A 112,852-nucleotide genomic window follows, 5' to 3' on the forward strand; every position below is an offset into this window, starting at 1 on the left:
AAGACCTTCGAAGCTATCCAGTATTACCTGATGAAAGCTTCAATGAACCTGGCGAAAGAAAAAGGGGCATGTCCGAAGTTTAACGAGACCACCTACTCACAAGGTATTATGCCAACAGACACCTACAAGAAAGACTTGGACGCTGTTTGTAATGAACCTTTGCACCTGGATTGGGATCAGCTGCGAGCTGACATCAAGCAGCACGGTATGCGCAACTCTACCCTGTCAGCGTTAATGCCATCTGAAACGTCGTCGCAAATTTCAAATGCGACCAATGGTATCGAGCCACCGCGCGGTTTTGTCAGCGTGAAAGCTTCAAAAGATGGTGTTACGAAGCAAGTGGTTCCGGACTACGAAACCCTGAAAGATAAATACGAGCTGCTGTGGCAAATTCCGAGCAACAAAGGCTACTTAGAGTTGGTGGGCATTATGCAGAAGTTTGTCGACCAAACTATTTCTGCCAACACCAACTACGATCCGAGCAAATTTGACGCGGGCAAGGTGCCTATGAAGCAGCTATTACAAGACCTGCTAACGTCATACAAGCTGGGCGTTAAGACACTTTATTATCACAACACGCGCGACGGTGCGGCCGATAACCAGTCGGATATCGCAGCTCGTCAACAATCAGAAAAGCCTGGTGCACAGCCATCTGAAGTCATCATCGAAGAAGATGACGATTGTGCCGGCGGCGCTTGTAAAATTTAAAAGAAGGATTTTGCGAAATGTCGTACTCAACGTTTAACCAGGAACAAACGAATCCGTTAACCGAACCTATGTTTTTAGGTAACTCGGTTAACGTGGCTCGATACGATCAACAAAAGCACAGTATTTTTGAAAAGCTTATAGAAAAACAAATTAGCTTTTTCTGGCGCCCTGAAGAAATTGACGTAAGCCGTGACCGAGTCGACTTTAATAAACTCACTGACAGTGAAAAGCACGTGTTTATTTCAAATCTGAAGTATCAAACACTGCTGGACTCTATTCAGGGTCGTTCACCAAATATTGCGTTGTTACCGATTGTATCCATTCCAGAGCTTGAAACCTGGATTGAGACCTGGTCATTTTTTGAGACCATTCACTCTCGCTCATACACGCATATTCTGCGTAACTTGTTTACTGACCCAAGCGAAGTGTTTGAAGACATTGTTATTAACGAGCAAATTAAAATTCGTGCGAACGATATTTCACAATACTATGACGACCTTATTTTCTACACTCAGCTGTGGCAAACCCACGGTGAAGGCGAAGTAACGGTCGACGGTGAAACATACAATGTGACTCAGCGCGAAATTAAAAAGAAACTGTTCTTGTGCATTAACTCGGTGAACGCACTGGAAGCCATTCGCTTCTACGTCAGTTTCGCTTGTACATTTGCTTTTGCAGAGCGCGAGCTGATGGAAGGTAACGCAAAAATCATTAAGCTGATTGCGCGTGACGAAAACGTCCATTTAACCTCAACTCAGCATATTCTGAACCTTTGGCAATACGGTGAAGATGACCCGGAGATGAAAGAAATTGCCGAGGAGCTGCGTGACGAAGCTTATGAAATTTTCATGACCGCAGTGAAACAGGAAAAACAGTGGGCTCACTACCTGTTCAAAGACGGCTCAATGATTGGTCTGAACGAGAGCATGTTATGTCAGTACGTTGAGTACATCGCTAACTTACGTATGCAGGCCATTGGTTTTGACGCTCCGTTCGAAAATATGCGCTCTAACCCATTACCGTGGATGAACAAGTATTTGGTTTCTGACAACGTGCAGGTGGCTCCTCAGGAAGCGGAAATTACCTCTTACCTGGTTGGTCAAATTGACAGTGAAGTCAATGCCTCCGATCTTGGGGACTTTGATCTCTAAGCTATGACTAAAACCTTTAAAGTCAAAGTTAACGGTGGGCCTGAGCTTGCCGTTGACGCGACTGAAGGAACCCTGCTCGAAGCGCTGGAAAAACACCAGCTGGAAATGCACTACCATTGCCGTAGTGGATTTTGTGGTGCATGCAGGACTAAACTAAATTCTGGCCAAGTACGTTATACCACTGAGCCGTTAGCTTACGTTCGAAAGGGCGATATTTTGCCCTGCTGTTGCGTACCGGAATCTGACTTAGATATTGAACACTAGCACAGAACGTATTGGCTATTCACAGAATCGATTACAGTCATCGGTAAGAGCCATTTGTTTTTATGCCTAAAAAATGGATAATTTCCGATAACACTGATTAAAAAAGAGGTATTTCATGTTTACAGTAATTTTTGGACGTCCTGGCTGCCCGTTCTGCGTACGCGCAAAAGAAGTTGCCGAGCAATTAAAAGCAGACCGCGATGACTTCGATTATCGCTACGTTGATATTCACGCAGAAGGTATTTCTAAAGCGGACTTAGAAAAAACCGTTGGTAAGCCGGTACACACAGTACCTCAAATATTTGTCGACGAGTCACACGTTGGCGGCTTCACTGAGTTTGAAGCATACGCAAAAGAGAATTTAGGCTTGTACACGGCTTAATGTTGTTAGCGTTAGCTTAAGAAAGGCGGCTTATTTTAGCCGCCTTTTTTGATCGCCTCTATTGCCTGCTTCACTCGTTTCTCAGACACTGGGTATTTGGTTCCAAGAGTCTGAGCAAAGAATGAAACTCTCAGCTCTTCTATCATCCAGCGAACTTCAGCCACATCTTCAGGAATCAAAGCGCCGTTTTTATAACGTTTTAAGACCGCACTATAGGCTTCCTGTAAATTACTGAGCGCTATGGTCATTAAGCGATCTTTATTGGGATCCACCGGCAGTTTTTCCAAACGACGTTGCATGGCTTTTAAGTAGCGCACAATATCGTCGAGCCGGTGTTCACCAAACCTCGAGACAAAGCCCGGAAAAATTAAGTTATCCAGTTGGTCCTGAATGTCACCTCGCGACTGAATTTGATCGAGCGGAATTTTACCTTTCAGCGCTTTGCGAACATCCTGCGAGTGTGTCAGACATTGCTCAACCCTAAGCGCTATCTGTTCAACTCGTTCGTTCAATTCGTCTCGTACTTGCTCTTTCAGGCGCTCAAAACCTTGTTCGCTTCGCAACCTATTGCCCGCTTTAAGTTGTTCGTCAATCACCGCATCAACAGCTGCGGCAATACAGTCTTCAATAAGAGTTTCTACCTTACCCCAGGGATTAAAGTACATCGCCAGCTTCGCTTTATTCGATAGCGACTTTTGCAAATGCTTTACTGGTGATGGAATTTGCTTTAACAATAGTCGACGCAAGCCCTGTCGGTGCTGCTGTTCGGCTTCTTCTTTCGAGTCAAACAACTGCAACGCAACCTCACGGCTCCCTTTAATCGCTAAGCCAGGATAAGCCTTAATTTCAAACCCCTGCTGCGCTTCCGTCACAACTTCCGGCAATTCATCAAAGTCCCAGCTTTCAACGTCATCGCGGCTGATGTCATCACCGGCAGCCTTTTCCAGACGTTGCTGAACCTTACCGGACAACTCGTCCTGTAACTGTTGTAGATCTCTGCCCTGCTTTACGAGTTTTTTTCCGTCTAATACCTTAAAGTTCATACGCAGGTGCAGCGGCATACCGCTTTCATCCCAACTGTCGTCAGGTACGGTTACGCCCGTCATACGGCGCAGTTTGTGTGTCATTGCCTCTAACAACGACGTTTCAAAGGGCTCAACGTCCGCCATTATGGCGCCAGCAAAATTAGGGGCAGGCACAAAATTTCTGCGCAACGCTTTTGGTAGTGACTTAATTAAATGAGCAATGCGCTCTTCGCGCAATGCCGGTATATGCCAGTCAAAACCTTCTGGTTTTACCTGATTAAGCACACCTAGTTGAATGTTAACGCTGACCCCGTCATCAACGGCATTAGGCTCAAAGTGATAGGTTAACGGTAAACGCAAATTATTCTGCCGCCAGAACTCTGGATAATCGTTTTCGGTAATGTGCTCAGTCTCACCGGCAATTAGATCATCACGCTCAAAAAACAATAGCTTAGGCTCTTTTTTGGCGGCTTTATGCCACCAGCCGGCTAACAGCTTTTCGTTATAAATGCCTTCCGGTATGTGCCGTTCATACGCTTCAAAAAGGACTTCCTCGTCCACCAGGATATCGCGGCGGCGCGACTTGGCTTCCAGAGCCTGAACATCTTGAATCAGTTTCAAGTTGTGTTGAATAAACGGCAACTTACGTTGCAATTGACTGTTCACTAAGCCTTCGCGGATGAATATCTCACGCGCCTTAGCCGGCGCGACCGGCCCGTATTGCACACGTCGTTTAGGCACCAGTACCAGACCCAACATAGTGACCTGTTCGTCTGCCACCACACTGCCTTTTTTCTTCTCAAAGTGTGGCTCTAAATAGCTTTTCTTCACTAAGTGAGAAGCCGCTTCCTCCACCCATAATGGGTCTATATCAGCATTAATGCGCGCATACAGCTTCGAGGTTTCGACAAGCTCAGCGGTAACCACCCATTTAGGTGGTTTACCAAAGAGCCCGGAGCCCGGAAAGATATGAAACTTAGTTTGTCGCGTGCCCTGATATTCATGCCGGTCTTCTTTCATTCCCACTTGCGACAACAAGCCAGAAATGAGCGCGCGATGCACTTGTTCATAAGTTGCTGGCTCTTCATTAATGGAAAAACCCAGTTCCCGAACCGTCTGGCGACTTTGTGTATAAATGTCCTGCCACTCGCGTAGTCGCATGAAATGAATAAATTCACGTGCCACTTGCTTGCGAAACTTATTACCTGACAGCTCTTTTTGCTTGTCTTTTATGTAATTCCACAGGTTCAGATACGCCATGAAATCGGAATGTTTATCGTGGAAACGCTGATGCCACTCATCGGCTTTTTGTTTAAACTCGTGCGGGCGCTCACGCGGATCCTGTATGCTCAACGCGGCCGTTATCACCAACATTTCCCGCACACAGCCATACTGTTTGGCGGCCAACACCATTCGCGCCAACCGAGGGTCTAACGGTAAACGAGAAAGCTGCCGTCCTATTTCCGTGAGCCTTGGCTTTTCTCGCTTTTTACCCGGCTCTATGGCATTGAGCTCTTCCAGCAGATTCAAACCGTCTTTAACAAAGCGCTCATCCGGCTTTTGTACAAACGGAAAGTCTCGAATATCCCCAAGACGCAACGCCGACATTTGAAGAATAACGGCAGCTAAGTTCGTCCGTAGTATTTCCGGGTCGGTATATTCCGGGCGCTGTAAAAAATCATCCTCACTGTACAAGCGAATACAAATGCCCGGGCCAATACGTCCACAACGTCCTTTACGCTGATTCGCGCTGGCTTGAGAGATTGGCTCAATCGGCAAGCGCTGAACCTTAGTTCGGTAGCTGTAACGACTGATACGTACTGTTCCCGGGTCGATAACATAGCGAATGCCCGGCACCGTCAATGACGTTTCCGCCACATTGGTAGCAATGACAATACGGCGCTGAGAATGTGATTGAAACACTCGGTTTTGCTCGTGAGAGGACAACCGGGCATAAAGCGGCAGTATTTCGGTGTTTCTCAGTTTTAAATCACCAATAGCGTCGGCATAATCACGAATTTCCCGCTCTCCACTGGCAAAAATGAGAATATCGCCGTCCCCTTCACTTTGCAGCTCTTCTACCGCATCGCAAACACCTTGCAAAATATCCGTTTCAGAGGTTTTATTTCCTTCTGACGGGTCGCGATAACGCACTTCCACCGGATAAGTCCGACCGCTAACCGTTAACACCGGTGCGTCATGGAAGTGTTTAGAAAAGCGTTCTGTCTCGATAGTTGCGGAAGTAATAACAACTTTTAAGTCCGGACGTTTGGGCAGCAAGGTATGTAAAACACCCAGCAAAAAGTCGATATTTAACGAGCGTTCGTGCGCCTCATCGATAATAATCGCGTCGTATTGCAGTAATAAAGGGTCTTGCTGAAGCTCGGAAAGCAACATACCATCGGTCATTAGCTTCACAGCAGTCGTCGGTGCCGTTTCATCCTGAAAGCGAATTTTGTAACCGACTTGCTGTTTAGCGTAATCCTGAAGCTCGTCGCCAATGCGCGCGGCAACACTTCGGGCCGCTAAACGTCTTGGCTGTGTATGACCTATGACACCTTGGCGACCATAACCAAGCTCCAACAGCATTTTCGGTAGCTGAGTCGTTTTACCCGATCCGGTTTCACCAGCGACAACCACCACCTGATTGTCCTCAATGGTTTTTTTTATATCATCTCGCTGCTGTGCAACCGGTAAATTTTCAGGGTATTCAATATGAAAAGACTGCTCACAGCGCTGTAAGTAATTCAGCTCCGCCTGCTCAATGTCGGCCTCGATGGCTCTGAGCACTTTTTGCTGCTTCTTTTCATCTTTTATTTTCACCAGCCCACGCAAACGACCGCGCAGTTGCGCGGCCTTTTGGTACGTACATTGCTCTAATTGAGACTGATATTTTTTAACGAAAGGGTTGGTATTCGTTTTGTTACGACTCATAAACTCCGAACTTATTCTTCCTCGTTATAAATAGCAATGTGCGTGTCACCGTCACCTTTAAAGTAACCGCGATACATGCCTTCGGTATTGAACGGCATTGCCACATTGCCGTCGGCGTCGATTATAATCACGCCACCGGTACCACCTGCTTGCTCCAGCACGCCATGAATGACTTCGTCGCCGGCCTCACTGACCGGCAGGCCTTTGTATTTAACCCGCGAACAGATATCTGCCGCCACGTGAAAGCGAATAAAATACTCACCGTGTCCAGTAGCGGATACCGCACAACTGTCGTTGTCCGCCCAAGTGCCAGCGCCAATAATGGGTGAATCGCCTATTCTACCATAACGTTTTGCCGTCATGCCGCCTGTTGACGTACCCGCGCTTAATAGTCCGTTTTTATCAACCGCAACTGCGCCGACAGTACCGTATTTATAGTCTAAGTCGAGATATTCCCAGGCTTGCTGTTCAGGCTGCTCACTGGCCTTAATCTTTTCTTTCGCCTTTAACAGCTGTTGATAACGACGTTCAGTATTAAAATAGCTGTTATCAACCTGCTCTAAACCTTGTTGCTTAGCGAACTGCTCAGCCCCTTCGCCACTAAGCATGACGTGTACCGACTCTTCCATCACCTCACGTGCCAGCTCAATAGGACTTTTCACGGTTTTTACACCAGCCACCGCGCCGGCGTTACCTTTCTCACCTTCCATTAATGACGCATCCAGCTCATGTTCACCGTCCCAGGTATATACGGCTCCTTTGCCGGAGTTAAACAACGGCGACTCTTCCATCACTTGGATAGCCGCAATAACCGCAGTTGTGCTGTCACCACCGTCTTTCAATACAGCCCGGCCCGCTTCTAACGCTTCGTTCAGTTTGTCTTTGTAGGCTTGCTCTTGTTCATCCGTTAAATTTGCACGCGTAATAGTACCGGCACCACCGTGAATTGCCATTGCGTATTCAACACCGTGATCATCCGCCTGCAGCGGCGCTGATCCAATCAGTGCGCCAGCCAGTATCGATAATAGAAATGTTTTTTTCATAATAAATGTCCCCTGCTTTTTATTGTATTTCGTCTAGTCTTATTAGAGGGGATAAACACGCATTTATCAATGCGATTGATGGAGGGATTATGCCAACTTATCGTGTTAACTATGAGCACATTGGCTCGAAAGGCGACATTACCGTTGAAGTGCCAACCGAAGCCGCATCAGGCGACCAGCAGCAACTCGAAGATGCCATTGCCCGTCGTGTAGGCGAGCGGGTGTTACCACATGCCGAGCTTGCCTTTCGTCATGACGACAACCGAACACTGACAGAAAAATTGAAGAAGGCTTACGACTTAACTATTGAGGGGTATGAGCGCGTTTAAAAAGCTGTTTTGATAACCCAGGCTCAATAAGTGACTGAATTTAGTGTCGCGCTCATGCTATAGTTTTTCTTTTAAACAGAGCAGCTTAAGCTTAGGTTATGGCACAAAACGAACAAGAAACTTTTTACTGGCACGATTATGAGACTTGGGGGGCTAACCCGCTGGTTGACCGTCCGGCGCAATTTGCGGGGCTTCGCACCGATACGGGCTTTAATGTGGTTGGCCGCCCGTTAACGCTGTATGTGCAGCCCACGCCTGATTTTCTGCCTAACCCTGAGGCAACCTTAGTTACCGGAATAACGCCGCAGCTCGCATTAAAGCAAGGTGTTAGTGAGGCTGCGTTCAGTAAAGCCATTGCCGAAGAGTTTCAAAAGCCCAACACCACCATTATTGGTTACAACAATATTCGCTTTGACGACGAAGTAACCCGCTCCCTGTTCTATCGCAACTTCTATGACCCTTATGAATACAGCTGGCAAAATGGCAACTCAAGATGGGACTTAATTGATGTCACTCGAGCTTGCTTTGCGTTGCGTCCTGAAGGTATTAACTGGCCAGACAATGAGGACGGTCAGCCCAGCCTGAAACTCGAACACTTAAGTGTGGCGAATAACATTGAACACGGCCAGGCGCACGATGCAATGTCCGATGTTTACGCCACTATTGGTCTGGCTAAACTCATTAAAGAAAAGCAGCCAAAGTTATGGCAGTGGGCGTACAGTATTCGACGTAAGCAAAAGCTGCTTAACCTTTTCAACTGGCAAGCGCCCGAGCCGGTAGCACACGTCAGTGGCTTTTACGGCACCGTAAACCGGTATTTATCAGCTATATTGCCACTGGGCTTTCACCCTAAGCAAAACAGTAACGTCATTGCCTGGGACTTGCGCATTGATCCTAAAATCTTTGCTGATAAGTCGGTCGATGAACTCGTTGAACTGACTTACACCAGCCGCAAAGAGCTGGAAGCTCAAGGACAGCAAAAAAGTGGTCTACAAAACATTCATTTAGGGCGCAGTCCGTTTCTTGCGCCTATTAAAACAATCTCTGAGGAGGCTTCTGCACGAGCTGACCTTAATATGGAAACCGTAGCTGCCAATGCGCAGTGGCTGCAGGAAAACAGTGCGTTCAGAGACAAGTTAATGCAAGTGTTCGAGCAAACCAAAGAGTTTGCCCCAAGGACCGATGTTGACCACCAAATTTACGACGGATTTTTCTCGCCACAAGACAAAAAGCACATGGAAATTATTCGAGCGTCAGAGCCGCAACAATTGGCTGGGTTGGATTTAGCCTTTGAAGACCCGCGTATGGAAAAGCTACTGCTGAGGTATCGTGCTCGTAACTATCCGTCGACATTAACGGACAAAGAACTGAACCAATGGCGTCAATTTTGCCAGCAACGCCTTATTGATCCGCCAGAAGGTATGCTCTCTGCGGACGCTTTTGCACTGCGTCTGGAAGAGCTGGCTAACCAGCATCAGGAAGACGCGCACAAACTGCGCCTTTTAAAGTCACTGTATGACTACGCCGCCTCGCTCTAACACTCAGTCATACGACTACATTATTGTCGGAGCCGGCTCTGCCGGCTGTACGCTTGCCAATAGGCTTACTGAAAGTATGGGGGCTTGAGAATTTGCGTGTGATAGATGCCTCAATTATGCCTACCCTTATTAGCGGTAACACCAACGCACCCACTATCGCTATTGCAGAAAAAGGCGCCGACTTAATAAAAGCCGACGCCTAGTTTTTACCAGCATTTATCGGTTAACAGCAGTTACTTCTCGTTCTTACTGCCAACCCGTAATAAACGTGCCAGTGCCGGAATAAGAATAAGCGCGCCCAACATATTCCAGAGGAACATGAAGGTCAGCAGTATGCCCATATCCGCCTGGAACTTAATTGGCGAGAATATCCAGGTTGCGACACCTATGGCCAGCGTAAGACCAGTGAAGCCAACCGCTTTACCCGTATTGTCCAGGGAATACTTGTACGTATCCTGCAGCGACATACCCTGCTGTAAGCCTTCTTTCACTTTACTGTAAATATAAATACCGTAGTCAACACCAATACCGACCCCCAGGGCAATAACCGGTAAGGTAGCCACTTTAATACCAATCCCAAGCACCGCCATTAAGCCTTGGCTCATTACGGTCGTAAAGGCAAGCGGTAAAATAATACAAGCGACTGCTCTTAAGCTACGGAAACTAATGAAGCACAGCACAATAACAACGCCATAAACCCACAACAGCATTTTATTCTGGGCTTTTTCAATAACGGAGTTCGTCGCCGCTTCAATACCGGAATTACCGGCAGCCATTAGCAGATCAAGACCCTCCTGTTGATAGCGACCATTAAAGCTTTCCACAGAGTCTACGACCGTTTGCAGCGTTTTGGCTTTGTGATCATCCAAGTAAATGATGATTGGTGCCATTGAGCAGTCGTTATTAATTAAACCATCTGGAATGCGGCTTAATGAGGCGTTAATAACATACTTGTTGCGGTTCAGGCTGAACCACTTCAGGCTCCCCTCATTAATACCGAACATGCCCATTTTTGATACATAGACGACTGATTTAACGTCTTGCACACCTGGGGTGTTCTCCATGTGCCAGCTGAAGCGCTCCATTAGCTCTAAGTTGTCGTAAGCAATGCATTGCTCTGGGGCAGAAGCTGCCATAACAACAAAAATATCAGTACTTGAGCTGTAGTTGTCGACAATAAAGGCGTTGTCCTGGTTGTAACGACTATCAGGACGCAATTCCGGAGCCCCTTTGTCCAGGTCACCAATTTCCATGTTCTGGCTGTTTATTAAGCCCCAGGCCAACATCGCCAACGCAACCGCTACTGCGGAATACGCCCACTTGGGTTGGGTAAATTTGGAAAACAGCTCAAATATTGGATGACGCTCGCCTTCAATGCGTTTCTCATACTCAACACCATTTTTTGAGGTGCCCAGGTATGACATAAGGATAGGTAACAAGCCAAGGTTGGTCAGAACCACAACAGCCACACCAATACTGGCGGCAATGGCCAGCTCTTTAATGACTTCGATATCAATGACCATTAGCGTGGTAAAGCCAATAGCATCACTGGCAAGCGCCGTTAAGCCCGCCACGTACAAACCGCGGAACGCCAGTTTAGCTGACTCAAGCTTGTCAAAACCTGCAACTCTATTATGGCTAATGGCATTGATAACCTGAACGCCGTGCGAAACCCCTATCGCAAAGACTAGGAACGGCACCAACATGGAGTACGGGTTAATACCGCTACCAATAAGTTTGATAATACCCAATTGCCAAAGTACCGCGATAATAGAGCAGCCAAGCACCGTAAAGGTACTACGCCAGCAACGGCTGTAGGCATACAGCATGGCTAACGTAATAGCGATAGCCAGCAAGAAAAACAAACCGACCTGCTCAGCGCCCTCGATAAGGTCGCCAATTAACTTAGCAAAGCCGGTAATGTGAATAGCAATGTCTTCACTTTGGTACTTGTCGCGAACCAGGGTTTCCAACTTTTCAGAAAACTCCTGATAATCCAGCTTCTCGCCTGTTTCCGGATGAACTTCGTCGAGTGGCACGTAGATGATGGTCGACTCAAAGTTATTAGCAACTAAGTTCCCTACCTCGCCAGATCGCAGAACGTTTGTCCGCAGTTGCTCTAACGATTCTTCACTGCCGTCATAGCCATCCGGAATAACCGGACCGCCCACAAAGCCTTCTTCTGTTACTTCCATCCAGCGAACATTGGGCGTCCACAGACTTCTCAGCCCTGAACGGTTAACACCAGGAATAAAGAAGACTTCATCAGTTATTTCCTGAAGCTTCTTTTGAAAGTCAGCGTCAAAAATATCGCCATTTTTGTGCTCAACAGCAATACGGACCACGTTGCCCAAACTGGCTAAGTCATCCTGATACTCAAAGTAGTTTTGAATAAATGGATGATGCGTTGGAATCATCTTGGTCAGGCTTGCGTCCGGGCGCACCTGAGCGGCGTTGTACCCCAGAAAAACAGTGATCAGTAAAAATATGACCAGCCAGGGCGCCCGAAAACCAAAAAGTAACTTCTCAATAATTCCCGCCGGCTTTTTTGATATTGGATTATCCATTGTTACTGCGCTCCTTGTTGAGATGCCAACGCTTCTTCCTCGGTGACTTTAGCGGGCCAGTGTAATAGACCACTGCGTCCTGTCATGAGCCATTCGCCGTCATTGACCACAACAATATCTGTCATTACCGAGCCGCTGGGATGTCTTAACGATTCAACGTTAAGAGCTGCATCCACTTTTAAAATTGTTCCTGAGTGGCCAACTATCAGTTGTTCTCCTGAGTCTGTTGCTACACCAGCCGATAAGTTCACGCTAGTACCGGTTTCTATTTGCTCAAATGACTGTCCTTTGTCTTCCGACACATAAACGTTACCACGCAAGCCATACACCCATAATTTGTTGGCATTATCTAAGTGCGCTCCAAACAAGGAGCCGCGATACGGTGACTCTAAGCGCGTCCAGTCCTCTCCGCTATTTTCGCTACTAAACAGCAAGCCCGCCTCTCCAACAATGAAGAAGTCACTGTTGCGAGCAATAATCGCATTTAAATGATAACCGCCCGGGTTTTCCAGCTTGTCAGAAATAACCTGCCAGTTAGCACCACCGTCAGAGGTTTTTAAGAAGGTGCCATAAGCTCCTATTGCGAAAGCTGTTTGCTCGTCTACCGCTAAAATATCCAAAAACGGTTTGCTTGGGCCTTCTTCTTCAGCAACTTCAATATTGCTGATTTGGAATTGCATTTCTTCAAGCTGCCATTCAAGTTCGCTGATAACCTCATCATCTTCTTCAGTTTCCAGACGATCTTGAAGAGTAGCTACTTTTTTCTGGTAAAACGCTTTCTCCAGCGCCATTAACTGAAAACCGTCGAGTTGACGTGTCCAAGTCTGACCACCGTCTTCAGTCGTTAAAATAACGCCGTGATGCCCGGTCGCCCAGCCTTTTTCTGCGCTCGCAAAGTCAACACTGGTTATTAATACGCTGCTATCTACATCGGCCTGTATCCAGCTACCGCTCTCATCCTGGCGAATCACATTACCGTGTGCGCCAACAGCAACCAATTGTTGACCATTTGATGCGATTTCAATGAGAACTTCACTTTGTATTTCATCAGACGACAGTGCCGGTGCACTGATAACCTCGTAATCAGTGTTTGTTGTTGTATTGCCATCCTGGGCATATACTGCGGTGCTAAACAACGCACCCAACAACAGCCCGAATTGGGCAAAAGACGAACGCATGGAACCTCCTGGGTACTCAAAATGTCATAGGATTGTATAAGCTCAATATTATTTGAAAACCTTTTTTCGTTAAATTCGTGCTTTTTTTCGTTAAAGTATTGCCTGAGAGGTCAGTCCTCTGGCAAAGTGATGTTGGAAAGTAGAACAACAAGGAAAATCATAATGAATAAACTGATGCTAAAAGCTGGCGTATTCGCCATGTCGGTGATATCCGCGAGCGTTGCGGCTAAAGTATCACCTGAAGAAGCCGCACGGCTTGGTCAAGACTTAACACCTATTGGTGCTGAAAAAGCGGCAAATGCCGATGGTTCTATCCCTGCGTGGGACGGTGGTTACTCTGATCACTCCGTTGAAGTTGTTCGCGGTAACGACCCTTTCGCCGATGAAAAACCATTATTCACTATTACTCACGACAACCTGGACGAATACAAAGATAACTTAACGCCAGGCCAAGTGGCTATGTTCGAGAAATACTCGGACTATAAAATGCATGTTTACCCAACTCATCGCACAGCAACCTACCCGGATGAGCTGTGGCCAAAAATTAAGTCAAACGCAGAAAACGCAGAAATGGTTGCCGGTGGTAACGGCTTAGAGAATTTCGATACCACCATTCCATTTCCTATTCCGCAAAACGGTCTGGAAGTCCTTTGGAACCACATTACCCGATACCGTGGTGGCGCTGTGGCTCGTAACATTGCCCAATTCCCGGTACTGTCAAACGGGGACTACGTAACTGTAGAATTAAAAGAGACTTTGGCTTTCCCTGAGTATCTGGAAACAGGTCGTCAGGAAGCCGATGACAATATTCTTTTTTACTTCATGCAGGAAGTTGAAGCGCCTTCACGCTTAACCGGCACTGTATTGTTGGTTCATGAAACCATTAACCAGGTAAAAGAAGGTCGCCGTGCATGGATTTACAACGCCGGTCAGCGTCGTGTCCGTCGTGCACCTAACGTCGCTTATGACGGTCCGGGTACAGCGGCAGATGGTCTGCGTACTTCAGATAACCTGGATATGTATAACGGTGCCCCAGACAAGTACAACTGGGAGCTTAAGGGCAAAAAAGAAATTTATATCCCTTATAACAACTTTAAAATCATGGATCCTGAGTTGGAGTATGAAGACATTATCCAGGCAGGTCACATGAACCAGGATCTTATCCGTTATGAAAAACACCGCGTTTGGGTTGTGGAAGGTAGCCTGAAAGAAGGTGAACGTCACATTTACTCAAAACGTACCATGTACATTGACGAAGACAGCTGGACAGCTTCTATCATCGACCATTATGACGGTCGTGGTGAGCTATGGCGTGTTGGTGAGGCACTGAATACTCAGTTCTACAATCAGGACGTTCCATGGATGGCTGCAGAAGCACTGTACGACTTAGACTCTGGTCGTTATATCTCTCTTGGTTTGGGTAACGAAGAAAGCCCATACATGGAGTGGGATATTGAGGTGAGCCGTGACGAGTTCACTACTAACGCCCTGCGCCGTAAAGGCTTTAGATAAGCCGATACTGGTGATAAACCACTAAAAAGGAGACTCACATGAGTCTCCTTTTTTCTTGTCAGGTGCTCTTTTTGACTTCTTACCATTATCCTCTGTAGCCTGACTTTGTTACGTCAGGTTCTAACCTTCAACATCTCACCTGATGCAATAGCATCAGGCTGCTGCGGTTAGATTACTTTTCCAGGCGAGCCAACAGGCTTGAAGTGTCCCAGCGGTTGCCCCCCATTTTCTGAACATCGGCGTAGAACTGGTCAACTAAGGCTGTTAGTGGCATAGAAAGACCTTGTCTGTCGGCTTCGTTCAAAGCAATTTTCAAGTCTTTGCGCATCCAGTCTACCGCAAATCCATGCTCATATTCGTTATTCCACATGGTTTTATAACGGTTTTCCATTTGCCAGGAGCCAGCGGCGCCCTGGCTAATAGCAGCAATAAGTTTATCGGGGTCTAGCCCAACCTTGCGTGCAAACTGCAGACCTTCAGATAGCCCTTGTACCACGCCGGTAATACAAATTTGGTTCACCATTTTGGCCAACTGCCCGGCTCCTGCTTCGCCCATCAGCTCCCTCGTTTTCGTATAACACGCTAACGCGTCGCTAACTGCATCAAAAGCAGATTGTTCGCCGCCGATCATGGCTGTCAGAACACCATTCTCTGCGCCTGCCTGCCCACCCGATACGGGCGCATCAAGGAACTGACCACCTTGCTTTTTCACAGCTTCGTTAAGTTCTCTGGCCAGTTCTGCTGACGCCGTGGTGTGATCAACCACAATGGCTCCACTTTTTAAACCACTTAAAATGCCGTCGTCGCCATAAAACACGCTACGCACATCATCATCGTTACCCACACAGACTAAAACAATATCCGCATTTTGCACCGCTTGTGCCGGTGTTGCACCATAGCGCCCCTGATACTCTTCAACCCAGGCTTTTGCTTTACTTTCAGTACGGTTATACACGCAGGTATCAAAGCCTTTCGTTTGTAAGTGTCCGGCCATTGGATAGCCCATAACACCTAAACCAATAAATGCGCACTGTATTGTCATTGTTCGTTCTCCGGTTTCTTAATCAACCAATGCTGGTAGCGCCCTAAATCGCGATAAGGCGGCTGCTGATTATATTTCAGTTCAATCGCCAGCAGTTCATCAAAGCGCTGCTGATGCTCCAGGTTTCTCAGATAGTCATGAAAACAGCGAACACCAGTTTTTTGAATAACCTCGAGTCCAAGCTCATTCAATATATTCTGAACATCGTCCGGCACTAACGGATTCTGCGGGCTTAACCGTACTGTTTTCTTAACCTTTAACCCTCGTTCTATGTAATCAAAATTGCCGTAAATGGCATTAGCAAACAGCTTTGCATTGCGGTTATAGAACATAAGCGAGAGTGTACCGCCCGGTGCTAATAACGTCTTTAACTGGGTTAATGCTGTTTCAGCATCTGGCATCCATTCCAAAACCGCATGGCAGAGCACTATTGGGAACTGGCCTTCATTACTTGCTAACGTCGCTAAATCGGCCGTTTGGTAGCGACAGTTATCGGCTAACCCCAGCTCTTTGTGACGCAACCGAGCGGCTTCAACCATCTCTTCTGAAATGTCGGTGTGCAAAACCTCGAAGCCTTTTTCCAGAAACCACTCATTGGCCTGCCCCAGGCCGGCACCAACATCCAGTACCCGACAAGACTCACTGTTTAATAGCGGCTGTAAGTCTTCCCTAAGAACCGCCATTCTCAAGCGACCTTTCGTACTATCGTAAATGTTTTTCGAGAACTTTTTACTGATACCGCTAAAGTCGCCACGCGAGCGTTTTTCATTTTTCATTTACGTTCCGCCTAAGCTGGGCTGTCTATGTCAATAAATTGAACGTCCAGGCTAAACTTCTTAGCAATATGCTCACCTAGGGCTTTTGCTCCGTAGCGCTCTGTAGCATGGTGGCCAGCCGCATAAAAGCCGATGCCTTGTTCACGGGCACTGTGAATGGTTGGCTCTGATACTTCGCCGGTAATAAACGCATCGGCACCCAAGGCTGCCGCCCGATCGATAAAGCCTTGCCCGCCACCGGTACACCAGGCTAGTTTCTGAATGGGCCGAATAGGCTCTACCCAGCAGGTCAATGGCCGCTGGAGTTTCTGTTCAAGGTCATTTGCCAGCAACTGCCCTGTCACCGACTCTTTTAAAGAGCCCATAACTAAAGGGCACGCCGGATCATTCGCATCGACTGGTCCTTCCATTTGCCAGCCCATAAGCTTTGCCAGCTGGGCGTTATTACCCACCTCAGGATGAACATCAAGCGGTAAATGATACGCAAATAAATTAATGTCGTGCTTAAGCAGTTGTTTGATACGTGCTTTTTTCATGCCTGTTATAGGCTCAGGCTCGCCCTTCCAGAAATAACCATGATGCACGAGAATAGCGTCAGCTTGCTCATCAACAGCTCTGTCAATTAGCGCCTGACACGCTGTCACTCCAGTAATGACTTTGCCTATAAACTCAGAGCCCTCTACCTGTAACCCGTTTGGGCAATAGTCTTTTATCGCCCCGCTGTTCAAATACGAATTCAAATAATGGTGAAGTTCAGAACGCTTAATTGTCATACCGCTTTCTCACTTAAAAGGCCTGAAAAAACGTTATATTAACGTAAATTAGACAATAATCCGAAAAAACGGTATAAACGAAGTGTGAAGCTTTTTTAAGCAGAGTTTTAAAGTAACCCTTGAATAAAGGAAAATTTGCATGAGCAAACTGGATAAAGAAAAGGTACTGGCAGAATATACCGAAGCTTATGAAAAAGCTCATGGTAAAAAGCCAAAAATTGAAGCAAGCAATGGCTGGTACAGCGTTGACGGCGGCAAAAACGTTCGTCTTGCGCAGTTGGACGAAGAAGCGAAAGCTTTAGCAAAAGGTAAACCGGCTAAAGCGGAGAAAGCATCAGACAAAAAAGCGGCGCCTAAAAAGGCGGCAGCAAAGAAAACCGAAACTAAGTCTGATACTAAAAAGGCTGCGCCTAAGAAAACAGCAGCTAAGAAAGAAGCGCCTAAAAAGTCTGCCGCTAAAAAGCCGGCTGTTAAAAAGTCAAACTCTGGCGGCTTAACAGCAAAAGAGCTGTGGAAGCAGAAGCTGGAAGACAAAGGCACCGACTGTCGTTTACCGCGCGGTTCCGCTTAATTTTCTGCCGGTCAGAAACGCAAAAAGCGACATTGTTACAATGTCGCTTTTTTAATACCTAATTCTTGGCTATTGCTATAACACGTCGGGGTTTTTACCCGCCACACGGTCAATAGGCACCTTAATTTTACGGTAACGGTGCACTAAAAAGTCACTGCGCTTGAAAATAACCTGTTCAGAGCCAAAGTCCGCCTGAGATATCAGGAAACGTTCGTTGCCCAGTACCTTAGCAATAATACCCAGCTTACCCTGATGCGGGCCACGCTTAATGAATACAGTTTGTCCCTGTATACGCGGGTTATTATAAGTAAATGACGGATAATTAATTGCCACAGCCGATTCCCAGATTACGTTTAACTTAGGTGCATTATACGTCTGTTATCGGCTTATGACAGCGTTTCTTAACCTTTATTTTTTACCGATATAAAGCGTGATTTCACCAACCGGAATACCCCACTTATACATATTAGTGCGGTTGATCATATTGTTCTCATCCACTAAATACAGCCAGTCATCAAGAGTTAGAACCAGCGGTTCTCCGTCCATTTGCACTTCTAACTGATACTCCCAGTTAAGAACGTTACCCGCGGTTGTACCTTTTGCGACGCCCTCAACATCATCAGCACGGCCTTCATAGCTGTTTTCACCGGTTTTGGTAATGTACCAAATACGACGCTGCTCGCGGCCATCGGCATACGTGAAGTATTCATCCAGTTTACCTTCGTTACCGTCCCAGGTTCCGGTCATTTCAACAGTGAAGCGTTGTATCACTTCACCGCTGTAGTCCTGAACCATACCATAAGCCACTAAGTCGCCTTTAAAAAACTCTTCCAGTTTCAAGACGGGCTTGGCTGACTTGTAGGTATCAATACCGGTTGAGCAAGCCGACAACAGGGCAAAAGCGCTGATAAGAAAACAGGTTTTTATTAATTTAACCATTATTTTGCTCCTACAAGTTCGTTGCGCTCGTCTTCAAAGCGGCTTTCCGGTGACAACCAAATGGCTAAGAACTGGTCAGTAAACTCTTGGCTTTCCACCGTACCTAACAGCTCTTCGCCCTGATAAAACTCGGCATAGCCGTCTTTAGTTTCAAGTAACAACAAACAGTCGCCCTCTTTAATATCCGGCCAAAAATCTTTCAATTTCGTCAACCACTCGTCGTGTTCTGAGGAGTCTAACTCTAATTTCTGCCACTCTTCTTCCGTGGTTTCGATAAGATCATCGGCGTCAATATCACGCAAATAATTCAGTTTAAGCGCCTGACGCTCATTCTTCTCGTACTCACCGGAAGGGCTGTACAACGTGGCATCATAAACATCCCAAAACAAAACACTCAGGCGAGTTTCACCAACCTTAGAGAAGTCTCCGGGAACTGACGCTTCACAGCTTGCCGCAAACGCAGGAGTGCTCAATGCGCTCACTAGCAAAGCCGATGCCGCTAGCATAAATTTTCTCATGGCAATACCTCCTTACGTTCGTTAGGTTTGCTCGTCATAAGGTAAACGAAATAACCCATCATCAATGACCACACAATGGCATAAGTCACGACAGTTATAACGGTTGACTCAATAGCTGCTGCGCCAAATTCAACACCGGTTATGTAGGTAATGGGTCCTGACACCGCCCCAGCCAACAAAGCCAACCAAGTTTTTTTGGCTAACCAGTCGAGTGCGACCGGTGCCATTGCTGAGAACCCCAGCCATAACAAGGCCAGCCATAGCGGAAAATAACCGCCAACAAAATCAATAACGCCCAGACTGATACTAATAGCCTCAAGTAACAGTCCTACAGCAAACAACCGTGCTACAAGAGTCCAGTGAACTTTCCCAATACGCAGGCTATAAACGACCTGTACCAGCACTAAGGCAATTGTCAGCCAAAGGTAGTCGTTACGCCCAACTACGGCGCTAAACCAAATACCGTTAAACAAAACAAAGCTGATAATTTTGTGCATAAATACCTTCCGTTTCAGCGCCCGGGTTTACAGTTGGCTTTTGTCCGCAACAACTTGTACAACCGATACACGCTTTTCTAAAAAGCCACCTTCACAGTAACTGAAATAATAATTCCACAGCCTTGAAAACCGTTCGTCATAATCAAATTTGGCTAGCTCTTCGGCTTTTTCATTAAATTTCTGCGCCCATATATTCAAAGTTTTGGCGTAACTCAACCCAAAATCAAAAGCGTCTCTGACGACCATGTTGGTGTTTCTTTTAAATAACTGAGTCATCTGGCTCAAAGACGGTAAAAATCCGCCTGGGAAAATATGTTTCTGAATAAAATCAACAGAACGCGCATAAGCTTTCTCACGCTGATCTGCTATGGTTATAGCCTGCAACGCCATTTTGCCGTGCGGCTTTAACAGCCGGTTACAGGTTTTAAAGAAGGTCGGTAGATACTGCTTACCAACCGCTTCTATCATTTCAACCGAAACCAGCTTGTCGTACTGCCCTTTTAAGTCACGGTAGTCGTTCTTAAGCAGTGTTATCTGATCTTCCAGCCCTTCTTTCTCAACCCGCGCTTTTGCGTACTGGAACTGTTCTTCAGAAATGGTTGTGGTGGTGACTTTACAGCCGTAGTTTTTCGCTGCAAAAACCGCTAAACCGCCCCAGCCCGTGCCAATCTCAAGCAAGTGGTCGTCTTTTGTCAGCTCTAAAGAGTCGCATAGGCGCTTCATTTTGTTGTTCTGAGCAGTGTCCAGCGAGTCATTGTCCGTTAAAAACAAAGCGCTGGAATACTGCATCGCATCATCTAAAAACCGAGTGTACAGCTCGTTACCTAAGTCATAGTGAGCCGAAATATTCTTCTTTGCTTGCGATTTATGGTTCCGGTTTGACCAATGCTGGTACTTATTGAACGGATACGTCAGCCAAGCCAGGCGCGTTTCTAGTTTGTCCAGTGCAGGCAGGTTGCGAGCAAACACGCGAATTACAGAGGTTAAGTCATCGGTTTCCCAGCTATTATCAATATAAAGCTCGGCCGCACCAATGCTTCCACCAGTAACTAAGCGGCGATAAAAATCCGCAGACAACACGTTTATTGTTGCGCTTAAATCGGAGTCTTTATCACCAAAGCGTTCAATCGTGCGTCCATTTTCGGCAATAACCAACTCGCCTTTTTCTAAATGGCTTAATAGTTTAAATGCCACATTGCGAAATTGATTATTCCAGAACCCGCGCTGAACTCGAGTTTCTAATGCCACCTCACTACCAGGCATAATGCTTTTCCTTTACTAAGATTATTTTCCTGGATGACCGTAAAACGGTACCCGCTTTATAAATAGCTTTAACGCTTCCCAATAAATACCGCCTATTATTTTTAAAGCCATTACAGGCGTCTTCTTTAATACGCGGTGGATGCTTTCTTGGTTTAGCGGTGAGCGCGATAGATTCATACCAGCGACAAAATCTTTTTCGTCCTGATGCGCACTTATCTGCACAAATAAGCTTTCGGTCGGCGGTTTTATACGCCAGTGATAAGTCATATCGATAGGATTAAACGGCGATACGTGAAACACCTTTTTACTGGTCGGTTCTTTTTCACTTAAGTCGACTAAATAGTAATGCCGCTGCAACCAGGGGGTATTACTGACTTCCGCCAGCATATAGGTATATGTACTCTGCTGCTCGAGAAAATAGAGGTTAACGGGGCTAAAAAACAATCCAAAAGTACGAATGTTGCCAACGAATACCACGCGACCTTCGAGTTTTTCATTGGCCAGTTCGGACATTTTTGCCAAAGCCGCCTGCTGCAAGGTTCCCGGTACTTTCTTCAAATAATCTTTGCGGCGAAACCATAGCGGTGCAAAGCCTTTGCAGGAAAACCAACGGCTCAACTTGTGCGCCTCTTCCAGCTCCGACAGATCTATTGCCCACTGGAAGAATTTGTAATGGAACTCATGCTTTTTAGGCTTGTATCGGGCGTGGTATAAGTCCCCCCAATAAATACCGCTTTTCATTGGTTGGGAACCTGCTCTTTATTCAAGCTATTAACCACATCAAGCGCACTGCGCACTCCGTCTTCGTGGAAGCCGTTGTACCAGTATGCACCACAAAAATGTGTATTTTGCTGTCCGCAAATACGGTTTCGTTGACTACGCGCTTCCATCGACGCCACAGAATACTGCGGGTGATCAAAGGTCATTGTTTTCATGATTTTGTCAGGATCTATCATTGCGGTGTTGTTCAAAGTCACACACAAGGTTTTTTCGCAATTGATACCCTGAAGAATGTTCATGTTATAGGTTACAGAGCTGGGTTGTTGTTCAGCCCCCTCATCCGTTCTCAATAAATAGTTCCAACTCGCCCAGGCGCGCTTTTTCTGAGGTAATAGCGAAGCATCGGTATGTAACACGACCTCATTAGGCTGGTATGGAATGTTACCCAATACACTTTTTTCATCATCTGTGGCATCACCCAACAGTTGTAGTGCCTGGTCACTATGACAAGCGAAAACTACCTCATCAAAAAACTGCTGTTTACCATCGGCAAAGGTCAGAGTTACCTGATCATGCTCTCGTGTTACCGAAGTTATTTCGCTGCCCAAGTGAATACGCTCGGCATAAGGTTCGGTCAGCATAGGGATATAAGCTTTGGAGCCACCAATGAGCGTATGCCACTGTGGTCTGTCACTGACATTTAATAAGCCATGATTATTAAAAAAGCGCAGAAAGAAACCCAGCGGAAAGGCTTCTGCGTCAGCCAAAGTTGACGACCAAATGGCAGACACCATGGGTAACAGGTAATAATCAGACACTACTTTCGGAATATCGTGCTCTTTTAAGAAGTCGCCCAAAGTCACCTTGTCGAGGGTTTCAATGTCCTGCTTATACGCTTCTTTTGCCGCTTTATTGAAAGTCAGAATGCCTGAAATAAGTTGGTAAAACTTACGGCTGAACAAGTTTCGACGCTGGGCAAATAAGGTGTTTAAGTTATGTCCGTTATACTCTAAACCTGACTTAGGATCGGTGACACTGAAGCTCATTTCAGTGTCCCGCCAAGCCACTTTTAACTCGCGTAACAAACGCTTAAAGCGCGGATAGGTTTTGTCATTAAACACGATGAACCCGGTATCAACAGCGTACATCGTGTTGTTAATTTTTACGTCATTGGTGCAGGTATGGCCCCCAATGCGGTCCCGCTTTTCGAACACACTCACTTCGTGTTCGCGACTTAAATAATAGGCACAGGTTAACCCTGCAATACCACTACCTATAACTGCTATTTTCATTTACTGCTTCCTTGCCATATATTCGGAAAGCTTCACCTGCATGCCTTCCGGAAGAAGTCCCATAAATTTGAGCATACCACTGAAAAGCTTCGGAAATGCGATATCTCTTTTATTTTTCTCAATGCCGTTAATAATAGCTTTTGAAGCCTCTTCGACCGTTACCCGCATTGGCATTTCGAAATCGTTTGCGTCGGTCATAGGGGTTTTTACAAAGCCTGGAGATACGCTTTGAACACGTATTCCTCGTTTTTTTAAGTCAACCTCAAGGCTACGGGTTATGTAATGCATAGCCGCTTTTGAGCCACCGTAAGCTTGTGCCTTGGTAAACGGCAAAAGCCTTGCCAGACTATCAACAATAACCAGTCGCGAGCCTTCCTTCATTTTAGGTAAAGCAGCCTCCACACAGTTCATGGTGCCAAACACATTCACCCGGAATACCCGCTCAAACATATCTGCGTCGAAGTTGTTAGTATCCAAATACTCACAAACACCGGCGCACAAAATAGCGCTGTCTAACACATCAACAGTATCCAGCGCTTCTATGGTTGCGTTCTTGTCGGTAATATCGAACGCCAGCGTGTCAATAAACTCAGGATACTCAGACTGCACCTTTTCAAGCGCCTCTTGATTGCGTCCACACACAACCACGTGCTCACTTTTTGCGGCATAGTCCAATGCTAGTTGACGGCCGATACCCGACGACGCACCCGTAATTAGAATACTCATTCGCCTACCAGCCTGCTTTTAATTTTATCTATCACGTAGCCCACTAGTGGTACGTGTTCATAAAGCATCGCGCCTAAGTCGTAGTAGTCGCGTTGCTCTCTAATTTTGCCGTCTTCAAAGCTAATATAAGACACGCCCGGCAAAATAACTTCCATACCATTACCAATTTTCGGGTGCGAGTAACGCATCTGCCAGGATAAATAAGCTTTGTCTTCGCTGACACACTCGTCGTCAAATGTGAAGTGGCAGTATTCGACGTTCTCCATTGTGCCTTTGAAGTACTCTTTTAAGTCTTCTAGCCCAACAACCTGATGAATAGGGTCTGTGAAACTCACCTCGTCGTGATACATGTCGTCCATATCATCAAGGTTGTCGGTTTTTAATTCGTCATAAAAAGACTTTAATGCGTCGACCAACTCTTTGTTATCCATGTTTCACCTGCTTAAAGGTTGCTAAAAAACGTTCGCGAGCGGCTTTGTGCTCGACGATAGGTGGACAATATTTGTTTTGTTGACTCTTATCTAACCAATCATGTGGCCAATGAATGTGCTTGTCTGGCACATTCTCCAACTCTTTAACCCATTTACGAATGTAGATACCCTGCGGATCAAATTTCTCGCTCTGTTTTACCGGGTTAAACACCCGAAAATAAGGCACCGCGTCAGTGCCTACAGACGCACTCCATTGCCAACCACCATTATTTGCCGGAAAGCTTCCGTCAATTAAGTGTTGCATGAAAAAAGCCTCACCTTTGCGCCAGTCAATGAGTAGGTCTTTGACTAAAAAGTTAGCCGTTATCATGCGTAAGCGGTTATGCATCCAGCCGGTTTCTTTCAGCTGACGCATACCGGCATCGACAATGGGGTAGCCGGTTTTCCCTTCGCACCAGGCCTTAAACCCTTCTTCGTCGTCGCGCCATTGAATACTGTCGGTTTCTCTCTGGAAGCTCTCCCCTTTTGACAGTCTAGGCTCAAAGTCCATTAAATGCTGATAAAACTCCCGCCAGGCAAGCTCTGTGAGCCAGGTATCCGGTCCTTCCGGTAAGCCATAAGGAAACTCCGGCGAGAATTGCTGTAACGCTCTTGCTGCGGTGACAGGAGAAATAGCTCCAACCGCAAGGTAGGCAGAAAGCTCAGACGTATGACGCTGATCAGGACTGTCGCGCCCCGACTTGTAGGTCTCTAAAGAGTGACCAACAAACTGTCCGAGCTTACTCAGTGCCGCGTCTTCCCCTGCTGGATAGTGCGACGAGTCTTCTGTTTTTAACGAAATGTTCGGTAAAGGTTCGGCATTAATGTTCGGAAAAGAGTTCGGTTTAAGCGGCGTTACGTCAATTTCATTGGCTAAAACCGCTCGCCAGCGCTTATTAAAAGGCGTGAACTTTTTATAGTACTCACCTTGCTGGTTTTTAACCATGCCGGGCTTAATTAATAGGTTGCCGTGATGCTGACTTACCTCAACGCCGTCATTCTCCAGTACCGCAGTAACCGCCCTGTCACGATTTTTCTCATCGAGTGCGTATTCGGCATTAAAGTACAGCTTATCGATACTGTGTTCTTTGCAAAACTCCCGAAGCGCACCACCAGCGTTTGAGAAGCGCCCGGCGTTTTTTATATGCAGTTTAATACCCAGAGCCGACAAGTTTTCATTTAACACCTCTAAAGTGCGCCACAAAAAGTCCTGCTTTACAGGCGCCCAATGATGACGTTGCCAAGTGTCCTCGCACACCAGAAAAATAGCTTCAGGAGCACTTTCAGACTGACAGGCTAGGTAAAGCGCTTCGTTGTCTAACGTCCGCAAGTCACTTCGAAACCAAATTGCTTTTTTCATTGGTTCAGCCCTTTATAGACCATAACGGAGTTTCAAATCGACCGGGTACGGGTTCAGGTACCACTGGTTTTCAAGATACTCTTTCGGAAACTCGCGTAAATAGTGCTTTATCAGTGTTAACGGCGACATTAACGGTAGAATGCCATCGTGGTACTGCAAAATAATATCGCTGAGTTCTTCGCGCTGTTGATGCTCTAAATCGCCTTTAAAGTACCCCTGAATATGTTGCAGCACATTAGTGTGGTTACGGCGCGATGCCGGCTCTGATAATGCCTCCATTACGTCCCGGATATACTGCGTAGCAAACTCAGCATCGACAGTATCTGCCTCGCCCAGTCGTTTCCCCAGCTCTCTGTAGCGTTGCTGGTTGTGTGCTAACAGCAAAAGCTTACAGGAACTATGGAAGCTCAACAGGTTATTCTTCGTTGGCGTGTCCTCAATTTGCTTCCACTGCCCATACACATAAACCCGCATAATGAAGTTTTCGCGCAGATGAGGGTCGTTTAAACGACCGTCTTCCTCTAGCGGCATGGCCGGATTATTTTCTCGCAGGCGAGAAGCAAAAATACCTGTGGCTTCTTTGCGAGCATGCCCCGTTTCAGGGTCATAAAGCTTCACACGCTCCATTCCACAACTGGGTGACTTTGCGCAAAGAATATAGCCGCTCAGATCTTTTGCCTTAATCTGAATTTTGTCGGCAAAATCAGACAGCTTCGTTGTGACGATTTCAGCGGTTTTCGGTACGACCGCTTCAACGGTTTCGCTGCCATTGCTACCATGTTTTTCCAGTCGAATCGTGGGTCTGGGGACTGGCATGCCAATACCCACTTCTGGACAGAACCGAACTAAATCAATATGACGAGTCAGCTCATCGGTCGCAAACGCAGAGCGCTTATGACCGCCATCAAAGCGAACCTCATCGCCCATAAGGCAAGAGCTAATACCAACTTTTAAACGCACTGTGCTTCCCTCTTATAACGTCATTCCAGTATTGTGCTGGTTTAATTTACGGCGCTTTGTAAAAAATAGTTTCGTTTCTTATAACAAAAATAGATCCAACTTTGATTTAACGCACGTAGAAGGAGTTAATAAACACGAGTTCAGCGGAAAGAGGTGTTATGTCGTTGTCTGAGCAGTTACCGATTTTTCCCCTCACCTCTCAAGTATTACCTGAGGGGCGTATGAAGCTGCGTATATTTGAGCCGCGCTACATTCGTTTGGTTAAGGACTCATTGCAACGCGACGCGGAGTTTGCCATAGCCATGTTTGATAACGACAAGTCACCGGCGGAAGACGACTACATTCGTCCTTATGGCACTTCGGTAAAAATCATCGATTTTGAGCCACGCGACGACGGTTTGCTTGGTATTACTGTCGAAGGTCAGAGCCGAGTTCGCATTCTTGGCCATTGGTTAGAGTCTGATAATTTGAGAGTTGGCAACATTGAACACTTACCAGCTTGGCCACAAGCAGCTTTGCCGGACTCTTGTATAAACCTAAAAGAAAAGCTTCAGGAAGCTTATGAAACCTATCCTGAGCTCTCTGAATTGCTGCCAGATTTAAGCTACGACAGGCTTGACTGGCTTTGCTCGCGCTGGCTTGAAATTCTCCCACTCGACACAGACACGAAACAATCTTTAATAAAAGAGGAAAGTTGTCTAAAAACGCAGGAATATTTGCTAGACTTAATGGGCAAATAAATAAATTTCTGTCATCGAGTGATCCGAATATTCGGAGCTTAAGTATTAATTGGTACATTGTGGAAAGATAGCAGGTCTAATTATGCAGATGGTGTCAGGAAGAACATCGACTCGGGGGTCTATGAATACCACCCAAACAGACGCTGCAGAACATGCAGCCGAACTGCTTGCAAGTATAGCTGAAACTCGAAGCCGAGCGGCTTTCAGTGAACTGTTTCGACATTTCGCGCCCAAACTGCAATCTTACGCAACGCGGCAATTTGGCAATGAGCAAACCGCCATGGATCTGGTTCAGGAAACCATGACGAATGTTTGGCATAAAGCGCATTTGTTTAAGCCAGATAAAGGTTCACCGTCAACTTGGATATTTACCATTGCTCGTAATATTCGTTTTGATCTTTTACGTAAAAACAAAAAACGTAAAGATGACATCAGTGCCGATGAACTTTGGCCTATTTTGTCAGAGCAGAACGACAGTTTAGACGATGGTTACAGTTTGGACAACGACGTGTTGATGCAGGAAATTTCGCAATATTATGCTCAACTTCCTGACGCTCAGCGCATTGTCATTGAGAAAATTTACATTGAAGGTAAGTCGCAGCAGGAAGTATCTGATGCTTTAGGCGTACCTTTAGGGACCATTAAGTCCCGAACTCGTTTAGCACTTAAGAAATTGAAAGAGTTGATAGTCAATGATGATTAAATCGCACCCGGGCGAAGCCCTGTTATACCAATACGCTGCAGGTGACCTCAGCGCAGCCATGACGATAGTCGTGGGGACTCATATTGATATGTGTAAGGCATGTCGTCGGACGGTGTGCGACATTGAACAGAAATTGTGTGAGGATAACCTGGACACTATTGTCAATGTGGCTAACCAGGCTATGACCAAAAGTCAGTGCGACAAAATGCTTGAAGCTATTTTTGAGTCTTCGGTTTGCAACAAAGTAGAAAACGAGCCTAACGATATTTTATATCTTGAAGGTCGACGTTTCACACTACCTAGAACCTTAGCACACAACAGTCACCGTATTGGCGACTGGTCAAAATTGGTTGGGAAATTGTGGAGAGCTCCGCTGACGCTGGAAAATGGTAACCAGACAAACCTAATTTATATGGCACCTGGTGCCAAGGTTCCTGAACATACACACAAGGGTCAGGAAGCAACACTGGTGTTGGACGGTGTGTTTAATGACGAAAAAGATGAGTATAAAGACGGTGACTTTGTGTTGCTTGATCCATCAAAAACACACACACCAGAAACTCAGGAGCAGGACTGTCTGACGTTAGCAACTTTGGATGCCCCACTGCATTTCACCTCAGGCATCAGCCGGTTGCTTAACCCATTCAGCAGCTTGTTCTTTAGAGCTTAACTGCTTCCATAAAAAAGAGCCTGATTTTACTCAGGCTCTGCATTTTCTACACGACTCTTAAATTTCTGTCCTGGTTTAAAGCTCACCACACGGCGAGCTTTAATTGGAATTTCTTCACCCGTTTTAGGGTTTCTTCCCGGACGTTGGCCTTTAGTTCGCAGCTCAAAGTTACCAAAACCTGATAATTTAACCTGCTCACCACTTTCCAAAGCAGCGCGTATTTCCTCAAAAAATTCTTCAACAAGCGCTTTAGCGTCTTGTTTACTAATACCGTGTTTCTCGAACAGGACTTCCGCCAATTCTGCTTTGGTTAGCGCCATAGTTTAATCCCTCAGTGTTGCATTAAACTCACTTTTTAAGGTCTCTACAAATTGAGTCATTATTTCAGTAACGTCTGCCTCTTCTAACGTTTTATCGGCATCCTGTAATGTTACAGACAATGCCAAACTACGTTTGTTCTCCGGCACACCGTCACCTTCGTATACATCAAACAAGTTTAGGTCAACTAACTGTTTTACGCCAATATTTTCCATCGCAGCTAAGAGTTCACCCGCCGCAATATGCTTATCAACGATAACGGCTAAGTCACGACGAATACTCGGATAACGCGACACAGGCTGCGCTGCCGGAATACGACGTACAGCTATTGCGTCCAGCTCAATTTCAAACACAAAAGCGCGTTGGTTTAAGCCTAGTGCCTTTTCATGCTGTGGGTGCAAAGCGCCCATAAAGCCGACTTTACGTTCACCTTTATAAATTGCCGCAGACTGTCCTGGGTGTAATGCATCGTGCTGGTCAGCCACAAAGCGGAATAAATGCGCCTCGCCTGTTTTTTCCAATAAAGCTTCAACGTCGCCTTTTACATCGAAAAAGTCGACAGCACGCTCACCTTCCGACCAGTGTTCAGTATGTGCTTTTCCAGCACGAATACCGCCAAGCACCGGTTCCTGACGAACGCCATTTTCAGCGCTTTCATCTGGAATAAAACGTAAGCCTGTTTCGACAAACGCCAATACTGCTTGCTGACGTTTCTGGTTGTGCGCAACAGCACCAGCTAACCCAGGCCAAAGGCTGACACGCATAGACGACATATCGACCGAAATTGGGTGCGGCAAGGTTAATGCTGCGGTTTCGTTAAACAACATAGCCTGATGCTTAGGATCAACAAAGCTGTAAGTAATGGCTTCCTGATAACCTCGCTCAACAAGTGCATTCGTTAAGGTATGGCGGCTAACCGAAGCTTCTTTGCGATCAGTCATGCGAAGCTGTGCCGCCGGCGCCGCTGCCTTAATCGCATTGTAACCGTACACACGCGCCACTTCTTCAATTAAGTCTTCTTCAATGGCAATGTCAAAACGGTATGACGGAACCTGAACCTGCCATTCGCCGCTGTTATAGGTTGCTTCCAGACCCAGACGCTGAAGAATCTCTGTTACTTCGTCATCAGCAATTTGCACGCCCAGCACTTTGGCCAAGCGAGCGCTACGTAACTTGACGTTCGCACGCTCGGGCAGGTGCTTCTCAGACACCGCTTCAGTAACCGGCCCTGCCTCGCCGCCGCAAATATCCAGCAATAACTGAGTTGCACGCTCCATAGCAGTACGTTGCAATTGCGGGTCAACACCACGCTCATAGCGGTGAGATGCGTCCGTGTGCAGGCCGAAGCGACGTGCTTTACCTAAAATAGCGTCCGGCGCAAAAAACGCACTTTCTAAGAAAATGTTTTTGCTTTCAACAGTCACACCACTGTCTTTACCACCGTAGACACCTGCCATTGCTAAGGCTTTTTGCTCATCAGCAATGACCAGAACATCGTCATCGAGTTCCACTTCTTCACCGTCTAGCAGTGTCAGCTTTTCTTTCGCTGCTGCCAAACGCACGTGAATATCGCCTTGCAGCGTATCTAAGTCAAACGCGTGCATTGGGTGGCCCAACTCAAGCAATACGTAGTTGGTAATATCCACCACAGGATCAATACTACGGATGCCACTACGGCGCAGCTTTTCACTCATCCAGATAGGCGTTGGACGTGACACATCAATACCTTTAATGACACGACCTAAATAACGTGGGCACTGCTTCGGCGCGTCTAAATGAATCGCCTTTTGCTCATCAATTTTAGCTGCTACGTCGTTAATTTCGGGCTCGTTAACATCCAGTCGATTCAATACACCCAGCTCACGAGCTATACCACGAACACTCAAACAGTCACCGCGGTTTGGCGTTAAGTCGATATCGATACTGTGGTCTTCAAGGCCTAAATAATCTCGGTAATCTTTGCCAACCGGTGCGTCTTCCGGCAGTTCTATAATACCTTCATGGTCGTCAATTAAGCCCAGCTCTTTGAACGAGCACAGCATACCGTGAGACGGATGCCCACGTAGTTTTGCTTTTTTAATTTTGAAGTCGCCCGGCAGAACTGCGCCAACCTTAGCGACAACCACCTTAATACCTTGACGACAGTTTGGCGCACCACACACAATGTCTAGCAACTCGCCGTCGTTGGTGTTCACTTTGGTAACCTGCAACTTGTCCGCATCGGGATGAGGGCCACACTCGACCACTTCACCCACCACAACTGTATGGAAGTCTGCTGCAACTGGCTCGACGCCGTCGACTTCAAGGCCAGCCATGCTCAGCTGCTCGCTAAGCTCGTTGCTGTCTACGGCTGGGTTAACCCACTCTCTTAACCACTGTTCACTTAATTTCATGCTGCAAATGCCTTCTGAATTCTGGATTAGTTGAATTGTTTTAAGAAACGTAAGTCGTTTTCGAAAAACGCACGCAGGTCGGTTACGCCGTAGCGCAACATGGTTAGGCGCTCAACGCCCATACCAAAGGCAAAGCCGGTGTATTTTTCCGGGTCAATGCCAACCGCTTTCAACACGTTAGGATGCACCATGCCGCAGCCCAGTACTTCTAACCATTTACCGTCTTTACCCATGACATCCACTTCTGCTGAAGGCTCTGTGAATGGGAAGTAGGACGGACGGAAACGCACTTGCAATGACTCTTCAAAAAAGTGAGTCAGGAAATCTTCTAAAATGCCTTTTAACTGCGTAAATGATACGTCAGTGTCTACCATCAAGCCTTCGACTTGATGAAACATTGGGGTGTGGGTCTGATCGTAGTCGTTACGATAAACACGACCAGGCGAGATAATACGCAATGGCGGCTTTTCCACTTCCATAGTACGAATTTGAACACCCGAAGTCTGAGTACGCAGCATCGTTGAGGGAGTAAAATAGAAGGTATCGTGGTCTGCACGAGCAGGATGGTTCGCCGGAATGTTCAATGCATCGAAGTTATGGAAACCGTCTTCCACTTCAGGACCTTCTTTAACACTAAAGCCCAAATCACCAAAGAACTGTTCAATACGGCGAATAGTCTGCGTAACCGGGTGGACACCACCAACCGCAGAGTTGCGTCCAGGCAATGTGACATCAATACGCTCTGCTTCTAGCTTGGCTTTTAGCTCTTCGGCTTTTAGCAACTCTTTGCGCGAATTGATGCTGGTTTGAACCTGTTGCTTAGCTTCGTTAATTTTTTGGCCGGCTTCGCGACGCTCTGACGGGTCAAGTTTTCCTAAGCCTTTTAACAGCTCTGTTAATTGGCCTTTTTTCCCCATGTATTGAACACGAACGTCATCCAACGCTTGCGGGTTATCCGCATTGGCGATGGCCGCTTCGGCTTGTGCGACGATTTCCTCTAATTGCATTGTTTCCCTCAACACTGACAATAGGCTTTTATAGCGTGATTTTTAAAGGCGTTATTCTATCAGAAAAACGATCAAAAAAGGGAGCCTAATGGCTCCCTTTGAAATCTGTTTAAACGAACTTAAAAAGTCGTTGTTTACAGTGCGCCTTTCGCTTTCTCAACCAAAGCAGCAAAGCCGTTTTGATCGTGAACTGCGATATCAGCAAGGATCTTGCGATCGATTTCTACTGATGCTTTCTTAAGGCCGTTGATAAAGCGGCTGTAAGACAAACCGTTTTGACGTGCCGCAGCGTTGATACGCACAATCCATAATTGACGGAATTGACGTTTCTTGTTGCGACGGTCACGGTATGCATATTGACCTGCTTTAGTGACTGCCTGTACCGCAACGCGATAAACGCGACTACGGGCACCATAATAACCTTTCGCCTGCTTCAGGACTTTCTTGTGACGCGCTCTCGCGATTACACCACGTTTTACTCGTGCCATTTGCTAATCTCCCCTTATGCGTACGGTAACATACGATCGACTAATTTAATGTCCGCTTCGTGGACCATGCTCTTAGCACGCAGCTGACGCTTACGCTTAGGAGTTTTCTTAGTCAGAATGTGACGCAAGTGAGATTGCTTGCACTTATAACCGCCTGAAGCAGTCTTTTTGAAGCGCTTAGAAGCGCCTTTGTTTGATTTCATTTTTGGCATGAAATTAAACTCCGCATTGTTGATTGAAAGTGTGAAAGGGTGAGACAGCAAGCTGCCTACTTGTAAACCACGATCACTTCTTAACCGGTGCCAGAACCATAATCATCTGGCGACCTTCGGCCCTTTTAGGGAACGACTCAACAGTTGAGATTTCTTCTAAGTCCGCTTTAACACGGTTTAGCAGGTCAATACCCAACTCTTGGTGTGCCATTTCCCGGCCACGGAAACGGATAGTGACTTTCGTTTTGTCACCTCCCTCGAGGAAGCGACGCAGGTTGCGCAGTTTTACCTGGTAGTCGCCCTCATCTGTGCCAGGTCGGAATTTAACTTCCTTAACCTGAATCTGTTTCTGCTTTTTCTTCTGCTCTTTCTGTTCTTTGCTCTTCTCGAAGAGGAACTTACCGTAATCCATTAAGCGGCAGACAGGTGGCTCCGCGTTAGGGCTCATTTCCACCAAATCAACACCAGCTTCTGCTGCTGCATCAAGAGCCTCGTTAATACTGACGACACCAATTTGTTCACCATCGGTTCCGATTAAGCGAACTTCATCAACGCCCATAATTTGGTCGTTGATACGGTTTTTATCTGCAGCTTTTTGAGTTCTTTTTCCGCCTTTAATGGTTTATTCCTCCAACTAATTATTAAATTTTGCGGGTACGTACTTCGTCTTCAATTTTCGCAATGAAGTCATCCAGAGCCAGTTTACCCAGGTCTTCACCGCTACGAGTACGAACCGCAACCTCGCCAGCTTCGACTTCTTTATCGCCGACAACCAGCAAATAAGGAACTCGTTTAAGAGTATGCTCACGGATTTTAAAGCCAATCTTCTCATTTCTCAAGTCAGCCGTGGCACGAATTCCCTTTTCATTCAGTGATTTTACCACCTTTTTCACATAATCGCTCTGATTATCGGTGATATTCATCAAAACAACCTGTGTCGGTGCTAACCAAACCGGGAAATGCCCTGCGTATTCTTCAATAAGAATACCCATGAAGCGCTCCAGCGAGCCCAGAATAGCGCGGTGAATCATCACTGGAGTATGACGCTCGTTGTCTTCACCCACGTAGGTCGCTCCTAAGCGGCCTGGTAGTGCAAAGTCCAGCTGAATCGTCCCGCACTGCCACGCACGACCTAAGCAATCGAACAAAGTAAATTCAATTTTCGGACCGTAGAATGCGCCCTCGCCTGGCAGGTATTCAAAGTCGATATCGTGCGCTTTCAGTGCGTCGGCCAAGGCTTTTTCACTGCGATCCCAGGTTGCATCGTCGCCTAAACGTTTTTCAGGACGCGTTGACAGTTTTACTTCAACTTTGTCAAAACCAAAAGTTTCATAAGTTTCATAAACCATCTTAATACAAGCGGCAACCTCAGGCTGTACTTGGTCTTCAGTACAAAAAACGTGCGCGTCATCCTGAGTAAAGCCACGTACACGCATCAGACCATGCAATGCCCCCGAAGGTTCATTTCGATGGCACGAACCAAACTCTGCCATGCGCAACGGTAAATCGCGGTATGACTTAAGCCCCTGGTTAAAGATTTGCACGTGTCCCGGGCAGTTCATGGGCTTAACGGCATATTCACGGTTTTCTGAAGCGGTTGTGAACATCAAATCAGAGAATTTCTCCCAGTGACCCGACTTTTCCCACAACACACGGTCCATCATCATTGGACCTTTTACTTCCTGATAGTCGTACTCACGCAATTTCTCGCGCACAAAGTCTTCGAGTTCACGGAAAATAGTCCAACCATTGTGGTGCCAGAACACCATGCCCGGCGCTTCTTCCTGCCAGTGGAATAAGTCCTGGTTCTTACCAATTTTACGGTGGTCGCGTTTTTCGGCTTCTTCCAAGCGTTTCAAATAAGCTTTTAATTGTTTTTTGTCTGCCCAGGCAGTGCCGTAAATACGCTGCAACATTTTATTGTCAGAGTTGCCACGCCAATACGCGCCAGCCATTTTCATCACTTTAAAATGCTCGCAGAATTTCATGCTAGGCACATGCGGGCCACGGCACATATCAATGTACTCTTCGTGATGATAAAGCGCCGGACGCGAGTCGGTTGGAATGTTCTCGTCTAAAATCTCAATTTTGTAGGGTTCGTGGCGGTCTACGAAGGTTTCACGCGCCTCTTTCCAGCTGACCTTCTTTTTAATGACTTGATAGTTGGTTTTCGCCAACTCCTTCATCCGCTTTTCAATTTTCTCTAAATCTTCGTCGGTGAAAGTATGGTCAACGTCGATATCATAGTAAAAACCGTTGTCGATAACCGGACCAATCGCCATTTTAGCGTCAGGCCAAAGCTGTTTAACCGCGTGACCCATTAAATGCGCGCACGAGTGGCGAATAATATGCACGCCGTCATCGTCTTTCGGTGTGACAATTTCTACTTTGGCGTCGTGTTCAATCATATCGCAGGCGTCGGCCAACTCACCGTCGATGCGACCAGCAACAGTCGCTTTCGCCAGACCAGGCCCGATATCCATAGCGATATCCATGATTGAAACCGGTTTATCAAATTCGCGTTGACTTCCGTCAGGGAGAGTAATTACAGGCATGAAACTTCCTTCCTATCCAGTGGTGACACCTACCAAGTGCCACATGCTCTATTTATTGAAATTTGGTGCGTTCGGTACCATCGAACGCAAGCCCCGTACTATAAAACAGCAAGCCATTTAGAGCAACTTAACTGGCGTATTAAGCTATTTAAGCCATACTTACAATAAGCTTAATTTTTCAAGCGAAGGGGCTATTTATGAACGAAGAGAACCTAAAAAGTGTGCCAGTGAAATGTCCGCATTGCGGCCACAATACCTTTTTAGATATTGATGCTTCCGAGGGAAACCAGGACTACCAGGAAGAGTGCTCCGCCTGTGGTGATCTCATTCACGTGCAATTACAGGTCGATGAAATCAACCAACAGGCGCGCATTAAAGTCGACGGCAATGACGAACAGTTTTACTGACGCTTCGCCAGAACACGCTCAACCGTATCGACCGTTGTAATGGTTTGCTGGTCAAGCTCAATGTTGACTTCTGAGCCCGCTTCACACTCACCTAAGTTGGTAATGCGCAACGTTTCTGGAATAAGGTGCAATGAAAAACAATTCCCCTTAACCTGGCCAATGGTCAAACTGGCGCCATTAACGCTTATAAAACCTTTATCAAACAGGTAACTGCTATGCTTTTCTGGTATTTGGATCCACATGGCACAGTTATTTTCCGACAATTCCACGTCAGTTACTTTACCTGAACAATGAATATGTCCCGATACACCATGGCCGCCAATTTCATCTCCAACCCTAAGTGACCGCTCAAAGTTAACCTTGTCAGCTTCTTTCAACTTGCCTAAATTCGTTAAACGCAGGGTTTCATCGATAACATCAAAATGCACCTGCGTATCACTAAATTCAACGACCGTTAAACAACAGCCGTTAATAGCTATACTGGCACCAATGGCTAGGTCTTGTAAGAATTCAGGCTCAGTTTCGACCACAATATGTCGAAAAGAAGCTTGGTCAGAGACCGAAAATATCGTAGCTTGTGTTTGTACAATACCTGTAAACATGAACCACCCGTGTGACAAGGAACCGGAGAAATGACTCGAAGTGTACTTATTTTTAAGCCCGTTGGCTATGCACTCTTTGCCTTTAGCGCACTGGGAATGGTCGCTTGCTCAGACAACCCCGGGTTAACCGAGTACGCGGACAAACTGCACAGCAACGTGCATGACACACTTGAGTTACCGGCCCGTTCTATTACTCCAGAAAAGCCAACACTTCAGTATCCGGCAAAAAGTGAGTTAAAGCGTGATGTTGAGCGCACCAGCCTTGGCTTTATGGACAGTATGCGTCTGAATCATTGTCGGCTGGGTCAGGAAATTGCGGAAAACAACAGCTCGCTAGGCAAGTTAAAAGACGGCTTCAGCAAATACCATGCTGATTTAGCCATGGTAGAAGCGCTGGAAGAGTGCATTGAACACCCTGAGTCCGCTAACGTAAAAGCGCAATTAGAAGAAGCATTAGCGCACAAAAAGTCGCAATTAAGTGCCAGCCTGGCCAATGCTTTTGCGTTTGAAGACGGTCTCCGCAGCGCCTTGTCTGTTGGCAACAATTCTCTGCCGCAAATTCATGTTACTGAATATAACTACGCTGTTAATGCTCTGGAGCGTTTCACCCGAATTTTGGAGCGCTGGAACTATACGAAAGAAACGGATGACCCGTCCGAGATGATAAAAATGCTGGGGAGACTTGAGCGCAGTAACTATTTACCCGACTTATTCAGAACCATGCTGGACTACGCACATAAGCTAGATGCTATGCGTGACCAATTACCGGAAATTCCGGAAGCCCTGCACTGCCCTAATGGCAGCGTCCCCCAAAAAGCAGAACAGCTGAGAGACTCGTTTAACAACATATACATTAAAGAAATGCAAGGCGACATTGCAGAAGTTATCGAGCAACATCAGCGCCTGTTAATGACACTGGAAAACCTTCAGGGAATAGCGCCACAGCCAGCGCTGAAGGACTATATTGCAGAGCTTGGTAAGCTCAGCAAAGTGTTGACCGATGCCACCGTTCACTTTGTTCGGCCCTGGCAGCGTTTTTACAGTGCATGCAACTTTACCCCAGCGCCTGACTAGAAATTCGACAAACAGTCACTTTTTGCAAAAAACCACTTGCACGAGAGGCCGCAAATAACTAATATACCGCCCGTCTTCACGACATACCTCAAAAATGTGCGTCCTTAGCTCAGTTGGTTAGAGCGCTGCCTTGACATGGCAGAGGTCGGTAGTTCGAGTCTACTAGGACGCACCACTTTTCTAGTTAAGCATAAGTCGCCGCAACACTTTTCAGTTCATTAATGAGTTGAGCTTTTGGATTCACCAAAACATCATCATTTATTTTAAGTACTACCGCTTTTAAAACATCGGTATTGCTTGTTAAATGCGCTCGCATTCTAATGGTCTTTAGCTCGTCCAAAACTAGCCGCCCTTTTAGAGATATACGCTTTTGGGCTTTACCTTCTGCAAGATCGCTGTCCAGGTATTTAAGCAAACTGTCAGCCGTCTTTTCATTCTCATAAATTGTATGAATAAAATACTTAATAAGTGCCGCTGAAAAGTCTGTACCCGCGCCAAGAGAGCTACTTGCCAAATTCAGTATATCTACCATATGGGCAGGAACTCGACTCTCAATAGGTTTCTTCCTTGCATCTAACTGTTTCTTTATTGCAGGCACCGATTGTTGGGGTATTACCGCAACCTGGTCACACTTGTCACACACACCAACCAAAACATTTTTAACTAGACCATGGCCGTCACTAAAAGGAACATCACGCAAACCGAATATTGCTGTTTCTAGCGACTGGCACAAGTCACACATGACTTTCTGAGTGTCGCCAACTTTAAAAATTTTCATGTCGTCACCAACCCAATAGTTGTTACCTTTGTTTGTTTATTACTTACTTCAATAGTACGATAAAATTCGTACATCGTATAATTTTCTTATTACATTACTTTCCTAACCAACACTCAATAAATTCAAACACCCGTTTATTTTTCTTTTACGTATACAGGCTACAGCGTTATGCTAACGGCACTCAATAAAGACGTAATAAGGAACAACATGACAACCTATAAAGCGATTAACTTAGTTAAGCGCCCAAATCCGGGCCCTGTCAGTGCGGATATTTTTGAAGTGGTGGAAAAAGAGCTACCAATAGTTAACGACGGTCAGTTTTTAATTAAGCAAACTCACATGTCGTTAGACCCGGCCATGTTTGGCTGGATGAGTCCCGATACCGAAAGTTACATTCCGCCGGTCGAGCTCAATACTGTCATGCGCAGTTCGGGCGTTGGTGAAGTCGTGGAAAGCAAGCATCCGGATTTCTCCAAAGGCGACCGTGTAATGGGCATGATGGGCTGGCAACAATACGCGCTGAGCGACGGTCAAGGCATTAATAAAGTACAAGCTGACGTGCCCGACAAGATGGTATTGTCAGTGTTTGCCCTGCCCGGCTTAACTGCCACCCAAGGTTTATTCAACGTCGGCAAGCCAAAGTCTGGTGAGACTCTGGTGGTTACAGGAGCCGCTGGCTCGGTAGGCTCCATTGTCGGACAGCTAGCTAAAGCCGATGGCTTGCGTGTCATTGGCGTGGTCGGCAGTGACGAAAAAGCCGAATGGATAACCAACGAACTAGGCTTTGACGGCGCTATAAACTACAAAACCGACGACTTAGACGCCAAACTGAAAGAGCTAACGCCTGACGGCATCGATTTATATTTTGAAAATACCGGTGGCCCCATTCAGCACCACGTAATGCAGCACATGAACGCACACGGCCGAATTGTGGTCTGCGGCATGATAGCCGACTACGACAAAGCCGAACCAGCGCCCGGCCCAAGCTGGATTCCTATCATTAAAAAGCGTTTAAGCATTCAGGGCTTCACCATGCCGGATCACTTCCACGAAGTGCCTAGCCTGCTGGAAAAACTCACCCCGTATGTGATGAACGGCAAAATCAAATACCGAGCGCATACGCTGGAAGGCCTGGAGTCGGCTATTGATGGCCTGAACCTGTTCTTTAGCGGGGACAATAAAGGTAAGTTGCTGGTTAAGCTGTAACCTTACTATTACTTAATGCGCATTCGTCTCCATAATGGTGATGAATGCGCTGCAATAAGTCAGCCAGGCTTTACTATTTTTCCTGCTTTAGGATGAGCTTTTAATAGCTCTAGACTGTCCTCAACAACCTCAATAAACGTTTCAGCTGCCAGCAAGTTTTCTTGTGAAATATATTCAACTATGGCAATAAAATCCTTTTTAGCAGACTGCTTCCATTCAATTTTTAGCACCACGCTTCCTTTCCACTAGTTTTTTAGCATCTTCCATAACGCTTTCATTGCCCACTGTTGGCAAATCACTCAACAACGCTTGCTCTACTTTTTCTTTAAACCAACGGTCATAAGCGGCACCGTCTGCTGTTAAGCCTACTGGCAAGCCGCCTTCCTTTGTAACTCTAGTTAAAAGAATACGAACTGCGTCAGATATCGTTAAACCAACATTAGCGAGCTTTTCTGAAGCTTCCGACTTTAGTTTTTCATCAACCCGAACATGTAACATTGAGGTATGAGGCATTGCTTTCACCTACGTTTAAGAAACTTAAAATATTATGTATCTCAAATGAGATACGGTCAAATGTTAATATCAACAAGCCTAACCCGTCTATTAACTTATCATAAGATCGTACCTTGACCTCCCAACTACGCCATAACGTCGATCTATGTCAGAGCTCTCCTACCAACTCGGTTTCTATAGCCAGCGAATTAGGCTTTGACGGCGCTATAAACTACAAAACCGACGACTTAGACGCCAAACTGAAAGAGCTGGAGTCCGCTATTGATGGCCTGAACCTGTTCTTTAGCGGGGATAATAAAGGTAAGTTGCTGGTTAAGTTGTAACCTTACTATTACTTAATGCGCATTCGTTTCAGAAATAGTAACGAGTGCGCATTTTTTCTTGCGACATCAGATGTCGCAGTCCAAGCTAACATGACCTCATCAATAAAAAGTGAGGTGCATATGACAACATTAACTAATTCAACTCCTGCATTACCCAAACTTCCTATTTCTTTTGGGCAAAATGAAGAACATCCATTCGAGTTTTTCTGGGCGCCATTGAGCTTTTTCTTACTCGCGCGTTGCCATAACTTGGGCGGTAACGAAAAACGACAGTCAGGCTTAATTGAAAAAGTCGAGAATGCAGTAAGCCTTTATGAACTGCCTGCCAATACCGTTGAAAAAATAATAGAGTTTAGTAACAACAATACAGACTGGCGTATTCGGGTTCCGGAAATAATGGGCGTTAGAGCACTACAACGACAATTAAACCTCTCGGAAGAGGAATATCGTTGGGTTGCATTTGCTTACTTATTTAGCGCCTCGCAAGTTATGGAAGTAATACTTAACTTTATTTTCGACGAGTTTTCTGCACGAGCCGAGCTAGACATTATCAGTAAGTTAATTGGAGTGAGTCCTAAGACTATCAAAGATCTCACAAAAGAAGACTCTACCATTGTAAAAATGTATCTCGCCGGGTCACCCGGTTCGTATATCCGTTCAGTCAGCGATAGATTCAGAATGTCATCCTTTGTCGTCGACAGTATTAGCCAATGCCAGTCGGTTAACGACGATATACTATCCGGCTTCCTAACCCCCTGCTCCGCTTCAACGTTGGAATTAAAAGATTTTGAGTATTTAGGGAATCAGCTGACTTTATTAAAAAACTGCATAAAGCAGGCAACATTAGGTAACACACCACCAATGAGTATTTTATTTGTTGGCCCTCCGGGTACAGGCAAAACGGAATTAGCAAAGGCTTTAGCGCAGTATGCCGATGCTTGCCTGTTCGATGTGCCCGTCATTGATGACGATGAATATGACAATACCACTAGTTATCGCCTGTCGCGGTTTGCTCGCATGAACACTTTGTTAAGTGGCTCATCGAGAAACCACATTTTATTTGACGAAGTTGAAGATGTTTTAGTTGAAAAGGATACTCAGGAAAAGCGAAAAGGCTGGATAAATCAGCTATTGGAAAAGCGCGAAACAACATCGTACTGGATATGTAATAAAACACGTTTTTTCGACTCGGCATTTCTACGCCGCTTTGACTATGTACTGGAAATGCCCGAGGTTAATTTTTCAACTGCGGTAAAATTACTGCAGCAAGCTTTTAAAAATAAAGTCGCAAGCCTACAGACCCTAAAGAATCTAGCCGCTTTTCGGGTAAAAACCCCGGCGTCTATCGCTCAAATGCAACAGCTGACTGACCGGCTAACGGATAGTAGCTTGTCCATCGATCAAATCATTAAGCTTAACTATCCCGACCTCCCCCGTGTTTATAGCGAAGAACTCGGCCAATTTGACTTTTCACAGGCTCATGTAGAGTGTGAGTTACCCAAGCACCGTATTGAAGAGTTTTGCACTAAAGGTAACAGTATTCGCTTGTTGATTAGTGGCGTTACAGGCTCCGGAAAAACCGCTTTAGCCCGATACCTCTGCTATGACTGTAACGGCAGCATGCACTTTGCCGATTCCTCCGTGTTCATACATCCAGACCCTGTATTCCTGGAAAACACGCTTATGCAAGTATTTGATAAAGCCACGCAAAATAATAGTCTGCTGGCTATTGATAAAATTGATCAGGTCTTAACTGCCATACAACGAGTCATACCCGATCCGGAAAGTGTTGTTCATATTATTGCCAACAGAATTCGCGAGTTCCGGCCACCGTTAGTCATAACGGTAAGTAATGAACGGATACTTCAGGACTACCCGATAATAGAAAGCGCACTTGATTATAAGTTGAGTCTGAAACCCTTGCCAGCTTCTGCTATTCAGCACTTTTCAAGCAAATGGGCAAAAGAAAATGGCTTTGATACTCCCAAAATTGAAGGGCATTGCACAGCAACACCGCAACAACTTATTCAGGCAATGAGAAAGTGTCGATTAAGCGGTAGCACTCATGAGTTGACTCGAATGTTGTCACACCGCGGCAGCAATACCATGGGCTTTCTGGCTAAAGTTTGCTAATGCCACCTCCTAAAGGAGAGGTTATGTCTAAAATTGGTGTGTTTTGGCTTTTTGACGGGGAAGTGTTTGGTGAAACCACTACGCTAGCTGACGCACAGCAGTCCGTACCCGGGCTGCTGGACTCTGATGCTACTCACGTTGCTGTTTGGGAAAAGTACGGTAATTTTACAGACAGTAGCCCGATACTGACTCACTACGACTATCAGGACATACCTCGTGGCCGTGTCCTGTATCAGGTTCCCAAACAGCGCTTTTTAGTCTATTTAGATAAAGCGCTAATGAGCAAAGAAATTAAAAGCGCTATAGCCGAATACTTTGGCTTCACCCCGCAACAGGCTGACTGGAAACGCGATTTACATTACACAACGGACCTGGAAGCTATTGCTAAGTTATTAGGTGACTAATCTAACAATGCTTTTTCATATGTGTTGCGGAATGTCGATGCTACTCTCTCAGCGTAATCAGAATTAAAAAATGCTGACCTTGCGCCTAGCGCGCAAGGTCGTTGATAAACTGTTTTAACAAGTCTTGGTTAGGCTTAACGTTGTAGTAACTGAAGTGTGGCAAGCCCAACACCATGACATCACGGTTGTCCTCTGAAAATCGAAACCCTTTTAACCGGTAGTTGCCATGATTAGCTTCTTTAACAACCTTTGATGAAGGTTCAATCGTATGCCTTTTTTGCTGCAGTAATTTAGTATACGCTGAACCGGCATTACCATTACCCACGGCAACAATAATTTTTGGTTTAACAATACTCAGCATCTTTTCGTGAATGGACCAACATGTCTCGCTATCCTGCTTGTATTTAACGCCCTTCCCGTCATGACTCTGAAAAAATATCAAGTTGGTCATAAAAACCTGTCCCGGTTGATAACCCAGAAGCGCAGTAAATTCCTTAAGCCCCCGCTGATAACGCGTCAAACGCTCAACATCGCGATGGCGCAGCGTTCCATCATCGTTAGTGCCACTGCGATGCTGCCAGGTCTGCTCATAACCGCTAACACTCTTTGCAAAGTGATTGTCTAATTCTTCACTAATGGGAGGCCCACTATCACCGCCTGGGTTGTACCCCATTAAATAGACATCGCCACGTTTGAGTAACTCAGGTTTGCTATAAAAAATACCACCCGAACGCTCGGCTTCTACGCCAAGTTGTTCACGGCAAAACTGTGCGAGTTCTTGAGGTGTCATCAGTGCGCTCCTTGCAAAATAGTAAAATTATTATGCGACGTCAGATGTCGCAGCGAATCGCTAATCTAAGATTAATTATTAACATACAGCAAGAGGTAACAGTGGCTCAATACCCACAATTTAGACTTAGAGCCAATAACCCCCGAAATTCCTGCAATACCGGCGCAAATCGCAGAAAGCGAGCCCTACACCTTCGATTAATAGTAATTGTAGCGCGACACCGAGGCTGCTTATTAAGGCTTTACGTGCTTGCCGATTTGAAGATGCTCCCAAAGGCCTGAGTATGCGATTATCAAGCAATGACGATCGCAAGAAGAGCACAATATTGGTGTATATTTACACCAGAACTGCGTAAGAAGGGTGGATATAATGAGTAGACAAAGTATTACATTAACCGACAAAAATGATGCGTGGTTGCGCTACCAAGTAGAGGAAACCGGCGAATACAATACTAAAAGCAAGCTGATTAATGATTTAGTTCGCCAGGCACGACGCATTGAGGAAATTAACAAAAAGTTAGGAGCCTCTGAAAATAGTGGGCTTGTTGAGCAGTCACCTGAAGACATGCTTAAAGAGTTCAAATACCGAATAAAAAGATAACATTAAGTACTTACAAGCTTACAGCCAATGCCAAAGAGGATCTTTACCGTATTTATGAGTACGGTGTTACAACTTTTGGTAAACAGCAGGCAGATACTTATTTCGCCCATTTAACAGCTGCATTTGCAGATATTGCTGACACCGTCCCTGAATCAAAACTTGAGCAAGATGACGCTTTCAAAGATGCAACTATCCCCACTCCGCCAACTGCTGGATATCTTTAATGCGGTCGCGTTGCAGCGCAAAGGCTTCGAATACGTCGTCGAAGCTTTGGTTGTTGTGGTGCAGGTTCGGTAGCGCCAGGTTAGCTTGCGTGAAAAACTCGCGGCGGTTGTTATGCCAGCCTTGTTGCCACCAATGCAGTATGAGTTCGCGCGATGACATGAGCTTATCGCTACTTGGTAGACGGTCAGATTTGTTTGCGTTTACCGCTGTACGGGTGGGCAGTAAATTCCATAAGTCGTTATTCGGCCAGCGGGCAAACGGGAAGGCATGATCAACGGCATAATCGTCGGGCTTGATGTGCTTGCCGGACCAACAGCAGGCAATTTCGTCATTAGCGAGTAGCTCGTTAACCCGATTGCGAACTTGGTTGGTGCTGCGGGTATCGTCTATCCAGTCCAGTGCGTTCAGGTAATCGTTGCGGGTAAATTGTTGTCGGTTGATGTCATAACTGTGCATCAACGCTGCCCACTCGTTCACCAGCGCCGGCTCTATCCAAACGCTAAAGCGGGTTAACGAGTCCCAAATGTGTTTAGGCACATAAAAGGTGCCGAGTGAGGCTAAAAACGGCCGATCCAGGGTCAGGCCGGTTGTTGGCTTGGTGGTGCGATTCAGCTCAACCTCAAAAACGGCGGTATTGCTACCAGGTAAGGTAGTGTAAGTAGCCGGATTCTTTTTAATGGTGGCGGCGATGTCTTTCAGTGTCTGGTACAGCGGTTGTGCCTGCTCTGCACTGGCATAGTGCGCGCCAATGTAATAATCAGCGGCCGTGGTATGTTGTAATAAGCCCCAACCCTGTGGCCGCACGAAGCCTAGCTTACTGCGGGCGTTGTTGTTTTGATGCATGCCGTAATGGTCAACTAAAGGCTTATAAAGCTTCAGCCAATACAACGCCACCAACCCCATGGGCAGCGCGATGTGATCCTCGGTTTGATCTAATACCGCACCGGGGTGCCCTTCGGCGATACGTAACAAGCTCCGCAGCAGCGCGATTTTGTAAGTAGAGGTCTTTTTGTCATTAACCACGATGTTGCGCAGCAGCGGAAAGGCGCCGGTGCCGTCATCGGGTAAGGTCAGTAGTACGGTTTGCCAGCTAACATTTCCACGACCAAGTTCGTCGGCTTGTTGTTCGGGTGTTAGTAGCTGATAGGTTAAGCCAAAACGACTGGCTAATTGCGCTAGTTCGTCGGCAGAGACCTCGTACATGGTGCGTTCGTCATGGCAGGCGCCGTGACGTAGCGATATCACCAATTTACCGTTAGGTTTTAACAGGGAGCTTAACTTGCGCAGACTGCGTTCGCGCTGGGACGCCGGAATGTGCATCCAAACGGCGCTGAGCAAAATGAGGTCAAATTTGGTTTGCAGTGCAAACACCTGGCTGAGGTCGGGCAGGCTGTCATTTAGCCAATGCACGGGTTTGCCGACGGTATAACCTTGCGCGACTTCGCGAATGCCCTCAGCAGGTTCTACAGCCACCACATTTAAACCTTTGGCGGCCATAAAGCCGGCATCGCGCCCAGAGCCGGCACCTACATCCAGAACCATGCCCTCTTTTGGTAATTGATCGAGCCAATCTTTATGCACTGACTCAGCGGATACGCTGTTGTAGTTGTCGGCCAGGGTTTCGGCGTTTTTGGAGTAGTAGGTGATGTTTTTATTGTTATATTTCATGAGAAATAATGTGCTTGTTTTTTGCAAAACTGTAAAGGGACTGAGTCGTTTTAAATACAACTGTGCCTCATAACAGCCCCTATCTTCCAGAACCGGAGCTTTGCATATTAACGCCCGTAGAGTTTTAGAGTTTCTTCCAGCTCTTCAACAACGCTGTCACGCAATGCTTTGGGCTCCAGAACTTGTATTTGAGCCCCCATAGACTTCACCCACCAGTGCAGTTGCCAGGAGTCGACAACGGTTGCCACCAGTATATGAGTTTCGCCGTCGGCCGTTATTTGCTGGTCTTCACTAAGCGGTGTTTCCGTTAAGTGCATGGCTAAGTTGTCGTTAATGCGGGCTTTTAGTTTTAGCGTGTTGCCGTCAGAAAACTGCAACGCACCCTTCTCTAAATAGCGTTTTAAGGTGAAGTTTTCAGGCGTTTTGGCGTGTTTATCTTCCCGAGGTACGGCCTCACGAATGCGATGCAAGGCAAACAATAACGGGTCGTCGTAAGGGTCAACACAAGCCACTAAATAGGTGCTGACGCCACGCTGAACTATAGCCAGCGGGTGTAAGGTGTAGTCTTTTACTGTGTCGGGCTGTGAGCCGGGCTGATAACTCACGTCTACACACTGGTTATGCAGCAACGCCAGTTGTACGTTATTTAACACGTCGTCGCTAATTGCCGGTGCTTGTTGTTGCAATGTTGCCGGAACATAGGCCACTTTGCTTTGCCAGCTACCCAGCGACGCGCCCTGATGCAGTTTGGTGAGTTTGTCTTTTGCCTGGTTTAAGCGCGGCGCAATCGACTTAAGCACGGTATTGGGCACTAATGGCTTTAAGACTTTCTCAACCATGGTCAGCGACAGTGCTTCGGCGGCGGAAATGGCCGGCATATCGGCACCAGCGCCTTCCATCCAATGCCAACCGTAGGGTTTGCCCTTGTCGTTGCATTCTAGCGCGAATGACTGAGACAACTGGTCTAAGTCGCGTTCAACCTGCCGCTTAGACACCTCAAAGCCTTCGTCATTAAGCTGCTGGCAAATGTCTTTGGCTGTCATGCCGGGAGGTCGGGTCGGCAGCAGCTTTAGTAACTCCCACTGCCTTACCAGTGTTTGACGTGACCCTTGTGAAGACATGGCAAGCTCCTTTTGCAATCCACTTATATAATATTCTCTTACATTAACAAACCGTAAAGAATTTCACGAACTTTAAAAAAACGCTAAGCTTGTATCAGAATATCGTTAAAAAGCAGGCTTATGAAAAAAATACTGAACTATTTCCTGAAAGGCTTGGCGATTTTACTGCCAATAGTCATTACCGTTTACCTCATTCGCTGGTTACTGGTCACCATTGAGCAATCGCTAAAGCCTGTTTGGATGGCGCTTGGTGGTGACGCTTACTATTTCCCAGGCCTCGCGTTTATAAGTTTTTTAGTACTTGCCCTACTTGTTGGCTTTAGTTCACGCTGGAGTCTGTTCAATTCTATTTGGCAATTGCCGGGCAAACTTATGAACAAAATGCCGCTGCTACGCAGCTTATATGGCACAGTAAATGACGTATTTGAAATGATGTCTGGTAAAGACTTTGCCGATGAGTCCGTCGTGATGGTAACGCTGCCGAATAGTAATACGAAGCTTATAGGCATTGTAACCAAAAAGCCTGGCGCCAGTGATGACAAGTTATCGGAGATTCTCGAAGACGAGCAAGTTGCGGTCTTTTTACCGATGAGCTATAACGTTGGTGGCTACATGATCATGGTGCCAAAAGACTGTGTTGAATCACTCGACATGAAGCCGGCGGAAGCCTTACAGCTAACCATTAGTGCGGGCATTGGTAAAAACCACAAAAAAAGCGACGCAAAATAAGACGCGCCGCTCATTGCATACATTGTTAAGAAAAAATAAATATGGAGGTAAAAGTATCAGGCTGCGTATATACCTATAGGTTACATGTTTCGTGAATAAGGCAGCACGTCATTTTGTTTAAATCTAAAGCAACATTTTCACCAACAGCAAGTAATAGACTCATTGAGCGACTTATCAGTGAGTACGATATTACACTGCGCCGTTTTGTTCGAGTAAGGACGGGGAAGTTTGAAGAATATGATGACGTAATGCAGGAAATTTATGTGAAACTCAGTCAAGTTTCAGACCTTCACAAACGCCTGTCTGGCAGAATGTCGACAGTAAAAAACTACCTACTACAAATTGCTAATCACGTCATTATTGATAGAGCTCGTCGGAGTGCTTCACGATGCGCCTCGGCTCACATCTCTCAAGTTGAAGAGCTCCACTTTACTGACTTAACCTCACCTGAACGCGCTTATACCAATAAAGATATTTTAGAACGTATCGAACTGGCATTAAGCAGCCTTAAGCACGAACACAAGCGCGCATTTTTACTGAACCGAATTAACGGAATGAGTTACAGAGAAATAAGTGACCAAATGGATGTTTCAGTCAGCACTGTTGAAAAATATATTTCTTCTGCATTACACGAAATAAGGAAAGCAACTAAAGGACTTGAACCAGTAAATAGTGAGAGTTTTTATGAGTAGGGACAATCAGTTGCAGAGACAAGCGGCCTACTATGTCACACGACTATTCTCCGGTGAACTGACAGCCGACGAGGAGCGGGAAATACAGAATTGGCGTAAAGAAAGTGCCTCTCATGAACGAGAGTTCAATGCCATGTTAACGATTTGGCAACGCAGTGAAACGGTATATCGTTCAGTTAATCGAGCATCGATTGTAAAACGAGCCTTCGCTTTAGCTGCCTCCATTGTGCTAACCAGTATCACCGTATATTTACTAGTAAATGCCCTTCCGGCTTTTTTACCTGCTTCTCAGAACGTTCAACCTGACCAGCTTGTGAAAAACGAACGTCACAATGAGGTCATAATGCGTCAACCTTTTCGGTCGAGTATCGGTGAAATTCGTAAGATTGAATTACCGGATGGATCAACAGTTACTTTAAATACAGATAGCGATATCTTTGTTACGTTAACCAATGAGAAACGCCTGGTTAAACTACGCCGTGGAGAAGTCTTTTTTAATATTCAGAAAGAACAATCCAGACCGTTCATTATAGACACTGGAGAACAAAAAGTGACGGTGCTGGGCACGCGCTTTACCGTTCGTAAAAACGCTGCAGAAGACGCGGTAAAAGTATCTGTCATAGAGGGAGTGGTTGAATTTGAGACCTTACAGACCGACAGCAAACACCAAACCCAGTTATTAACATCAGGCGATATCGCAACTTACCAAAACCAAACCAAAAAAATCTCATTGACTCGCTTAAGCACCAGAAGCATACAACCGGGATGGATTCAGGGAGTTCTTCGGTTTGACAATACGCCGTTACCCGAGGTCATAGCGGAATTAAACCGGTATCGCTCGACAAAAATTAAAATAGCTTTTACTCAACAGGAACAACTCCGCATAAGCGGCGTATTTCACCTGCATAACAGCGATAGTGTTTTAAATGCCATAACAGCAACTCTCCCCGTTAAAATTCGTAAAACTGAAAACTCTATTGAGCTTTTAAAAAAATAATGGAGGACATTTAAGTTCAGTGCGTATATTCCTTTAAGGAAGCAGTAAACCTTCAATAAATAAAAGGTACTGATTTATGACTAAGCACAAACAAAGTTACATCGCACTTTGTACCTGCGCAGCACTAAGCAGCATTTCCTTTTCTGCTCAGACAGCACCAATTACCCCGCAAACCGCAGCTCAATCGATATCGCTTGCAGAACAACCTTTAAGCGCGTCATTACTTGATATAGCCGAGCAAACGGGCATTCAAGTTATATTTTCTCCTAACGTTGTTGACGGACTCAGTGCTGCGCCGCTCGAAGGTAATTTTGCACCTCAAGAGGCATTAGAAAGGCTACTAACAGGGACGGAGCTTGAGGTTATACGTCAGTCTGAGAATACATTTATTATTCAACGAAAAGTAGAAGAGCAAGCTCAACCCAGCCTTGATCAAACAGATTCCATGGAAAAAATTACAGTTGTAGGTAGTAATATTAGAGGAGCCCAGGCCGCTGGCAGACTGCCGGTAACAATTCTCAATGAAGATGCCATAACGAACACCGGAGCAGTGACCGGCGATGAATTACTACGTTCAGTGCCTCAAATAGGCGACATTAGCTTTAATAATGAGCGAGCTATTGGTGGCGTTAATGACGCCCGTGGGGATGTTGCTTCCATCAATTTAAGAGGCATAGGTACTGGTAACACGCTCACCCTTTTGAACGGTCGCCGGTTAGTGTTGCACCCGGGAACCCAAACAGAAAACTTTGTTCCAGTCACAACCGTCAATTCGAACACTTTACCGGTATCCGGGCTACGCCGGTTGGAAGTACTAAGAGATGGAGCGTCTGCGCTTTATGGCACCGACGCCGTTGCTGGCGTTGTTAATTATGTTCTCAAAAAGGAAGTAACTCAGTCAGAATTAAAGCTAAACGCCGGTAATGCTGAAGGAACCTCAATGCAACAATACTTGGCAAGCGGCTCAACTGGTTTTTACTTTAATGATAACAAAAGTCATTTAAGTCTCTCATTCGCCTATTACACTCGAGATGAAATTGGTGCTAACGAACGCTCTTATTCGGCAAGCGAAGATCGCCGTTTTAATGAGAGAGTCCCTACAGAGTTTATTGGCGATACACAATTAGATAACCGCTCTCTTTCTAGTCCCTGGGCAATTTTTGACGGCGAAAACATTGGCCGCTTCCATATTCGCCCCGAGTCAATGGGTGAGTGTTTCCAGGTTATTTCTGAAGGCGTCTGTGCCGCGGAAGGGTCTATTCCACGAGAAATGCGTTACGATTCAGCACTTCAGGATCAAAGCATGACCTCTGCAGTTGACCGCATAAACTTATTCGCTTACTACACCCACTCACTTAGCCCAAACCTCGAATTGTTCGGCGAAGCACTTTACTACGAGGCAATATCAAAACGTCGCAGAGAACAAAATGCAAATTTAACCGCACAGCGCTTTACCATTAGTGCAGATGCTGCATATAACCCGTTTGGCGAGACCGTTACATTACGCAATATTCGACCTATGGATGTCGGCCCACGAAGGATTGAAGTAGAAGATTCAAGCTACCGCCTGTTAACGGGACTGCGTGGTTACGCAAAAACCTGGGAGTGGGAATCAGCCTTGCTTTATTCCAGAGCGGATACTCTGGATACCGGTTATAACAGGATACGCGTCAGCGCATTACAGCAAGCAATAAACTCAACCGATCCAGAAGAGGCGTATAATCCATTTATTGGTGGGGACCCAAATAACCTAATCAGCGGAACCACTGCCTACAATGCGCCTGACGTCATAGCAAACTTAACCGACAACATAACCCGGGATAGCTCCACTGAACTTGCTCAATGGGACTTTAAACTATCAAACCCAACGCTTGCCAACTGGTATGCCGGAGACATTGGACTTGCAGCGGGAGTTGAGTATCGCTATGAGTCATACGCTGACGACAGACATCCCCTTCTGGATGGCTCAACACCATTCTATGATCAGATAACGGGCGAACTGATGACAGACTCAGACGTTCTTGGAAGCAGCTCGACACCCGACGCACAAGGCAGTCGTAATGTATTCTCAGCCTATACTGAACTGCTTGTCCCCTTGCATGAAACATTCGATATGCAACTGGCGTTACGCTATGAACGTTTTTCCGACGTTGGCAGCGTGACCAAGCCTAAACTGGCTCTAAGTTGGCTTCCTGTCGATTGGCTCCAATTGAGAGCTTCTTATTCTGGTGGTTTCAGAGCCCCCAATCTGCCTCAGGTCGTCGAAGAAAGTGTCTCGCGTACAAACAGTCGAACCGACCCTGTCATAGACGATAGATACAGCATAACTGAGGTACGAGGCGGTAACAGCGAACTCAGCCCGGAAGATGATGAAATATACAATTTCGGTATTGCTATTACTCCATTCGAAAACTTCCTCATTACTGTCGACAGATGGCGCATTGAGCAAGAAGGTGTCGTGGGTATTCTAAATAGTCAAACTCACCTGCTTTACGATTCGTTGCTTCGTTCTCAAGGTGACTCAAATCCAGCAGTTATTCGCAACGACGAATTAGAAGTCGTTTATGTTAATAATCAATACGACAACCTTGAAGTTAGAGAAATTTCCGGAACGGATATTAGTGTTAGTTATCAGGTGAACAGTGATAATTACGGCCTTTTTGACTTCTCTATAAATGCTGCCCATTTACGTAAATTTATGCAAACCCCGGACCCTATCAGTGCCATTGTTCTGGAGGCTCAGGAAAATGGGAACCCTGCTGTACCCATTGACATACCTGTTGTTGGCGCTGGTGACTTAAGGCAAATGAACGGTAACCCCAAGTGGCGTGCGTTCACTCGCCTCGATTGGGACCTGGGGAACTGGGGTGCCGGCATTCGAGTCAACTATATTGACGACTTTTACGAAACCAGCGTGACTACATCTGAAGGAGATATGATGCCGATAGACAGTTGGACCACAACCGACATTTATCTCGACTACCACTTCAGTCAAAGATCTCTCGACGGGCTCAGTATCCGATTAGGCGCCCGCAACATAGCCAACAAGAAACCGCCTATTGCCGATGAAAGCTTTGGTTATTTCTCAGACGTCCATTCAAATCGCGGGCGTTATACTTACGCAACGTTGTCCTGGGCCTTTTAGAGGACTAAATGCTCTCTTTAGCCAGCGTTGCGTTATTTAGCCAGTTAACGCTTCAGCAGCCTCAGGAGGACAAACCTAGGAATCCTGACGGCTGCTCATTCGAGCAAGTCGAGTTTACGACTGACTTTGCTGCGGGACGTTTACATCATTGTGAGCGAGAGCAGGAAGGTCAATTTAAGCTCTATTTAAAGCCAGAAAAGGAAGATATAAACCCTAGCCCCTGGTACGCATTTGCCGTTGAAAACCTGGCAAATGAGAGTAAGACCTTTACGATTACTTTGTTTGCTGACAAAGGTATTTCAAGGTACAAGCCCAAACGCAGCAGTATCGGCGAAGATATGTGGCACCCGGTCCCTTTCTCAGAAGGCGATGGTTGGTTAAAGTTTAAAGTCACTCTGCCAGCAAAAGAAAAAGAAATTATTGCCGGACAGGAAATTATCGATAACGTCCATTATATAGAATGGCTAAGTAGTTTAATTAAAGAGCCTGAACGCTCAAAGGTTATCTCTCTGGGGGTATCAAGCGAAGGAAGAAACCTGGCAGCATTAGAGCATACGGTTACTTCAAGTAATAAATGGCTGATACTGATTGGCCGTCAACATCCACCAGAAGTGACTGGCGCAATTGCTCTTCTCCATTTTGGTGAGTTGCTATTTAGTGATGAAAAATACGTTTCTGACTTTCGTAAGCAATACAACATTTTACTCGTCCCTAATATGAATCCCGATGGAGTTTATCACGGCAATTGGCGCTTAACCGCTGCTGGTGTTGATATGAACAGGGACTGGAAGAACCAAACTCTGCCTGAAACCCAAGCCCTGGCTAAATACCTAACAAAGTTAACTAACGACGGCGGTCGCATTGAGTTTGCCATTGACTTTCACTCTACTCATCGCAATGTTTTTTATACGATACCTAAAGACTACGAACCCCGCTCTGGTGTGCCCTTAAGAAACCCTCAGCGAGTATATAACTGGATTGAAGAAATCGCTGAGATGGTCGACTCTGTGGAGCTTGAATATCAGCCGGGTGCACACCCTGACAGCGGTGTTTTTAAGCAGTTCATCACTGATAAGTTCGCGGCTCATGCAGTCACTTACGAAGTCAGCGACAGCGAAGATCGTGACAATATTAAACGCGTTGCTGAAGCAGCCTTAATTTCCTTAATTAACCGCTTAAATTAAAGGTTTCGTAAAAGCCATTGAAGCTTTTATCGAGCGGCTCTAACTTTATTCATAACAACGGAAACACGTTGTATTTAGCAACCAACCACTAAGGAAGTATCATGAAAAAGACAATTATTGCTCTGGCCTTAATTGGAACATCAACAGGCGCTTTAGCTGATTCTCCTAACTGGGATAAAATTCAGGCCACTTATATCGAAACAGATATCGAAACACCGCTTGATGAAGACATTTCTATGGATGGTTACGCCGTATCGGGCTCTCTTTCGCTTAGTGACTCCGTTTTTGTTCTGGCGAACTTCGACTCAGTAGGTGATGAATCAGACTTTGGTGATGTTGACTTGGACTCTCTGAATGCTGGTCTAGGCTTTAACCATGGCATTACCGACTCTACTGATATCTTCGCGACCGTAACGTATGAGAAAATAGAGCTTGTTGGTTCTATTGATGCTATTGGTTCAGAGTCATTTGACGAGTCCGGCTACGGTGCTGGTGTTGGTATCCGTTCTATGGTAACCGACTTCTTTGAGCTATCTGTCAAAGCGGACTACCTGGATATTGACGATGAAAACGCCATTCGCTATGACGCTTCAGCATTTTTTCATTTAACCAAGAACTTGTCACTTGGTGTTGGTTACAAACTGTATGACTTAGATGAAATAGATCAAGACATCGATACCTTGGGAGCAAGCGTTCGTTATAGCTTTTAACGCACCTTTAAGCTGGTGTATAAAAAGTTATACGCCAGCTTTCTCTTCCTCTTCTGCACTTTTTTGAAAAACAATTCTAATTTTTTACCGATCTAACTTTAAGAAATCGCCGTAGCTTCCTATACTCTACACGTGAATTTAAAATTAGCTTTAAATTCAAATGCGTATCAGCGCCTATTTTTAATAAAGGGGAAGCTAAATGACCAAAAAAGAAGAAGAGGTACTGCGCGGCGACAAGGATTTAGAACGCGAGCGTCAAGCAGATGATCCCATGATTCCCGATGGTGAAGTTAACCCCATCAATACAGACTATCAGGTAGGACAAGACAACGTTGTCATGAAAATAGGTCCATTTGGACTCGATTTTCATAACCGCGTTTTTGCTATTTCGGGCTTAGCCATTGTGGCTTTCGTATTCATTACGTTAGCTTTTCAAAATCAGGCTGGCCCAATATTTACGAATACCAAAGATTGGTTAACGGCTAACTTAGATTGGTTCTTTATTAGCGCCGCTAACATCTTTGTTATTTTGTGTCTGGTATTGGTAGTTTCACCGCTAGGCAAAGTTCGGATAGGGGGCACAGAAGCCAAACCTGACTTTTCCTATCTCGGCTGGTTTTCAATGCTGTTCGCAGCCGGCATGGGTATTGGTTTAATGTTCTATGGCGTTTCAGAGCCCATAACTCACTTCAGTACAGCCTTAGGAGGCACTGAAACCGGATCTGACGGGCTTCGTACCGATTGGGCTCCACTTGGTGGCGCAGAGGGTGACGAGGCGAAAGCGGTTGCTTTAGGTATGGCTGCAACAATATTCCACTGGGCACTGCACCCGTGGGCTATTTACGCGGTTCTGGCTTTAGGTCTTGCTATTTTTTCTTTCAACAAAGGTTTACCTTTAACCATTCGCTCTATTTTCTACCCTATTCTGGGTGAGCGAGTTTGGGGCTGGCCAGGCCACATCATCGATATTGTTGCTATTTTGGCAACTCTGTTCGGCTTAGCTACATCGTTAGGTTTAGGCGCGTCGCAGGCAGCCTCAGGCTTTAACTTCCTGTTTGGCTGGGACGAAGGTAATACAACACAGGTATTGTTGGTCATTGGTATCACTGCCGTTGCTTTAGTGTCAGTACTCGCCGGTCTTGAGTCAGGTGTACAGCGCTTATCTCAAATCAACATGACATTGGCAGCACTATTAATGCTGTTCGTTATCATTGTTGGGCCTACTGTCGCAATTCTGACAGGCTTCGTTGACAACCTTTACAATTACATTGTGAACTTACCTGCTCTGTCTAATCCAGTTGGACGAGAAGACTTAAACTATTCACAAGGCTGGACCTCATTTTACTGGGCTTGGTGGATAGCGTGGTCACCGTTTGTCGGTATGTTCATTGCCCGCGTTTCGCGTGGTCGCACAGTACGTGAGTTCTTGGTTTCAGTATTGCTGATTCCCTCACTCGCCTGTGTATTCTGGATGAGCGTTTTCGGCACAGCCGCTATTGAGCAGTTCCTGGCTGGCGCAGAAGAAGTTGCTAACGTCGACCTGTCATTGCAGCTATTTGTGATGTTAGAAGGTTTACCTTGGACAAGCATTACCTCATTCATCGGCATTATACTAGTTATGGTGTTCTTCATTACATCGTCTGACTCTGGTTCGTTGGTTATTGATACCATCAGTGCAGGTGGTAAAGTCGAAGCACCTGTACCACAACGTGTATTCTGGTGCACCTTTGAGGGGCTCGTTGCAATTGCCTTGATACTTGGCGGCGGCTTAGTGGCTCTGCAAGCCATGGCAGTATCAGCAGGCCTACCGTTTACTATTGTGCTATTAGCAGCATCCGTGGCTTTAGTCCAAGGCTTGCGCTCTGAGCCAAGAGTTGGTAAAACCACAAAATAACCGACCACGAGCGACACCTCTGGGTGTCGCTCATCTTTTTTAAGGTGCTTATATGGAAGCTGAGCACGTCGAAATTCTGAACTTCTTACGCAAGTACTCTCCTTTTAACGAGTTACCTGAAGAAGAGCTTCAAATAGCGGCACGAAATACCTCTGTAGCTTACTTCAAAGCCGGCACTCAAATTCTTGAGTTCAACCAGCATATTGATGCACTCCATGTTGTCAGAAGTGGCTCAATTGAGACTTATCACAAAGACGGATCACTGTTTAACCGATTAGATGAAGGTGGCTTTTTCGGTGAAGCTGGCCTGCTCCGCAAAGGCCGCGTACGCTTTCCGGTTAAAACCATTGAAGATACACTGCTGTATTACATTCCCGGCGACTTATTTAATCGCTTTTATGACGAGTACGATGCCTTTGCCGACGCTGTTGAAGTTGAAGAGCAGCGCCGTGTCAGTCATGCGGTAAAAGAACATGAGAGTCGTAACCGAACATTATCAGCCCGAGTTGAGACTTTAATTACACGCGAGCCTATTGCTATTAATAAAAGTGCTTCAATACGCGAAGCTGCTTGTCTAATGACGGACGAGAAAGTGTCATCATTACTCATTTATGACGACGAAAAGCGTGATATTCCTGCGGGGATAATCACCGACAAAGATTTGCGTAAACGCGTACTAGCGGTCGACAAAGACGCCTCCGACCCAGTCGCCGATATTATGTCTGAGAACCTGGTGTTCGTGCAGCACAACAATCGAGTGTTTGAAGCATTTCTAACTATGCTGCGCACCAACTTGCACCATTTGCCAGTACTGCGCCAATCCAAAGTTACTGGCGTTATAGCGTTGTCGGACGTTGCCCGTCATGAGTCACAAAGCAGCTTATACATTGTTTCCAGTATTTTTAAACAAACCAGTATTGAAGAGCTTTCACAGTTAGTCCCTGACGTACATAAAAGCTTTGTGCGTATGGTTGAAGAAGACGCTAATTCACGCATTATTGGCTCCGCTATGGCGACTATTGGTCGTAGCTTTAAACAGCGACTACTGGAGTTAGCCGAGGAGAAATACGGACCACCACCAGTGCCCTACTGTTTCTTAGCACTGGGTTCTATGGCTAGAGACGAGCAAACCGTGGTGACCGACCAGGACAACGCAATGGTGCTCGATGACAGCTTTGACCCTAAACTACATGATGAATATTTCTTAAATATCGCGCAATTTGTTTCCGATGGTCTAAACGCCTGTGGTTATACCTATTGCACCGGCGATATTATGGCGACGAACCCTAATTGGCGTCAGCCGCTATCGAAATGGAAAAAATATTTCACCGACTGGATAGAGAATCCATCACCTGAAAAGCTTCTGCATTCGTCCATTTTCTTTGACTTAGACGGTGTTAGTGGTGAAATGCGCTTTGCCAAAGAGCTCAACCAGCTCATTCGTAAAAAAGCGCCTAAGCATAAGCGCTTTCTGGGCTCTATGGCACGTAACGCGTTAAATCGTACGCCACCACTCGGTTTTTTCAAAGATTTTGTCATGGAAAAAGACGGCAAACATCGGGACAGCATTAACACAAAACGCCGTGGTACCGGTCCTGTCGCCGACTTAATTCGTGTGCATGCTTTAGCTATTGGAGCACAACGACAAAACTCATTCGCCCGCCTCGAGGAAATTATTGACGCTAATATATTGCCGAAAGGCCGTGGTCCCGACTTACGCGATGCGCTGGAATTGATTTCTATGGTGCGCATTCGTCACCAGGCTCTGGCTTTAGAGGCCGGCGATACTCCCGATAACAACGTAGCGCCCGAGGACTTGTCCGACTTCGAGCGTAAACATTTGAAAGACGCCTTCCAAATTCTCAGTAATGCGCAGAAATACCTGCGTTACAAATATTCTGGAGGCTAATTGTGCTGTATTTGCCACCAGACGCTGAAAACAAACAACAAAAAAGCACTATTGACTGGCCAAAACGTTTCCAGGAACTTGCAAAAGCAGCAAAATACCCGCCTCTCAAACGTTATTACGAAGCCGGTATTGCCAATGCGGAGACCGCTATTGAAGAAGTGCCAATGGTTGCTGTCGACTTTGAAACTACTGGTATGAATCCAGACAAACACGGAATTATCAGCATCGCTGTGGTACCTATGACACTCAGTCGAATAGACATGAGCAAAGCACAACAGTGGGTAGTAAAGCCCCGGCGCTTGTTAACCGAAGAGTCTGTCACTATTCATGGCATAACGCACAGCGAGATAGAACAAGCGCCTGACTTAGCTGACGTTATTGATCCGCTTCTGGAGGCTGTTGCTGGTAAAGTTTGGATTGTCCATTACAACGGTATCGAGCGCCCTTTTTTGCAAGGCGGCTTTGAAGAGCGTTTGAACGAAACCATCCACTTCCCACTCATAGATACCATGGAAATTGAGGCACGCTTTCATCGCCAAAAACGCAGTTTGTGGGATAAGTTAACCGGCAAAAAGCCTGTTTCTATCCGTTTGGCTGACAGCCGGGAGCGTTACAATCTGCCTTTTTACGCCCCCCACGACGCCATGACCGACGCTCTTGCCTGCGGCGAGCTTCTTCAAGCACAGGTTGCCCACCACTTTGCTGCTGAAACCGCCATTAGCGATATTTGGTTGCCTTAGGACATTTTTATCTGAGAGCGCCCGGCAGATTTTGCTCGATATAGAGCATCATCTGCTTGGCGCATGATATTTCTTAACGGAGTGCTAACTGGTTGTGATGACACTCCAATGCTCGTCGTGCATTGCAGTGTGTCTTTAAAATATAGGGCTTTCACGTTACTAACCGCTTTATAGACTAGGTTTGCAAAGTCCTCTTTTTCGCGTTTCTGGGTTTCATGGAAAGCAATAGCAAACTCTTCACCGCCCATGCGCCCTATCACGATGTGATTATTGGCAAAAGAACCAAGCTTCCGACCAATAGCCGCAAGCAACGTATCGCCGGCTTCGTGTCCATAGCTATCATTAATGTCTTTAAAGTAGTCCAGGTCGAGAATCATTAACCCCAAACTAGATGAATTAGGGAGACTTTTTCGTAACTTGTCCGCATACATAAAAAATGCGCGACGGTTATATACTTGCGTTAAGCTATCCACTTCTGCGAGTACTTTTAACTCTCTTTGTGCTTCTCGCAGCTCTTCTTCCACCGTTTTTCGTTCAGTAATATCTGCTGCCACTTCTAGCCTCACTTGGCGTCCGTCATGCCAATGGATCAAGCGGTCACGACATTGGTACCAGCAGTTATTACGTGTATTTTTAAACTCCCAAAGGTACGTATCACCACTTTTCGGAAGTAAAGAGTTAGTACAAAAATCACAAGGCTTTTTTTGACCTTTCTGTAAAACCTCAAAGCAACGCTTACCTCTCACTTCGTCAAACTCGCTAACACTGCCAATATTCTTTAGCGCATACTTGTTCATAAAAAGCAGTTCGTGAGTTTCAACGTCAGATACGTACACAACGGCGTCGAGACTATCCAGAATATGTTGGAGATCGGAAATTTCGGTTACTGCACTTGGTATCATAAGTTTACGTAAAAATACTGGCATGTGCCTTTGATTCATGTCAGGTTTTACTTTCTCATATAATTCAGAATTAAACATTACCCAATGGTCTAAAAATGAAAAAAATCGTTTTTCTTACGTCAATTGCCGTCGCAAGCTTCGCACCATTTACCAGTTCTGCCCAGGTAATTAAGCCTGCGCCGCAGGTGACTACCCAGGCTCAAGCTGAATTTTTTGCAGCAATTAACCAGCATTGCGGTAACTCATACGCTGGAGAAGTCACTGTAGATACGCCAGCCAGCGACGGTTTTGAAGGCCCGTTAATCATGCACGTTCGCAAGTGCGGCGATGCGAAAATTGAAATTCCTTTTCACGTTGGCGATGATCATTCGCGCACCTGGATTTTAACGCAAACAGGGGCTGGTATTAGTCTTAAACATGATCATCGTAAACCTGATGGCAACTATGACCCTTTAACCATGTATGGTGGGCATACGGTCGATAAAGGTTATCCGACTGCACAATCGTTCCCTGCTGACGCATACTCAAAAGAATTATTTATTGAATTGGGTGTGCCTCAGTCGAATACCAATATTTGGCAAATGTATATTCACGACGACACCTTTACCTATCGCTTAATTCGCGAGGGCAGAGAATTTCGGGTGGATTTTGATTTAACAGAAACCGTTGATACTCCCCCTACTCCATGGGGCTATGCGGACTAGGTTTGAAAAACACTAATAAGAAGTCGCGCCTAAGCGCGACTTCTTGCATTTACAGCACGTCACCCGGAATACGCACGTTACCTTCCATTAAAACGCGCGCGCTGCGGCTCATAATAGCTTTTATAGCGGTCCACTGGCCGTTGACTTGCTTACATTCGGCGCCAACCTGTAAGATGCCTGAAGGGTGACCGAAGTTAACCATGGTACGGTCATTTCCGCCCGCCGCTAAATTCACCGTAGTACCGGGAATAGCTGCGGCGGTTCCAATAGCCACTGCGGCGGTGCCCATCATGGCATGATGCAGTTTGCCCATCGACATCGCACGTACCAACAGATCCACGTCACTGGCGGCAATTTTCTTACCACTGGAAGCGATATAGTCTTTTGGTGGTGCTACAAAAGCGACTTTAGGCGTGTGTTGGCGGTTAGCCGCTTCAGCGACATCGTCGATCAGCCGCATTTTTACTGCACCGTGAGCGCGAATTGTTTCAAAACGCTCCAAAGCGGCAGAGTCGCCATTAATAGCTTCCTGCAGTTCGGTGCCATCATAGCCAATTTCTTCTGCATTCAGGAAAATGGTCGGAATACCGGCGTTAATCAGCGTTGCTTTTAAGGTCCCGATACCGGGAACTTCTATATCATCGATTAAATTACCGGTCGGAAACATCGACTCGCCATTCGCTGACGGATCCATAAATTCTACTGGTACTTCAGCCGCTGGGAAGGTAACACCGTCCAGAATAAAGTCACCAGTCTCCTGCACTTCACCGTTGACCATAGGCACTTTATTGACGATAGTTTTGCCAATATTGGCCTGCCAAATACGGACTTCGCAAACACCATTTTCAGGAATGCGTTCAGGCGCTACCAAACCATTGGCAATGGCAAATGGCCCCACCGCTGACGATAAATTACCGCAGTTACCACTCCAGTCGACAAATGGCTTGTCTATCGACACCTGACCAAACAGGTAATCGACATCATGGTCCGACTGTTCACTCTTAGCAACGATGACCGTTTTACTGGTGCTCGACGTCGCGCCACCCATACCATCGGTATGCTTGGCGTAAGGATCCGGGCTGCCAATAACACGCAACAAAATGGCATCGCGCACCGCGCCCGGTTTCTGCGCGGCTTCAGGCAAATCCTGCAAACGGAAGAAAACACCCTTTGAGGTCCCGCCACGCATGTAGGTGGCGGGAATTTTGATTTGTGGTTTAAACGCCATAGCTCAAACTCCTTAGCTTGCTTCTGCTTCTAAAAAGTCCTGCGCAAAGCGCTGTAATACACCACCAGCCTCGTAAATAGAGACTTCCTCTTTGGTGTCCAGGCGACAAATAACCGGAACTTGCTGCGACGACCCGTCCTTACGGTGAATGGTCAATTGCAATACTGCCCCCGGCGCCGGTGTGCCTTTCACGTCGAAGGTTTCAGTGCCGTCAATATTCAACGTTTTGCGCGTAGTGCCCTCTTCAAACTGCAGTGGCAATACGCCCATACCAATTAAGTTGGTACGGTGAATACGTTCAAAACCTTCGGCAACAATAACTTCAACACCCGCTAAGCGAACACCTTTCGCTGCCCAGTCGCGTGACGAACCCTGACCATAATCAGCGCCCGCAACGATAATTAGCGGTTGTTTATTGGTCATGTAATGCTCAATAGCTTCCCACATGCGCACAACTTTGCCTTCTGGCTCAATCCGCGCCAGCGACCCCTGAATCACGTCACCGTTTTCGTCACGCACCATTTCATTAAACAACTTAGGGTTAGCAAAAGTGGCACGCTGTGCGGTCAAGTGATCACCACGGTGAGTAGCATAAGAGTTAAAGTCCTCCTCCGGCACGCCCATTTTCGCCAGATATTCCCCCGCAGCACTGTCAGCCATAATCGCGTTGGATGGCGACAAGTGGTCGGTGGTGATGTTATCACCCAGTACCGCCAACGGACGCAGACCCGTTAAGGTATTCTCTGCGGCTAACGCGCCTTCCCAATAAGGCGGGCGGCGAATATAGGTGCTCATTTCACGCCACTCATACAGTGGGTTGTTCTTCTCTCCGTAGTCAACGCTCAGGTTGAACATAGGATCATAAACCTTGCGGAACTGCTCAGGCTTGACGCTCTCTTTGACGATACGGTCAATTTCTTCATCACTCGGCCAGATATCTTTAAGCGTTACCGGGTTACCATCATGGTCATACCCCAGCACGTCTTTTTCGATATCAAAGCGGATAGTACCGGCAATCGCATACGCCACAACCAACGGCGGCGAAGCCAAAAACGCCTGCTTAGCATACGGATGAATACGTCCGTCGAAGTTTCGGTTACCCGACAATACCGCAGTTGAGAACAGATCACGGTCAATGATCTCTTGCTGAATTTTCGGATCCAACGCGCCGCTCATACCGTTACAAGTGGTACAGGCAAACGCCACCACACCGAAACCTAAGTCTTCCAGTTCAGGCAGTAGCTGCGCTTCTTCCAGGTACATTTTTACGGTTTTAGAGCCCGGAGCCAGTGACGATTTAACCCATGGCTTACGCGTTAATCCCAATTTATTGGCGTTACGCGCAATCAAACCTGCTGCAATCATGTTGCGTGGATTACTGGTGTTAGTGCAGCTGGTAATGGCCGCAATAATCACCGCGCCATCCGGCATTTTTCCGTTTTCAGGGTCTTCAATATGCTTAGCCACACCGCGTTCTGTTAGTTCAGCAGCAGGTAGCAAGGCATGGGGGTTAGAAGGTCCCGCCAGATTACGTTCTACTTTAGATAAGTCAAAACGTAATACCCGACCGTATTCAGCAGTTTTCAGACTGTCACCCCATAACCCGGTTTCCTTGGCAAACTTCTCGACCAGTTCTACCTGATCATCGTCACGGCCGGTCAGTTTTAAGTAATCGATAGTTTGGTCATCAATGTAGAACATTGCCGCGGTGGCACCGTATTCGGGTGTCATATTAGAGATAGTTGCGCGGTCACCAACGGTTAGTGCTTCTGCGCCTTCACCGAAAAACTCAAGGTAAGCGCCAACAACACGCTCGCGACGCAAAAATTCCGTGAGCGCTAAGACCAAATCAGTGCCGGTAATACCCGGACGCAATTTGCCTGTGAGTTCAACACCTACGATATCAGGCAGGCGCATATAAGAGGCGCGACCAAGCATCACACTCTCAGCTTCCAGGCCACCCACACCGACAGAAATAACACCTAAGGCATCCACCATGGGCGTGTGGCTGTCGGTACCTACACAGGTATCAACAAAAGCGACGTTGTCACGAACCTGAACTACTGGCGACATTTTCTCCAGGTTAATCTGGTGCATAATGCCGTTCCCCGGAGGTATCACGTCAACGTTCTTAAACGCGGTTTTGGTCCAGTTAATAAAGTGGAAACGGTCGTCGTTACGACGGTCTTCAATGGCACGGTTTTTCTCAAACGCGTCTTTTTCGAAGCCCGCGTGCTCAACCGCCAGTGAATGATCGACAATCAGTTGCGTAGGCACGACCGGATTCACTTTGGCCGGGTCACCGCCTTTTTCGGCGATAGCATCGCGCAGGCCAGCTAAATCAACCAACGCCGTTTGCCCGAGAATGTCGTGGCAAACTACGCGAGCCGGGAACCACGGAAAATCGTGCTCTTTTTTGCCGTAAATCAATTGCTCTAACGACTGCGTTAAAATATCCGGCGGACAACGGCGTACCAGGTTTTCTGCCAGTACCCGTGAGGTGTACGGCAGTTTGTCGTAAGCGCCCGGCTCTATATCTTCAACGGCTGCTCGAGTATCGAAATACTCGAGCGTGGTGCCATCAAGTTTTTTACGGTATTCATTATTCATATTAACGGTCACCAATTGCAGGTACTGGACGCGCCTCTGGACCTGTGTAGTCCGCAGACGGACGAATAATACGGTTGTTAGCACGTTGCTCTTTAACGTGCGCAGTCCAGCCGGTTACTCGTGACATTACGAAAATTGGGGTAAACAGTTTGGTTGGAATGCCCATGTAGTTATAGGCAGACGCATGGAAGAAGTCCGCATTCGGGAACAACTTCTTCTCGCGCCACATGACTTCTTCACAGCGTACAGAAACATCGTACAAACGGCTGTCGCCGACTTCTTCCGACAATTTCTTCGACCACGCTTTGATGATGTCGTTACGTGGGTCAAACTCTTTATAAATGGCATGACCAAAGCCCATAATTTTTTCTTTACGCTCCAACATGCCCATCAGCGTTTGCTCGGCATCTTCAGCGTCTTTCATGTCTTCGATAAGTTCCATTGCTGCTTCGTTAGCACCACCGTGTAGTGGACCACGTAACGAACCAATCGCGCCAGTAACACATGAATGAATGTCAGATAATGTCGATGCACAAACGCGTGCAGTGAAGGTAGACGCGTTAAATTCATGCTCTGCGTATAGGATAAGTGAGGTGTTCATAACGTCAGCATGCAGCTGTGAAGGCTTTTTGTCGTGCAATAAACGCAGGAAGTGCGCGCCGATAGACTCTTCTTCCGAGTCCGTATCGATACGAATGCCGTCGTGAGTAAAGCGATACCAGTACAATACGATACCCGGGAATGTCGCTAAGAAACGCTCGATGTGGTCGTCAGCTTCATCGAAGCTTTCTTCCGTTTCCAGGTTACCCAGCATTGAACAACCGGTACGCATAACGTCCATAGGGTGTGCTGACTTTGGAATACGCTCTAGTACGTCTTTGACTTCCTGAGGCAATACGCGTAATGATTTTAAGCGTTTGCGGTAGTCGTCAAGTTGCGACTGAGTCGGCAATTCGCCCTTTGCTAGCAGGTATGCCACTTCTTCAAAGCTAACTTTTTCGGCAAGCTCTTTGATGTCATAACCGCGGTAGGTTAAGCCTGAGCCGCTTTTACCAACAGTACATAGGGCCGTTTCGCCGGCTGATTGTCCGCGCAAACCTGCGCCACTTAGTTTCTTCTCTGCCATGATTTTTCCCTTCTTAATTTGTTTATTTTTTAAATAATTGGTCGAGTTTTTCTTCGAAATCGTGATAGTTAAGGAATTCATACAATTCCGCACGAGTTTGCATGTCATCAACAACGGCTTTTTGGTCGCCGTTTTCTAAAATACTATTGTAGACGTTCAGTGCCGCTTTGTTCATTGCGCGGAATGCGCTTAATGGATAAAGCACAATCTCAACGCCGACATCGGCCAACTCTTGTTTATTGAACAGTGGCGTCGCACCAAACTCAGTGATATTGGCCAGTACCGGCACGTCTAATGCGTCTGTAAAGGCTTTATAGTGCTCCAGCGTATGTACAGCTTCAGCAAAAATTGCATCTGCACCTGCATCGACACAAGCTTGCGCGCGCTCAATAGCAGACTCTAAGCCCTCTTGTTGGAACGCGTCCGTACGCGCCATAATATAAAACTGGTCATCGATTCGCGCATCAACAGCCGCTTTTACTCGATCAACCATTTCACCCTGACTAACTATTTCTTTGTTTGGACGGTGACCACAGCGTTTCTGCGCAACTTGATCTTCAATATGAAAACCTGCGGCACCGGCACGGCTCATTTCTTTTACCGTACGGGCAATGTTAAACGCACCACCCCAACCGGTATCGGCGTCCACCAACAGTGGCAAGTCGCTGGCACCGGTAATACGACGAATGTCTTCACACACGTCGTTCAACGAAGTCATTCCCAAGTCAGGCAAGCCAAAAGATGCGTTAGCCACGCCAGCACCTGACAAGTACAACGCTTTATGACCGACTTTTTCAGCCATCATGGCGGTGTAAGCATTAATGGTACCGACAATTTGTAGTGGACTCTCGTCGGCTACGGCTTGGCGCAGTTTAGCGCCTGGGCTTTGTATTTGACTCATGATACTTCCTTATGTGCTTGTAGTTTTGTTTCAATGTTTTTGCGTGATGCACTGATATGACGGCGCATTAACAAATCGGCAAGTTCGCCATCGCGGTTCGCAATGGCGGTAATAATCGCTTTGTGTTCATCAAAAGCACGCGATACTCGTGGACCATTCATACCAAGCTGAACACGGTACATGCGAACTAAAAAGTAAAGCTCGTCGCACAGCATATTAATTAAATACTGATTTTTGCTGGCAAGAATAATGCGGTAATGAAAATCGACATCCCCCGCCTCTTGATAATAACTCTCGCCTTCACGCACCCGTTGGTTTTCCAAATGTTGCTCTAACAGTTTAGATAAGGCTTCAATTTCGTCATCGGCCATTTGTTCTGCGGCAAGACGACAGGCTAACCCCTCAAGCTCTTCGCGTATTTGATACAACGCAATTAAGCTTTTATAGGTTAATGTAACAACGCGAGCTCCTGCATTCGGGGTACGTTCAACCAAGTGACAGCGCTCTAGTCGCGCTAATGCTTCACGCAATGGTGCCCGACTAACATTAAACTGTTTAGCAAGACCCGCCTCGCTAATTTTGCTGCCTGCGGCAATATCGCCTTCGACAATTGCTTTTTGCACCGCAACAAGAACACGATCGGCTGATGTGACGGGTGATCTGAATGAGTACTGCTGGTCGTAAAACGTTTGCATAAATGATTAAAGTTAGTGAAATGCACTTGGTTGTCGACAATTATTACAGGGTAGTCTAAATAACCATGTTTTTCAATTCAAAAACCTTTTTATTGTCGACAATTAAAGCTCCTTGTATTTGAAGAATTTGACTTTCCATTATCGCTCAATTATCTGATAAGATACTCATATGAATGACGTTTTAATGACTTTTTTTGATTTGGGGCAGTATTCACAAGCTCCGCTACCAGGCTATTATAATTATTGGCTTGTTACCCTGTCCTATCTTGTTGCTTTTATAGCGTCATTTACTGCGTTAAAAATATTTGAACGGGCACACCGTCATCGCTCAGCCAGCAAACAGCGAATCTGGACGGTTATTACCGCAATTGTGGCCGGTATTGGCGTCTGGAGTATGCACTTTATTGGTATGATAGCGTTCCAGTTGCCTGTGGTGGTTTCACACAACATTGGACTGACTCTGGCCTCTATAGCCCCGGCTATTATCGGCAATTACTTTGCCTATTCTTTGCACCTGTCCGCAGACAAGCTTGCTAACTTCAAAAGAAGACATAATCGTGTTTCCGTTCAGACGAACATTCTTTCAGGCACTATTTTAGGCGCCGGTATTGGGCTAATGCACTACCTGGGCATGGAAGCTATGCAGTTAAATGCAGAGCTACTTTACTCGCCCTATTGGTTTGCGACTTCCATAGTTATTGCAGTGGCTCTTGGTATTCTTGCCATGAGTACTTACAGCCGCTCGAACATTATTCGTGGCGCCAAAAGCGAACTTCGGAAAATACAGTTTGTCACTGCACTGATTATCGCAGCGGCTATTAGCGGTATGCACTATGTTGCAATGCTGGCTAGTCGCTTTTACACAGATGAACCCATTACTAGCCTAGCAACTAATGCTCAGCACCAACATCTATGGCTTATTTACGCTATTGTCATTGCTGTCGCACTTATTGCGCTTATCTCCTGGGTTTCATCAGTTATTGATCGACGTTTTCAGTACAATTATCGCGCAATAAAACAATCCGATAAGCGCATTCGCGAACTGGCTTTTAATGATGCCTTAACCGGCCTTCCAAACCGCCGCTCATTGCTTGATTACTTATCGCAACAACAGCAGGAAACGCCGGAAAACGAACACTTAGTCCTGTTCTTACTCGATATCGATAAGTTTAAAGTGCTGAATAACACGCTTGGACCGACGTTAGGTGATTTATTATTGCAGTCCGTTACTCACCGACTAGAGCGTGTTGCATTAAACGTACACATGGTGGCTCGCCCCAGCTCCAACGAATTTGCCGTGGTCGCCCGGGTACAGAAAAGTAACAATCCGGTACAAGCGCAGTCTCACGCGCTCAGTATGGCCAAAACGTTGCAACAAGAATTGCAAGCCCCCTACTCACTCAAAGACTACCGCCACCAGTGCTCAATGAGTTTTGGTGTCACTGTTGTTGATAGTTTTAAAAAGTCGTCTGAGGACATTCTTGTTCAGGCTGCGCTGGCCTTAGCAGAGGCAAAACGTAATGGTATGGGTGAAATTCGCTTGTATCATCCTGAAATGGCCGACGCGATAGAAAAGCGCGTGAAACTTGAAGCAGAATTGCGCCAGGCTATAGAAACACGCGATGGACTGGAACTGTATTTACAACCCCAACTTGATATAAACCGTGAAGTCATTGGCGCAGAAGCACTGATTCGCTGGCACCATAGTGAACGAGGCATGGTGTCGCCAGCAGAGTTTATTCCACTGGCGGAGGAAACTGGTCTTATTATTGGTCTGGGTGACTTAATTAATGAACAAGCCTGCCAGATTATACGTCAGTGGCAACAATTAGGGCTAACCGACTTGGTACTTTCAATTAATGTCAGTGCCCCACAATTCCAGCAAATGGATTTTGTCGACAAATTAAACTCTCTGCTAAAACAATATGAAGTGCCTGCTGGTCAACTTAAGCTTGAATTGACAGAAAGCGTACTAATGCAAAACCTTGATGACGTCATTCATAAAATTAAGGAGTTGAAGCAGCTGGGTATCCAATTTGCGCTAGACGATTTTGGAACAGGCTATTCATCACTATCCTACTTAATGAAACTGCCGTTCGATGTGCTCAAAATCGATGTGTCTTTCGTACGTGATATGTTTCAGTCCGTACAGAAAGAAGCCATTGTTCAAACGATTGTTCAGTTGGCACATAACCTGGGTCTTAAAGTAGTGGCTGAGGGCGTTGAAACAGAGAAGCATTTTGACTACCTCTCTTCACTTGGCTGTGATTACTTTCAGGGCTATTTATTCAGTAAGCCAGTTGCAGAGTCTGAATTCAGAAAACAAAATTCACACCTATAACACACCGTGAAAACCAATGAATTCGTCGTTTTCGGTTCCATTCTGTGGCTACCGCTAGTAAAGTATTGCCACCTTTTTCGACTCCGACTTTAGTCGAATAAGCTAAAAATAGACATAACTATTTGATGTTAAATAACAAAATGGATAACAAGAATGGATCCTAAGAATATAGTCGATAAAGACTCAAGCTTTTTCGGACAGCCAGGGGGCTTACAAACCCTGTTTTTTACCGAAATGTGGGAGCGCATGAGTTACTATGGCATGCGTGCGCTACTCGTTTTATTTATGACCGCCAGTTTGCAAGAAGGCGGACTCGCGATAACCGTCGCCTCTGCAACCGCTATCTACGGCTTGTATGCAGGCTCTGTTTATTTCATGGGTTTACCCGGCGGCTGGATTGCCGACCGCTTGTTAGGCGGTCAACGCGCCACCTGGTACGGCGGTATCATTATAATGCTTGGTCATATTGTATTGGCCATACCCAGTGAAGCCAGCTTCTTCATTGGTTTAATTTTGGTGGTATTAGGTACTGGGTTATTAAAACCCAATATCACCGCGATGGTTGGTCAACTCTATGACTCTGACGATGATCGCCGTGACGGTGGGTATACCCTGTACTACATGGGCATCAACATTGGCTCCATTATCGGTTATATAGTCACTGGTTACCTTATGGAAAATGCCGGTTACCATTGGGGTTTCGGTGCAGCAGCTGTTGGTATGGCATTTGGCCTTATTCAGTACAAACTGACTCAACCTAAGTTGAAAGGCGTTGGTGAGAAGCCACCGAAACCAATGGGTCCTATCTCAGGCAAGATAAGCTGGGGAATTATTTGGTTCTTATTAGCGGTTTTAGCGGTTTATACCTTTTTAGCCCTGAATGACTACGTCACGATTGATCCAACCATCGTTGCCGGAAATGTTGCCATTATCTTTACGGTTATATTTTTCCTGTACTACCTGTCCGTTTTTATCTTCGGGAAGTTGACTCGAGATGAAATGAAACGCCTCGGTGCTCTATTCCTAGTGTGTATTGCGTCGACGATGTTCTGGGCAGGCTTCGAGCAAGCCGGCTCATCATTTAACTTGTTCGCACGAGACCTAACCGATCGCGTTGTTGGCGACTTTACAATCCCAACCACTTGGTTCCAGTCGCTGAACTCAATATTCCTGGTCATTATGTCACCGTTCTTCGCGGCACTATGGATCAACCTGAGCAAGCGTATGATCAACCCATCGTACGGCTTTAAGAGTGCTATTGGCCTTATCATTATGGCGACAGGCTTCATTGTCATGTTCTTCGCCTCACAAGCCGCTGCCAGCGGACTTAAAGTGGCACCATATTGGTTGGTTGCGGTGTACTTTATTCATACCGTTGGTGAGCTGTGCTTAAGCCCAGTTGCCCTGAGTGCGGTGAGTAAGTTGTCACCGAAGCGTATGGCAGGCCAGATGATGGGTATCTTCGTACTCACCTACTCTATCGGTAACGTTGTTGTCGGCTTGTTGGCTGGTGGCCTTGACCCGAACAACCCACAAGCGATGCCTGAGCTTTACTGGACTATCTTTGTGTTCGGTGTGAGCGTTGGTGCGGCGGTCTTCGTATTGGCTCTGTTTACTCGTAAATGGGAAAAACTGGCGCCGGACGATGGCGAAGACGAGCACCCAGGTGCAGTTATTGATGCTAACGAGCCGGTTGGCAAACCTTAATAAAGGTTAGGAAATTAGCATTTAAAAAGGGACCTTTGGGTCCCTTTTTTAGTATGTCCGATTTACTTTTTAGGCTTTTCGGAAACGTAGATAATAATCTCACCAGCAGCAACCACGGTACCATCATCCCGTTTCGCTTCCACGGTTATAGGTTGCTCACCCACTTGCCAAGTCTGATCTGATGCCTTCGCCTCAATAGTCACGTCACTGTTTGTTTTTGCCAGATACTGAACATTCATACCTTTAGGGATCCAACGCAAATGCTTTGGAATAGAAGCCTCAGCAAGCGCACCCATGGCCATTTCCATGCCGTTACATACTGCAATAGCGTGCACCGTACCAATGTGGTTCTGAACGGCTTTGCGCTTTTTGAACGTAAGCTGACAAAAATTAGGCTCTAATTCAGTAATAAGCGGCTTAATGGTTGCAAAATAAGGCGCTTTTCGGGCAAACATGGTTGAGAAAATCTTGCGCCCAAACGGCATTTTTAAACAGCGTTCGTATAAGTTTATTAAGTAGTTGCCATTGGCCACTATTCTTTCTCCCGGGAAGTCGAATTGACAAAGTATGGGCATTAAAAAAGCAGGCCGAAGCCTGCTTTTTCAATAAGCTTAGCTTGCTTAATTATAAGCTTGCTAAAGTTTCATTCAATACAGAGCAAGGGCGCATTGCTGCAGATACTTTCTCTGAATTTGGCTGGTAGTAACCACCAATGTCCACTTTCTTGCCCTGAACACCGTTCAGCTCGTCAATAATCGCTTGTTCATTGCCTGACAGCTTTTCAGACAACTTACTGAAGCGCTCATTAAGCTCAGCGTCATCGTTTTGATTCGCCAACGCTTCGGCCCAGTACATTGCCAGATAGAAATGAGAACCACGGTTATCAATCTCACCGGCTTTACGTGACGGCGACTTGTTCTCGTCCAGGAATTTAGCTGTTGCTACGTCTAGCGTGTCAGCCAGCACTTGTGCACGTTTATTATCAAAAGTACGGCTCAGGTGCTCAAGAGACGCTGCCAGAGCCAGGAATTCACCTAAAGAGTCCCAACGTAAATGGTTTTCTTCAACAAACTGCTGAACGTGCTTAGGTGCAGAACCGCCAGCGCCTGTTTCAAATAGACCACCACCGTTCATCAGAGGCACAATTGACAACATTTTCGCTGACGTACCCAGTTCCAGAATTGGGAATAAGTCCGTCAGGTAGTCACGCAGAACGTTACCGGTTACAGAAATAGTGTCTTTACCTTCTTTCACACGCTTCAGTGTGTGACGAGTGGCTTCTACCGGCGCCATAATTTGGATATCAAGACCGTCGGTGTCGTGCTCTTTTAAGTACTCTTCGACTTTCTTAATTAACTGAGCGTCGTGTGCACGGTTGCTGTCCAGCCAGAATACCGCAGGCATGCCGCTTAAGCGTGAACGGTTAACCGCCAGTTTCACCCAGTCGCGGATAGGTGCGTCTTTCACCTGACACATACGCCAAATATCGCCTTCCTCAACTTTGTGTTCAAACACAACATCGCCGGCTTTGTTTAAGACTTTGACAACACCGTCTGCCGGAATTTCAAACGTCTTATCGTGAGAACCATACTCTTCTGCTTTTTGCGCCATTAGACCAACGTTAGGTACAGTACCCATAGTCGCCGGGTCGAACGCGCCATTTTCTTTGCAGAAGCTAATGGTTTCCTGATATACACCCGCATAGCAGCGATCTGGAATCATCGCTTTTGCATCTTGGCGGCTGTCATTTTTGTCCCACATTTTGCCAGAATCACGAATCATTGCAGGCATTGATGCGTCAATGATGACATCACTTGGTACGTGCAGGTTAGTAATACCTTTGTGCGAGTTAACCATCGCCAGTTCTGGCTGTTTCGAGTAAACCGTTTCCAGGTCAGACTCAATTTCAGCGCGCTTGTCAGCGTCTAACTTCTCGAGTTTGTTGTACAAGTCGCCAATACCGTTGCTGGCATCAAACTCAATGTCTTTCATGACGTCGGCATGTTTCTCTAGAACGTCTTTAAAGAAAACACGTACAGCATGACCAAACATAATTGGATCTGACACTTTCATCATGGTTGCTTTTAAGTGCAACGACAGTAAAACGCCTTCTTCTTTTGCCGCAGCGGTTTCTTTTTCAAAGAACGCCTGCAACTGCTTTTTGCTCATTGTTGCAGCGTCAACCACTTCACCGGCCAGTACTGGTACAGATTCTTTCAGTACTTTTTGCTCACCGTTCGCTTCTAAGACAATTTTGAAGCTGTCATCAGCAGCAGATGTCATTGACTTTTCGCTGCTGTAAAAGTCGCCGTCGCTCATGTGAGCTACGTGAGACTTAGAATCTTTAGACCACTCGCCCATACGATGTGGGTTCTTCTTTGCATAATTTTTAACAGCACTTGGTGCGCGACGGTCTGAGTTACCTTCACGCAAGACCGGGTTTACCGCACTGCCTTTAACTTTGTCGTAGCGCGCGCGAACGTCTTTTTCTTCGTCTGTTTGCGGATCAAACGGGAAGTCAGGCAGTTTGTAGCCTTGTTCCTGAAGCTCTTTAATACATGCCGTCATTTGTGGAATAGACGCACTAATGTTTGGCAGTTTAATGATGTTTGCTTCAGCAGTTTTCGCCATTTCGCCCAGCTCAGCTAAAGCGTCTGACTGACGTTGCTCTTCGGTCAGGTACTCCGGAAACTGCGAAATAATACGACCAGCCAAAGAAATATCGCGGGTCTCCACTGAAACACCAGCCGCCTTTGTGAATGCTTCAATAATTGGCAACAACGAGTATGTCGCCAAGCGTGGCGCCTCGTCCGTTTCAGTGTAAATAATCTTTGCTTTATCAGTCGACATAGTCATTCCTATTCGTTGGACCTAAAGTAAATATGCAAAAAAAGTGGCAAGATTATAGGCGATTTGGCCTTAAATTACCATGTACCGATGTTTTCCATTGACGCCCAAGGCTCCTGTTCTGGTAAGCGTTCACCTTTTTGCAGCAATTCAATTGAAATATTATCTGGTGAGCGAACAAACGCCATATGACCATCGCGCGGTGGGCGATTAATAATAATTCCATTATCTTTTAGCTTCTGACATAACTCATAAATATTCTCTACTTCAAAAGCTAAGTGCCCGAAGTTACGACCGCCACTATAGGTTTCTGGATCCCAGTTGTAAGTGAGCTCAAGCTCTGGAGAGCGCTTTTCCTTAGCGAGCTCGAAGTCATCAGAAGCAGCAAGGTAAACCAAGGTAAATCGGCCCTTCTCAACTTCCTTACGCGACACCTCTTTCATACCAAGCAAGTCGCAATAAAAGTGTAACGAACGCTCCAAACCATGAACCCGAACCATTGTATGTAAATATCGCATTGCCTACTCCTTGAGCGTTTTTCTTGATCTATATTAAAGATACATTTAATATGTGTTTATTAAACATGCATTGGGAATGTTTATTATGAAACCTAATACGTTACTCAAAACCTCTAACACCTCTATGGTGGTGTTTCTGCTACTTTCAATTGTTGTGTTTTATTTAGCCTGGTTTCAGGAAGAAAACCTGCCACTAATGCTGCTGGTATTCTTACACTTATCGCAAGTGATTCTAGCCGGCTTATTTAAAGTCGCTTATGTCTTCCGTCTTATTGCGCAAAATCAGTTAGGGCAAAGTCTGCGCTAACTATTCAGCCGTTGTTTGCGCTCTCGCCAGTCTGGTAGATACTTGTCCATAAGACGATAAAAGCGTTTGTTGTGGTAACGCTCATACAAATGCGTGAGTTCATGCACCACAACGTATTCGAGGCTCTCAGCCGCTTTACTCATTAAATCAAAGTTTAACCAAATTTTATGAGTACGAATATTACAGCTGCCCCAACGGGTTTTCATCTTCCGCACGCCAAAGTCACTGGCAGCTACGCCCATAATGGGTTGCCAATGTTCCAGTAGCTGCGCAATACGCTCTTTTAACTGGGCCCGAAGCCACCTATCTAGCTGTTTTTTACGGGCTTCTAAGTTGGACGGATCAGACATACTTAAGGTGAGTGTCTTGGTTTCACGGCAAAGCGTTACCGCACTAAGCTGGGGGAATGCGCTTTTTCGTACCGCCTTTAAACAGTAGCTTTGCCCTTCAACAACGATCTCCGCGTGGTCTTCGTAAGACTGAGTCCGGGGCGTTGTTTCTTGCCTCTGCAGCAGCTTCTGCTGTTGCTCTTTTATCCATTCACTTCGGGCTTCTATAACCGACTGTATATAGTCTCCCGGCCAATGTTTTGGTGCTGACACATGAACGCAGCCGGGCTCTTTTATCCGTAGATACAGGTGTTTAATGCGCTTGCGAGTTATTTCAACTTTGCAATCGCCTACATACATGAGTTACTCACTTGTTTCTCGTGCAGAGTGCTGGTTGATTTGTGCCTGCTGCCCCTGCAATAAAGTTTTTAGCTCGCGAATCTCATCCTGCAGTTCACGCATGGTCGGCTCAGGTCCTTGCTCTTCTTCAAGCTGCTGACGTAATTCCTCAGCCTCAGCCTGACTCTCTTTGTCCATAACGTTTACGACAATACCAATAACCATGTTTAGAAAAGCAAAAGCCGTCAGGAATATAAAGGTCATATAGAACAGCCAGCTCCACGGATACACCTCCATGGTCTCGTATTGAACGTCCGTCCAGTCTTCGAAGGTCATAACCCGGAACAATGTCAGCATGGATACCGCAATGTTTTCCCATAAGAAAGGGTTAATGTCAGCGAACAAGTAACTACCGACCGCCGCGTAAATGTAGAAGATAATGAACATGAGCAATACCACGTAACCCATTTGTGGCAGTGCTTTTAATAACGAGGTAATGAGTGTTCGCAACTCCGGGATGATAGAGATCATCCGCAACACTCGGAAAATTCGGACTAGACGAGCCAACAACGCCAATTCCGAGTCGTTAATAGGAATTAAACTGACCACCACGACTAAAGTATCAAAAACATTCCAGCCATTTTTAAAAAAGTTCTTTTTATCGTGATCGGCGATAAACCGAATACTAATTTCCACCACAAAAAAGACGGTGATAAACCAGTCCAGGCCAAGCAAGGCTGTATTTAAAAAACCGGGTAAGTCATACGTTTTTGCACCTATTTCCAGTGCCGAAATAATAATGACGGCTATAACCGCAAACTCAAAAATCCGGTTACTTTTTAGCTCAAATAATTGCTTTTTTAAATTCTCGTACATGGTTTACACGAACACCCAGAATAAAACTGCAGCAAGCACTAAGCGATAAATAACATAAGGCCACATGCCAAAGTCATTTAACCATTTCAAAAAGAAGTGGATGGCCGTAATAGCGGTTATAAAAGAGGCAACGCCACCCACAATAAAGCCATTCCAGTCAACGGCTATGCCGTCACTGTAGATGCTTAATAGCTTTACTAAAGCGGCCGCTGTCGTAATCGGTATCGCCATAAAGAAAGAAAACTTAGAGGCTGTTTCGCGATCAAGGCCCATAAATAAGCCAGCGGTAATGGTCGCGCCTGAACGGGAGGTACCAGGGATGAGTGCTACGGCTTGTGCTAAACCGACGATAATGGCGTCTTTTAAACCAATAGAGTCAAGGTGACGACGACCACGTCCCCAGCGATCGGCCACCGCAAGCAACACTGCAAACACAACAGTGGTCGTAATAATTACCCACACCGCACGCAATACCGTGTCGATATAATCAAGCAACAGCACACCAAAAATACAGGCAGGAATAGTGGCAATAACGACCATCCAACCAAGTTTACTGCGACCTACATTTTCGCCTGCCGGAATAGAACGAAGACCATCTGCAAACAGCGCACCCACGTCTTTACGGAAGTACAAAATAACGGCCAACAAGGTGCCTACGTGCACTGACAAGTCAAAACCAACGCCCTGATCATCCCAGCCAGTTAACACCGGCATTAAAATTAGGTGTGCTGAGCTGGAAATTGGTAAGAACTCAGTAATCCCCTGCACTATCCCTAGTATTATGGCTTGCCACAGCTCCATTTAACGACTCGCTCTTTGTCTTTAATTGCCCAGAAATTGGCGAGCATTATAAACCGAAGTGGGCACTACCGTCATAGTTTTGCATGAAGTTTTTTAATGATGTTTTCCGCCTGTTCGTCCGTCACTAAAAAGCACAGGTTATGCCGACTTGCTCCCTGGCAAATCAGTCGTATAGGCACCGGTGAGGCGGCCTCTAACACCCAGGGAGAAATATCGCCAAAGTGGCCAATGTCATTGCCAATGACAGCAATAAGACTCAGACCCTGCTCAATCGTTACGGTCGCAAATTCCCGCAACTCCTCCAACATGGCTTCGGGTAACACAGAAAGGCCATTTGCTTGCGAGCCTTCCTCGTCCAGAGTCAGTGCAATGCTCACCTCGGAGGTTGTTACCAAGTCCACACTAATGTCATAACGTGCCAAAACATCGAACAAGCGCGCTAAAAAACCGGTCGCATGTAACATTTCAACGCTATTCACTGTCAGTAATGTTTGGTTTTGTCTGCGCGCCAAAGCACGAATTGACGGTCGTTCATCAGGCTCTGGCAAAATAAGCGTGCCGCCTTTTTCCGGGTAACGACTGTGGCCCACAAACACTTTAGTACCACTTTCAATAGCAGGCTTTAAGCTTTTCGGGTGCAGCACTTTTGCACCAAAGGTCGCCAGTTCTGCCGCTTCGGCAAAGCTAATTTGTTCTAACGGTCTTGCATCTGAGCATATCCGCGGGTCGATAGTATAAATACCGGAAACATCCGTCCATATATTCAACTGGTCAGCACTCAGAGCCGCCGCTAATATCGCGGCACTATAGTCACTGCCGCCGCGCCCCAGAGTCGTAGTGACGCCGTCTTCACTAGCGCCAATAAACCCTTGAGTGACCACATTTGCGCTATCAATTAACTGCTCTGACAAGCCAGTGCACCGCTTCCGGGTCTTATCAATATTGGGAACTGCATGACCAAAGTGATTATTAGTCACTAATAAAGAACGCGCATCAACAACTTCAGCGGGAGTTTTAGCCACTTGCGACCAGTACGCGGCAAATAAACGGGACGAACAGCGTTCACCAAAACTCAAAATTTCATCCCGAACTTGTCGCTGGTAACTTTCTGACGCGTTGGGCGCATTTTGAGCCAGTGACTGCAGACGTTGGTGCAATTGCTCAAGATTATAGTGAACGATATTGTCTTTTGGTAATGCAGAGGCCGCTTGGCAATGAATTTCAACAATTTCATCAAACAAGCGTTGGCGTTCTGTTTGCGTGTGTGACTGACTGATTGCCACTAAACGATTCGTTACACCGGCACAAGCACTAACCACCACCAGCGTCGGATTATTTTGACGTTCAACAACGTTAACACAGGCTTGAATCGACTCGGCGCTCGCCATACTGGTGCCGCCGAACTTCGCAACATGAATGGGTAACATAGTATCCCCTGAACTGATAACAACAACGTTCAGAGAGCTTAAAAAGGAGGGTCTCCAGAAGCTCTCCACCTATCGGTGACAGCCGCAAGTGTTCAAACTCAACGGCCGGCGCAAGCCATTCCATGCACTTGCACCTCGGCGGTTACTCCCCTCGCTTAGCTCTTTGGTAGATGTTTGCTAAGCTGCCTGAGTACCGCACCTCTTCCAGAAGTTAGTAAACCACGAATAGTGGTTTGAATTCAATCTATGACTGCTTCAACGTATCCATATCAATAACAAAACGGTACTTCACATCGCCTTTTTTCATACGTTTAAACGCGTCATTAATATTTTTAATATCCAACATTTCAACATCGCAGTGAATGTCGTGTTCAGCACAGAAGTCCAGCATTTCCTGTGTCTCAGGAATACCGCCAATAAGTGACCCCGCTAAAACACGGCGCTTCATTACTAACTGTCCCGCCTGCAAAGCAGGATCAACCGGCTCCAATAAGCCAACCAAAATATGCGTACCATCGACTTTCAGGCAGTTAATGTAAGGATTTAAGTCGTGCTGAACAGGCACAGTATCGAGCAAGAAGTCGAAAGTTTCGGCCGCTTCTTCCATTTGCTTTTCGTCTGTCGAGATAATGACGTTATCAGCGCCCTGCTTTTTCGCTTCGCTAATTTTGCTTTCTGAACGCGTAAATATGGTTACCTCTGCGCCCATGGCTTTAGCAAACTTCACGCCCATGTGACCTAAACCGCCCATACCAATAACGCCAACTTTGTGGCCTTCTTTTATACCAAAGTGACGAAGCGGTGAGTAAGTCGTAATGCCCGCACACAATAGTGGAGCGGCTTTCGCGGCATCGAGCTTTTCTGGTACACGGACGACGAAGCGGTCACTGACAACAATTTTTTCAGAATAACCGCCATAAGTAATGCTTTTGTCGTGTAAGTCTTCACCATTGTAAGTCGGAACCATGCCGTTTAAGCAGTATTGCTCTAAGCCCTGGTTACACGAGCTGCACTCTCGACAAGAGTCGACCATACAACCGACACCGACTAAGTCGCCCTCGCTGTAATTCTTAACGTCCTTTCCAACTGAGGTCACGCGTCCAATAATTTCATGGCCGGGAACAACCGGATAAAGAGTTCCGCCCCAATCATTTTCAACATAATGAATGTCAGTGTGACAAACACCACAATAAAGAATGTCGATAGCGACATCGTCGTCTCTTAACTCACGACGCTCAATGCCGTGAGGGGCCAAACCGGAATGTTCAGATTCCGCTGCGTATGCCTTAGTCATAAAAACTCCTTATTGAAATCTTGTAGTACTTCTACTTTGCATTTCGCATTTTGGATTGCACCATAACACCCAAACCCCTAGTATTTTAGCAACAATAACGATAATTAAAGGTTCAATGATGAAAAAGGCTCTGATAGCAGTTTCTATTTCTTTACTACTGGGTGGCTGTGGCGATGCAACCAATAGCCCTGGCTCTGAAAAAGCCGGCTCAGTTATCAAGCAGTCATCCGTTTCCGAGCAGCTCGATACTATTTATAACGACTACTTTGAACAGAACCTCAAACTGAACCCATTGCTGGCGACTTACATTGGCGATAAGCGGTACAATGACCAGTTACCCAATTACCTTTCCAAACAACATATTGCCAAGCAGCGTGACTTAAACCAGCGCTTTTTGGAGAAAATATCCGGCATTAATGTCGAACAATTGTCACGCAATCAACGCATCAGTTACGACATTTTTAAACGCAAGCTGGAATTGGAGCTAGAGGGTCTGAAGTATCCAGAGCATCTTATTCCAATTAACCAGTTTTATAACCTCGCAGGTCGTTTAGCGATGCTGGGCTCCGGTGAGTCTGCACAACCTTTTAATACAGTTCAGGATTATGAAAACTGGGCACTGCGAATGGAACAAATTCCGCGCTTATTTGAGCAAGCCATTGCTAATATGAAAGAAGGTGTAGAGAAAAACATTGTTCAACCACGCGTGCTTATCGAAAAAGCCATACCGCAAATTATCGCACACATTGACGATAATGTAGACAACACCTTGTTTTGGGCTCCTATAGCTAATATGCCGGAGTCTGTATCAGAGTCCGAAGCAAAGCAGCTTCAACAACGCTACAAACAGGTATTAAGCGATACAGTTATGCCTGCCTATAAAAAGTTGGCCACCTATCTAAAAGAAGAATATTTACCACACACTCGCACCGAAAGCTTTGGCATTGGTCAACTCCCGGGTGGCGATGCATGGTATCAACACAGAATTGAAGCCAACACCTCGACTCAACTCAGCGCCGATCGCATTCATAAAATAGGCAAAGACGAAGTAGCGCGCATTCACTCGGAAATGCGCGACATTATGGAAGAAATTGAATTCGATGGTAACTTAGCTCAGTTCTTTGACTTCATGACCAATGATCCGCAATTTATTTACGAAAGCCGCGAGGCTATGATTGAAGACTACCGTTCACTGCGCAGCAAGGTCGACGAACGAGTCAGCCAACTTTTCGATATTTTTCCTAAAGCAGACTACGAAGTCAGAAAAGTGGAAGAATTCCGCGAGCAGTCGGCCAGTTCAGGCTCTTATCAGTCTGCACCTGCCGATGGCTCACGCCCGGCGATATTTTACCTAAACACCTATGATTTGGGTTCGCGCCCGAACTGGGCTAAAACGGCACTGTTTTTACACGAGGCCGCGCCGGGTCACCACTTCCAAATTTCTATTCAGCAAGAACTTGAAGACTTACCGGAGTTCCGCAAGTACGGTCGAGAAACCGCTTATACAGAGGGCTGGGGACTGTATTCTGAAGCATTGGGTTACGATTTAGGTTTATATGACGACCCATACCAACGATTTGGTCAGCTGGCTGCTGAATTGTGGCGTTCTATTCGATTAGTCGTGGATACTGGTATTCATTCAAAAGGCTGGACGCGTCAGGAGGTGCTTGACTATATGTATGCAAATGCGCCGGTCGCTGAGGCGCGGGCAGTTTCTGAAGCAGAGCGTTTTATGGCGCTACCGGGGCAAGCTCTTGCCTACAAAGTCGGTGAATTAAAAATCAGTGAATTACGTCGCCGTGCGGAAGACAAGCTTGGTGACAAATTTGATATTAAAGAGTTTCACCGTGTGGTACTGGAAGACGGCGCTGTACCGCTGGTTATACTGGAGCAAAAGGTCAGACGCTGGATAGCCGAACGACTCTAAAGCAGATGATCGACCGGTAGGCGCGCGGTTAACCAAACCATTAAGCGTCTACCAATGCCTGCACCGGGCTCTTTATAGAGTTTTTGTGCAGGTATTTGACTTTTATCCAACCAGTATAGTTTATAAAAACGATTGAGTCTGGCTTCGTAAGTTCGCATGGGTAGTTCGTGGTCAAACATTGAGTTAATTTGCATGGCCATCGCTTCCGATTCAATGATAATGCCAGACTCTGTGTTGATCTGCGCTGATCTTGGGTCGAAATTGAAAGACCCAACGAATACCTTGTTACCGTCAACCGTCACTGTCTTTGCGTGCAGACTTGATGCCGAACGACGAAAATAGGGTTTCATGTCTTTTCGAAGCGTTTCTTCTGTTCGGCGAAGTTCAAACAACTTTACACCGGCCAATAATAAACGACGACGGCGACGCTGATAACCGGCATGCACCGCTGGTACGTCCGTCACCGCCAGGGAGTTGGTCAATACTCGTACCTCAACCCCCTGCTCTGCCAGTTTTTCTAACTCTTTCACACCTGTTGCCGTTGGTACAAAGTATGGCGATACCAACAAAATAGACTGCCTGGCCGAACCAATAGTTTTCGCTATCTGCTGGGTTAAAGAGCGTTTTGGTTTTGAGGATAGGTCTGCTTTTAAAGGGTCATCACTCACTACTTGTGCCAACGCCGAAAATGCCGGTATGGCTTTGGTATCATCCGTCAGCTGTTTATCGGACAACACGTATTGATTCAAATCTTTGGTTTCCGGCTTAGACTCAAAGACTTTCCAAATTTCTTCAAACAGCCGACTGCGGTGACTTCGTTTTATCAGCGAAATAGACCGAGACAGTGCACACAGCCAATAGTGACGCCAGTCTTCCATTATTTTGGCGACTACCGGGCCGCGGGCAATCACATCTAAGTCCGAGAAAAGTTGACCGGCATGAGTACCGAAATATTCGTCGCCGACATTACGACCTCCGACAATAGCAATGCGATCGTCGATAATCATAGCTTTATTATGCATACGCCGGTTCATGCGTTTAAAGTCGGTCAGCCAGTTCACCCAGCGCCAGCGGCGGTGTTTGAAAGGGTTAAAAAACTTAACGTTAAAGTTGCTGCGACTCGACAGGTCGCGCAGCAAAGGCTCGATGGGCTTGCTGTGGTGATCATCGATTAACAAGTCGACAGTAACGCCCCTCTCAACCGCGTTAAGCAGCTCTTTCAACAGCGTTAAACCGCTGGTATCCGGTCGCCACAGATAGTATTGAAGCGCAATATGCTGCTTCGCGGAACGCAACAGCTTTACCCGCTCAATAAGTGCCTGATGCGCATCGGACAGCAGCTGAAATTGACTGGCCTGTGCAACTTTAAGCTTGGGTGTCATCGTAGCTTTTCCATGGCCTCTTCAAGCCCTTCAATAGTCAACGGATACATTCGACCAGCCATCAGATCATTTATCATTCGAACCGACATGTAATACTGCCAGTACTTCTGCGGCTGCGGATTTAACCAAGCCACTTTGTCAAAGTGGCCGGTCAAGCGCTCCAGCCATGCCTGTCCCGGCTCTTCATTCCAGTGCTCAACACTACCGCCTGGGTACGCAATTTCATACGGACCCATAGTGGCATCCCCCACAAACAGCAGCTTGTAGTCTTCGCCGTAAGTTTGAATGAGTTGCTGAGTGGGAATTTGCTCCTCCCGACGACGACTGTTGGTGCGCCAAACACCTTCATACACACAGTTGTGGAAATAAAACAGCTCTAAGTGTTTAAATTCACTTTTCAGTGCCGTAAATAGCTGTTCACACTGATAAATGTAGTCGTCCATTGAGCCGCCAACGTCCAGCAGCAGAATAATTTTAACGGCATTATGCCGCTCTGCTCGCCATTTTAAATCAAGCAAACCACCTTTTCTGGACGTTGCGGCTATAGTTTCATCAAGATCAAGCTCTGACGCAGCTCCGGTACGCGCAAACTGTCTTAATTTACGCAATGCCACCTGAAAGCCCCGTTGCTCCAGCCGCGCGCTCTTATCTAAGTCTTTAAACTCTCGCTTATCCCAAACCTTTGACGCGCTGCGATCCCGATTACCGTCCTGGCCAATGCGAATGCCGCCCGGATGATACCCGTAAGCACCAAACGGGGAGGTGCCACCGGTGCCTATCCACTTAGAACCGCCCTGGTGCCGCTTTTGCTGTTCTTTAAGGCGCTCGTGAAAAGTTTTAATTAATTCTTCCAGGCTACCAAGCTGCTGAACTTTTTGTTTTTCTTCCTCACTAAGCTCACGCTTTAAGGCGTTCTCAAGCCAGTCGTTCGGAATTTTTTCGGCGACATCGGTCTTTGCCACCTTTTCGACGTACTCGCTAAACGCGCGGTCAAACTTGTCATAGTACGACTCATCTTTAACCAGAATGAGCCGCGACAAATGGTAGAACTGGTCAACATCGGCAAACGCGAGGTTAGCCTTCATCGCCGCCAATAAATCTAACCACTCCGTAATGCTGGTTTTTAACCCATGTCGACGTAATGTCTGAAAAAACTCAACAAACATAACAACTACCGGCGCTGCATGCGGGCAAGTTCAGTCACTCGTTCAATATCCTGCTCATGTTTCAATAACGCACCAGAGAGCGGCAATAAGTCACCACTTTGTTGGCTTTGTTTTAACTGGCTGGCACTGACATCTTCAGTCAGTAACAGGCGTAACCAATCTAACAGTTCAGATGTCGATGGCTTTTTCTTCAGCCCGGGCACTTCGCGCAAATCAAAGAACAGCGACAACGCCGTATCTATCAGCTCTTTCTGAATATCCGGATAATGCACATCAACAATTTGTTTCAGAGTCGCCTCGTCAGGAAACTGGATATAGTGGAAAAAACAGCGTCTTAAAAAGGCATCCGGCAACGCCTTTTCGTTATTCGAGGTAATGAGAACAATAGGACGCACACGCGCCTTTACTTGCTCTCCGGTTTCGTAAACATGGAACGCCATTTGGTCGAGTTCATGCAGTAAGTCGTTGGGAAACTCCACATCGGCTTTGTCAATTTCATCAATGAGCAGTACCGGCCGTCTATCGGCAGTAAAGGCCTGCCAAAGTTTACCGGGGCGAATGTAGTTGCTAATGTCATGGACTTTGTCACTACCGAGTTGGCTGTCGCGCAGGCGCGACACGGCGTCATATTCATACAGCCCCTGTTGCGCTTTAGTGGTCGACTTAATAGACCAGGTCAGCAGATCGGTACTCAATGCATCGGCCAGCTCTTCTGCCAAGCGCGTTTTCCCGGTGCCAGGCTCCCCTTTTAGTAATAAAGGTTTCTCCAGTGTTACCGCTGCATTAACGGCTGTCGCCAACTCTTTAGATACTACGTAAGAACGACTGTTAAACTCCATTCGGCGATCCTATTCTGTTTTTGTCTTAAAAGTGGTGCCCATACTATCGCAAACGCTTATGCGTGTGCGAATTCTGACGCTCTTCAAAGCGTTTAAGGGCTTCGGCAATGTCCATTTTAACAAAAGGTTTAGTGACATAATCATCCATACCTGCGTCCATCGCTTGTTTGCGAGTTTCGGGAAAAGCATCCGCAGTCAGCGCCACTATGTAAGGCTGTTTTATGTGCATTCCCCGCAATTTCTGAGTAGCCTGCATGCCGTCAATATTCGGCATGTGCACGTCCATAAACAGCGCGTCGTACGAATGCGTACCGAACAATTTAAAGGCCTTTTCAGCATTACTGACAATTTCCACTTTTTGCCCAAGCGACATCAGCATTTCTTTGATAATTAGCTGGTTAACTCGGTTGTCATCAACCACCAAAACACGGTGGGTCTCGAGGCTTGGCAGCTCTCTTTTAGGCGTATGCGCACTTGCTCCTGTTTGTGTCCTCATGGGAAGCACGACAGTAAAACACGAACCTTCGCCGGGCACACTGTCAACCCGAATAGTGCCATCGAGCAACTGCACCAAACTTCGGACAATTGCCAGTCCCAAACCACTGCCGCCCTTCGGTCTGTTCAAGCCATACTTTTCCTGCTCAAACAGCTGCCAAATACGCTGGGTATTTTCAATGCCTACGCCGGTATCTTTCACTTCTATAATAAGTTCACCGACAAAGTCAGACTCCCGGTCCCAGCTAGCAGAAAGATTAATTTCGCCAGTTTCAGTAAATTTCATGGCATTATTCACCAAGTTACTGACCACCTGCGCTGTACGCGACTGATCCATCTGTGTCACTTCAGGAATATCCGGGGCTATATTCAGAGTAAACTTGAGGCCTTTGTCGACGATTGGCTTTTCAAACAAATGCGCAATGTGCTCAAGCACTTTTTTAGGTGAATGCGACCCCAAAACCAGCTTTAACTGCCCTTCTTCTGCTTTGGTCAGGTCCAGAATATCGTTCAAAGTAGTCAGCAAGTAGTCGCCACTGTCCTTAATGGTTTCAACCAGATCACGCTGCTTACTGTTGAGTTCTGACGCTTCTAAAACCGACGTAACTCCAAGAATACCGTGCAATGGCGTGCGTATTTCATGAGACATGTTCGCCAAAAATACGTTTTTCGCGTGCGCTGCTCTTTTTGCATCCAATTCAGACTGTTTCTGTTCAGTCAGATCGGTCACCGTTCCGGTAAATCGAGTAGCTCTGCCATTCTCGTCATACTCAATAACCTTCCCCCGGTCTAAAACATATACCCAACTACCATTTCTATGGCGAATTCGATGCTCACTCTCGTAATATGGTGTTAGTCCGTCGAGATGGCTTTTTATCGCCCCCCACACTTGCTCGTAGTCGTCTGGATGCAAAATGCTGGACCAGTTCGCCACGTGCGCCTCCAGCTCATGCAACTCCCAACCAAACATTCGTGCCCAGCGCTCATTATACAAGGTTACTCCGGTTTGCGGATTCCACTCCCAGGTACCTAAACGTGTTGCATCCAGCAATAACTTCAGACGATTACGCTCTGTTTCCAAGGCCAGCTCCAACTGCTTGCGCTCGGTAATATCGATAAGATACCCATACAAATAATTCATACCGTCATCGTCGGTGATAACCACAGTGGTATCGGATACCCAGATGTCGTGTCCATTGGCATGTTTTAAGCGATAGTCTTCGTGAGTAATAGACTCTCCAGACTCAAGACGGGTCAATGCTTCAACTTCTTTCAAAACTTTTGGCAAGTCTTCTTCGTGAACCAGCGATTGATACTCGATATCGCAATTCATTAACTGGTCTTTCGGGTAACCCAAAAGCGCTTCGACATTGTCTGACACGAACAGAACCGGCCAGCCCGGCACATCTTCCCAAATAAAAAGACTCAGGCGGGTCCCTGCGTTTAATAGCGCGGCGAGGTTATCATTTGAAATTGGCGTTTTCATTGAAGCGCGAATAGTCCTTGTTACTCAGGCAGTTTGCCCACTGAAAAACATAGTGTACACTGACGCCAACAATAACATAAAAATAACCAATTCCGGATGAGTCAGGCGAACGTCAACGAATGGCAAAACGCATTATTACAACAGGTTGATCAGCTCATTGAGCTGGCCAAGACTCGCCTGCCCGCTAAAAATAAACCCACAGTTCGCGGTCCTGAGTACTGGCAACGCTTTGCTAAACACCACTACGTACGAGCAGCCGATTTAATGAAAGAGGGTCAGGGTTTTGAAGCAGCTAAGCATTTTCGCCGCGCTGCACTGTTCGGACACAGCAAAGCCATGCTGTATTTGGGCCAAATGTTTATGCAAGGTCGCGACTTACCCCACAGTATTTTTCATGCCTGCTGTTGGTTAACATTGGCAGAAAATGCCGGTGAAGAGGGAGCAAGTGAACTGCTACAGTCACTGGTTCATCAATTAACCGCAAAACAACTGAATAGTGCCCGGCGCTTAGCCGCCGAGCGTTTTGAACAGTTATGCGATGCCAGTTTTGATACTCACGGCTTGTAAGGGGTTTAACAACTAAGGCGTCCAGAGTTTTACTTTTTCTCTTAACGTGCCGTTTTCTACCCAGTCTTGTAATTGGTCACCCATTCGACGTCCAGCGTCAATTGCTTTACGCCAGTAGTTCATCCGTGTTTCTGCATCTAAATTAGCAAAGTCGGTTCTATCCGGAATTTTTCCGTAAGGTAACGATTTTATAAACGTTTCTGACGGACTAATAAAAATAACATTAGGCCACTTCTTGCCAGTCGTCCGACGCCAGGTAAGTCGTTTATCGAACCAGCCCGGAATAACGTCTCGATTAAAGTGCGGGTATAGCACCAAACCGTCGACATTGCTGAAATCGAGATCGAAGTGGTAGTCAGTGACACCGCCGTCACGGTAAATGCCTTTAGGCGCACCAGGAATGTCCTTAACTCCATCGAGCACTAAAGGAATTGAGCCAGTCGCCAAAATAGCGGGCTGGAAGTTCTCCTGGCTCAAAGCAACCCGAGTTGTGGGTAAATCATTCCAGTCTCTCGTAAATGTTGCATCAGAGTCCGGGTGATGGAAAATAACACGCTCATAAAAGCGACCTAACCAACGTCGGTTAATGCCATTGGCAACCGCTGAATTCAACAGTCCAACGAGTTGTCGACGTGACTCCGAGGCTGTCCACCCGCGACACCGGGCAACAATAAAGTGATGACGGAATGCTGACTGCCCCAATATTTCTTCAACGGCTTTGTCAGAAATGTACTTATCGAGCAATATTTTGGCTTCGCGAGTAATTTCCGCTCGGTCGGGCTTTTCACTGTAGGTCTGTGTGCTGTAGAGCTGACAAAACAAGTCACTGGCAGCGACCGGGTCCCGCTGACCAAGCGCCGCAAAACGCCATGCGCCGGCAGAGGTTCCCAGTGTATTTAACGGCTTATTGTTGTTTTTAAAAAAGTCGCCGAACATCCAACGGTCAATGCCCTGCAGCACAAACCACTTTGGTCCGCCTGAGGCACCCAACAACAAGCCAATGTCGTCAGCGGTTAACTGCTTTTCCTGAATGTGCTGATACGCTTGCGCACCGGCTTTAATATCAATCCAGTCGCTCATACTACTGTTCCTGATTTATAATTGTTTCTTTCGTTCGGCGAGAATACCCAGCAAAAAGACAATGCCTATGGTACTGACAGCTACAAACTGCAGTGGTATTTGGGCTAGCCAACTGGCTAAAACCGGAGTAAACCAAACCAACAGCCAACCATAGCCAAAGGCACACACCACCACAAACACTAAAGTTCTGAAAATGAAGTGCCAATGCGCAACCTGGCGTTTCACCATTTTATTAATTTCATTACCGTAAATGACCAATAAAGTGGCCACAATCATCATCGCAATTTCATAAAAATGCGGACGAATCATCATTCCTAAATTATTAAGTAGCTGCTGCACGTCTTATTCTCCCTACCTAACGCCCGCCCGAGTATACGAACTTTCTTATATTTTCGCATCCCAAGTTTTTCTCCGCTTATGTTATGCTTTTGGCAAAATTGCATGACGACAGGACACTCAATGAAAGTAATATCATTCAATATCAACGGTATTCGCGCACGTTTGCACCAACTTCAGGCGGTTATCGATAAACACCAGCCCGATGTTATCGGTTTGCAGGAAACCAAAGTTCATGACGACCAATTTCCCCTGGCAGATGTAGAGGCGATGGGTTATCACGTCATTTATCATGGCCAAAAAGGTCACTACGGTGTTGCCATGCTCAGCAAGAAGCCGTTGGAAAATCCACAGTTTGGCTACCCAACTGACGATGAAGATGCGCAGCGCCGAATGATTATGGGTGACTACCCACTTGAAAGTGGTCAACGTGTACGTGTATTGAATGGCTACTTCCCACAGGGCGAAAGTCGTGACCACCCCACCAAATTCCCGGCAAAAGAAAAGTTTTATCAGGACTTAATGAATTACCTGAATACCGAACTCTCTGCCGACGACCCGGTGATTGTTATGGGCGATATGAACATTTCGCGCATTGACCATGACATTGGTATTGGTGAAAACAACGCCAAGCGCTGGCTGCGCACCGGTAAATGCAGCTTTTTACCAGAAGAACGTGAGTGGATTCAAACACTGATGAACTGGGGCTTCCAGGACACTTACCGCCTGCTGAACCCGGATACGGACAACGAATTTAGCTGGTTTGACTACCGCTCTCGCGGCTTCGACGACAACCGTGGCCTTCGCATTGACTTAATTTTAGCGACCCAGTGTCTGGCCGAGAAATGCGAAGATACCGGCATTGATTACGAGCTTCGCGGTATAGAAAAGCCCTCTGACCACGCCCCGGTTTGGTCAACCTTTAACGTGTAACCTTAATGTTCATGCGGCGGGAGCTGATCAAGCGCTTGTCGCAGAACAATGGCTAAATCCATGTATCGAGGCGCTTTGTTATTGGCCGCTTTAACCGGAATACCTTGCGCCTCAAGCTTCTGTCTTAACTCCAAGTACCAACGTTTTAACTGCGGCTTCAGCTGCTGCTGTGAACGCCATCCCAGCCAATAAATACCCTGTAACGGCAAACTCAGCATAATCAGCGACAGCATAATTCCTGTTGCCAACTGCTCCTGAGGCAAAAACTGCCAGGTCAGTAACGCATTAATCACAGCTATACCGGGCACCCATTTGACACCTTTACGTGTCATTGGAATAACCCGGGACTCTGTCATTGCCGCAACCACTGAGTGGTGAGGCCACGTTTCAGCGTAGGTTTTTCCGTCACGAAGTGTATGAAAAAACGACTGGCTCAACTGAATAACTCCTAAAACCGCTGCATTAATGATCAATTAAATGACCACTGTACGATATTCGACCTTTGAAAATAATTGTTACTTTTCAACAACTTGTACTGTTACAACCGTGTAGTGCACAAAGATATCCACAGATAATGTGGATACAGTTGATAAGCTTCCCACGCTTTGTCACTATACTCTTAAAATTAACGCCATAAGAGGGTCAAACTCAGTGCCCCAACCTCAGCTTCCATCAATATACGCGCCCATAACCGGGCGGGTTCAGTCGGCGCGTTCTGCCTCCGCTATTCCGGGAAGCGAATTGCTTGGCCGAGGCCTGCAACTCAGCATAACAGGCAGTACCTTGTATGCGCCAGTATCCGGCGAATTACTGCACTTAAGCCAGAGTGGCGATTATATCGCCATTAAAGTCAACGAGCACTTTTCCCTGCAGCTAATTTTAGGCAACGGCGAACATTACTTAACGCATGATGCGCTAAAAGTGCTCTGTCGACACGCGAAACAAGTGGAGCAAGGCACACCGTTAATGTTTGTAAATTTACCCCGACTACGCAGTTTACCCCAGTCACAGCAAGGGCTAAGCGTGTTATTATCGGCATTAACTGAACAAGCTTGTGAATTACCGATACACTGGCAACAAACGGGACGTGTTGTAGCCAATGAAACCTGTCTAAATGAAGAACCGGAGTAAAGTTAGAATGTTGACCATTTACGGAATTAAAAACTGTGACACTGTTAAGAAGTCGCTGAAGTGGTTAGATAAACACAGCGTTGACTATCAGTTTATTGATGTTCGTGAGCAACCTCTAGAAAAAGAAACGGTTCTGGACTGGCTGAATGAATTACCCGCCGACCAACTGATTAATAAACGCAGCACCAGTTGGCGCAATTTGTCAGATAACCAGAAAACGCTAAAGGATAATGATGCGTTAGCTGAATTAGTCGCTGAACAACCGACGTTATTCAAACGCCCGCTAGTAAAAGACAGTGACGGTATTCACTGTGGCTTTAAAGATACACAGTGGAGTGAACGCTACTTATGAGTTCCGAAACACTAGCATTAGCCAAAGAGCTCATTTCCCGGCCCTCTGTCACACCGGAAGACGAAGGTTGCCAGCAAGTTATTGGCGAACGTTTGGCAGCACTGGGTTTTGAGCTGGAAACCATGGTGTTTGAAGACACCACCAACTTATGGGCACGCCGCGGTCAGGGGCGTAAAGTGTTCTGCTTTGCCGGGCACACTGATGTTGTACCACCGGGTGATGTGAACGACTGGCAGTTTCCGCCATTTGAACCCACTATTCATGATGGGTACTTATACGGCCGAGGTGCCGCCGACATGAAAGGCAGCCTGGCAGCTATGGTAACGGCCGCCGAAGCCTTTATCGAAAAACACCCCAATGTGGATGCGGATATCGCCTTTCTCATTACCAGTGACGAAGAAGGCCCTTTTATAAATGGCACCAAGCGCGTCATAGAGACTTTACAGGCACGTAATGAGCCGATTGAGTGGTGCATTGTTGGTGAGCCGTCAAGCACCGATAAGCTTGGTGACGTAGTGAAAAACGGTCGTCGCGGCAGTTTAACTGGCGACCTAACAGTACAGGGCATTCAGGGGCATGTTGCCTACCCTCACCTGGCGGATAACCCGGTGCATAAAATAGCGCCCGCATTAAGTGACCTGGTTAATGAGCAATGGGACGAAGGTAACGCAAGCTTCCCTCCGACAACGTTCCAAGTGTCTAACATAAACGCAGGCACCGGTGCGGGTAATGTAATACCCGGTCGTATAGACACACAGTTTAATTTTCGTTTTTCCACCGAGGTCACTGCTGAAGAATTAAAGCAGCGCACTGAGGCTATTCTGGACAAACACAAACTAAAATACTCACTGACATGGAAGCTCAACGGCCCACCATTTTTAACCGACTCAGGCGGTTTAATTGAAGCAGTTACCCACGCCATACACGATGAATGCGGATTCGAGACAGAGTTATCCACCGGCGGTGGCACTTCCGACGGTCGCTTTATTGCGCCAACCGGTGCACAAGTCGTTGAGTTAGGGCCGGTGAATGCCACCATTCATAAAGTGAACGAACGAGTGAAAGCCGACGACCTGGACAAACTCAGTGCGCTCTACCTTCGTTGTATGGAGAACCTGCTGTGTTAACGCTAAGGCAAGTCACCGGCGCCGACGAATCGCATTTGGTCGATATAGAAAACCAGCGACTCGAAAAGCAAGCGGCAAGAGCCTACGTTAAGCTCAAACAAGCGGCTTCGAATAACGGCATTGAAGTTCGTATTGCATCGGGATTCCGTTCTTTAGATCGCCAGCTGTCAATTTGGAATCGCAAGTGGCGGGGAGAACTCACTCTGCGCGATAAAAACGGCGAAATTATTAACGCCAATGCCTTAAGCGATACTGAAAAGCTGTGGGCAATATTGCACTGGTCGGCACTTCCCGGCGGCAGTCGACATCATTGGGGAACAGATTTAGACGTTTATGATCCGCGCCCTTTCGAAGCTGACAAAACGCTAAAATTGGAGCTCGTGCCCGGTGAGTACGTCAATGAATCCGGCCCATGCTATGAACTATGGCAATGGCTTACTCAGCACGCTCATGAGTATGGCTTCTTTTTTCCGTATGCCCGTTATCAGGGCGGTGTCGCACAAGAGCCCTGGCACTTAAGTTACCGGCCAATTTCCAGTCAGTGTCACAAGCTGCTGTCATTAGAGATTCTGGAGGGCACTATTAGTGCGCTCGATATTGAAGGCAAACCCTGTATTCTGGATAACCTGCCAACGATAAAAAAACATTATATTGATACAATAACTGAGGATGAGGGATGGACGAACATTTGGTGTGGTTACTAATAGCCTTGGTAATAGGTGTTATTGTCAGTAATTTGATGGTCTTAAAATACAGTGCGAAATTTAAATGGCCCGGAACAAAGTCATCAGAAAAGAAAGACGACCCTGAAACGGACCACAAAGACAAGCAGGATTAAATATCCGCACCTAGTCGCTTAGCCACTTCACGATAAGCTTCAACGACACCACCAAGCCCCTGACGGAAGCGATCTTTGTCGAGCTTTTCGCGGGTTTCGGCGTCCCATAAACGGCAGCCGTCCGGGCTGAATTCGTCGCCTAACATAATTTCGCCGTTAAAGACGCCAAACTCAAGCTTATAGTCAACAAGCAGCAAGCCTGCATCAGCAAAGAGCTTTTTCAGAACATCATTCACTTTGAACGTCAGTTCTTTCATTTTTTCAATTTGCTCAGCTTTTGCCCAACCAAATGCCTGAATGTGATACTCGTTGATCATTGGATCGTGCAGCGCATCGTTCTTCAGGAAGAACTCAAAGGTTGGCGGGTTTAATTCCATACCTTCTTTAACGCCTAAGCGTTTAACCAAAGAGCCCGCAGCATAGTTGCGCACCACGCACTCAACTGGAATCATGTCGAGCTTTTTCACTACCGATTCGGTATCGCTGATACACTCATCCAACTGAGTCGGAATGCCGGCTTCTTCCAGCTTACTCATGATAAAGTGGTTAAACTTATTGTTTACCTTGCCTTTATCGTCAAGCTGCTCAACTTTTTCACCGTCAAAAGCCGATGTATCGTTACGAAACTCCAGAATTAAACGATCGGGATCATCGGTGTGGTAAACCGTCTTCGCTTTACCCCGGTACAACTCACTGCGCTTTTCCATTGATTGTTCCACTCGCACTTAATTATAGTTTACTTTGCTGTTTGACAGCTGCTCGGAAATTCTCATAAACCGCTTGCAGCCACTGCTCAGAGACCATTGTATCATCTTGATAGACGCGTACTGCGGTATTCTCTCCAGACTCAAGCAGTCTAAATTCGTACTCACCCTCTTCAATATTCAGCGGTTCGTAGTCGTCGCCGCCAATAAACAAGAAGCCGCTGTCCGGTTCGCTGTAGCTAACAAAATAAGTACCGGTTTCACGGTTTAAATCTTCAACTTCAAAGCCAATGCTCTGTAACGCAAGGTTCACCAATGGCCATGCTTGATCAAAGCTATCTTCAACCAACAAGATATTTTCGCCAGAATCGGACTGCTGAGTAAGCTGGGTATCAATACCTTCAGCTTTAAGCTGTGCCACAGCCTGCTGTTGCTTACGGTTTACTTCAGAAATAATAGCATTAAGTAAGTCTGCTTCGAGGTTATTTCCGACTACTGGCGCAACATCCACCGTGCGACCATCAACTTTTTGCGTAAAGTTATCAATGTTAACTCGCAGTGACGTTGTACGCTTATGAGACTCAGTTTCCTGAATAATTTCGTAACGGAATGTACGCTCTTGTAGCTTATCCTCTTCACCACCAAAGCCGAGAAAACCACCCTCGCCGTCCAGTGTTTGCTGAAGACTCATCGTTTCAGTTAACCAGTGACCATCACTTTGCACGTCATAGCTAATACCACGACGCTCAAGCACCGTTTCTGCGGCCTCTTTTACAAATTCAGTAACAGAATCACCCATACCATCAACAATATCGAAATACGCCCGCGTTTCAGTTTCAGTCTCCAGTACCCGGCTACCTAGGCCTAATGGACGCACTTGTTGAGGGGCTGTAATGTTGACACGCTGCCCAATCGGAGCATTTTTTATATCGGTCTGCGGCACAGCGTAATCAGAATCCCGCTCAGGACGCTCAAGGTCACCAGGCAACGTCAAGGTATCCGTTGGTTGAATATTGACGTAATCAAAACCGCCACTGGCTCTTTCTCTATCTGCCGCGGAACAACCAGCAAGCGTCGCTGCGGTTAGCGCCAGGGCAAGGTAGGACAATTTCATTATGACTCCTGAGTATTAATAAGATTAGCTTTCTCTAACACCGACTCAATAATGGCCTGATTGGCCTCTTCTGGCGGTGTTAACGGAAGGCGATAATTGGCACTGCACCACCCCATGAGCGCTAACGCCCATTTGACCGGAATAGGATTAGATTCAATAAATAGCATGTCATGCAGCGGCGCTAGTTGTTCATCAAGTTTGTTTGCGGTCTCAGAGTCACCTTTAACGGCTGCATCAACCATGGCTTTCACCTGCTCTGGCGCTATATTTGCAGTGACGCTAATAACCCCATGACCACCTGCAAGCATAAACTCACGAGACGTTGGGTCATCCCCGCTTAGCAAAATAAAATCGTCACCGCAGCGCTTTTTAAGCTCGGTCACACGGCTGACATCGCCAGTTGCTTCTTTTACACCAACCACGCCTGGAATCTGCGCCAGCTTCTCTATGATATCCGGCGTCATGTCAGAGCAAGTTCTGCCCGGCACGTTATAAAGAATTTGAGGCTTGTCGGTAACGTCGGCACAGGCTTCGAAGTGCGCCATCAGTCCAGCCATAGAAGGCTTATTGTAATATGGTGTGACATTCAAAAAGCCGTCAACGCCGGCTTGGGTCATTTTTTCGGTCAGTTGCACGGCTTCACTGGTAGAGTTTGAACCATTTCCGGCAATAACACTTATACGCCCAGCGCTCAGCTCCACCACCGCATTGACCACATTAATATGCTCTTCGTGGGTTAATGTCGTTGACTCGCCTGTTGTTCCCACGGCAACAATAGCGTCGGTTCCTGCTTTTATATGTTGTTCTACCAGAAACTCAAGTTCGCTGTAGTCCACATTACCGTATTTGGTAAAAGGAGTGACCAGTGCAACGATACTGCCTTTCAGCATACCTTCTCCAAGTCCTAAATTTTGGGCAACAATGTTAATGCCAGCCCTAACGAAACACAAGTGATAGGAACGTATCTTAGTCAGAAGGTTCCGTAAACCTAAGAAAAACCGGACTAAGCTTTCCTAACGTATAAGCTGTTGGTTAAGATACCCCTATTCATTTATTGGAAGACTAAGGAGACCGTCATGAATACATTGCAAGCTGGCGACAAAGCGCCTGAGTTCACGCTACTAGACGCAAATGAAAACGAAGTATCGCTAAAAGACTTGCTGAAAGAACATCGCGTACTGGTTTACTTTTACCCGAAAGCCATGACACCAGGCTGCACCGTGCAAGCTCAAAACTTGCGAGACCAGCGTGACGAGTTGGCGAAGCATAACGTTGTTTCAGTGGGTATTAGCCCTGACGCTCCTAAGCGTTTGGCTAAGTTCACTGAACGTGACGAATTGAACTTCACCCTGCTTAGCGACGAAGATCATAAAGTTGCTGAAGACTTCGGTGTTTGGGGCCTGAAGAAATTTATGGGCAAAGAATACGACGGTATTCATCGTATTAGCTTTTTGGTTGAACAAGACGGAACCATTTCAAAGGTATTCAATAAGTTCAAAACCAAAGAACACCACGACGTGGTCTTAGAGCACCTGAAAAGCTAAGCTTTACTCATATTAGACACTAAGCCTCGTCACTTTATGACGAGGCTTTTTCTGTTTTCGCTTCCGTTTGTTCTATATTGCTAGTTCCGGTGTCCCAGGCGGTTATCACAGCTTTAACCAAGCTAGCCAGCGGGATCGCAAAGAACACACCCCAGAACCCCCAAATACCACCAAATATCAATACCGCAGCAATAATGTAGACCGGGTTTAAACTCACTGCTTCGGAGAACAGCAGCGGCACCAGTAAGTTACCATCGAGCGCCTGAATAATGAGATAAGCTACCGTTACCCACACAAACGGTGCCGTAGGTCCAAACTGGAACAACGCCACTAAAACAACAGGAATTGTGACCACCGCTGCACCAATGTACGGAATGAGCACCGAAAAGCCAACGAGAATAGCCAGTAACAAAGCAAACTGAAGCCCAAACAAGCTAAAGGTCACAAAGGACACTATCGCCACGACGATAATTTCAATAACCTTACCGCGAATGTAATTCATAATTTGCAGGTTCATTTCCTGCCCGACTTGCGTAATTAACGCCCGGTTAGACGGCAGTAACTTACTGAAGTTAGCCATTAACACATCACGGTCTTTCAGCATGAAAAAAATAAGCAGCGGCACGACGATTAAATAAACCAACATAGCCATAAGGTTTATTAACGAAGTGACAGAGACTGTTACCAGGCTTTCACCAAAACCAACGACACGATTCTTCAACGACTGAGTCAGTTCATTAATTTGGCTTTCATCGATAACGCTTGGGAACATTTCCGGCAGTTTATGCAACCATATTTGTAAGTTACCTATCATATTTGGCAACTCTTGAATAAGCATGGTGCTTTGCTGCCATATAACCGGAACCAATGTCAGCAGCACCAGAACTGCCAGCGCCAAAAACGCCACAAAAGTGATAATAGTGGCCGTTAACCGCGACATTCCCATATACATAAGCCGAGTTACCGGCCAGTCAAGCAGGTAAGCAAGTGCAATAGCAACAATAAGCGGCGCCAGTAAGTTACCAAACAGAACAATGACAACGACTGTCACCACCAGCAACAGGAATAAGGTAACCGCGTTAGGATCTGAAAACTTACGTTGATACCACTGCTTTATGTAATCAAACATGAACTGTTATCTCCCGGAGATTCTTACAAGGAATAGTATCAGTCCTTGCAATCTTTCCATAACCCCATAGAGTAAAAAGGAACTAAAGATGAAAAAATCACTCTTATCAGTGACAAAACCTGAGTATTTATAACTTCACCAATTGAGTCGTCGATGTATAAAACGCTGCTAAAAACTTTGCTGCCCGCTGTTATTGCTGTTACCACCTTTTTTACTGCATTTGCTTACAGCGCACAAGACAGTCGCAGACTTCCTGAAATAGGCACGACTGGCGCAGCATTTCTGAGCATTGAACGCGAGCAAGTGGTTGGCGACTTTTACATGCGTCAGGTGCGGGCGCAGGCGCCTATTATTTATGACCCGGTACTCGACAGCTACCTGAGCAATTTAGGGCAACGCCTAGTGCGCTACAGCAACGGTGTGAAATACCCCTTTAACTTTTTCTGGATACGCAATAACGAAATTAATGCCTTTGCGTTTATGGGTGGTTACGTAGGTGTGCATACCGGACTTATTCAGGAAGCCCGCACCGAGTCCGAGCTGGCCGCTGTACTCGGGCATGAAGTAGCTCACGTAACACAGCGCCATATTGTCCGCCGCATGCAAGAGCAGCAGCAAAATATGCCCGTGACCATTGCAGGCGTTATTGGCTCAATTCTCTTAGGTATGGCTAACCCGGAAGCCGGTATGGCCGGTTTGTATACGACATTGGGGGCAACTGGACAGTCGCAAATTAACTACACGCGCCTGTATGAAAAAGAAGCTGACCGCATTGGTTTGTCTGTTCTGTTAGCCGCTGGCTTTGATCCCATGGGGGCTCCGGATTTTTTCGGTCGTTTAGCGGAAAAGTATCGTTACGTCAGTAAACCACCGGAAATGCTCATGACTCACCCGCTCCCCGAATCACGTATTGCTGACACTCGAGCACGAGCGGAGTCGATGCGCCGTATCGATGTAAAACCCAGTCTTGAGTTTGCATTAGCGAAAGCTCGTGTTGAAGCTCGCTACGCGGGTAATCCGTCAGTTTCCGATTTTCAGGATATGGCGAACAGCAGTAACCCAATTAACCAACGTGCCGGCACTTATGGCCTGGCGATAATTGCTCTCGACCGGGGCCATTACAACACAGCTTCAGAGCATATCAACACCTTGCTTAAAGACGAGCCGAACAACCCATTTTACATAGATGTTCAAACTGACATTTTGTTGGGGCAGGAAAACTACGAATACGTTATGGATTGGCTGGAAGGTAAGTATATCCGTCAGCCGACAGAGCCTGTTATTACCATTAACTTTGCCAATGCGGCACTTACATCCGGCAACGGTAAGCTCGCTGAAAAGCTATTGCGCGAGTTTTTGCTGCAAAACCCGAACCACCCGTTAGCACTCGACTTACTGACCCGCGTGTATGAGAAAAGTGGGAAGCGAGCCGCCATGTACGAAACTCGCGCCGAGGCATTGGCGTTACGTGGTAACTTTTCGCTGGCCATTAATCAGCTCCACACAGCGCATAACCACACGGACAATGATATTACCCGTAAGCGCATTAACGCTCGCATAGACCAACTGCGAGCGCTCGAAAACCAAGCCAGAAACATTATGTGATGTTACTCGGCGCCCACAGCGTTATTCAGGGAGTCCAACGTTTGCTCGCCCATGAGCGGTCCATCAACACTGCCATCCGGTCGGATCACATAGGTTGCCGGCAGCATATTGGGTCGCTCGAATGGAAATGCGGGTGCCGGCTGAGTCAGTGACAGCGGAAATTCAATACCGTGCTTTTTCTTCAATGCGGCTAAATCTTCATTCGACATAGGATCAAAGCTGACACCAATAAGCGTGACGTTTTCAGGCTTTTGGTGGTGAAACTCATTCAGTTCGGGTAGCTCTCTTAAGCACGGAGCGCACCACTCGGCAAAATAGTTAACCACCACCGTTTGCCCCTGCATTGAAGACCAGTCGTAAGTGTTACCAGTATCGGTCGTGACATCGACTGACTCAGAGCAGCCCAACAGCATAAAAGAAGCAACGAAAGCAATGACTGCGAGTTTCATTCTTAACCCCGTTTAGTTAGTATTAGTGCATTACGAGAGACTACAAGGTACGACAAAAATGAGTGAAGTAACAATTTATCATAACCCACGTTGTTCAAAATCAAGACAAACCCTTGAGCTTCTCAAAGAGAAGTCTATTGAACCAGAAGTTGTCGAGTACCTCAAAACTCCGCCAAACGCTGCTGAATTAAAAGACATTCTGAGCAAACTTGGACTTTCTGCAGACGAGCTTATGCGGAAAAAAGAGGCTATCTACAAAGAATTGGGGCTTGCTGGTGTCAGTGACGAGAATGAACTGATTACCGCCATGGTCAATAACCCTAAGCTTATCGAACGCCCTATAGTCATTAAAGGCGATAAGGCGGCTATTGGACGGCCTCCGGAGTCGGTACTGGATATTCTTTAATGGCGAGAGTTCTAATCCTCTATTACAGCCGCAGTGGAGCAACCCAGCAGTTAGCCGACGCTATTGCTGAAGGTGTTGCGAGCACTGGTGGCGAGGCCGTATTGAGAACCGTTAATACGGCCAGTGATGCTGCCAGCGAACGCGATCTCGATGTCAGCAACGATGACTTAGAGCAATGCGATGCACTGATTCTTGGCAGCCCTACACGCTTCGGGCACATGGCCTCAAGCTTACAGAAGTTCTGGGAAGGCACATCTGCCCAGTGGTTATCCGCTACCTTAGCCGACAAACCCGGAGCTGTCTTTACCTCGTCCAGCTCGTTACATGGCGGTCAGGAGTCGACCTTACTAAGCCTGGCTCTGCCGTTGTTGCATCACGGTATGCTGCTGGTGGGTTTGCCCTACTCTGAGCCCGCCCTGCATAAAACCGAGTTTGGCGGGTCTCCTTATGGTGCCAGTCATGTCGACGGCTCAGGTAAACTCACCGAGCATGAACGTCAACTTGCGGTTGCTTTGGGTAAACGCGTTGCCTCAGCCGCTCAAAAGCTAATGTCTTAGGATTTTTTCATGCCAACATCTCCACAGTTTTATCGTGTCTTAACGCAGCTTTGTTATTGGCCCCTGCTGGCTCTTGTCATCTTGTGGCATAGCCTACCAAGTTCGGAGCCGGCATCCTTGCCTACTTTGCTTTCTTTGCTGTTTTGGGTATTACCGCTGCTATTCCCGCTAACGGGGCTTGTGCGCGGTAAGCCATACACGCACGCCTGGGCGAACTTTATTCTGATGCTTTACTTTCTGCATGCTTTAACCACTTTATGGACACACCCGGATGAGCGCGTATGGGCTGCGTTAGAGTTACTTTTTGCGGTTGGTGCTTTTATCGGAGCAACGGGTTTTGCCCGCTATAAAGGTCGCGAATTAGGATTGGGCTTAAAGAAATTGAAAGATCAGGACTAAACCGACAAGATCTTTTTAATAAAGGGTATGGTTAAACGGCGTTGATAGGTAATCGACGCCTTATCCAACTCGTTCAACGTATTCATTAACTCGCGCATTGAGCGCCCCAGGCGTTGTATCATGAAAGCCGCAACATCATCGGGTAATTCCAGCCCCCGAAATTGTGCTCGTAAGGACAGTACCTGTGCTTTGTCTTCATCGGTTAATGGCTGTAGCTGAAAAGCCGTCGCCCACTGAAAACGGGAGTGTAAATCGGGCAAACTGACTTTTGTTTTTACTGCAGACTGTTGCGCGGTCATAACTAAGCGGCTGTATTCGTTGTCAGTTACGCGATTAATCAGTGCAAACAGCTCATAACACCAACTCTCATTGTCGGTGACGCGGTCGACGTCGTCGAGGCAAATAATACTGGCCTGCTCTGCCCCCTGAAGCACAGCGCCGGGCTGAACTTCGACAAGTTCCTTTAGCGGGAAGTAAAACACGCGGTTAGTGTTAGACGAAGAGGCAACCAGACTGTGCAGTAAATGACTCTTGCCAACACCCTCAGGCCCGGAAAGCCAGGTCAGCTGTTCACTGGTTTCTAACGGTGCCTGTTTTTGAGGCAACGTATGCAACCATTTTAACGCCGTTTCATTACTGCCTTTGTGAAAGGTTTCAAAGGTCTCATCGTCAGGTAACTGAACGGCTAAAGGCAACTGCTGAGGAGGCATTAATTGCCCCCACGCCATTCATAAGTCTGTACCTGATTCTCGCTCATACTGACAAAAGGCCCCATGTCACGCACCTTTAGCCGACCATCGAGATTTATTGACTGGATAACATGATCTAACGAGCCATTAATAACAATATCGAACTCTGAAAGTTCCTGTGAGTAATGCTTTAATGTCACGTCCTGCACTGACACAATACTTTTTAAGAACGACTCAAGCGCCAATACATGCTGGAGTTTATTGAGCCCTTCCACCTTTATGGCCATGGTTTGGCTCACACTTTCGTCCGACGCTGTCACGCTGTATATAGAAGACAGCTTAGCCATTAACTGTTGCATTAAAGGCTCTGCCAACCAATCTTTGCTTGTTGAGGAGACTTTACCGTACAGACGTCTGTCTCCCACTTCCACAGACCAGTCCAACACCCATGGCTCCTCGTTATCCGAGTTACGCATTATTTTTCCGACAAAAAGTCCATCAGAACCGTAACGCTTAGACGTTTCTTTAATAGGCTGCATAAAGCGCGCCCATACATCGGTTGGCGAAATCGTAAAAGAGTCCGTTAAATCCATTAAAGGCATACGTATTGGCAAACTTAACTGGCGTGCGAAAAAGTTGAGTTGCTGCTGAAAAACCGACTGTCCGGAACTGTCGAGTATGGTTCTGCGACCATCTTCGTTTTCAATGACAATCCACATTAGCAACTCTGGGCGACGACTGCCCCAATAGGGCAGTTGATGTTCGGCTAACAGTGAACGTACTTTGGTACCATCGAAAGTCGCTGTTAATGTGCGTTGCCCCTGGTTTTCACTGTAACCGTACTGAATGAGGTAGTTACTGACGCTGCGTAGCGCCCGCTCAACCGCTTCGTGCTCGATAGACTCAGGTTGTCCGGTCACTTTCAAAATAACCCGCTCAAACGCTTCTCGAATGGCTTGTTGCCGATGCGAATTACTTTGCGAGGCAACTTCAACCTCCGCTGAATACAGGTTATCAACCAGCTTTGCCTGAGCGCTGCCGTTATAGAGCATGGTCAGCAATGTAATTGACGCAATAAAAGCAAAGCGACTTAGCAACCGTGACATGACATCATCCTAATAAGACTTTGAGAGCATATTAAACAGCCAAAACCAGAACAGCAAGTAACAACTTGTGGATAAGCTTGTGGGAATCTCCCCTATGAAAAAAAGGCAACTGACGCTATGATTGCCTTAAATTCAAAAACAGCGGTAAAGACATGCTAAAACAACAACTTCGGGGAATCAGCTCACTGCTTACCAGCATCAGTCTCATTGGTGTTGTAGTGGGTATGACCAGTACCCTGTTAAGTTTACGTGCCACTATCGAAGATTTCGGTACTTTGGTTACCGGTTTTATCATGTCAGCCTATTTTATCGGCTACCTATTTGGGTCAACCCGAGCACCTAAAGACATTCGCCGTGTCGGTTACATCCGGTCTCTGGGAGGCTTAGCAGCTCTCGCCGCGGCCAGCATCTTAGTTCAGGCAATATGGGTGGATCCAATTGTTTGGTTTGTTATGCGTTTTATTACCGGTTTCGCCATTTCCGGTATTTTCGTCATTGTTGAAAGCTGGTTGAATACCATGGCCGACAATAAAAGCCGCGGCACGCTGCTTTCAATCTACTTAGTTATTATATACTCAGGCCTTATTGCCGGACAGTTAATTTTAGGCGTAGCTGATCCAGCCGGATTTGTCGCGTTCGCTATTGTGGCGCTTCTTATCAACTTAGCATTAATTCCAATACTCGTGAGCGTGACGGTAGAGCCAACCACACATGACAGTCGAAAGGTCCCTATTTCATTGTTGTTCAAAACGGTACCACTGGGTGTTGTTAACTCCTTCGTTATTCAAGCCTGTTACGCGATGTTCTACGGTATCGGCCCCATGTATGCATCCTATATTGGATTAAACGTCTTTCAAATTACTGTCTTTATGGCGTCGTTTATTTTTGGTGGCTTGCTCTCGCAAGCACCATTTGGATTGCTGTCAGATAGAATCGACCGTCGTTTTGTTATTGCTATTTGTGCCGGCGGTGGTACTGGAATGGCCGTCATTTTGTCCCAACTGGGCCCATCCAACGCTATACTGATATACGTCGCCGTGGCTCTATTGGGCGCCTTTATTTTACCGATGTACTCGTTAGGTATGGCTCATACCAACGACTATTTGGAAAAAGATCAAATGCTTGGTGCAACAGGCGCCCTTATAAAAATCAGCGGGGCAGGATCTATCATCGGCGCACCAGCGGTTGCGGCTCTGATGCAATTTGGTGCAATTAACTTCTTCTTTTTACTATTGGCTGGCTTAACGTCTTTTATTTGCTTGTACGCTATGTATCGCGTGACTCGTCGTGCAAAAGCAGAAGACCAGTTGCACAGCAACTTCGCTATTTTGGCACCGTCGCAAACCTCTGACGAGCTATTAACGTCAATGGCGGAAGAAGCACCTGAGACGCCCGAAGAAGACGAAGACGACGAGGATAGCGAAATCGACGGTAACGCTATCCTTCGTTAATAGCACGTTATTTTTCAGCCAGTAAGTCGTTGACCCACTCAGCGGCTTGCTGCAGTATCGCGTCTAAATGCTCTTCCCCAACGAAGCTTTCAGCGTATATTTTATAAACAGGCTCTGTGCCTGACGGGCGTGCCGCGAACCAACCGTTCTCAGTAGTCACTTTAATACCGCCAAACTGCGCGTCGTTCCCTTTCGCTTTGGTCGTAATATCCGTCACAGCTTCATCAGCAAGCGTTGGCAACTTCACTTTATAAGCACGAATGCCTTTAAAGCGCTGATTCATTTCTGTTGAGGATGCTGTATCGACCCGGCGATAAAACGACGTACCATGCTGCTCGCACAGTTCGTCATAATATTGACTGGGGTTCTTGCCCGTTGTCGCCAGAATCTCAGCGGCCAGCAAGGCTAAAACAATACCATCTTTGTCAGTCGTCCAGGTATCACCATTGCGGTCCAGCATGGTTGCTCCGGCACTCTCTTCACCGGCAAATGCAATACTCTTATCCGCCAAGCCTTCCGCAAACCATTTAAAACCAACCGGCACTTCCATGAGCTGACGACCATTCGCTGCGACAACTCGGTCTATCATGGCGCTGGACACCAATGTTTTACCAATAGCGGCAGCGTCTGACCAGGAGCGGTGCTTACATAAATAGTCGATAGCCACTGACAAATAATGGTTCGGATTCATTAAACCATGCGTTGGAGTCACGATACCGTGACGATCATAGTCCGGGTCATTACCCATGCCTAAGTCGTATTTGTCTTTCAGCTCCAGCAGTGACGCCATGGCATGAGGTGACGAGCAGTCCATGCGAATCTTTTCGTCTTTATCGAGCGACATAAACGAGAAGGTCGCATCGACCACCGCATTTTTTACATCAATATTTAGCCCATAATGCTCAGCTATTTGCAGCCAGTATTTCGCACCCGAGCCGCCCATGGCATCAACGCCCAGCGTTAAGTTAGCTTTCGCAATAACGTCCATGTCCACACAGTCGGTTAGGTGCTCAATGTAATCTTTGCGCCAGTCCACAAACGTCAAATCAGGGTGCTCGAGAACGTCTTCGCTTTCGCAGGTATTTACGCCAATAAGTCCTGACGACAACAACGCATTTGCGTACTTTTCAATGGTCTTAGTGGCGTCACCGCCCGCTGGGCCACCGTGTGGCGGGTTGTATTTGAAGCCGCCGTCCTGCGGTGGGTTGTGCGACGGCGTAATAACCACGCCATCAGCTTTGGCACTGTTTTTCATGTTCCACTGAATAACCGCTCGACTCAATACCGGTGTTGGCGTGTAGTCGTGCTCTGCCTGAACATGCACTTCCAGACCGTTGCCTAAAAACACATCTAAAGCACTTAAATACGCCGACTCAGACAGTGCGTGAGTATCTTTAGCCACCAAAATAGGACCGGTAATGCCCTGCTCTTCGCGGTACGCACAAATCGCCTGTGCTATCGCCAAAATATGTGCTTCATTAAAGGAACGCTTTAACGAACTACCACGGTGACCCGAAGTACCAAAACTGACTTTTTGCTCTGCTTTACGTGGGTCTGGCTCGTACACATAGTAGGCACTGGTCAACTGTGCAATGTTGGTTAAGTCACTAGCTTGCGCCAACTGCCCGGCGCGCGATGAATTTGCCATTATAAAAAATCCCTTATCTTTTCTGCATCAGCAGAGCTGTAGCCTAACGTCTTTGCAACCTGCGTCAGCATTGACTTTTTCTTGGTCGTATTGGTGTTGGTTATAACCCAGTACGGCGCATCGGGTATTTGTTTCGGATTGGTGCTGTTACCGGTGCTCAGTAGCGCGTCTTCGGTGCGCGCAAAGTACTGACGGTCACGGCCGCGTATGTCCAACACATCAGCAAAACGGTCACTGTGACTTTTGTACAGCATGCTTAATATGTATAAAAAACGGGAGACGACACTCTTTTGAATGCGCACGTCCTGCTCATTCAAGCGGTTAAAAACACTGTCTGTTTTCGTCTTTTCCGGCTTGGCAGATGCCGGCTCTGTTGTTCTATCAACATCCAGCAGACGGCGAAGAATATCGGAAGCACTTTCTCCAATTTCGCGAGTGTGGCTAGCTATATAGGCGTACAAATCGTCGTCAATGTCTATCCGTTTCATTATTAATGACCGACCTCTAATAAACCATTATGTATGGCTTTGTCGCTTGCATCGGCACCACAAAGCCTTGAAAATAGACCGCAAAGTTTATCACTAAAGGCGACTCGATGGCAGACTCTAAACAATTGAATCATGAAACGCTTGGTAACTCTAAGAACCCGGCGGTTATCATCATTCACGGACTTTTTGGCGACAAAGACAACCTCAAGCGACTGGCTCGCGAGCTAGAGTCTGACTTTTTCTGTGTCTTGCCAGACGTCAGAAACCATGGCGACTCATTCCACAGCAATGATATGACCTATCCAAGCATGGCCAAAGACATCATTGCTTTGGCGGACGATCTTAACCTCGACAAGTTTCATCTGGTGGGTCACTCCATGGGGGGGAAGATTGCTATGGAAGTTGCCATGAGTTCCCCTGAGCGTGTCTTGTCAGCGGTCTTTGTCGATATATCCCCCGCTGCTTATGAAGGCACCCATGACCGCATTATGGACGCGTTGTGTGGGCTAGACCTTTCTCAGGTTAAAAGCCGAGGTGACGCAGACAAGCAGCTGGCCGATGCCATTGCTGAAAAAGGCGTGCGTCAGTTTCTGCTGAAAAACCTGAAACGCACCGACGACGGTTATCAGTGGCGCTTAAACATTAACGCACTGAAAGAGTGCTACAGTGAAATCTCAGGTGCTGTAAGTGAAAATACCTACGATGGAAAAGCGCTTTTTATTAAAGGCGGAAACTCGAATTACCTGACAGAGAAACACGAAGACGCCGTGAAAAAACGTTTTTCCAATGCATCAGTTAAGGTTATCGATGACACAGGTCATTGGCTACACGCCGAAAAACCTCGTATATTTAACCGTTTGGTGCGCGACTTTCTAACAGCCTAAGGTCGCTACTTTACCGACTTTATGCTATTCTACGGCGGCTTAAAATAAGTCCCGTATTAGTGACAGATGTCAGCAAGGAGTCGTTGTATGTTGGCTGAATATTATGAACAACTCGAAATTCTTGGTACCAATATAACGCTTGGAATTCTTTTCTTGCTGATTGGTCTGGCAATACGAGACGTTTTAAAACGCTCCTCAGTACCCAAGTTTGGCCAAATTATTGTTTGGCTAGTATTATTCCTGGGTTGTTTTGGCTTCATTGCAAAAGGCATTATCCAAGTCCTGTGGGAGTCGGGTATTTAAAAATTATTTACGTCACTGAATGGTTGCGTTCTATTTAATTACGAAATAATCCATTCAGTATTGTTGATTCGTATAAACAGGTGAAAATAATTTATGGCAACGGTTGGAATTTTCTTTGGTAGCGATACAGGCAACACAGAAGCCGTCGCTCAGATGATTCAAAAAGAGCTTGGAAAAAAGCTGGTCGATGTAAAAGACATCGCTAAATCCAGCAAAGAAGACATTGCCAATTACGATTTACTGCTGTTCGGTATCCCAACATGGTACTACGGCGAAGCTCAGTGCGACTGGGACGACTTTTTCCCCGAACTGGAAGAAATCGACTTTACCGATAAATTAGTCGGCATTTTTGGCTGTGGTGATCAGGAAGACTATGCAGAATATTTCCTTGACGCTATGGGCATGGTGCGTGACATTGTTGAAGCTAAAGGCGGCATTATTATTGGTCACTGGCCAACTGAAGGCTACAACTTTGAAGACTCTAAAGGCTTGGTCGATGACGACCACTTTGTCGGTCTGGGTATTGACGAAGACAGACAGCCGGAGCTGACCAAAGAGCGCGTTAAAAAGTGGTGCGAACAAGTCTACGAAGAAATGTGCCTGGCAGAACTGGCAAATGACAGTTAATACAGGGTATGCTGTTTACTAAGTTTGACTGAGATTAAGAATAATTATGGCGAGTAACGACGAACAGTTAAAAAAAGCAGGCTTAAAAGTCACGTCCCCACGCATGAAAATTCTGGAGATTCTAAAACAGCCAGAGAACCAGCACATTAGCGCTGAGGACGTGTACAAAATCCTGCTTGAGCAAAAAGACGAAATCGGCTTGGCCACGGTTTATCGTGTTCTGAACCAGTTTGACGATGCAGGCATTATTACTCGTCACCACTTTGAAGGTGGTCGCTCGGTTTTCGAACTGAGCGCTAAAGAGCACCATGACCATTTAGTATGCCTGACCTGCGGTCACGTTTTTGAGTTTGAAGACGACGTCATCGAAGACCGCCAGGAAAAGGTAGCTACCGCGAATAAGCTCAAATTGACCAACCACAGCTTGTATTTGTACGGCGAGTGTCAGCGCGGTGAAAACTGTGAGTACAAACTGGCAATAGAGGCAGAATAGTATGGCATTGCGATGGCTCATTTATGGTGCCTACGGGTATTCAGGGAAGCTTATCGCACATCAAGCCAAACGCCGAGGTTACCACCCTATTCTCGCCGGTCGTAATGAAGCGTCACTGGAGCCAGTGGCGCGTCATCTCGAATTTGCATACCGCAGTTTCCCGCTAGACAATATCGACACTCTTAAAAGCCAACTGAGCGATGTCGATTTAGTTCTGAATTGCGCCGGGCCGTTTAGCAAAACAGCCGCCCCTCTTATTCAAGCTTGTATCGATACCAAAACACATTACCTGGATATTACCGGGGAAATTGATGTGTTCGAATACGCCCACTCCAAACATCAGGCAGCCAAAGACGCCGGTATTGTACTATGTCCTGGTGTTGGCTTTGACGTTATTCCAACCGACTGTGTGGCGGCGCGTTTAAACGCACAAATGCCCGAAGCAACGCGCTTAAAACTCGGCTTTGATTCCGGCTCGCGCATGAGTCGCGGCACCGCTAAAACCAGTATTGAACGCTTAGGCCGCGGTGGCGCTGCGCGGGTAAATGGACAAATCGTCGATGTACCGCACGCCTGGCATTCGCAATGGATAGACTTTGGTAACGGTAAAAAATGCGCCATGACCATTCCGTGGGGCGACGTTTCAACCGCTTACTACACCACTGACATTCCCAACATTGAGGTGTACATTCCGGCCAGCCCGCGTTTAGTCAAGAAAATGCGCCGCATGAACTGGTTCCGCTTTGTCTTTAACTGGAAGTGGGTACAGCGCAAACTGAAGCAAAAGCTCGAGTCTCAGCCAGTAGGTCCGGAAGAGAAGGAACGAAAAGACAACCCAACCTATGTTTGGGGCGAAATTTCAGATGACCGCGGCAACAAGAAAGAGCGGCGCGTAAAAGTGAAAAACGGTTACTCGTTAACAGCCGAAGGTGCTGTTGAGTTGGCCGTGCATACCTTAAGCCAGAAACACACAGGGGGCTTTTACACCCCCTCTCGTTTATACGGCGCTAAGCTACTGGACCAATTTACGATTCAGTAGCCTGTTGCTGCTCTATTTTCGCCCAGCTGTCTCGTAAGCCGACCGTTTGGTTGAAAATAAGACGCCCTTCTTTCTCGGCATCCGTATCTAAGCAGTAGTAACCCAGGCGTTCAAACTGAAAGTTTTCACCCAGTTTTGCATTTTCCAGGTTCGCTTCCACAAAGCCCTTCTTAATGACCAAAGACTCTGGGTTCAGCGTTGAGAATAAGTCTTCTTCGGCAGCCGGGTTTGGCACCTGGAATAAGCGATCGTACACACGGAACTCCGCTTCCTTCGCCGTTTCTGCCGACACCCAGTGAATGACACCTTTGACCTTACGACCGTCGGCAGGATCTTTGCCCAGCGTATCAGCGTCGTAGTGACAGTAAATGGTCGTGATGTTGCCGTCAGCGTCCTTTTCAACTCTATCGGCTCGAATAACGTACGCATTTCTTAAGCGCACTTCCTTATCCAACACCAGGCGTTTGAACTTTTTATTCGCTGACTCACGGAAATCTTCGCGCTCTATCCAAAGTTCGCGGCTGAACGTAACGTCACGCTCGCCCATTTCTGGTTTATTCGGGTGGTTTGGCGCATTCAGCGACTCGGTTTGGTCTTCCGGGTAGTTTTCAATAACGATTTTTACCGGATCCATCACTGCCATTGCTCGCGGCGCATTTTCGTTTAAGTCGTCACGGATACAGGCTTCGAGCATGCTCATTTCAACCTGGTTATCCATTTTCGTGACACCAATACGACGGCAGAACTCACGAATAGACTCTGGTGTGTAACCACGGCGGCGCAAGCCAGCAATACTGGCAACACGGGGGTCATCCCATCCGGTTACTTTGCCTTCTTCCACCAATGTATTAATAATGCGCTTGCTCATCACCGTGTATTGCAGATTTAAGCGCGAAAACTCAATTTGCTGCGGGTGGCAGTCAATGCTGATGTTGTCCAACACCCAGTCGTACAGACGACGGTTGTCCTGGAACTCCAACGTACATAAAGAGTGCGTAATACCTTCCAACGCATCAGAAATACAGTGGGTAAAGTCGTACATTGGGTAGACACACCACTTGTCACCGGTTTGGTGATGATGCGCAAAACGCACACGGTAAATAACCGGGTCACGCATACACATAAACGGCGAGCTCATATCAATTTTGGCACGCAGCGCTGCTTTGCCTTCTTCGTACTTACCGGCGGTCATGTCAGCAAAGTGCTTCAGGTTCTCTTCCACTGAAGTATCACGATAAGGACTGTTTTTACCCGGTTCCTTTAAAGTGCCACGCATTTCGCGCATTTCTTCCTGCGGCGAAAAGTCGACATAGGCCAAGCCTTTCTCGATAAGCTCTACCGCATAGGCGTGTAGCTGATCAAAGTAATTTGACGAATAACGGGGCTCGCCTTCCCACTGATACCCCAGCCACTCAACGTCCTGCTTAATCGAATTAACGTAGTCGACCTTTTCTTTCAAAGGGTTGGTGTCGTCAAAACGTAAGTTACAGGTACCTTTGTAGTCTTCCGCAATACCAAAGTTCAGAACTATCGACTTGGCATGACCAATATGCAGAAAGCCATTCGGCTCCGGCGGAAAACGGGTATGCACCGTAGAGTGTTTACCACTGGCCAAATCTTTATCGATAATTTGGCGAATAAAGTTACTGGGACGAGAATCGGTATCAGCCATTAAGTTTTTGTCTCCGCTACAGAATGAACACGGGAAATTAGAAAGGCGCTATGATCGCAGGTTATCGCCGCCCTGACAAGGCAGACGCACATTAAAAAACTGATAAAAGCGGCGCAACTGCTGTTGTGCAACCGACGCTTCAACGCGGCTGAAACGCACTTTTTGGCCCGGCTGTAATTGCGCCAGCTTGCCTAAGTCGACCGGGTTAATAACCCCCAGTTTCGGGTATCCGCCCAGCGTTTGCCGGTCGTGCATCATAATAATGGGCTGTCCGTCGGACGGTACCTGAACCGAACCAATGTTAATGCCTTCGGAAACTAAACCTTGTCTCGGCGTTTTCAGCGCTTTGCCGGCTAGACGAATACCCATGCGGTTGCTGTCTTTACTGACTTCAAAATCTTCGTAGCAAAAGGCTTCACGCACCGACATTGGGAAGTCGTCATACTGATACCCTGGGATAAGCCCC

At 46.6% G+C, this 112,852-nt stretch carries 115 protein-coding genes, 1 tRNA gene, 1 pseudogene and 1 riboswitch (2 of these 118 cut by a window edge); of the genes and pseudogenes, 53 read left to right on the forward strand and 64 right to left on the reverse strand.

From position 1 onward, the window contains the following. The 4 genes from nrdA to CWI73_RS02315 form a co-directional block, all read left to right on the forward strand. Positions 1-708, forward strand: partial view of a class 1a ribonucleoside-diphosphate reductase subunit alpha gene (gene nrdA / locus CWI73_RS02300; RefSeq protein WP_126751361.1) — the 3' portion only. It extends 1,623 nt beyond the left edge of the window; the window shows 708 of its 2,331 coding nt (coding positions 1,624-2,331); its start codon lies beyond the left edge, outside the window; the stop codon is at positions 706-708. Positions 709-725: 17 nt separating this feature from the next. Further along, on the forward strand, positions 726-1,859 hold the full coding sequence (gene nrdB / locus CWI73_RS02305) for a class Ia ribonucleoside-diphosphate reductase subunit beta (protein WP_053953809.1): 1,134 nt from the start codon (positions 726-728) through the stop codon (positions 1,857-1,859). A gap of 3 nt (positions 1,860-1,862) precedes the next feature. After that, positions 1,863-2,123, forward strand: a complete 261-nt coding sequence (yfaE, locus tag CWI73_RS02310; protein WP_126751362.1) for a class I ribonucleotide reductase maintenance protein YfaE — start codon at positions 1,863-1,865, stop codon at positions 2,121-2,123. A 115-nt stretch (positions 2,124-2,238) separates the two neighbouring features. After that, positions 2,239-2,505 (forward strand): GrxA family glutaredoxin, encoded by a 267-nt coding sequence (locus tag CWI73_RS02315; protein ID WP_100692048.1) that lies wholly within the window; start codon positions 2,239-2,241, stop codon positions 2,503-2,505. Positions 2,506-2,540: 35 nt separating this feature from the next. Here CWI73_RS02315 and hrpA read toward each other — a convergent pair whose 3' ends face one another. Beyond that, positions 2,541-6,464 carry an ATP-dependent RNA helicase HrpA gene (gene hrpA / locus CWI73_RS02320; RefSeq protein ID WP_126751363.1) on the reverse strand — a complete coding sequence of 1,308 codons (3,924 nt, stop codon included), beginning with the start codon at positions 6,462-6,464 and terminating at the stop codon, positions 2,541-2,543. An 11-nt stretch (positions 6,465-6,475) separates the two neighbouring features. Further along, positions 6,476-7,507 (reverse strand): isoaspartyl peptidase/L-asparaginase family protein, encoded by a 1,032-nt coding sequence (locus CWI73_RS02325; RefSeq protein WP_126751364.1) that lies wholly within the window; start codon positions 7,505-7,507, stop codon positions 6,476-6,478. Positions 7,508-7,596: 89 nt separating this feature from the next. On the opposite strand from CWI73_RS02325, the gene CWI73_RS02330 reads away from it, so the two are divergent. The 3 genes and pseudogenes from CWI73_RS02330 to CWI73_RS02340 all read left to right on the forward strand — a co-directional run. Next, positions 7,597-7,836, forward strand: a complete 240-nt coding sequence (locus tag CWI73_RS02330) for a hypothetical protein (RefSeq protein ID WP_126751365.1) — start codon at positions 7,597-7,599, stop codon at positions 7,834-7,836. Between the two features lie 98 nt (positions 7,837-7,934). Next, positions 7,935-9,374 (forward strand): exodeoxyribonuclease I, encoded by a 1,440-nt coding sequence (gene sbcB / locus CWI73_RS02335; protein WP_126751366.1) that lies wholly within the window; start codon positions 7,935-7,937, stop codon positions 9,372-9,374. Between the two features lie 68 nt (positions 9,375-9,442). Then, positions 9,443-9,577 (forward strand): annotated as a pseudogene (locus CWI73_RS02340) (GMC oxidoreductase); the annotation flags it as partial. Positions 9,578-9,607: 30 nt separating this feature from the next. Here CWI73_RS02340 and CWI73_RS02345 read toward each other — a convergent pair. Together CWI73_RS02345 and CWI73_RS02350 are read right to left on the reverse strand one after the other, a co-directional pair. Then, a complete protein-coding gene (locus CWI73_RS02345; protein ID WP_126751367.1) occupies positions 9,608-11,941 on the reverse strand; it encodes an efflux RND transporter permease subunit in 2,334 nt (777 codons plus the stop codon). 2 nt (positions 11,942-11,943) lie between these two features. Continuing rightward, positions 11,944-13,119, reverse strand: coding sequence for a WD40/YVTN/BNR-like repeat-containing protein (locus CWI73_RS02350; RefSeq protein ID WP_126751368.1), 1,176 nt, complete (start codon positions 13,117-13,119; stop codon positions 11,944-11,946). A gap of 162 nt (positions 13,120-13,281) precedes the next feature. Between CWI73_RS02350 and CWI73_RS02355 the strand changes: the two genes are divergently transcribed. Beyond that, positions 13,282-14,631, forward strand: a complete 1,350-nt coding sequence (locus tag CWI73_RS02355; protein WP_126751369.1) for a DUF1329 domain-containing protein — start codon at positions 13,282-13,284, stop codon at positions 14,629-14,631. Positions 14,632-14,803: 172 nt separating this feature from the next. Here CWI73_RS02355 and CWI73_RS02360 read toward each other — a convergent pair whose 3' ends face one another. Genes CWI73_RS02360 through CWI73_RS02370 form a run of 3 tightly spaced genes read right to left on the reverse strand, consistent with a single transcriptional unit; the run spans position 14,804 to position 17,222 of the window. Next, positions 14,804-15,673 carry an NAD(P)-dependent oxidoreductase gene (locus tag CWI73_RS02360; protein WP_126751370.1) on the reverse strand — a complete coding sequence of 290 codons (870 nt, stop codon included), beginning with the start codon at positions 15,671-15,673 and terminating at the stop codon, positions 14,804-14,806. Next, positions 15,670-16,449: a methyltransferase domain-containing protein gene (locus CWI73_RS02365; protein ID WP_126751371.1), complete on the reverse strand. Its 780-nt coding sequence runs from the start codon at positions 16,447-16,449 to the stop codon at positions 15,670-15,672. Before CWI73_RS02365 ends, CWI73_RS02360 begins: the two co-directional genes overlap by 4 nt. A gap of 11 nt (positions 16,450-16,460) precedes the next feature. After that, complete coding sequence (locus CWI73_RS02370; RefSeq protein WP_126751372.1) at positions 16,461-17,222, reverse strand: Nif3-like dinuclear metal center hexameric protein; 762 nt, start codon at positions 17,220-17,222, stop codon at positions 16,461-16,463. Positions 17,223-17,361: 139 nt separating this feature from the next. On the opposite strand from CWI73_RS02370, the gene CWI73_RS02375 reads away from it, so the two are divergent. After that, positions 17,362-17,793, forward strand: coding sequence for a hypothetical protein (locus CWI73_RS02375; RefSeq protein ID WP_126751373.1), 432 nt, complete (start codon positions 17,362-17,364; stop codon positions 17,791-17,793). Positions 17,794-17,868: 75 nt separating this feature from the next. On the opposite strand, the gene CWI73_RS02380 is transcribed toward CWI73_RS02375, so the two are convergent. The 11 genes from CWI73_RS02380 to CWI73_RS02430 form a co-directional block, all read right to left on the reverse strand. After that, positions 17,869-18,126, reverse strand: coding sequence for a DUF3912 family protein (locus CWI73_RS02380; RefSeq protein WP_126751374.1), 258 nt, complete (start codon positions 18,124-18,126; stop codon positions 17,869-17,871). Positions 18,127-18,201: 75 nt separating this feature from the next. Beyond that, complete coding sequence (locus CWI73_RS02385; RefSeq protein ID WP_126751375.1) at positions 18,202-18,732, reverse strand: DUF3833 domain-containing protein; 531 nt, start codon at positions 18,730-18,732, stop codon at positions 18,202-18,204. Beyond that, on the reverse strand, positions 18,732-19,250 hold the full coding sequence (locus tag CWI73_RS02390) for a chalcone isomerase family protein (RefSeq protein WP_241968807.1): 519 nt from the start codon (positions 19,248-19,250) through the stop codon (positions 18,732-18,734). Before CWI73_RS02390 ends, CWI73_RS02385 begins: the two co-directional genes overlap by 1 nt. Then, entirely contained in the window at positions 19,247-19,747 is a 501-nt protein-coding gene (locus CWI73_RS02395) for a DUF2878 domain-containing protein (RefSeq protein ID WP_126751376.1), read from the reverse strand. The genes CWI73_RS02390 and CWI73_RS02395 overlap by 4 nt, the downstream gene beginning before the upstream one ends. Before the next feature lie 27 nt (positions 19,748-19,774). Continuing rightward, positions 19,775-21,010, reverse strand: a complete 1,236-nt coding sequence (locus tag CWI73_RS02400) for an SAM-dependent methyltransferase (protein WP_126751377.1) — start codon at positions 21,008-21,010, stop codon at positions 19,775-19,777. A gap of 21 nt (positions 21,011-21,031) precedes the next feature. Then, the gene (locus CWI73_RS02405) at positions 21,032-21,751 is read right to left on the reverse strand and encodes a DUF1365 domain-containing protein (RefSeq protein WP_126751378.1); all 720 of its coding nucleotides are present in this window, start codon (positions 21,749-21,751) and stop codon (positions 21,032-21,034) included. Further along, entirely contained in the window at positions 21,748-23,022 is a 1,275-nt protein-coding gene (locus CWI73_RS02410) for an NAD(P)/FAD-dependent oxidoreductase (RefSeq protein ID WP_126751379.1), read from the reverse strand. The genes CWI73_RS02405 and CWI73_RS02410 overlap by 4 nt, the downstream gene beginning before the upstream one ends. Continuing rightward, positions 23,023-23,748: an SDR family NAD(P)-dependent oxidoreductase gene (locus tag CWI73_RS02415; protein WP_126751380.1), complete on the reverse strand. Its 726-nt coding sequence runs from the start codon at positions 23,746-23,748 to the stop codon at positions 23,023-23,025. It abuts the gene before it with no gap. Continuing rightward, positions 23,745-24,179 carry a nuclear transport factor 2 family protein gene (locus CWI73_RS02420; RefSeq protein WP_126751381.1) on the reverse strand — a complete coding sequence of 145 codons (435 nt, stop codon included), beginning with the start codon at positions 24,177-24,179 and terminating at the stop codon, positions 23,745-23,747. The genes CWI73_RS02415 and CWI73_RS02420 overlap by 4 nt, the downstream gene beginning before the upstream one ends. Further along, positions 24,172-25,578 carry a deoxyribodipyrimidine photo-lyase gene (phrB, locus tag CWI73_RS02425; RefSeq protein ID WP_126751382.1) on the reverse strand — a complete coding sequence of 469 codons (1,407 nt, stop codon included), beginning with the start codon at positions 25,576-25,578 and terminating at the stop codon, positions 24,172-24,174. Before phrB ends, CWI73_RS02420 begins: the two co-directional genes overlap by 8 nt. A 12-nt stretch (positions 25,579-25,590) precedes the next feature. Continuing rightward, the gene (locus CWI73_RS02430; RefSeq protein ID WP_126751383.1) at positions 25,591-26,538 is read right to left on the reverse strand and encodes a YbgA family protein; all 948 of its coding nucleotides are present in this window, start codon (positions 26,536-26,538) and stop codon (positions 25,591-25,593) included. 158 nt (positions 26,539-26,696) lie between these two features. Here CWI73_RS02430 and CWI73_RS02435 point away from each other — a divergent pair, with 158 nt between their 5' ends. From CWI73_RS02435 to CWI73_RS02445, 3 genes are all read left to right on the forward strand, one after another. Next, a complete protein-coding gene (locus CWI73_RS02435) occupies positions 26,697-27,278 on the forward strand; it encodes an LON peptidase substrate-binding domain-containing protein (protein ID WP_126751384.1) in 582 nt (193 codons plus the stop codon). Between the two features lie 82 nt (positions 27,279-27,360). After that, positions 27,361-27,981 carry a sigma-70 family RNA polymerase sigma factor gene (locus CWI73_RS02440; RefSeq protein WP_126751385.1) on the forward strand — a complete coding sequence of 207 codons (621 nt, stop codon included), beginning with the start codon at positions 27,361-27,363 and terminating at the stop codon, positions 27,979-27,981. Next, positions 27,971-28,651 (forward strand): ChrR family anti-sigma-E factor, encoded by a 681-nt coding sequence (locus tag CWI73_RS02445; RefSeq protein WP_126751386.1) that lies wholly within the window; start codon positions 27,971-27,973, stop codon positions 28,649-28,651. Before CWI73_RS02440 ends, CWI73_RS02445 begins: the two co-directional genes overlap by 11 nt. A 26-nt stretch (positions 28,652-28,677) precedes the next feature. Here CWI73_RS02445 and CWI73_RS02450 read toward each other — a convergent pair whose 3' ends face one another. The 7 genes from CWI73_RS02450 to thrS all read right to left on the reverse strand — a co-directional run bounded on the left by CWI73_RS02450 (position 28,678) and on the right by thrS (position 35,624). Continuing rightward, positions 28,678-28,971 carry an integration host factor subunit alpha gene (locus CWI73_RS02450; RefSeq protein ID WP_126751387.1) on the reverse strand — a complete coding sequence of 98 codons (294 nt, stop codon included), beginning with the start codon at positions 28,969-28,971 and terminating at the stop codon, positions 28,678-28,680. A gap of 3 nt (positions 28,972-28,974) precedes the next feature. Next, positions 28,975-31,362 (reverse strand): phenylalanine--tRNA ligase subunit beta, encoded by a 2,388-nt coding sequence (pheT, locus tag CWI73_RS02455; protein ID WP_126751388.1) that lies wholly within the window; start codon positions 31,360-31,362, stop codon positions 28,975-28,977. Positions 31,363-31,388: 26 nt separating this feature from the next. Continuing rightward, positions 31,389-32,369, reverse strand: coding sequence for a phenylalanine--tRNA ligase subunit alpha (pheS, locus tag CWI73_RS02460; RefSeq protein WP_053953834.1), 981 nt, complete (start codon positions 32,367-32,369; stop codon positions 31,389-31,391). Positions 32,370-32,503: 134 nt separating this feature from the next. Next, a complete protein-coding gene (rplT, locus tag CWI73_RS02465; RefSeq protein ID WP_053953835.1) occupies positions 32,504-32,857 on the reverse strand; it encodes a 50S ribosomal protein L20 in 354 nt (117 codons plus the stop codon). A 14-nt stretch (positions 32,858-32,871) separates the two neighbouring features. Then, complete coding sequence (gene rpmI, locus CWI73_RS02470) at positions 32,872-33,069, reverse strand: 50S ribosomal protein L35 (protein WP_053953836.1); 198 nt, start codon at positions 33,067-33,069, stop codon at positions 32,872-32,874. Positions 33,070-33,142: 73 nt separating this feature from the next. Beyond that, a complete protein-coding gene (gene infC, locus CWI73_RS02475) occupies positions 33,143-33,688 on the reverse strand; it encodes a translation initiation factor IF-3 (RefSeq protein WP_126751389.1) in 546 nt (181 codons plus the stop codon). 22 nt (positions 33,689-33,710) lie between these two features. After that, positions 33,711-35,624, reverse strand: a complete 1,914-nt coding sequence (thrS, locus tag CWI73_RS02480; protein ID WP_126751390.1) for a threonine--tRNA ligase — start codon at positions 35,622-35,624, stop codon at positions 33,711-33,713. Between the two features lie 197 nt (positions 35,625-35,821). On the opposite strand from thrS, the gene CWI73_RS02485 reads away from it, so the two are divergent. Next, a complete protein-coding gene (locus CWI73_RS02485; protein WP_053953839.1) occupies positions 35,822-36,031 on the forward strand; it encodes a CPXCG motif-containing cysteine-rich protein in 210 nt (69 codons plus the stop codon). Here CWI73_RS02485 and CWI73_RS02490 read toward each other — a convergent pair. Continuing rightward, positions 36,025-36,633, reverse strand: coding sequence for a riboflavin synthase subunit alpha (locus tag CWI73_RS02490; RefSeq protein WP_126751391.1), 609 nt, complete (start codon positions 36,631-36,633; stop codon positions 36,025-36,027). The genes CWI73_RS02485 and CWI73_RS02490 overlap by 7 nt on opposite strands. 30 nt (positions 36,634-36,663) lie before the next feature. Between CWI73_RS02490 and CWI73_RS02495 the strand changes: the two genes are divergently transcribed. After that, positions 36,664-37,707, forward strand: coding sequence for a DUF3080 domain-containing protein (locus tag CWI73_RS02495; protein WP_126751392.1), 1,044 nt, complete (start codon positions 36,664-36,666; stop codon positions 37,705-37,707). Positions 37,708-37,805: 98 nt separating this feature from the next. Next, positions 37,806-37,882 (forward strand) — tRNA-Val (locus CWI73_RS02500). A 9-nt stretch (positions 37,883-37,891) separates the two neighbouring features. On the opposite strand, the gene CWI73_RS02505 is transcribed toward CWI73_RS02500, so the two are convergent. Then, positions 37,892-38,485 carry a hypothetical protein gene (locus CWI73_RS02505; RefSeq protein WP_126751393.1) on the reverse strand — a complete coding sequence of 198 codons (594 nt, stop codon included), beginning with the start codon at positions 38,483-38,485 and terminating at the stop codon, positions 37,892-37,894. A 207-nt stretch (positions 38,486-38,692) separates the two neighbouring features. Between CWI73_RS02505 and CWI73_RS02510 the strand changes: the two genes are divergently transcribed. Beyond that, positions 38,693-39,691: an NADP-dependent oxidoreductase gene (locus CWI73_RS02510; RefSeq protein WP_126751394.1), complete on the forward strand. Its 999-nt coding sequence runs from the start codon at positions 38,693-38,695 to the stop codon at positions 39,689-39,691. 59 nt (positions 39,692-39,750) lie between these two features. On the opposite strand, the gene CWI73_RS02515 is transcribed toward CWI73_RS02510, so the two are convergent. Then, the gene (locus CWI73_RS02515; protein ID WP_157980621.1) at positions 39,751-39,921 is read right to left on the reverse strand and encodes a type II toxin-antitoxin system RelE/ParE family toxin; all 171 of its coding nucleotides are present in this window, start codon (positions 39,919-39,921) and stop codon (positions 39,751-39,753) included. Continuing rightward, entirely contained in the window at positions 39,908-40,204 is a 297-nt protein-coding gene (locus CWI73_RS02520; protein WP_126751396.1) for a type II toxin-antitoxin system RelB/DinJ family antitoxin, read from the reverse strand. The genes CWI73_RS02515 and CWI73_RS02520 overlap by 14 nt, the downstream gene beginning before the upstream one ends. A gap of 113 nt (positions 40,205-40,317) precedes the next feature. On the opposite strand from CWI73_RS02520, the gene CWI73_RS02525 reads away from it, so the two are divergent. The 3 genes from CWI73_RS02525 (at position 40,318) to CWI73_RS02535 (ending at position 43,064) form a co-directional block, all read left to right on the forward strand. Further along, positions 40,318-40,527 carry a hypothetical protein gene (locus tag CWI73_RS02525; protein WP_126751397.1) on the forward strand — a complete coding sequence of 70 codons (210 nt, stop codon included), beginning with the start codon at positions 40,318-40,320 and terminating at the stop codon, positions 40,525-40,527. 120 nt (positions 40,528-40,647) lie between these two features. After that, complete coding sequence (locus CWI73_RS02530) at positions 40,648-42,660, forward strand: AAA family ATPase (protein ID WP_198675139.1); 2,013 nt, start codon at positions 40,648-40,650, stop codon at positions 42,658-42,660. Positions 42,661-42,683: 23 nt separating this feature from the next. Continuing rightward, positions 42,684-43,064 carry a hypothetical protein gene (locus CWI73_RS02535; RefSeq protein WP_126751399.1) on the forward strand — a complete coding sequence of 127 codons (381 nt, stop codon included), beginning with the start codon at positions 42,684-42,686 and terminating at the stop codon, positions 43,062-43,064. A gap of 85 nt (positions 43,065-43,149) precedes the next feature. Here the strand turns inward: CWI73_RS02535 and CWI73_RS02540 are convergent, their stop codons facing one another. After that, positions 43,150-43,854: a uracil-DNA glycosylase family protein gene (locus tag CWI73_RS02540; RefSeq protein WP_126751400.1), complete on the reverse strand. Its 705-nt coding sequence runs from the start codon at positions 43,852-43,854 to the stop codon at positions 43,150-43,152. A gap of 369 nt (positions 43,855-44,223) precedes the next feature. Here CWI73_RS02540 and CWI73_RS02545 point away from each other — a divergent pair, with 369 nt between their 5' ends. Together CWI73_RS02545 and CWI73_RS12645 are read left to right on the forward strand one after the other, a co-directional pair. Then, positions 44,224-44,454, forward strand: coding sequence for a ribbon-helix-helix domain-containing protein (locus CWI73_RS02545; protein ID WP_126751401.1), 231 nt, complete (start codon positions 44,224-44,226; stop codon positions 44,452-44,454). Next, a complete protein-coding gene (locus CWI73_RS12645) occupies positions 44,451-44,678 on the forward strand; it encodes a type II toxin-antitoxin system RelE/ParE family toxin (RefSeq protein WP_380299075.1) in 228 nt (75 codons plus the stop codon). The genes CWI73_RS02545 and CWI73_RS12645 overlap by 4 nt, the downstream gene beginning before the upstream one ends. On the opposite strand, the gene CWI73_RS02555 is transcribed toward CWI73_RS12645, so the two are convergent. Both CWI73_RS02555 and CWI73_RS02560 read right to left on the reverse strand, forming a co-directional pair. Next, complete coding sequence (locus tag CWI73_RS02555; protein WP_126751402.1) at positions 44,644-46,347, reverse strand: class I SAM-dependent methyltransferase; 1,704 nt, start codon at positions 46,345-46,347, stop codon at positions 44,644-44,646. The genes CWI73_RS12645 and CWI73_RS02555 overlap by 35 nt on opposite strands. Positions 46,348-46,454: 107 nt before the next feature. Continuing rightward, complete coding sequence (locus CWI73_RS02560) at positions 46,455-47,468, reverse strand: helix-turn-helix transcriptional regulator (RefSeq protein WP_126751403.1); 1,014 nt, start codon at positions 47,466-47,468, stop codon at positions 46,455-46,457. A gap of 120 nt (positions 47,469-47,588) precedes the next feature. Here CWI73_RS02560 and CWI73_RS02565 point away from each other — a divergent pair, with 120 nt between their 5' ends. The 9 genes from CWI73_RS02565 to CWI73_RS02605 all read left to right on the forward strand — a co-directional run bounded on the left by CWI73_RS02565 (position 47,589) and on the right by CWI73_RS02605 (position 59,468). Further along, entirely contained in the window at positions 47,589-48,197 is a 609-nt protein-coding gene (locus tag CWI73_RS02565; protein WP_126751404.1) for a DUF502 domain-containing protein, read from the forward strand. 113 nt (positions 48,198-48,310) lie between these two features. Continuing rightward, entirely contained in the window at positions 48,311-48,889 is a 579-nt protein-coding gene (locus CWI73_RS02570; RefSeq protein WP_241968809.1) for an RNA polymerase sigma factor, read from the forward strand. After that, positions 48,882-49,886: a FecR family protein gene (locus CWI73_RS02575; RefSeq protein ID WP_126751406.1), complete on the forward strand. Its 1,005-nt coding sequence runs from the start codon at positions 48,882-48,884 to the stop codon at positions 49,884-49,886. Before CWI73_RS02570 ends, CWI73_RS02575 begins: the two co-directional genes overlap by 8 nt. Positions 49,887-49,962: 76 nt before the next feature. Further along, positions 49,963-53,031, forward strand: coding sequence for a TonB-dependent receptor (locus CWI73_RS02580; protein ID WP_198675140.1), 3,069 nt, complete (start codon positions 49,963-49,965; stop codon positions 53,029-53,031). Between the two features lie 8 nt (positions 53,032-53,039). Then, a complete protein-coding gene (locus tag CWI73_RS02585) occupies positions 53,040-54,215 on the forward strand; it encodes a M14 family metallopeptidase (RefSeq protein ID WP_126751407.1) in 1,176 nt (391 codons plus the stop codon). A 101-nt stretch (positions 54,216-54,316) separates the two neighbouring features. Next, on the forward strand, positions 54,317-54,925 hold the full coding sequence (locus CWI73_RS02590; protein WP_126751408.1) for an outer membrane protein: 609 nt from the start codon (positions 54,317-54,319) through the stop codon (positions 54,923-54,925). Positions 54,926-55,124: 199 nt separating this feature from the next. Continuing rightward, positions 55,125-56,819, forward strand: a complete 1,695-nt coding sequence (locus CWI73_RS02595) for a BCCT family transporter (protein WP_126751409.1) — start codon at positions 55,125-55,127, stop codon at positions 56,817-56,819. A gap of 52 nt (positions 56,820-56,871) precedes the next feature. Continuing rightward, on the forward strand, positions 56,872-58,728 hold the full coding sequence (locus CWI73_RS02600) for a DUF294 nucleotidyltransferase-like domain-containing protein (protein ID WP_126751410.1): 1,857 nt from the start codon (positions 56,872-56,874) through the stop codon (positions 58,726-58,728). 2 nt (positions 58,729-58,730) lie between these two features. After that, complete coding sequence (locus CWI73_RS02605) at positions 58,731-59,468, forward strand: 3'-5' exonuclease (protein ID WP_126751411.1); 738 nt, start codon at positions 58,731-58,733, stop codon at positions 59,466-59,468. Here CWI73_RS02605 and CWI73_RS02610 read toward each other — a convergent pair. Further along, the gene (locus tag CWI73_RS02610; RefSeq protein WP_157980622.1) at positions 59,465-60,370 is read right to left on the reverse strand and encodes a sensor domain-containing diguanylate cyclase; all 906 of its coding nucleotides are present in this window, start codon (positions 60,368-60,370) and stop codon (positions 59,465-59,467) included. The genes CWI73_RS02605 and CWI73_RS02610 overlap by 4 nt on opposite strands. Positions 60,371-60,465: 95 nt before the next feature. Between CWI73_RS02610 and CWI73_RS02615 the strand changes: the two genes are divergently transcribed. After that, complete coding sequence (locus CWI73_RS02615; RefSeq protein WP_126751413.1) at positions 60,466-61,074, forward strand: hypothetical protein; 609 nt, start codon at positions 60,466-60,468, stop codon at positions 61,072-61,074. A gap of 49 nt (positions 61,075-61,123) precedes the next feature. Here CWI73_RS02615 and prpF read toward each other — a convergent pair whose 3' ends face one another. Genes prpF through CWI73_RS02640 form a run of 5 tightly spaced genes read right to left on the reverse strand, consistent with a single transcriptional unit; the run spans position 61,124 to position 67,634 of the window. Then, entirely contained in the window at positions 61,124-62,302 is a 1,179-nt protein-coding gene (gene prpF, locus CWI73_RS02620; protein WP_126751414.1) for a 2-methylaconitate cis-trans isomerase PrpF, read from the reverse strand. 12 nt (positions 62,303-62,314) lie between these two features. Next, positions 62,315-64,912 carry a Fe/S-dependent 2-methylisocitrate dehydratase AcnD gene (gene acnD, locus CWI73_RS02625; protein WP_126751415.1) on the reverse strand — a complete coding sequence of 866 codons (2,598 nt, stop codon included), beginning with the start codon at positions 64,910-64,912 and terminating at the stop codon, positions 62,315-62,317. A gap of 1 nt (position 64,913) precedes the next feature. Then, entirely contained in the window at positions 64,914-66,038 is a 1,125-nt protein-coding gene (gene prpC, locus CWI73_RS02630) for a bifunctional 2-methylcitrate synthase/citrate synthase (RefSeq protein WP_126751416.1), read from the reverse strand. A gap of 22 nt (positions 66,039-66,060) precedes the next feature. Then, positions 66,061-66,939, reverse strand: a complete 879-nt coding sequence (gene prpB, locus CWI73_RS02635) for a methylisocitrate lyase (RefSeq protein WP_126751417.1) — start codon at positions 66,937-66,939, stop codon at positions 66,061-66,063. Then, a complete protein-coding gene (locus tag CWI73_RS02640) occupies positions 66,936-67,634 on the reverse strand; it encodes a GntR family transcriptional regulator (protein ID WP_126751418.1) in 699 nt (232 codons plus the stop codon). Before CWI73_RS02640 ends, prpB begins: the two co-directional genes overlap by 4 nt. A gap of 169 nt (positions 67,635-67,803) precedes the next feature. On the opposite strand from CWI73_RS02640, the gene CWI73_RS02645 reads away from it, so the two are divergent. Beyond that, positions 67,804-69,975 carry a putative bifunctional diguanylate cyclase/phosphodiesterase gene (locus CWI73_RS02645; protein ID WP_126751419.1) on the forward strand — a complete coding sequence of 724 codons (2,172 nt, stop codon included), beginning with the start codon at positions 67,804-67,806 and terminating at the stop codon, positions 69,973-69,975. A 153-nt stretch (positions 69,976-70,128) separates the two neighbouring features. After that, positions 70,129-71,682: a peptide MFS transporter gene (locus CWI73_RS02650; RefSeq protein ID WP_126751420.1), complete on the forward strand. Its 1,554-nt coding sequence runs from the start codon at positions 70,129-70,131 to the stop codon at positions 71,680-71,682. Positions 71,683-71,744: 62 nt separating this feature from the next. Here CWI73_RS02650 and CWI73_RS02655 read toward each other — a convergent pair whose 3' ends face one another. From CWI73_RS02655 to CWI73_RS02665, 3 genes are all read right to left on the reverse strand, one after another. Beyond that, positions 71,745-72,215: a hotdog fold domain-containing protein gene (locus CWI73_RS02655; protein WP_126751421.1), complete on the reverse strand. Its 471-nt coding sequence runs from the start codon at positions 72,213-72,215 to the stop codon at positions 71,745-71,747. 91 nt (positions 72,216-72,306) lie between these two features. Then, complete coding sequence (locus CWI73_RS02660; protein WP_126751422.1) at positions 72,307-74,532, reverse strand: NADP-dependent isocitrate dehydrogenase; 2,226 nt, start codon at positions 74,530-74,532, stop codon at positions 72,307-72,309. A 74-nt stretch (positions 74,533-74,606) separates the two neighbouring features. Then, positions 74,607-75,047 carry a VOC family protein gene (locus CWI73_RS02665; RefSeq protein WP_126751423.1) on the reverse strand — a complete coding sequence of 147 codons (441 nt, stop codon included), beginning with the start codon at positions 75,045-75,047 and terminating at the stop codon, positions 74,607-74,609. A gap of 85 nt (positions 75,048-75,132) precedes the next feature. On the opposite strand from CWI73_RS02665, the gene CWI73_RS02670 reads away from it, so the two are divergent. After that, positions 75,133-75,354, forward strand: coding sequence for a hypothetical protein (locus CWI73_RS02670; RefSeq protein ID WP_053952634.1), 222 nt, complete (start codon positions 75,133-75,135; stop codon positions 75,352-75,354). On the opposite strand, the gene CWI73_RS02675 is transcribed toward CWI73_RS02670, so the two are convergent. From CWI73_RS02675 to CWI73_RS02695, 5 genes are all read right to left on the reverse strand, one after another. Further along, positions 75,351-76,043: a M48 family metallopeptidase gene (locus CWI73_RS02675; protein ID WP_126751424.1), complete on the reverse strand. Its 693-nt coding sequence runs from the start codon at positions 76,041-76,043 to the stop codon at positions 75,351-75,353. The genes CWI73_RS02670 and CWI73_RS02675 overlap by 4 nt on opposite strands. A 3-nt stretch (positions 76,044-76,046) precedes the next feature. After that, on the reverse strand, positions 76,047-76,898 hold the full coding sequence (locus CWI73_RS02680; RefSeq protein WP_126751425.1) for an ion transporter: 852 nt from the start codon (positions 76,896-76,898) through the stop codon (positions 76,047-76,049). Between the two features lie 3 nt (positions 76,899-76,901). After that, positions 76,902-77,699, reverse strand: a complete 798-nt coding sequence (locus CWI73_RS02685; RefSeq protein WP_126751426.1) for an undecaprenyl-diphosphate phosphatase — start codon at positions 77,697-77,699, stop codon at positions 76,902-76,904. A gap of 71 nt (positions 77,700-77,770) precedes the next feature. Beyond that, positions 77,771-79,126, reverse strand: a complete 1,356-nt coding sequence (gene lysC / locus CWI73_RS02690) for a lysine-sensitive aspartokinase 3 (protein ID WP_126751427.1) — start codon at positions 79,124-79,126, stop codon at positions 77,771-77,773. A 50-nt stretch (positions 79,127-79,176) separates the two neighbouring features. Next, positions 79,177-79,338, reverse strand: a riboswitch (Lysine riboswitch). Positions 79,339-79,370: 32 nt separating this feature from the next. Further along, positions 79,371-80,420, reverse strand: coding sequence for an NAD(P)-dependent alcohol dehydrogenase (locus CWI73_RS02695; protein WP_126751428.1), 1,050 nt, complete (start codon positions 80,418-80,420; stop codon positions 79,371-79,373). Between the two features lie 115 nt (positions 80,421-80,535). Between CWI73_RS02695 and CWI73_RS02700 the strand changes: the two genes are divergently transcribed. Then, positions 80,536-82,347, forward strand: a complete 1,812-nt coding sequence (locus CWI73_RS02700) for a DUF885 domain-containing protein (protein WP_126751429.1) — start codon at positions 80,536-80,538, stop codon at positions 82,345-82,347. Here CWI73_RS02700 and CWI73_RS02705 read toward each other — a convergent pair. The 4 genes from CWI73_RS02705 to CWI73_RS02720 are packed head-to-tail and all read right to left on the reverse strand — an operon-like array spanning position 82,344 to position 87,715. After that, the gene (locus tag CWI73_RS02705; protein ID WP_126751430.1) at positions 82,344-83,729 is read right to left on the reverse strand and encodes a phospholipase D-like domain-containing protein; all 1,386 of its coding nucleotides are present in this window, start codon (positions 83,727-83,729) and stop codon (positions 82,344-82,346) included. The two genes, CWI73_RS02700 and CWI73_RS02705, sit on opposite strands and share 4 nt — an antisense overlap. After that, a complete protein-coding gene (locus tag CWI73_RS02710) occupies positions 83,726-84,895 on the reverse strand; it encodes a vWA domain-containing protein (protein ID WP_126751431.1) in 1,170 nt (389 codons plus the stop codon). Before CWI73_RS02710 ends, CWI73_RS02705 begins: the two co-directional genes overlap by 4 nt. A 5-nt stretch (positions 84,896-84,900) precedes the next feature. Further along, complete coding sequence (locus CWI73_RS02715; RefSeq protein ID WP_126751432.1) at positions 84,901-85,734, reverse strand: AAA family ATPase; 834 nt, start codon at positions 85,732-85,734, stop codon at positions 84,901-84,903. A 43-nt stretch (positions 85,735-85,777) separates the two neighbouring features. Further along, positions 85,778-87,715 carry a PAS domain-containing hybrid sensor histidine kinase/response regulator gene (locus CWI73_RS02720; RefSeq protein ID WP_126751433.1) on the reverse strand — a complete coding sequence of 646 codons (1,938 nt, stop codon included), beginning with the start codon at positions 87,713-87,715 and terminating at the stop codon, positions 85,778-85,780. Positions 87,716-87,811: 96 nt separating this feature from the next. Between CWI73_RS02720 and CWI73_RS02725 the strand changes: the two genes are divergently transcribed. Continuing rightward, positions 87,812-88,282: an SEL1-like repeat protein gene (locus tag CWI73_RS02725; protein WP_126751434.1), complete on the forward strand. Its 471-nt coding sequence runs from the start codon at positions 87,812-87,814 to the stop codon at positions 88,280-88,282. A gap of 12 nt (positions 88,283-88,294) precedes the next feature. Here the strand turns inward: CWI73_RS02725 and CWI73_RS02730 are convergent, their stop codons facing one another. Continuing rightward, positions 88,295-89,362 carry a patatin-like phospholipase family protein gene (locus tag CWI73_RS02730; protein WP_126751435.1) on the reverse strand — a complete coding sequence of 356 codons (1,068 nt, stop codon included), beginning with the start codon at positions 89,360-89,362 and terminating at the stop codon, positions 88,295-88,297. Positions 89,363-89,377: 15 nt separating this feature from the next. After that, the gene (locus CWI73_RS02735; protein WP_126751436.1) at positions 89,378-89,701 is read right to left on the reverse strand and encodes a DUF3392 domain-containing protein; all 324 of its coding nucleotides are present in this window, start codon (positions 89,699-89,701) and stop codon (positions 89,378-89,380) included. A gap of 120 nt (positions 89,702-89,821) precedes the next feature. Between CWI73_RS02735 and xthA the strand changes: the two genes are divergently transcribed. Beyond that, complete coding sequence (gene xthA / locus CWI73_RS02740) at positions 89,822-90,631, forward strand: exodeoxyribonuclease III (protein WP_126751437.1); 810 nt, start codon at positions 89,822-89,824, stop codon at positions 90,629-90,631. Positions 90,632-90,633: 2 nt separating this feature from the next. Here xthA and yfbV read toward each other — a convergent pair whose 3' ends face one another. After that, positions 90,634-91,068 (reverse strand): terminus macrodomain insulation protein YfbV, encoded by a 435-nt coding sequence (gene yfbV / locus CWI73_RS02745; protein ID WP_126751438.1) that lies wholly within the window; start codon positions 91,066-91,068, stop codon positions 90,634-90,636. Positions 91,069-91,282: 214 nt separating this feature from the next. Between yfbV and CWI73_RS02750 the strand changes: the two genes are divergently transcribed. The 5 genes from CWI73_RS02750 to CWI73_RS02770 are packed head-to-tail and all read left to right on the forward strand — an operon-like array spanning position 91,283 to position 94,079. Beyond that, positions 91,283-91,762 (forward strand): PTS glucose transporter subunit IIA, encoded by a 480-nt coding sequence (locus tag CWI73_RS02750; RefSeq protein WP_157980623.1) that lies wholly within the window; start codon positions 91,283-91,285, stop codon positions 91,760-91,762. Positions 91,763-91,769: 7 nt separating this feature from the next. Continuing rightward, positions 91,770-92,114, forward strand: coding sequence for a Spx/MgsR family RNA polymerase-binding regulatory protein (locus tag CWI73_RS02755; RefSeq protein ID WP_126751440.1), 345 nt, complete (start codon positions 91,770-91,772; stop codon positions 92,112-92,114). Then, positions 92,111-93,241, forward strand: coding sequence for a succinyl-diaminopimelate desuccinylase (dapE, locus tag CWI73_RS02760; RefSeq protein WP_126751441.1), 1,131 nt, complete (start codon positions 92,111-92,113; stop codon positions 93,239-93,241). The genes CWI73_RS02755 and dapE overlap by 4 nt, the downstream gene beginning before the upstream one ends. After that, complete coding sequence (locus CWI73_RS02765; RefSeq protein WP_126751442.1) at positions 93,235-93,945, forward strand: M15 family metallopeptidase; 711 nt, start codon at positions 93,235-93,237, stop codon at positions 93,943-93,945. The genes dapE and CWI73_RS02765 overlap by 7 nt, the downstream gene beginning before the upstream one ends. Beyond that, on the forward strand, positions 93,918-94,079 hold the full coding sequence (locus CWI73_RS02770; RefSeq protein ID WP_126751443.1) for a DUF2897 family protein: 162 nt from the start codon (positions 93,918-93,920) through the stop codon (positions 94,077-94,079). Before CWI73_RS02765 ends, CWI73_RS02770 begins: the two co-directional genes overlap by 28 nt. Here CWI73_RS02770 and purC read toward each other — a convergent pair. From purC to dapA, 3 genes are read right to left on the reverse strand one after another with little or no spacing between them, the layout of a single operon-like run. Next, the gene (purC, locus tag CWI73_RS02775; protein WP_053952331.1) at positions 94,076-94,786 is read right to left on the reverse strand and encodes a phosphoribosylaminoimidazolesuccinocarboxamide synthase; all 711 of its coding nucleotides are present in this window, start codon (positions 94,784-94,786) and stop codon (positions 94,076-94,078) included. The two genes, CWI73_RS02770 and purC, sit on opposite strands and share 4 nt — an antisense overlap. Positions 94,787-94,808: 22 nt before the next feature. Next, positions 94,809-95,897, reverse strand: a complete 1,089-nt coding sequence (gene bamC / locus CWI73_RS02780; RefSeq protein WP_126751444.1) for an outer membrane protein assembly factor BamC — start codon at positions 95,895-95,897, stop codon at positions 94,809-94,811. Beyond that, on the reverse strand, positions 95,897-96,787 hold the full coding sequence (gene dapA / locus CWI73_RS02785) for a 4-hydroxy-tetrahydrodipicolinate synthase (RefSeq protein ID WP_126751445.1): 891 nt from the start codon (positions 96,785-96,787) through the stop codon (positions 95,897-95,899). The genes bamC and dapA overlap by 1 nt, the downstream gene beginning before the upstream one ends. Before the next feature lie 186 nt (positions 96,788-96,973). Between dapA and bcp the strand changes: the two genes are divergently transcribed. Next, positions 96,974-97,441: a thioredoxin-dependent thiol peroxidase gene (gene bcp, locus CWI73_RS02790; protein WP_126751446.1), complete on the forward strand. Its 468-nt coding sequence runs from the start codon at positions 96,974-96,976 to the stop codon at positions 97,439-97,441. Between the two features lie 34 nt (positions 97,442-97,475). Here the strand turns inward: bcp and CWI73_RS02795 are convergent, their stop codons facing one another. Next, on the reverse strand, positions 97,476-98,570 hold the full coding sequence (locus tag CWI73_RS02795) for an AI-2E family transporter (protein WP_126751447.1): 1,095 nt from the start codon (positions 98,568-98,570) through the stop codon (positions 97,476-97,478). Between the two features lie 153 nt (positions 98,571-98,723). Between CWI73_RS02795 and bepA the strand changes: the two genes are divergently transcribed. Then, positions 98,724-100,175 (forward strand): beta-barrel assembly-enhancing protease, encoded by a 1,452-nt coding sequence (bepA, locus tag CWI73_RS02800; RefSeq protein ID WP_126751448.1) that lies wholly within the window; start codon positions 98,724-98,726, stop codon positions 100,173-100,175. A gap of 2 nt (positions 100,176-100,177) precedes the next feature. Here the strand turns inward: bepA and CWI73_RS02805 are convergent, their stop codons facing one another. Then, the gene (locus CWI73_RS02805; protein ID WP_126751449.1) at positions 100,178-100,624 is read right to left on the reverse strand and encodes a TlpA disulfide reductase family protein; all 447 of its coding nucleotides are present in this window, start codon (positions 100,622-100,624) and stop codon (positions 100,178-100,180) included. Positions 100,625-100,682: 58 nt separating this feature from the next. On the opposite strand from CWI73_RS02805, the gene arsC reads away from it, so the two are divergent. The 3 genes from arsC to CWI73_RS02820 are packed head-to-tail and all read left to right on the forward strand — an operon-like array spanning position 100,683 to position 101,986. Continuing rightward, complete coding sequence (gene arsC / locus CWI73_RS02810) at positions 100,683-101,030, forward strand: arsenate reductase (glutaredoxin) (RefSeq protein WP_053952338.1); 348 nt, start codon at positions 100,683-100,685, stop codon at positions 101,028-101,030. Continuing rightward, a complete protein-coding gene (wrbA, locus tag CWI73_RS02815; RefSeq protein WP_126751450.1) occupies positions 101,030-101,587 on the forward strand; it encodes an NAD(P)H:quinone oxidoreductase in 558 nt (185 codons plus the stop codon). Before arsC ends, wrbA begins: the two co-directional genes overlap by 1 nt. Positions 101,588-101,596: 9 nt before the next feature. Beyond that, positions 101,597-101,986: a DUF2069 domain-containing protein gene (locus tag CWI73_RS02820; protein ID WP_126751451.1), complete on the forward strand. Its 390-nt coding sequence runs from the start codon at positions 101,597-101,599 to the stop codon at positions 101,984-101,986. On the opposite strand, the gene hda is transcribed toward CWI73_RS02820, so the two are convergent. Together hda and CWI73_RS02830 are read right to left on the reverse strand one after the other, a co-directional pair. Next, the gene (gene hda / locus CWI73_RS02825; RefSeq protein ID WP_126751784.1) at positions 101,983-102,696 is read right to left on the reverse strand and encodes a DnaA regulatory inactivator Hda; all 714 of its coding nucleotides are present in this window, start codon (positions 102,694-102,696) and stop codon (positions 101,983-101,985) included. The two genes, CWI73_RS02820 and hda, sit on opposite strands and share 4 nt — an antisense overlap. Continuing rightward, complete coding sequence (locus tag CWI73_RS02830) at positions 102,696-103,781, reverse strand: DUF2066 domain-containing protein (RefSeq protein WP_126751452.1); 1,086 nt, start codon at positions 103,779-103,781, stop codon at positions 102,696-102,698. The genes hda and CWI73_RS02830 overlap by 1 nt, the downstream gene beginning before the upstream one ends. A 152-nt stretch (positions 103,782-103,933) precedes the next feature. Here CWI73_RS02830 and CWI73_RS02835 point away from each other — a divergent pair, with 152 nt between their 5' ends. After that, positions 103,934-105,232 carry an MFS transporter gene (locus tag CWI73_RS02835; protein WP_126751453.1) on the forward strand — a complete coding sequence of 433 codons (1,299 nt, stop codon included), beginning with the start codon at positions 103,934-103,936 and terminating at the stop codon, positions 105,230-105,232. Between the two features lie 7 nt (positions 105,233-105,239). On the opposite strand, the gene pgm is transcribed toward CWI73_RS02835, so the two are convergent. Continuing rightward, the gene (gene pgm / locus CWI73_RS02840) at positions 105,240-106,880 is read right to left on the reverse strand and encodes a phosphoglucomutase (alpha-D-glucose-1,6-bisphosphate-dependent) (protein ID WP_126751454.1); all 1,641 of its coding nucleotides are present in this window, start codon (positions 106,878-106,880) and stop codon (positions 105,240-105,242) included. Continuing rightward, entirely contained in the window at positions 106,880-107,368 is a 489-nt protein-coding gene (locus CWI73_RS02845) for a replication initiation regulator SeqA (RefSeq protein WP_126751455.1), read from the reverse strand. The genes pgm and CWI73_RS02845 overlap by 1 nt, the downstream gene beginning before the upstream one ends. A gap of 107 nt (positions 107,369-107,475) precedes the next feature. Here CWI73_RS02845 and CWI73_RS02850 point away from each other — a divergent pair, with 107 nt between their 5' ends. The 5 genes from CWI73_RS02850 (at position 107,476) to CWI73_RS02870 (ending at position 110,714) form a co-directional block, all read left to right on the forward strand. Continuing rightward, the gene (locus CWI73_RS02850; protein ID WP_126751456.1) at positions 107,476-108,252 is read left to right on the forward strand and encodes an alpha/beta fold hydrolase; all 777 of its coding nucleotides are present in this window, start codon (positions 107,476-107,478) and stop codon (positions 108,250-108,252) included. Positions 108,253-108,339: 87 nt separating this feature from the next. Continuing rightward, positions 108,340-108,555, forward strand: coding sequence for a DUF2788 domain-containing protein (locus CWI73_RS02855; RefSeq protein ID WP_053952347.1), 216 nt, complete (start codon positions 108,340-108,342; stop codon positions 108,553-108,555). A gap of 93 nt (positions 108,556-108,648) precedes the next feature. Continuing rightward, entirely contained in the window at positions 108,649-109,182 is a 534-nt protein-coding gene (gene fldA, locus CWI73_RS02860; RefSeq protein WP_126751457.1) for a flavodoxin FldA, read from the forward strand. A 46-nt stretch (positions 109,183-109,228) separates the two neighbouring features. Further along, complete coding sequence (gene fur / locus CWI73_RS02865; protein WP_126751458.1) at positions 109,229-109,675, forward strand: ferric iron uptake transcriptional regulator; 447 nt, start codon at positions 109,229-109,231, stop codon at positions 109,673-109,675. Between the two features lies 1 nt (position 109,676). Further along, the gene (locus CWI73_RS02870) at positions 109,677-110,714 is read left to right on the forward strand and encodes a saccharopine dehydrogenase family protein (protein ID WP_126751459.1); all 1,038 of its coding nucleotides are present in this window, start codon (positions 109,677-109,679) and stop codon (positions 110,712-110,714) included. Here the strand turns inward: CWI73_RS02870 and glnS are convergent. Next, positions 110,701-112,386 carry a glutamine--tRNA ligase gene (gene glnS / locus CWI73_RS02875; RefSeq protein ID WP_126751460.1) on the reverse strand — a complete coding sequence of 562 codons (1,686 nt, stop codon included), beginning with the start codon at positions 112,384-112,386 and terminating at the stop codon, positions 110,701-110,703. The genes CWI73_RS02870 and glnS overlap by 14 nt on opposite strands. A 48-nt stretch (positions 112,387-112,434) precedes the next feature. Next, a protein-coding gene (locus CWI73_RS02880; RefSeq protein ID WP_126751461.1) for a 5-oxoprolinase subunit C family protein crosses the window boundary here: on the reverse strand, positions 112,435-112,852 show its final stretch. The gene runs 536 nt beyond the window's last position; only the last 418 of its 954 coding nucleotides appear in the window; its start codon lies off the right edge, out of view; its stop codon occupies positions 112,435-112,437.

This window comes from Idiomarina piscisalsi, assembly GCF_003987095.1.
In the GTDB taxonomy this organism is placed as follows: domain Bacteria; phylum Pseudomonadota; class Gammaproteobacteria; order Enterobacterales; family Alteromonadaceae; genus Idiomarina; species Idiomarina piscisalsi.

Bases quoted from the DNA above. Each gene is read 5' to 3' on its own strand.
- CWI73_RS02870 (WP_126751459.1), top strand. From the start codon at position 109,677: ATGGCATTGCGATGGCTCATTTATGGTGCCTACGGGTATTCAGGGAAG.
- CWI73_RS02325 (WP_126751364.1), bottom strand. From the start codon at position 7,507: ATGAAAAAAACATTTCTATTATCGATACTGGCTGGCGCACTGATTGGA.
- CWI73_RS02645 (WP_126751419.1), top strand. From the start codon at position 67,804: ATGAATGACGTTTTAATGACTTTTTTTGATTTGGGGCAGTATTCACAA.
- wrbA (WP_126751450.1), top strand. From the start codon at position 101,030: ATGGCGAGAGTTCTAATCCTCTATTACAGCCGCAGTGGAGCAACCCAG.
- CWI73_RS02685 (WP_126751426.1), bottom strand. From the start codon at position 77,699: ATGGAGCTGTGGCAAGCCATAATACTAGGGATAGTGCAGGGGATTACT.
- CWI73_RS02565 (WP_126751404.1), top strand. From the start codon at position 47,589: ATGAAAAAAATACTGAACTATTTCCTGAAAGGCTTGGCGATTTTACTG.
- nrdB (WP_053953809.1), top strand. From the start codon at position 726: ATGTCGTACTCAACGTTTAACCAGGAACAAACGAATCCGTTAACCGAA.
- CWI73_RS02400 (WP_126751377.1), bottom strand. From the start codon at position 21,010: ATGCCTGGTAGTGAGGTGGCATTAGAAACTCGAGTTCAGCGCGGGTTC.
- CWI73_RS02485 (WP_053953839.1), top strand. From the start codon at position 35,822: ATGAACGAAGAGAACCTAAAAAGTGTGCCAGTGAAATGTCCGCATTGC.
- CWI73_RS02585 (WP_126751407.1), top strand. From the start codon at position 53,040: ATGCTCTCTTTAGCCAGCGTTGCGTTATTTAGCCAGTTAACGCTTCAG.
- CWI73_RS02575 (WP_126751406.1), top strand. From the start codon at position 48,882: ATGAGTAGGGACAATCAGTTGCAGAGACAAGCGGCCTACTATGTCACA.
- CWI73_RS02710 (WP_126751431.1), bottom strand. From the start codon at position 84,895: ATGTTTGTTGAGTTTTTTCAGACATTACGTCGACATGGGTTAAAAACC.
- CWI73_RS02610 (WP_157980622.1), bottom strand. From the start codon at position 60,370: ATGATACCAAGTGCAGTAACCGAAATTTCCGATCTCCAACATATTCTG.
- fur (WP_126751458.1), top strand. From the start codon at position 109,229: ATGGCGAGTAACGACGAACAGTTAAAAAAAGCAGGCTTAAAAGTCACG.
- CWI73_RS02405 (WP_126751378.1), bottom strand. From the start codon at position 21,751: ATGAAAAGCGGTATTTATTGGGGGGACTTATACCACGCCCGATACAAG.
- CWI73_RS02360 (WP_126751370.1), bottom strand. From the start codon at position 15,673: ATGACAATACAGTGCGCATTTATTGGTTTAGGTGTTATGGGCTATCCA.
- CWI73_RS02415 (WP_126751380.1), bottom strand. From the start codon at position 23,748: ATGAGTATTCTAATTACGGGTGCGTCGTCGGGTATCGGCCGTCAACTA.
- arsC (WP_053952338.1), top strand. From the start codon at position 100,683: ATGAGTGAAGTAACAATTTATCATAACCCACGTTGTTCAAAATCAAGA.
- bcp (WP_126751446.1), top strand. From the start codon at position 96,974: ATGAATACATTGCAAGCTGGCGACAAAGCGCCTGAGTTCACGCTACTA.
- CWI73_RS02725 (WP_126751434.1), top strand. From the start codon at position 87,812: ATGAGTCAGGCGAACGTCAACGAATGGCAAAACGCATTATTACAACAG.
- CWI73_RS02540 (WP_126751400.1), bottom strand. From the start codon at position 43,854: ATGACACCTCAAGAACTCGCACAGTTTTGCCGTGAACAACTTGGCGTA.
- CWI73_RS02530 (WP_198675139.1), top strand. From the start codon at position 40,648: ATGACAACATTAACTAATTCAACTCCTGCATTACCCAAACTTCCTATT.
- CWI73_RS02795 (WP_126751447.1), bottom strand. From the start codon at position 98,570: ATGTTTGATTACATAAAGCAGTGGTATCAACGTAAGTTTTCAGATCCT.
- CWI73_RS02830 (WP_126751452.1), bottom strand. From the start codon at position 103,781: ATGTCACGGTTGCTAAGTCGCTTTGCTTTTATTGCGTCAATTACATTG.
- CWI73_RS02720 (WP_126751433.1), bottom strand. From the start codon at position 87,715: ATGAAAACGCCAATTTCAAATGATAACCTCGCCGCGCTATTAAACGCA.
- lysC (WP_126751427.1), bottom strand. From the start codon at position 79,126: ATGTTACCCATTCATGTTGCGAAGTTCGGCGGCACCAGTATGGCGAGC.
- pgm (WP_126751454.1), bottom strand. From the start codon at position 106,880: ATGGCAAATTCATCGCGCGCCGGGCAGTTGGCGCAAGCTAGTGACTTA.
- prpB (WP_126751417.1), bottom strand. From the start codon at position 66,939: ATGAGTCAAATACAAAGCCCAGGCGCTAAACTGCGCCAAGCCGTAGCC.
- CWI73_RS02805 (WP_126751449.1), bottom strand. From the start codon at position 100,624: ATGAAACTCGCAGTCATTGCTTTCGTTGCTTCTTTTATGCTGTTGGGC.
- CWI73_RS02590 (WP_126751408.1), top strand. From the start codon at position 54,317: ATGAAAAAGACAATTATTGCTCTGGCCTTAATTGGAACATCAACAGGC.
- CWI73_RS02345 (WP_126751367.1), bottom strand. From the start codon at position 11,941: ATGGATAATCCAATATCAAAAAAGCCGGCGGGAATTATTGAGAAGTTA.
- CWI73_RS02435 (WP_126751384.1), top strand. From the start codon at position 26,697: ATGTCGTTGTCTGAGCAGTTACCGATTTTTCCCCTCACCTCTCAAGTA.
- CWI73_RS02580 (WP_198675140.1), top strand. From the start codon at position 49,963: ATGACTAAGCACAAACAAAGTTACATCGCACTTTGTACCTGCGCAGCA.
- CWI73_RS02675 (WP_126751424.1), bottom strand. From the start codon at position 76,043: ATGTATGTAGGCGATTGCAAAGTTGAAATAACTCGCAAGCGCATTAAA.
- CWI73_RS02600 (WP_126751410.1), top strand. From the start codon at position 56,872: ATGGAAGCTGAGCACGTCGAAATTCTGAACTTCTTACGCAAGTACTCT.
- CWI73_RS02660 (WP_126751422.1), bottom strand. From the start codon at position 74,532: ATGTCGACTGATAAAGCAAAGATTATTTACACTGAAACGGACGAGGCG.
- CWI73_RS02700 (WP_126751429.1), top strand. From the start codon at position 80,536: ATGATGAAAAAGGCTCTGATAGCAGTTTCTATTTCTTTACTACTGGGT.
- CWI73_RS02855 (WP_053952347.1), top strand. From the start codon at position 108,340: ATGTTGGCTGAATATTATGAACAACTCGAAATTCTTGGTACCAATATA.
- CWI73_RS02680 (WP_126751425.1), bottom strand. From the start codon at position 76,898: ATGTACGAGAATTTAAAAAAGCAATTATTTGAGCTAAAAAGTAACCGG.
- CWI73_RS02615 (WP_126751413.1), top strand. From the start codon at position 60,466: ATGAAAAAAATCGTTTTTCTTACGTCAATTGCCGTCGCAAGCTTCGCA.
- CWI73_RS02355 (WP_126751369.1), top strand. From the start codon at position 13,282: ATGAATAAACTGATGCTAAAAGCTGGCGTATTCGCCATGTCGGTGATA.
- CWI73_RS02395 (WP_126751376.1), bottom strand. From the start codon at position 19,747: ATGCACAAAATTATCAGCTTTGTTTTGTTTAACGGTATTTGGTTTAGC.
- CWI73_RS02820 (WP_126751451.1), top strand. From the start codon at position 101,597: ATGCCAACATCTCCACAGTTTTATCGTGTCTTAACGCAGCTTTGTTAT.
- CWI73_RS02445 (WP_126751386.1), top strand. From the start codon at position 27,971: ATGATGATTAAATCGCACCCGGGCGAAGCCCTGTTATACCAATACGCT.
- hrpA (WP_126751363.1), bottom strand. From the start codon at position 6,464: ATGAGTCGTAACAAAACGAATACCAACCCTTTCGTTAAAAAATATCAG.
- CWI73_RS02560 (WP_126751403.1), bottom strand. From the start codon at position 47,468: ATGTCTTCACAAGGGTCACGTCAAACACTGGTAAGGCAGTGGGAGTTA.
- CWI73_RS02505 (WP_126751393.1), bottom strand. From the start codon at position 38,485: ATGAAAATTTTTAAAGTTGGCGACACTCAGAAAGTCATGTGTGACTTG.
- CWI73_RS02495 (WP_126751392.1), top strand. From the start codon at position 36,664: ATGACTCGAAGTGTACTTATTTTTAAGCCCGTTGGCTATGCACTCTTT.
- rpmI (WP_053953836.1), bottom strand. From the start codon at position 33,069: ATGCCAAAAATGAAATCAAACAAAGGCGCTTCTAAGCGCTTCAAAAAG.
- glnS (WP_126751460.1), bottom strand. From the start codon at position 112,386: ATGGCTGATACCGATTCTCGTCCCAGTAACTTTATTCGCCAAATTATC.
- CWI73_RS02440 (WP_126751385.1), top strand. From the start codon at position 27,361: ATGCAGATGGTGTCAGGAAGAACATCGACTCGGGGGTCTATGAATACC.
- pheT (WP_126751388.1), bottom strand. From the start codon at position 31,362: ATGAAATTAAGTGAACAGTGGTTAAGAGAGTGGGTTAACCCAGCCGTA.
- CWI73_RS02315 (WP_100692048.1), top strand. From the start codon at position 2,239: ATGTTTACAGTAATTTTTGGACGTCCTGGCTGCCCGTTCTGCGTACGC.
- prpF (WP_126751414.1), bottom strand. From the start codon at position 62,302: ATGGCGTTTAAACCACAAATCAAAATTCCCGCCACCTACATGCGTGGC.
- CWI73_RS02375 (WP_126751373.1), top strand. From the start codon at position 17,362: ATGAGCAAACTGGATAAAGAAAAGGTACTGGCAGAATATACCGAAGCT.
- CWI73_RS02365 (WP_126751371.1), bottom strand. From the start codon at position 16,449: ATGAAAAATGAAAAACGCTCGCGTGGCGACTTTAGCGGTATCAGTAAA.
- CWI73_RS02595 (WP_126751409.1), top strand. From the start codon at position 55,125: ATGACCAAAAAAGAAGAAGAGGTACTGCGCGGCGACAAGGATTTAGAA.
- CWI73_RS02420 (WP_126751381.1), bottom strand. From the start codon at position 24,179: ATGGATAACAAAGAGTTGGTCGACGCATTAAAGTCTTTTTATGACGAA.
- fldA (WP_126751457.1), top strand. From the start codon at position 108,649: ATGGCAACGGTTGGAATTTTCTTTGGTAGCGATACAGGCAACACAGAA.
- CWI73_RS02695 (WP_126751428.1), bottom strand. From the start codon at position 80,420: ATGACTAAGGCATACGCAGCGGAATCTGAACATTCCGGTTTGGCCCCT.
- CWI73_RS02330 (WP_126751365.1), top strand. From the start codon at position 7,597: ATGCCAACTTATCGTGTTAACTATGAGCACATTGGCTCGAAAGGCGAC.
- CWI73_RS02650 (WP_126751420.1), top strand. From the start codon at position 70,129: ATGGATCCTAAGAATATAGTCGATAAAGACTCAAGCTTTTTCGGACAG.
- phrB (WP_126751382.1), bottom strand. From the start codon at position 25,578: ATGAAAAAAGCAATTTGGTTTCGAAGTGACTTGCGGACGTTAGACAAC.
- yfaE (WP_126751362.1), top strand. From the start codon at position 1,863: ATGACTAAAACCTTTAAAGTCAAAGTTAACGGTGGGCCTGAGCTTGCC.
- CWI73_RS02510 (WP_126751394.1), top strand. From the start codon at position 38,693: ATGACAACCTATAAAGCGATTAACTTAGTTAAGCGCCCAAATCCGGGC.
- pheS (WP_053953834.1), bottom strand. From the start codon at position 32,369: ATGCAATTAGAGGAAATCGTCGCACAAGCCGAAGCGGCCATCGCCAAT.
- CWI73_RS02385 (WP_126751375.1), bottom strand. From the start codon at position 18,732: ATGGTTAAATTAATAAAAACCTGTTTTCTTATCAGCGCTTTTGCCCTG.
- bepA (WP_126751448.1), top strand. From the start codon at position 98,724: ATGTATAAAACGCTGCTAAAAACTTTGCTGCCCGCTGTTATTGCTGTT.
- purC (WP_053952331.1), bottom strand. From the start codon at position 94,786: ATGGAAAAGCGCAGTGAGTTGTACCGGGGTAAAGCGAAGACGGTTTAC.
- CWI73_RS02755 (WP_126751440.1), top strand. From the start codon at position 91,770: ATGTTGACCATTTACGGAATTAAAAACTGTGACACTGTTAAGAAGTCG.
- dapA (WP_126751445.1), bottom strand. From the start codon at position 96,787: ATGCTGAAAGGCAGTATCGTTGCACTGGTCACTCCTTTTACCAAATAC.
- acnD (WP_126751415.1), bottom strand. From the start codon at position 64,912: ATGAATAATGAATACCGTAAAAAACTTGATGGCACCACGCTCGAGTAT.
- CWI73_RS02665 (WP_126751423.1), bottom strand. From the start codon at position 75,047: ATGCGATATTTACATACAATGGTTCGGGTTCATGGTTTGGAGCGTTCG.
- CWI73_RS02520 (WP_126751396.1), bottom strand. From the start codon at position 40,204: ATGCCTCATACCTCAATGTTACATGTTCGGGTTGATGAAAAACTAAAG.
- CWI73_RS02390 (WP_241968807.1), bottom strand. From the start codon at position 19,250: ATGAGAAAATTTATGCTAGCGGCATCGGCTTTGCTAGTGAGCGCATTG.
- CWI73_RS02640 (WP_126751418.1), bottom strand. From the start codon at position 67,634: ATGCAAACGTTTTACGACCAGCAGTACTCATTCAGATCACCCGTCACA.
- CWI73_RS02490 (WP_126751391.1), bottom strand. From the start codon at position 36,633: ATGTTTACAGGTATTGTACAAACACAAGCTACGATATTTTCGGTCTCT.
- prpC (WP_126751416.1), bottom strand. From the start codon at position 66,038: ATGGCAGAGAAGAAACTAAGTGGCGCAGGTTTGCGCGGACAATCAGCC.
- CWI73_RS02670 (WP_053952634.1), top strand. From the start codon at position 75,133: ATGAAACCTAATACGTTACTCAAAACCTCTAACACCTCTATGGTGGTG.
- CWI73_RS02410 (WP_126751379.1), bottom strand. From the start codon at position 23,022: ATGAAAATAGCAGTTATAGGTAGTGGTATTGCAGGGTTAACCTGTGCC.
- thrS (WP_126751390.1), bottom strand. From the start codon at position 35,624: ATGCCTGTAATTACTCTCCCTGACGGAAGTCAACGCGAATTTGATAAA.
- CWI73_RS02535 (WP_126751399.1), top strand. From the start codon at position 42,684: ATGTCTAAAATTGGTGTGTTTTGGCTTTTTGACGGGGAAGTGTTTGGT.
- CWI73_RS02730 (WP_126751435.1), bottom strand. From the start codon at position 89,362: ATGAGCGACTGGATTGATATTAAAGCCGGTGCGCAAGCGTATCAGCAC.
- CWI73_RS02715 (WP_126751432.1), bottom strand. From the start codon at position 85,734: ATGGAGTTTAACAGTCGTTCTTACGTAGTATCTAAAGAGTTGGCGACA.
- CWI73_RS02835 (WP_126751453.1), top strand. From the start codon at position 103,934: ATGCTAAAACAACAACTTCGGGGAATCAGCTCACTGCTTACCAGCATC.
- CWI73_RS02370 (WP_126751372.1), bottom strand. From the start codon at position 17,222: ATGACAATTAAGCGTTCTGAACTTCACCATTATTTGAATTCGTATTTG.
- CWI73_RS02545 (WP_126751401.1), top strand. From the start codon at position 44,224: ATGAGTAGACAAAGTATTACATTAACCGACAAAAATGATGCGTGGTTG.
- CWI73_RS02850 (WP_126751456.1), top strand. From the start codon at position 107,476: ATGGCAGACTCTAAACAATTGAATCATGAAACGCTTGGTAACTCTAAG.
- bamC (WP_126751444.1), bottom strand. From the start codon at position 95,897: ATGAAATTGTCCTACCTTGCCCTGGCGCTAACCGCAGCGACGCTTGCT.
- rplT (WP_053953835.1), bottom strand. From the start codon at position 32,857: ATGGCACGAGTAAAACGTGGTGTAATCGCGAGAGCGCGTCACAAGAAA.
- CWI73_RS02705 (WP_126751430.1), bottom strand. From the start codon at position 83,729: ATGACACCCAAGCTTAAAGTTGCACAGGCCAGTCAATTTCAGCTGCTG.
- CWI73_RS02350 (WP_126751368.1), bottom strand. From the start codon at position 13,119: ATGCGTTCGTCTTTTGCCCAATTCGGGCTGTTGTTGGGTGCGTTGTTT.
- dapE (WP_126751441.1), top strand. From the start codon at position 92,111: ATGAGTTCCGAAACACTAGCATTAGCCAAAGAGCTCATTTCCCGGCCC.
- hda (WP_126751784.1), bottom strand. From the start codon at position 102,696: ATGCCTCCTCAGCAGTTGCCTTTAGCCGTTCAGTTACCTGACGATGAG.
- CWI73_RS02845 (WP_126751455.1), bottom strand. From the start codon at position 107,368: ATGAAACGGATAGACATTGACGACGATTTGTACGCCTATATAGCTAGC.
- sbcB (WP_126751366.1), top strand. From the start codon at position 7,935: ATGGCACAAAACGAACAAGAAACTTTTTACTGGCACGATTATGAGACT.
- CWI73_RS02770 (WP_126751443.1), top strand. From the start codon at position 93,918: ATGGACGAACATTTGGTGTGGTTACTAATAGCCTTGGTAATAGGTGTT.
- xthA (WP_126751437.1), top strand. From the start codon at position 89,822: ATGAAAGTAATATCATTCAATATCAACGGTATTCGCGCACGTTTGCAC.
- CWI73_RS02450 (WP_126751387.1), bottom strand. From the start codon at position 28,971: ATGGCGCTAACCAAAGCAGAATTGGCGGAAGTCCTGTTCGAGAAACAC.
- CWI73_RS02555 (WP_126751402.1), bottom strand. From the start codon at position 46,347: ATGAAATATAACAATAAAAACATCACCTACTACTCCAAAAACGCCGAA.